This is a genomic window from Acinetobacter sp. Root1280, assembly GCF_001425285.1.
Classification (GTDB): Bacteria; Pseudomonadota; Gammaproteobacteria; order Pseudomonadales; family Moraxellaceae; genus Acinetobacter; species Acinetobacter guillouiae.
The window spans coordinates 1-113,985 of record NZ_LMED01000003.1; the positions used below are offsets into that span (position 1 = coordinate 1).

126 protein-coding genes, 4 tRNA genes and 1 pseudogene (1 of these 131 only partly in view) are annotated in these 113,985 nt (G+C 39.0%); 88 read left to right on the forward strand and 43 right to left on the reverse strand.

The window, feature by feature from the left end; all coding sequences use genetic code 11:
• From ASC84_RS04320 to ASC84_RS04335, 4 genes are all read left to right on the forward strand, one after another.
• The coding region (locus ASC84_RS04320) for a type VI secretion system Vgr family protein (protein WP_155860311.1) at positions 1-974 on the forward strand (974 nt) is incomplete at its 5' end.
• Positions 967-2,265, forward strand: a complete 1,299-nt coding sequence (locus tag ASC84_RS04325; RefSeq protein WP_056512134.1) for a hypothetical protein — start codon at positions 967-969, stop codon at positions 2,263-2,265. The genes ASC84_RS04320 and ASC84_RS04325, both read left to right, overlap by 8 nt.
• A 7-nt stretch (positions 2,266-2,272) precedes the next feature.
• Positions 2,273-2,635: a hypothetical protein gene (locus tag ASC84_RS04330; protein ID WP_227504302.1), complete on the forward strand. Its 363-nt coding sequence runs from the start codon at positions 2,273-2,275 to the stop codon at positions 2,633-2,635.
• A 399-nt stretch (positions 2,636-3,034) separates the two neighbouring features.
• Positions 3,035-3,826: a hypothetical protein gene (locus ASC84_RS04335; RefSeq protein ID WP_227515089.1), complete on the forward strand. Its 792-nt coding sequence runs from the start codon at positions 3,035-3,037 to the stop codon at positions 3,824-3,826.
• Positions 3,827-3,952: 126 nt separating this feature from the next.
• Here ASC84_RS04335 and ASC84_RS04340 read toward each other — a convergent pair whose 3' ends face one another.
• The gene (locus tag ASC84_RS04340) at positions 3,953-5,665 is read right to left on the reverse strand and encodes an electron transfer flavoprotein-ubiquinone oxidoreductase (protein ID WP_056512136.1); all 1,713 of its coding nucleotides are present in this window, start codon (positions 5,663-5,665) and stop codon (positions 3,953-3,955) included.
• Between the two features lie 203 nt (positions 5,666-5,868).
• Here ASC84_RS04340 and ASC84_RS04345 point away from each other — a divergent pair, with 203 nt between their 5' ends.
• The 5 genes from ASC84_RS04345 to ASC84_RS04365 all read left to right on the forward strand — a co-directional run bounded on the left by ASC84_RS04345 (position 5,869) and on the right by ASC84_RS04365 (position 10,305).
• The gene (locus ASC84_RS04345) at positions 5,869-6,480 is read left to right on the forward strand and encodes a DUF1285 domain-containing protein (RefSeq protein ID WP_056512137.1); all 612 of its coding nucleotides are present in this window, start codon (positions 5,869-5,871) and stop codon (positions 6,478-6,480) included.
• Positions 6,481-6,527: 47 nt separating this feature from the next.
• Positions 6,528-7,406, forward strand: coding sequence for a glutamate racemase (murI, locus tag ASC84_RS04350; protein ID WP_056512368.1), 879 nt, complete (start codon positions 6,528-6,530; stop codon positions 7,404-7,406).
• A 107-nt stretch (positions 7,407-7,513) separates the two neighbouring features.
• Positions 7,514-8,530: a DUF4062 domain-containing protein gene (locus ASC84_RS04355; RefSeq protein ID WP_004725578.1), complete on the forward strand. Its 1,017-nt coding sequence runs from the start codon at positions 7,514-7,516 to the stop codon at positions 8,528-8,530.
• Between the two features lie 99 nt (positions 8,531-8,629).
• Entirely contained in the window at positions 8,630-9,640 is a 1,011-nt protein-coding gene (gene hemH / locus ASC84_RS04360; protein ID WP_056512138.1) for a ferrochelatase, read from the forward strand.
• A 20-nt stretch (positions 9,641-9,660) separates the two neighbouring features.
• Entirely contained in the window at positions 9,661-10,305 is a 645-nt protein-coding gene (locus ASC84_RS04365) for an MBL fold metallo-hydrolase (RefSeq protein ID WP_004816786.1), read from the forward strand.
• Between the two features lie 804 nt (positions 10,306-11,109).
• Here ASC84_RS04365 and ASC84_RS04370 read toward each other — a convergent pair.
• Positions 11,110-11,277, reverse strand: a complete 168-nt coding sequence (locus ASC84_RS04370; RefSeq protein WP_004725583.1) for a DNA gyrase inhibitor YacG — start codon at positions 11,275-11,277, stop codon at positions 11,110-11,112.
• Positions 11,278-11,353: 76 nt separating this feature from the next.
• Between ASC84_RS04370 and ASC84_RS04375 the strand changes: the two genes are divergently transcribed.
• The 3 genes from ASC84_RS04375 to ASC84_RS04385 all read left to right on the forward strand — a co-directional run bounded on the left by ASC84_RS04375 (position 11,354) and on the right by ASC84_RS04385 (position 13,721).
• Positions 11,354-12,016, forward strand: a complete 663-nt coding sequence (locus tag ASC84_RS04375; RefSeq protein ID WP_171252526.1) for an SAM-dependent methyltransferase — start codon at positions 11,354-11,356, stop codon at positions 12,014-12,016.
• Positions 12,006-13,211 carry a TIGR03862 family flavoprotein gene (locus ASC84_RS04380; RefSeq protein ID WP_056512140.1) on the forward strand — a complete coding sequence of 402 codons (1,206 nt, stop codon included), beginning with the start codon at positions 12,006-12,008 and terminating at the stop codon, positions 13,209-13,211. Before ASC84_RS04375 ends, ASC84_RS04380 begins: the two co-directional genes overlap by 11 nt.
• A 99-nt stretch (positions 13,212-13,310) precedes the next feature.
• Positions 13,311-13,721 carry a GFA family protein gene (locus ASC84_RS04385; protein WP_004725587.1) on the forward strand — a complete coding sequence of 137 codons (411 nt, stop codon included), beginning with the start codon at positions 13,311-13,313 and terminating at the stop codon, positions 13,719-13,721.
• A gap of 47 nt (positions 13,722-13,768) precedes the next feature.
• On the opposite strand, the gene ASC84_RS04390 is transcribed toward ASC84_RS04385, so the two are convergent.
• Entirely contained in the window at positions 13,769-14,101 is a 333-nt protein-coding gene (locus tag ASC84_RS04390; RefSeq protein WP_056512141.1) for a HopJ type III effector protein, read from the reverse strand.
• A gap of 145 nt (positions 14,102-14,246) precedes the next feature.
• Here ASC84_RS04390 and ASC84_RS04395 point away from each other — a divergent pair, with 145 nt between their 5' ends.
• A complete protein-coding gene (locus ASC84_RS04395) occupies positions 14,247-15,095 on the forward strand; it encodes a DUF2071 domain-containing protein (protein ID WP_056512142.1) in 849 nt (282 codons plus the stop codon).
• A 125-nt stretch (positions 15,096-15,220) separates the two neighbouring features.
• Positions 15,221-15,601, forward strand: coding sequence for a fluoride efflux transporter CrcB (crcB, locus tag ASC84_RS04400; RefSeq protein WP_034616430.1), 381 nt, complete (start codon positions 15,221-15,223; stop codon positions 15,599-15,601).
• Positions 15,602-15,670: 69 nt separating this feature from the next.
• Here the strand turns inward: crcB and ASC84_RS04405 are convergent, their stop codons facing one another.
• Together ASC84_RS04405 and ASC84_RS04410 are read right to left on the reverse strand one after the other, a co-directional pair.
• On the reverse strand, positions 15,671-15,919 hold the full coding sequence (locus tag ASC84_RS04405; RefSeq protein ID WP_004816804.1) for a type B 50S ribosomal protein L31: 249 nt from the start codon (positions 15,917-15,919) through the stop codon (positions 15,671-15,673).
• 294 nt (positions 15,920-16,213) lie between these two features.
• A complete protein-coding gene (locus ASC84_RS04410; protein WP_004816806.1) occupies positions 16,214-17,512 on the reverse strand; it encodes an AarF/ABC1/UbiB kinase family protein in 1,299 nt (432 codons plus the stop codon).
• Positions 17,513-17,711: 199 nt separating this feature from the next.
• On the opposite strand from ASC84_RS04410, the gene ASC84_RS04415 reads away from it, so the two are divergent.
• Entirely contained in the window at positions 17,712-17,927 is a 216-nt protein-coding gene (locus ASC84_RS04415) for a DUF1737 domain-containing protein (RefSeq protein ID WP_056512143.1), read from the forward strand.
• An 83-nt stretch (positions 17,928-18,010) separates the two neighbouring features.
• On the opposite strand, the gene ASC84_RS04420 is transcribed toward ASC84_RS04415, so the two are convergent.
• Together ASC84_RS04420 and ASC84_RS04425 are read right to left on the reverse strand one after the other, a co-directional pair.
• The gene (locus tag ASC84_RS04420; RefSeq protein ID WP_004725601.1) at positions 18,011-19,366 is read right to left on the reverse strand and encodes an MATE family efflux transporter; all 1,356 of its coding nucleotides are present in this window, start codon (positions 19,364-19,366) and stop codon (positions 18,011-18,013) included.
• A 40-nt stretch (positions 19,367-19,406) separates the two neighbouring features.
• A complete protein-coding gene (locus ASC84_RS04425) occupies positions 19,407-19,868 on the reverse strand; it encodes a DMT family transporter (RefSeq protein ID WP_004725603.1) in 462 nt (153 codons plus the stop codon).
• Positions 19,869-19,986: 118 nt separating this feature from the next.
• Between ASC84_RS04425 and hemW the strand changes: the two genes are divergently transcribed.
• Both hemW and ASC84_RS04435 read left to right on the forward strand, forming a co-directional pair.
• Positions 19,987-21,141 carry a radical SAM family heme chaperone HemW gene (gene hemW, locus ASC84_RS04430; protein WP_056512145.1) on the forward strand — a complete coding sequence of 385 codons (1,155 nt, stop codon included), beginning with the start codon at positions 19,987-19,989 and terminating at the stop codon, positions 21,139-21,141.
• Between the two features lie 76 nt (positions 21,142-21,217).
• A complete protein-coding gene (locus ASC84_RS04435) occupies positions 21,218-21,703 on the forward strand; it encodes a hypothetical protein (RefSeq protein ID WP_056512148.1) in 486 nt (161 codons plus the stop codon).
• 212 nt (positions 21,704-21,915) lie between these two features.
• On the opposite strand, the gene ASC84_RS04440 is transcribed toward ASC84_RS04435, so the two are convergent.
• Complete coding sequence (locus ASC84_RS04440) at positions 21,916-23,739, reverse strand: acyl-CoA dehydrogenase C-terminal domain-containing protein (RefSeq protein ID WP_004725609.1); 1,824 nt, start codon at positions 23,737-23,739, stop codon at positions 21,916-21,918.
• Between the two features lie 233 nt (positions 23,740-23,972).
• Here ASC84_RS04440 and ASC84_RS04445 point away from each other — a divergent pair, with 233 nt between their 5' ends.
• Entirely contained in the window at positions 23,973-26,369 is a 2,397-nt protein-coding gene (locus ASC84_RS04445; RefSeq protein ID WP_056512149.1) for a hypothetical protein, read from the forward strand.
• Between the two features lie 78 nt (positions 26,370-26,447).
• Here ASC84_RS04445 and aroE read toward each other — a convergent pair whose 3' ends face one another.
• Positions 26,448-27,236 (reverse strand): shikimate dehydrogenase, encoded by a 789-nt coding sequence (gene aroE / locus ASC84_RS04450; protein WP_056512150.1) that lies wholly within the window; start codon positions 27,234-27,236, stop codon positions 26,448-26,450.
• 195 nt (positions 27,237-27,431) lie between these two features.
• Between aroE and ASC84_RS22875 the strand changes: the two genes are divergently transcribed.
• Positions 27,432-27,626, forward strand: a complete 195-nt coding sequence (locus tag ASC84_RS22875; protein ID WP_056512151.1) for a hypothetical protein — start codon at positions 27,432-27,434, stop codon at positions 27,624-27,626.
• A gap of 286 nt (positions 27,627-27,912) precedes the next feature.
• Here ASC84_RS22875 and hemF read toward each other — a convergent pair whose 3' ends face one another.
• Positions 27,913-28,854: an oxygen-dependent coproporphyrinogen oxidase gene (gene hemF / locus ASC84_RS04460; RefSeq protein ID WP_056512152.1), complete on the reverse strand. Its 942-nt coding sequence runs from the start codon at positions 28,852-28,854 to the stop codon at positions 27,913-27,915.
• Between the two features lie 274 nt (positions 28,855-29,128).
• On the opposite strand from hemF, the gene hemN reads away from it, so the two are divergent.
• Positions 29,129-30,493: an oxygen-independent coproporphyrinogen III oxidase gene (gene hemN, locus ASC84_RS04465; RefSeq protein ID WP_056512374.1), complete on the forward strand. Its 1,365-nt coding sequence runs from the start codon at positions 29,129-29,131 to the stop codon at positions 30,491-30,493.
• A gap of 156 nt (positions 30,494-30,649) precedes the next feature.
• On the opposite strand, the gene ribA is transcribed toward hemN, so the two are convergent.
• Complete coding sequence (ribA, locus tag ASC84_RS04470) at positions 30,650-31,252, reverse strand: GTP cyclohydrolase II (RefSeq protein WP_016539373.1); 603 nt, start codon at positions 31,250-31,252, stop codon at positions 30,650-30,652.
• Positions 31,253-31,567: 315 nt separating this feature from the next.
• On the opposite strand from ribA, the gene dxs reads away from it, so the two are divergent.
• From dxs to ASC84_RS04510, 9 genes are all read left to right on the forward strand, one after another.
• Complete coding sequence (gene dxs, locus ASC84_RS04475; protein ID WP_056512157.1) at positions 31,568-33,472, forward strand: 1-deoxy-D-xylulose-5-phosphate synthase; 1,905 nt, start codon at positions 31,568-31,570, stop codon at positions 33,470-33,472.
• A 130-nt stretch (positions 33,473-33,602) separates the two neighbouring features.
• On the forward strand, positions 33,603-34,433 hold the full coding sequence (locus tag ASC84_RS04480) for an inositol monophosphatase family protein (RefSeq protein ID WP_004725624.1): 831 nt from the start codon (positions 33,603-33,605) through the stop codon (positions 34,431-34,433).
• 162 nt (positions 34,434-34,595) lie between these two features.
• Entirely contained in the window at positions 34,596-34,754 is a 159-nt protein-coding gene (locus ASC84_RS22605) for a hypothetical protein (protein WP_016539374.1), read from the forward strand.
• Positions 34,755-35,090: 336 nt separating this feature from the next.
• The gene (locus ASC84_RS04485; RefSeq protein WP_056512159.1) at positions 35,091-37,028 is read left to right on the forward strand and encodes a DEAD/DEAH box helicase; all 1,938 of its coding nucleotides are present in this window, start codon (positions 35,091-35,093) and stop codon (positions 37,026-37,028) included.
• A gap of 411 nt (positions 37,029-37,439) precedes the next feature.
• Positions 37,440-38,258 (forward strand): ABC transporter ATP-binding protein, encoded by an 819-nt coding sequence (locus ASC84_RS04490; RefSeq protein WP_004725631.1) that lies wholly within the window; start codon positions 37,440-37,442, stop codon positions 38,256-38,258.
• Positions 38,255-39,034: a lipid asymmetry maintenance ABC transporter permease subunit MlaE gene (gene mlaE / locus ASC84_RS04495; protein ID WP_004725633.1), complete on the forward strand. Its 780-nt coding sequence runs from the start codon at positions 38,255-38,257 to the stop codon at positions 39,032-39,034. The genes ASC84_RS04490 and mlaE overlap by 4 nt, the downstream gene beginning before the upstream one ends.
• Positions 39,034-39,711, forward strand: coding sequence for an outer membrane lipid asymmetry maintenance protein MlaD (locus tag ASC84_RS04500; RefSeq protein ID WP_004725635.1), 678 nt, complete (start codon positions 39,034-39,036; stop codon positions 39,709-39,711). The genes mlaE and ASC84_RS04500 overlap by 1 nt, the downstream gene beginning before the upstream one ends.
• Positions 39,712-39,732: 21 nt before the next feature.
• Positions 39,733-40,353: a phospholipid-binding protein MlaC gene (locus ASC84_RS04505; protein ID WP_004725637.1), complete on the forward strand. Its 621-nt coding sequence runs from the start codon at positions 39,733-39,735 to the stop codon at positions 40,351-40,353.
• 27 nt (positions 40,354-40,380) lie between these two features.
• Positions 40,381-40,668, forward strand: coding sequence for an anti-sigma factor antagonist (locus ASC84_RS04510; protein WP_004725639.1), 288 nt, complete (start codon positions 40,381-40,383; stop codon positions 40,666-40,668).
• Positions 40,669-40,783: 115 nt separating this feature from the next.
• Here the strand turns inward: ASC84_RS04510 and ASC84_RS04515 are convergent, their stop codons facing one another.
• Positions 40,784-41,797 carry a magnesium and cobalt transport protein CorA gene (locus ASC84_RS04515; RefSeq protein ID WP_004725641.1) on the reverse strand — a complete coding sequence of 338 codons (1,014 nt, stop codon included), beginning with the start codon at positions 41,795-41,797 and terminating at the stop codon, positions 40,784-40,786.
• Positions 41,798-41,955: 158 nt separating this feature from the next.
• On the opposite strand from ASC84_RS04515, the gene ASC84_RS04520 reads away from it, so the two are divergent.
• Both ASC84_RS04520 and ASC84_RS04525 read left to right on the forward strand, forming a co-directional pair.
• The gene (locus ASC84_RS04520) at positions 41,956-42,573 is read left to right on the forward strand and encodes a TIGR00730 family Rossman fold protein (protein WP_056512161.1); all 618 of its coding nucleotides are present in this window, start codon (positions 41,956-41,958) and stop codon (positions 42,571-42,573) included.
• 77 nt (positions 42,574-42,650) lie between these two features.
• Entirely contained in the window at positions 42,651-43,049 is a 399-nt protein-coding gene (locus tag ASC84_RS04525; RefSeq protein WP_056512162.1) for an NUDIX domain-containing protein, read from the forward strand.
• A 52-nt stretch (positions 43,050-43,101) separates the two neighbouring features.
• On the opposite strand, the gene ASC84_RS04530 is transcribed toward ASC84_RS04525, so the two are convergent.
• Genes ASC84_RS04530 through recG form a run of 3 tightly spaced genes read right to left on the reverse strand, consistent with a single transcriptional unit; the run spans position 43,102 to position 46,217 of the window.
• On the reverse strand, positions 43,102-43,731 hold the full coding sequence (locus ASC84_RS04530; RefSeq protein WP_056512164.1) for a ComF family protein: 630 nt from the start codon (positions 43,729-43,731) through the stop codon (positions 43,102-43,104).
• Between the two features lie 36 nt (positions 43,732-43,767).
• Entirely contained in the window at positions 43,768-44,154 is a 387-nt protein-coding gene (locus ASC84_RS04535) for a hypothetical protein (protein WP_056512165.1), read from the reverse strand.
• 17 nt (positions 44,155-44,171) lie between these two features.
• The gene (gene recG, locus ASC84_RS04540; protein WP_056512168.1) at positions 44,172-46,217 is read right to left on the reverse strand and encodes an ATP-dependent DNA helicase RecG; all 2,046 of its coding nucleotides are present in this window, start codon (positions 46,215-46,217) and stop codon (positions 44,172-44,174) included.
• A 59-nt stretch (positions 46,218-46,276) separates the two neighbouring features.
• Between recG and ASC84_RS04545 the strand changes: the two genes are divergently transcribed.
• Together ASC84_RS04545 and ASC84_RS04550 are read left to right on the forward strand one after the other, a co-directional pair.
• A complete protein-coding gene (locus tag ASC84_RS04545; RefSeq protein WP_056512171.1) occupies positions 46,277-47,062 on the forward strand; it encodes an NAD(P)H-binding protein in 786 nt (261 codons plus the stop codon).
• Between the two features lie 159 nt (positions 47,063-47,221).
• Positions 47,222-47,671, forward strand: a complete 450-nt coding sequence (locus ASC84_RS04550; RefSeq protein ID WP_056512173.1) for a hypothetical protein — start codon at positions 47,222-47,224, stop codon at positions 47,669-47,671.
• A gap of 30 nt (positions 47,672-47,701) precedes the next feature.
• Here ASC84_RS04550 and plsB read toward each other — a convergent pair whose 3' ends face one another.
• On the reverse strand, positions 47,702-50,287 hold the full coding sequence (gene plsB, locus ASC84_RS04555; protein WP_004816852.1) for a glycerol-3-phosphate 1-O-acyltransferase PlsB: 2,586 nt from the start codon (positions 50,285-50,287) through the stop codon (positions 47,702-47,704).
• Positions 50,288-50,582: 295 nt separating this feature from the next.
• On the opposite strand from plsB, the gene ASC84_RS04560 reads away from it, so the two are divergent.
• Both ASC84_RS04560 and ASC84_RS04565 read left to right on the forward strand, forming a co-directional pair.
• Positions 50,583-51,458 carry an acyl-CoA thioesterase II gene (locus ASC84_RS04560; protein ID WP_004725658.1) on the forward strand — a complete coding sequence of 292 codons (876 nt, stop codon included), beginning with the start codon at positions 50,583-50,585 and terminating at the stop codon, positions 51,456-51,458.
• A 151-nt stretch (positions 51,459-51,609) separates the two neighbouring features.
• On the forward strand, positions 51,610-52,848 hold the full coding sequence (locus ASC84_RS04565; RefSeq protein WP_004725660.1) for a dicarboxylate/amino acid:cation symporter: 1,239 nt from the start codon (positions 51,610-51,612) through the stop codon (positions 52,846-52,848).
• A gap of 101 nt (positions 52,849-52,949) precedes the next feature.
• Here ASC84_RS04565 and ASC84_RS04570 read toward each other — a convergent pair whose 3' ends face one another.
• From ASC84_RS04570 to ASC84_RS04595, 6 genes are all read right to left on the reverse strand, one after another.
• Positions 52,950-53,897 (reverse strand): metal-dependent hydrolase, encoded by a 948-nt coding sequence (locus ASC84_RS04570; RefSeq protein WP_056512178.1) that lies wholly within the window; start codon positions 53,895-53,897, stop codon positions 52,950-52,952.
• Between the two features lie 136 nt (positions 53,898-54,033).
• Positions 54,034-54,891, reverse strand: a complete 858-nt coding sequence (gene yihA, locus ASC84_RS04575; protein ID WP_056512180.1) for a ribosome biogenesis GTP-binding protein YihA/YsxC — start codon at positions 54,889-54,891, stop codon at positions 54,034-54,036.
• Positions 54,892-55,014: 123 nt separating this feature from the next.
• A complete protein-coding gene (locus tag ASC84_RS04580) occupies positions 55,015-55,458 on the reverse strand; it encodes an Rrf2 family transcriptional regulator (RefSeq protein ID WP_004725666.1) in 444 nt (147 codons plus the stop codon).
• A gap of 94 nt (positions 55,459-55,552) precedes the next feature.
• Positions 55,553-56,761, reverse strand: coding sequence for an NO-inducible flavohemoprotein (hmpA, locus tag ASC84_RS04585; protein WP_056512182.1), 1,209 nt, complete (start codon positions 56,759-56,761; stop codon positions 55,553-55,555).
• Between the two features lie 292 nt (positions 56,762-57,053).
• Positions 57,054-58,613 (reverse strand): helicase HerA-like domain-containing protein, encoded by a 1,560-nt coding sequence (locus tag ASC84_RS04590; RefSeq protein WP_056512183.1) that lies wholly within the window; start codon positions 58,611-58,613, stop codon positions 57,054-57,056.
• A gap of 303 nt (positions 58,614-58,916) precedes the next feature.
• Positions 58,917-60,107, reverse strand: coding sequence for a PLP-dependent transferase (locus ASC84_RS04595; protein ID WP_056512184.1), 1,191 nt, complete (start codon positions 60,105-60,107; stop codon positions 58,917-58,919).
• Between the two features lie 180 nt (positions 60,108-60,287).
• Between ASC84_RS04595 and ASC84_RS04600 the strand changes: the two genes are divergently transcribed.
• The 30 genes and pseudogenes from ASC84_RS04600 (at position 60,288) to ASC84_RS04745 (ending at position 76,536) form a co-directional block, all read left to right on the forward strand.
• On the forward strand, positions 60,288-61,013 hold the full coding sequence (locus ASC84_RS04600; RefSeq protein WP_056512187.1) for a type 1 glutamine amidotransferase: 726 nt from the start codon (positions 60,288-60,290) through the stop codon (positions 61,011-61,013).
• A gap of 274 nt (positions 61,014-61,287) precedes the next feature.
• Positions 61,288-61,599 (forward strand): 30S ribosomal protein S10, encoded by a 312-nt coding sequence (gene rpsJ, locus ASC84_RS04605; RefSeq protein ID WP_004725677.1) that lies wholly within the window; start codon positions 61,288-61,290, stop codon positions 61,597-61,599.
• Positions 61,600-61,660: 61 nt separating this feature from the next.
• Positions 61,661-62,299, forward strand: coding sequence for a 50S ribosomal protein L3 (rplC, locus tag ASC84_RS04610; RefSeq protein ID WP_004816868.1), 639 nt, complete (start codon positions 61,661-61,663; stop codon positions 62,297-62,299).
• Positions 62,300-62,310: 11 nt separating this feature from the next.
• Positions 62,311-62,913, forward strand: coding sequence for a 50S ribosomal protein L4 (rplD, locus tag ASC84_RS04615; protein ID WP_004816870.1), 603 nt, complete (start codon positions 62,311-62,313; stop codon positions 62,911-62,913).
• Positions 62,910-63,230, forward strand: coding sequence for a 50S ribosomal protein L23 (gene rplW / locus ASC84_RS04620; RefSeq protein ID WP_004725684.1), 321 nt, complete (start codon positions 62,910-62,912; stop codon positions 63,228-63,230). The genes rplD and rplW overlap by 4 nt, the downstream gene beginning before the upstream one ends.
• A gap of 11 nt (positions 63,231-63,241) precedes the next feature.
• Positions 63,242-64,066, forward strand: coding sequence for a 50S ribosomal protein L2 (gene rplB, locus ASC84_RS04625; RefSeq protein ID WP_004725686.1), 825 nt, complete (start codon positions 63,242-63,244; stop codon positions 64,064-64,066).
• Between the two features lie 19 nt (positions 64,067-64,085).
• Positions 64,086-64,361, forward strand: coding sequence for a 30S ribosomal protein S19 (gene rpsS / locus ASC84_RS04630; protein ID WP_004281508.1), 276 nt, complete (start codon positions 64,086-64,088; stop codon positions 64,359-64,361).
• 9 nt (positions 64,362-64,370) lie between these two features.
• On the forward strand, positions 64,371-64,700 hold the full coding sequence (gene rplV / locus ASC84_RS04635; protein ID WP_004816873.1) for a 50S ribosomal protein L22: 330 nt from the start codon (positions 64,371-64,373) through the stop codon (positions 64,698-64,700).
• A gap of 1 nt (position 64,701) precedes the next feature.
• A pseudogene (gene rpsC / locus ASC84_RS04640) lies at positions 64,702-65,518 on the forward strand (30S ribosomal protein S3).
• On the forward strand, positions 65,458-65,871 hold the full coding sequence (gene rplP, locus ASC84_RS04645; protein WP_004725694.1) for a 50S ribosomal protein L16: 414 nt from the start codon (positions 65,458-65,460) through the stop codon (positions 65,869-65,871). The pseudogene rpsC and the gene rplP overlap by 61 nt, the downstream one beginning before the upstream one ends.
• Complete coding sequence (gene rpmC / locus ASC84_RS04650) at positions 65,871-66,068, forward strand: 50S ribosomal protein L29 (RefSeq protein WP_004725696.1); 198 nt, start codon at positions 65,871-65,873, stop codon at positions 66,066-66,068. The genes rplP and rpmC overlap by 1 nt, the downstream gene beginning before the upstream one ends.
• The gene (gene rpsQ / locus ASC84_RS04655; protein ID WP_004725698.1) at positions 66,065-66,322 is read left to right on the forward strand and encodes a 30S ribosomal protein S17; all 258 of its coding nucleotides are present in this window, start codon (positions 66,065-66,067) and stop codon (positions 66,320-66,322) included. The genes rpmC and rpsQ overlap by 4 nt, the downstream gene beginning before the upstream one ends.
• 92 nt (positions 66,323-66,414) lie before the next feature.
• Positions 66,415-66,783, forward strand: a complete 369-nt coding sequence (gene rplN, locus ASC84_RS04660; protein WP_004725701.1) for a 50S ribosomal protein L14 — start codon at positions 66,415-66,417, stop codon at positions 66,781-66,783.
• An 11-nt stretch (positions 66,784-66,794) separates the two neighbouring features.
• Positions 66,795-67,112: a 50S ribosomal protein L24 gene (rplX, locus tag ASC84_RS04665; RefSeq protein ID WP_004725703.1), complete on the forward strand. Its 318-nt coding sequence runs from the start codon at positions 66,795-66,797 to the stop codon at positions 67,110-67,112.
• A gap of 16 nt (positions 67,113-67,128) precedes the next feature.
• The gene (gene rplE, locus ASC84_RS04670) at positions 67,129-67,665 is read left to right on the forward strand and encodes a 50S ribosomal protein L5 (protein ID WP_004725705.1); all 537 of its coding nucleotides are present in this window, start codon (positions 67,129-67,131) and stop codon (positions 67,663-67,665) included.
• Positions 67,666-67,674: 9 nt separating this feature from the next.
• Positions 67,675-67,980, forward strand: coding sequence for a 30S ribosomal protein S14 (gene rpsN, locus ASC84_RS04675; protein ID WP_004725707.1), 306 nt, complete (start codon positions 67,675-67,677; stop codon positions 67,978-67,980).
• A 13-nt stretch (positions 67,981-67,993) separates the two neighbouring features.
• Complete coding sequence (gene rpsH / locus ASC84_RS04680; RefSeq protein WP_004725709.1) at positions 67,994-68,389, forward strand: 30S ribosomal protein S8; 396 nt, start codon at positions 67,994-67,996, stop codon at positions 68,387-68,389.
• A gap of 13 nt (positions 68,390-68,402) precedes the next feature.
• The gene (gene rplF / locus ASC84_RS04685; RefSeq protein ID WP_004725711.1) at positions 68,403-68,936 is read left to right on the forward strand and encodes a 50S ribosomal protein L6; all 534 of its coding nucleotides are present in this window, start codon (positions 68,403-68,405) and stop codon (positions 68,934-68,936) included.
• A gap of 14 nt (positions 68,937-68,950) precedes the next feature.
• Entirely contained in the window at positions 68,951-69,301 is a 351-nt protein-coding gene (rplR, locus tag ASC84_RS04690; RefSeq protein WP_004725713.1) for a 50S ribosomal protein L18, read from the forward strand.
• A 2-nt stretch (positions 69,302-69,303) separates the two neighbouring features.
• On the forward strand, positions 69,304-69,801 hold the full coding sequence (rpsE, locus tag ASC84_RS04695) for a 30S ribosomal protein S5 (RefSeq protein WP_004725715.1): 498 nt from the start codon (positions 69,304-69,306) through the stop codon (positions 69,799-69,801).
• A gap of 6 nt (positions 69,802-69,807) precedes the next feature.
• Positions 69,808-69,984 carry a 50S ribosomal protein L30 gene (gene rpmD / locus ASC84_RS04700; protein ID WP_004725717.1) on the forward strand — a complete coding sequence of 59 codons (177 nt, stop codon included), beginning with the start codon at positions 69,808-69,810 and terminating at the stop codon, positions 69,982-69,984.
• A 3-nt stretch (positions 69,985-69,987) separates the two neighbouring features.
• The gene (gene rplO, locus ASC84_RS04705; RefSeq protein WP_056512190.1) at positions 69,988-70,428 is read left to right on the forward strand and encodes a 50S ribosomal protein L15; all 441 of its coding nucleotides are present in this window, start codon (positions 69,988-69,990) and stop codon (positions 70,426-70,428) included.
• Positions 70,429-70,473: 45 nt separating this feature from the next.
• On the forward strand, positions 70,474-71,793 hold the full coding sequence (gene secY / locus ASC84_RS04710; protein ID WP_171066869.1) for a preprotein translocase subunit SecY: 1,320 nt from the start codon (positions 70,474-70,476) through the stop codon (positions 71,791-71,793).
• A gap of 21 nt (positions 71,794-71,814) precedes the next feature.
• Positions 71,815-71,931 (forward strand): 50S ribosomal protein L36, encoded by a 117-nt coding sequence (gene rpmJ, locus ASC84_RS04715; protein WP_000867907.1) that lies wholly within the window; start codon positions 71,815-71,817, stop codon positions 71,929-71,931.
• Positions 71,932-72,038: 107 nt separating this feature from the next.
• Entirely contained in the window at positions 72,039-72,395 is a 357-nt protein-coding gene (rpsM, locus tag ASC84_RS04720) for a 30S ribosomal protein S13 (RefSeq protein WP_004725722.1), read from the forward strand.
• A 19-nt stretch (positions 72,396-72,414) separates the two neighbouring features.
• Positions 72,415-72,801, forward strand: coding sequence for a 30S ribosomal protein S11 (gene rpsK / locus ASC84_RS04725; protein ID WP_001040166.1), 387 nt, complete (start codon positions 72,415-72,417; stop codon positions 72,799-72,801).
• 12 nt (positions 72,802-72,813) lie between these two features.
• Positions 72,814-73,437 carry a 30S ribosomal protein S4 gene (gene rpsD, locus ASC84_RS04730; RefSeq protein ID WP_004725725.1) on the forward strand — a complete coding sequence of 208 codons (624 nt, stop codon included), beginning with the start codon at positions 72,814-72,816 and terminating at the stop codon, positions 73,435-73,437.
• A 17-nt stretch (positions 73,438-73,454) separates the two neighbouring features.
• Entirely contained in the window at positions 73,455-74,462 is a 1,008-nt protein-coding gene (gene rpoA, locus ASC84_RS04735; protein ID WP_004816876.1) for a DNA-directed RNA polymerase subunit alpha, read from the forward strand.
• A gap of 18 nt (positions 74,463-74,480) precedes the next feature.
• Positions 74,481-74,846 (forward strand): 50S ribosomal protein L17, encoded by a 366-nt coding sequence (rplQ, locus tag ASC84_RS04740; protein ID WP_004281488.1) that lies wholly within the window; start codon positions 74,481-74,483, stop codon positions 74,844-74,846.
• Between the two features lie 199 nt (positions 74,847-75,045).
• Positions 75,046-76,536 carry an NAD(P)/FAD-dependent oxidoreductase gene (locus tag ASC84_RS04745; protein ID WP_056512193.1) on the forward strand — a complete coding sequence of 497 codons (1,491 nt, stop codon included), beginning with the start codon at positions 75,046-75,048 and terminating at the stop codon, positions 76,534-76,536.
• Between the two features lie 161 nt (positions 76,537-76,697).
• Here ASC84_RS04745 and ASC84_RS04750 read toward each other — a convergent pair whose 3' ends face one another.
• Complete coding sequence (locus ASC84_RS04750) at positions 76,698-77,870, reverse strand: acyl-CoA dehydrogenase family protein (RefSeq protein WP_004725731.1); 1,173 nt, start codon at positions 77,868-77,870, stop codon at positions 76,698-76,700.
• 180 nt (positions 77,871-78,050) lie between these two features.
• On the opposite strand from ASC84_RS04750, the gene ASC84_RS04755 reads away from it, so the two are divergent.
• From ASC84_RS04755 to ASC84_RS04775, 6 genes are all read left to right on the forward strand, one after another.
• Positions 78,051-78,308, forward strand: a complete 258-nt coding sequence (locus tag ASC84_RS04755; RefSeq protein ID WP_004725733.1) for a succinate dehydrogenase assembly factor 2 — start codon at positions 78,051-78,053, stop codon at positions 78,306-78,308.
• A 163-nt stretch (positions 78,309-78,471) separates the two neighbouring features.
• Positions 78,472-78,699: a hypothetical protein gene (locus ASC84_RS04760; RefSeq protein WP_056512196.1), complete on the forward strand. Its 228-nt coding sequence runs from the start codon at positions 78,472-78,474 to the stop codon at positions 78,697-78,699.
• A gap of 202 nt (positions 78,700-78,901) precedes the next feature.
• Entirely contained in the window at positions 78,902-79,063 is a 162-nt protein-coding gene (locus ASC84_RS22880) for a hypothetical protein (RefSeq protein ID WP_004725737.1), read from the forward strand.
• Positions 79,064-79,283: 220 nt separating this feature from the next.
• Complete coding sequence (locus tag ASC84_RS04765) at positions 79,284-80,372, forward strand: hypothetical protein (protein ID WP_056512199.1); 1,089 nt, start codon at positions 79,284-79,286, stop codon at positions 80,370-80,372.
• Between the two features lie 66 nt (positions 80,373-80,438).
• On the forward strand, positions 80,439-81,011 hold the full coding sequence (gene rrtA, locus ASC84_RS04770) for a rhombosortase (RefSeq protein WP_056512202.1): 573 nt from the start codon (positions 80,439-80,441) through the stop codon (positions 81,009-81,011).
• Positions 81,012-81,427: 416 nt separating this feature from the next.
• A complete protein-coding gene (locus ASC84_RS04775; protein WP_004725742.1) occupies positions 81,428-83,626 on the forward strand; it encodes a TRAP transporter large permease subunit in 2,199 nt (732 codons plus the stop codon).
• 58 nt (positions 83,627-83,684) lie between these two features.
• On the opposite strand, the gene ASC84_RS04780 is transcribed toward ASC84_RS04775, so the two are convergent.
• On the reverse strand, positions 83,685-84,464 hold the full coding sequence (locus ASC84_RS04780; RefSeq protein ID WP_004725744.1) for a helix-turn-helix transcriptional regulator: 780 nt from the start codon (positions 84,462-84,464) through the stop codon (positions 83,685-83,687).
• 163 nt (positions 84,465-84,627) lie between these two features.
• Between ASC84_RS04780 and ASC84_RS04785 the strand changes: the two genes are divergently transcribed.
• Positions 84,628-85,548 (forward strand): DMT family transporter, encoded by a 921-nt coding sequence (locus ASC84_RS04785; RefSeq protein WP_034614348.1) that lies wholly within the window; start codon positions 84,628-84,630, stop codon positions 85,546-85,548.
• Between the two features lie 100 nt (positions 85,549-85,648).
• On the opposite strand, the gene ASC84_RS04790 is transcribed toward ASC84_RS04785, so the two are convergent.
• The 5 genes from ASC84_RS04790 to rnr all read right to left on the reverse strand — a co-directional run bounded on the left by ASC84_RS04790 (position 85,649) and on the right by rnr (position 91,735).
• Positions 85,649-86,092, reverse strand: coding sequence for a hypothetical protein (locus ASC84_RS04790; protein WP_056512204.1), 444 nt, complete (start codon positions 86,090-86,092; stop codon positions 85,649-85,651).
• A 15-nt stretch (positions 86,093-86,107) separates the two neighbouring features.
• Positions 86,108-86,317 (reverse strand): YheV family putative zinc ribbon protein, encoded by a 210-nt coding sequence (locus tag ASC84_RS04795; RefSeq protein WP_171066870.1) that lies wholly within the window; start codon positions 86,315-86,317, stop codon positions 86,108-86,110.
• A 54-nt stretch (positions 86,318-86,371) separates the two neighbouring features.
• Positions 86,372-88,399: a M3 family metallopeptidase gene (locus ASC84_RS04800; protein ID WP_056512207.1), complete on the reverse strand. Its 2,028-nt coding sequence runs from the start codon at positions 88,397-88,399 to the stop codon at positions 86,372-86,374.
• A 92-nt stretch (positions 88,400-88,491) separates the two neighbouring features.
• Positions 88,492-89,127 carry a hypothetical protein gene (locus ASC84_RS04805; RefSeq protein WP_056512210.1) on the reverse strand — a complete coding sequence of 212 codons (636 nt, stop codon included), beginning with the start codon at positions 89,125-89,127 and terminating at the stop codon, positions 88,492-88,494.
• 157 nt (positions 89,128-89,284) lie between these two features.
• Positions 89,285-91,735 carry a ribonuclease R gene (rnr, locus tag ASC84_RS04810; RefSeq protein WP_178283395.1) on the reverse strand — a complete coding sequence of 817 codons (2,451 nt, stop codon included), beginning with the start codon at positions 91,733-91,735 and terminating at the stop codon, positions 89,285-89,287.
• Positions 91,736-91,999: 264 nt separating this feature from the next.
• Between rnr and ASC84_RS04815 the strand changes: the two genes are divergently transcribed.
• The 3 genes from ASC84_RS04815 to ASC84_RS04825 all read left to right on the forward strand — a co-directional run bounded on the left by ASC84_RS04815 (position 92,000) and on the right by ASC84_RS04825 (position 92,305).
• Positions 92,000-92,089 (forward strand) — tRNA-Ser (locus ASC84_RS04815).
• 15 nt (positions 92,090-92,104) lie between these two features.
• Positions 92,105-92,181 (forward strand) — tRNA-Arg (locus ASC84_RS04820).
• Positions 92,182-92,228: 47 nt separating this feature from the next.
• Positions 92,229-92,305: transfer RNA gene (locus tag ASC84_RS04825), tRNA-Arg, on the forward strand.
• 61 nt (positions 92,306-92,366) lie between these two features.
• Here ASC84_RS04825 and ASC84_RS04830 read toward each other — a convergent pair.
• Both ASC84_RS04830 and ASC84_RS04835 read right to left on the reverse strand, forming a co-directional pair.
• Positions 92,367-93,317 carry a hypothetical protein gene (locus tag ASC84_RS04830; RefSeq protein ID WP_056512212.1) on the reverse strand — a complete coding sequence of 317 codons (951 nt, stop codon included), beginning with the start codon at positions 93,315-93,317 and terminating at the stop codon, positions 92,367-92,369.
• A gap of 93 nt (positions 93,318-93,410) precedes the next feature.
• Positions 93,411-93,986: a hypothetical protein gene (locus ASC84_RS04835; protein ID WP_056512213.1), complete on the reverse strand. Its 576-nt coding sequence runs from the start codon at positions 93,984-93,986 to the stop codon at positions 93,411-93,413.
• Positions 93,987-94,168: 182 nt separating this feature from the next.
• On the opposite strand from ASC84_RS04835, the gene ASC84_RS04840 reads away from it, so the two are divergent.
• The 6 genes from ASC84_RS04840 (at position 94,169) to ASC84_RS04865 (ending at position 98,522) form a co-directional block, all read left to right on the forward strand.
• A complete protein-coding gene (locus ASC84_RS04840; protein ID WP_004816901.1) occupies positions 94,169-94,366 on the forward strand; it encodes a hypothetical protein in 198 nt (65 codons plus the stop codon).
• 202 nt (positions 94,367-94,568) lie between these two features.
• Positions 94,569-95,228 (forward strand): amino acid ABC transporter permease, encoded by a 660-nt coding sequence (locus ASC84_RS04845; RefSeq protein WP_056512215.1) that lies wholly within the window; start codon positions 94,569-94,571, stop codon positions 95,226-95,228.
• Complete coding sequence (locus ASC84_RS04850; RefSeq protein ID WP_004816904.1) at positions 95,218-95,883, forward strand: amino acid ABC transporter permease; 666 nt, start codon at positions 95,218-95,220, stop codon at positions 95,881-95,883. Before ASC84_RS04845 ends, ASC84_RS04850 begins: the two co-directional genes overlap by 11 nt.
• Before the next feature lie 2 nt (positions 95,884-95,885).
• Positions 95,886-96,617: an amino acid ABC transporter ATP-binding protein gene (locus tag ASC84_RS04855; RefSeq protein ID WP_004725765.1), complete on the forward strand. Its 732-nt coding sequence runs from the start codon at positions 95,886-95,888 to the stop codon at positions 96,615-96,617.
• Positions 96,618-96,763: 146 nt separating this feature from the next.
• The gene (locus ASC84_RS04860) at positions 96,764-97,585 is read left to right on the forward strand and encodes a transporter substrate-binding domain-containing protein (RefSeq protein WP_155860313.1); all 822 of its coding nucleotides are present in this window, start codon (positions 96,764-96,766) and stop codon (positions 97,583-97,585) included.
• 73 nt (positions 97,586-97,658) lie between these two features.
• Positions 97,659-98,522 (forward strand): cysteine ABC transporter substrate-binding protein, encoded by an 864-nt coding sequence (locus ASC84_RS04865; RefSeq protein WP_056512221.1) that lies wholly within the window; start codon positions 97,659-97,661, stop codon positions 98,520-98,522.
• Between the two features lie 69 nt (positions 98,523-98,591).
• On the opposite strand, the gene ASC84_RS04870 is transcribed toward ASC84_RS04865, so the two are convergent.
• Complete coding sequence (locus ASC84_RS04870) at positions 98,592-99,029, reverse strand: helix-turn-helix domain-containing protein (RefSeq protein ID WP_004725772.1); 438 nt, start codon at positions 99,027-99,029, stop codon at positions 98,592-98,594.
• Positions 99,030-99,134: 105 nt separating this feature from the next.
• Here ASC84_RS04870 and ASC84_RS04875 point away from each other — a divergent pair, with 105 nt between their 5' ends.
• The 3 genes from ASC84_RS04875 (at position 99,135) to ASC84_RS04885 (ending at position 101,483) form a co-directional block, all read left to right on the forward strand.
• A complete protein-coding gene (locus ASC84_RS04875; protein WP_056512224.1) occupies positions 99,135-100,394 on the forward strand; it encodes an MFS transporter in 1,260 nt (419 codons plus the stop codon).
• Positions 100,395-100,524: 130 nt separating this feature from the next.
• A tRNA-Arg gene (locus ASC84_RS04880) sits at positions 100,525-100,601 on the forward strand.
• Positions 100,602-100,697: 96 nt separating this feature from the next.
• The gene (locus tag ASC84_RS04885) at positions 100,698-101,483 is read left to right on the forward strand and encodes a hypothetical protein (protein WP_056512225.1); all 786 of its coding nucleotides are present in this window, start codon (positions 100,698-100,700) and stop codon (positions 101,481-101,483) included.
• A 25-nt stretch (positions 101,484-101,508) separates the two neighbouring features.
• On the opposite strand, the gene ASC84_RS04890 is transcribed toward ASC84_RS04885, so the two are convergent.
• Entirely contained in the window at positions 101,509-102,798 is a 1,290-nt protein-coding gene (locus ASC84_RS04890) for a hypothetical protein (protein WP_056512228.1), read from the reverse strand.
• A 189-nt stretch (positions 102,799-102,987) separates the two neighbouring features.
• Here ASC84_RS04890 and ASC84_RS04895 point away from each other — a divergent pair, with 189 nt between their 5' ends.
• On the forward strand, positions 102,988-103,488 hold the full coding sequence (locus ASC84_RS04895) for a YcxB family protein (RefSeq protein WP_004816919.1): 501 nt from the start codon (positions 102,988-102,990) through the stop codon (positions 103,486-103,488).
• Between the two features lie 47 nt (positions 103,489-103,535).
• Positions 103,536-104,174 carry a fumarylacetoacetate hydrolase family protein gene (locus tag ASC84_RS04900; RefSeq protein WP_004725784.1) on the forward strand — a complete coding sequence of 213 codons (639 nt, stop codon included), beginning with the start codon at positions 103,536-103,538 and terminating at the stop codon, positions 104,172-104,174.
• Positions 104,175-104,529: 355 nt separating this feature from the next.
• On the opposite strand, the gene ASC84_RS04910 is transcribed toward ASC84_RS04900, so the two are convergent.
• Both ASC84_RS04910 and ASC84_RS04915 read right to left on the reverse strand, forming a co-directional pair.
• On the reverse strand, positions 104,530-105,330 hold the full coding sequence (locus ASC84_RS04910; RefSeq protein WP_056512233.1) for a helix-turn-helix domain-containing protein: 801 nt from the start codon (positions 105,328-105,330) through the stop codon (positions 104,530-104,532).
• 212 nt (positions 105,331-105,542) lie between these two features.
• Positions 105,543-106,787, reverse strand: a complete 1,245-nt coding sequence (locus ASC84_RS04915; RefSeq protein ID WP_004725788.1) for a YihY family inner membrane protein — start codon at positions 106,785-106,787, stop codon at positions 105,543-105,545.
• Positions 106,788-106,907: 120 nt separating this feature from the next.
• On the opposite strand from ASC84_RS04915, the gene wrbA reads away from it, so the two are divergent.
• Positions 106,908-107,501, forward strand: a complete 594-nt coding sequence (gene wrbA, locus ASC84_RS04920; protein ID WP_004725790.1) for an NAD(P)H:quinone oxidoreductase — start codon at positions 106,908-106,910, stop codon at positions 107,499-107,501.
• 109 nt (positions 107,502-107,610) lie between these two features.
• On the opposite strand, the gene ASC84_RS04925 is transcribed toward wrbA, so the two are convergent.
• From ASC84_RS04925 to ASC84_RS04945, 5 genes are all read right to left on the reverse strand, one after another.
• Complete coding sequence (locus ASC84_RS04925; RefSeq protein WP_004725792.1) at positions 107,611-107,973, reverse strand: hypothetical protein; 363 nt, start codon at positions 107,971-107,973, stop codon at positions 107,611-107,613.
• Positions 107,974-108,196: 223 nt separating this feature from the next.
• A complete protein-coding gene (locus tag ASC84_RS04930; RefSeq protein ID WP_056512236.1) occupies positions 108,197-109,057 on the reverse strand; it encodes an acyl-CoA thioesterase II in 861 nt (286 codons plus the stop codon).
• A 152-nt stretch (positions 109,058-109,209) separates the two neighbouring features.
• Positions 109,210-109,785 (reverse strand): xanthine phosphoribosyltransferase, encoded by a 576-nt coding sequence (locus ASC84_RS04935; RefSeq protein WP_004725796.1) that lies wholly within the window; start codon positions 109,783-109,785, stop codon positions 109,210-109,212.
• A gap of 103 nt (positions 109,786-109,888) precedes the next feature.
• Positions 109,889-110,593 (reverse strand): DUF3108 domain-containing protein, encoded by a 705-nt coding sequence (locus ASC84_RS04940; RefSeq protein WP_056512378.1) that lies wholly within the window; start codon positions 110,591-110,593, stop codon positions 109,889-109,891.
• A gap of 153 nt (positions 110,594-110,746) precedes the next feature.
• Complete coding sequence (locus ASC84_RS04945; protein WP_056512239.1) at positions 110,747-111,427, reverse strand: hypothetical protein; 681 nt, start codon at positions 111,425-111,427, stop codon at positions 110,747-110,749.
• A 232-nt stretch (positions 111,428-111,659) separates the two neighbouring features.
• Between ASC84_RS04945 and ASC84_RS04950 the strand changes: the two genes are divergently transcribed.
• Positions 111,660-112,541, forward strand: a complete 882-nt coding sequence (locus ASC84_RS04950; protein ID WP_056512242.1) for an energy transducer TonB — start codon at positions 111,660-111,662, stop codon at positions 112,539-112,541.
• 87 nt (positions 112,542-112,628) lie between these two features.
• Here ASC84_RS04950 and ASC84_RS04955 read toward each other — a convergent pair whose 3' ends face one another.
• The 3 genes from ASC84_RS04955 to radC form a co-directional block, all read right to left on the reverse strand.
• Complete coding sequence (locus tag ASC84_RS04955; RefSeq protein ID WP_056512243.1) at positions 112,629-112,913, reverse strand: antibiotic biosynthesis monooxygenase; 285 nt, start codon at positions 112,911-112,913, stop codon at positions 112,629-112,631.
• Positions 112,914-112,978: 65 nt separating this feature from the next.
• Positions 112,979-113,890, reverse strand: coding sequence for a bestrophin family protein (locus tag ASC84_RS04960; protein WP_004725806.1), 912 nt, complete (start codon positions 113,888-113,890; stop codon positions 112,979-112,981).
• 37 nt (positions 113,891-113,927) lie between these two features.
• Positions 113,928-113,985, reverse strand: partial view of a DNA repair protein RadC gene (radC, locus tag ASC84_RS04965; RefSeq protein WP_056512246.1) — the 3' end only. 665 nt of this gene lie beyond the right edge of the window; the window shows 58 of its 723 coding nt (coding positions 666-723); the start codon falls outside the window, past its right edge; its stop codon occupies positions 113,928-113,930.

Consider the following 113,985-nt stretch of genomic DNA (forward strand, 5'->3'; position numbering starts at 1 on the left):
GACGAGGCGAAGGTTTTGAACTAAGAACAGACCAATGGGGAGCGTTACGAGCTGGGCAAGGCCTACTATTGAGTACCTATGTTCAAGACTCAGCTTCAGGCAATCATCTTGATGCAACTGCAGCGAAAAGTCAGTTAGAAAGCAGTCTAAATAACTCTAAAGCCTTAAGTGAAGTTGCCAAAAATCAGCAAACTGATCCTTTAGAAAATTTAGATCATTTGAAATCTTTTATTTCTTATTTGGAAAAAGGCGAATCCAGTGAAGAAAAAAATCAAGCAGATACCTTTAAGCAAGCCCTCATGTTATTGGCTTCACCCAATTCGGTTGCGCTTGCTACTAATGAAGATCTATATCTTTCTGCCGATCGACAAATCTATGAAACTGCGGGCGATAGTATTCAATTGAGTACCCAAAAGAATTTAGTTGCACATGCACAATCAAAGATCAGCCTTTTTGCGGCACAAGAAGGTGCAAGACTTTTTGCTGGGAAAGGTAAGGTTGAGATCCAAGCACAAGGCGATGGTGCGGATTTGATTGCACGTAAAGGTATTCAGATTATTTCAACTGAAGATAAGATTGAGATTAAAGCGGATAAGAAAATTATTTTGATTGCAGATGGTTCGCAAGTTGAAATTAGTAGTGCAGGTGTTTTACCGACCACTGCGGGTAAGTTTGAGAGTAAGGCGGGGCAGCATAAGTTTTTGGGTGGTGGGAAAGTTATTAGTTCTAGCATCAGCTTACCTAAAATAGGTGAAAAAAATGCATATGATTTGAAAATGCTGGTGAAAGATAATGATGGAAATATTAAGACAAATATGAAGTATTACTTTTTCTTAGCGAATGGCAGTAAGGTAGAAGGTATAACAGATGATAATGGCTATACTAAAACAATAACAACAATTCAACCTGAAAAAGTGGATTTACATTTAATAAATGATGAGCTTATAAATATTGATGAGATAGATAATGGCTAATTACGATTTTTATCCATATGTTTCTTTGGAATCTAATGTTGATATTAATGATTTGAGATATTCATTGCGAGTTTATGATCCTGTTAAAAATATTAATTATTTAGACCAGAGTAATAATAAAATATCACCATATTCAAAAAATTTATTGATTAAGTCAACTAAGAATTTTAGAACTCACATTTTAAAAATAGTTGTCAATGATCCTGCTAAACTAAAAGAATGTATTTTAATTTTTGATTTATTTAGAATGTCTAAGAGTGGTGCTGAAGTTCATGTTATTAAAAGATATTTGAGTGCAAACAGAATTGAAGAGTTTAGTTCTCAAAATAGATATAATGTTAAATTAGATATTGTTAAATATAAAGAAACAAACAATGTTACGAAACAGACACAACCTAATAATCCAAATATTGTGGAAGTGAATCTACCATCGAATAGGGTTTTTATTGAAGAAAAATACCCTCCCGGTAATTCAAATGATCCTTTTACTAAAGAACGTGTTGAGACTAGTTTATATAGTAGAATTAAAGATCCATACCCAAATCAACGTAGTACATATTTGTGCGGGCCAGCTGCGTTCTTTTATTGCGTTTTAAATAGCAATAAGAAAATATATGCTAAAATAGTAAAAGAGTTATGGGAGAAGGGAGAGGTAAAGGTTAATAATCTTAATATAAAACCTTCTTTAGATGGTGCTAGAAAAGTGAATGGTTTCTATAAGGAGAATAAAGGTGTTAATAATAAAATAACATTAAATCCAAGAATTTCACCAGTAGATTGGATAACAATGGGGAGTTTAAGAGATTCAGAGAATTCAGTTTTTGATTATAATACAGCAGAAAGTCAGAATATTGTAGGTGATAGTTTTAATGGTTTTACGGCATTTACTCTACCGTCAGATATGGAGCGTTGGTTAAAGAATATTGGTTATAAAATAGTATATACTGAAAGAAATTACAGTAGCCGTGTTGATAGCTTAATAAAAGCAAATGCATTTTCGATGCAAAATCATTATTTGATAGCATTAACAATGGGTGCTATTGTAGAAGGGCAGCCAGAAATTCCTCGATTTAGCAAACTTAAAGTTAGAGGTCCTTCACATTGGATTGTATTTACAGATAATATTAAAACAAAAAAAGGACAATTGATTACTTCCTCAACTCAACATAGTGAAATAGTATCAGCTTATTGTGCAACTTGGGGAAGTAATCAAAAAATTAAAGATCAAGAACTGAGTTTTTTTTCTAGTAATTTATATTGGTTTATTGTTGTTGAAAAGACATTGAATTAGGGAATTTATGAAAAATATATATTTACTTTTATTGTCAGCTTTTTTTATATTAGGCTGTAGTAATACTCCGACTATAACACCTGATAATTTGCCAAAAGCTTCAGTAGGAAAACCTTATAACGTTAAAATTGAAATTGAGAAAGTTATATTGGTTGATGACTTATTTGTTGATAGCAATATCACTAATGATTCTGGTTTGGTTTTAAATACTGGTGTTGGAGAGCCTCCTTATAGTGATAATACAATTGAAGTTAAAGGGACCCCCATTAAAAATGGAAAATATGAAATTATATTAGAGGGGCAGACTAGAAATGCATATGGTGGTAATATTAATTTTAGAAAAAAATATGATTTGATTGTTTTGCAGTAAATAAAATTAAGTGGGTTTTTAAAGTAATGTATTTTTGTTTAAATAATCTTAATATGGTTGTTTAAATCAAGTCACTATCAATTATTGGATAAAGGGAAACATGTTTAAGTATATAATTGATTTATATGGTTTTTCTAAAGCCAAGTTATTCAATTGGTGAAGATAAAGCCGTCATGTGTATTCATTAATATTTTTTAGTATGCTATATGAAAATTCTATGGTTGTATTGAAAATAATTTAGTTGTATTAGTAAGGTTGAAATAACTGAAAATCTAATAATTAAAGTCGAGATACAGGATGATTTTAAAGAAAATTATTCGAGTTTTGGTAATCACATTGTTATCGAGTTTAGCCGCTTGTAATTCGTCATCTGAGATGACGAGTAAGCATGAACAAGAAATGAATGAATCTGATTATATTATTAGTGTTGTGGCTGGCGACCCTAGTGAAAATTTAATTAATAGTAATACTAAGTTTTTTTCACAATATAGTTCAGGTGCAAGTGTTGGATTTATACGACCAAACTTAAATGTAAATGAAGAAAGTAAACTGAGATTAAATTTAAAAGATAGATATGATCACACAGTTTTAGTTTTTAATAATTTAGAAAATTTGGTTTTTGTCTCAGATGCTAACTATCTAAAACAAGGCGTTACAGATATAGGTTTTGATATTAGTAATATAAAATCTAAAAAACTTAATGAAAAAAATAACTATCTTGCTTATGAGGGAATTGTAAAGCAATTAAATAAAAATGGTTGGAAAGTCTTTTACTTCGAGTCTGAACCGAGAGTGTTTGGAAAACAATCATTTGAAGCCAATAATAAAATACCTAACTATCAGGGGAGTTTGGATGGGTTTTATTTGGATAGTGAGGAAAAATGGGAGAAATATTCGAGTGCGTTAAAACGCCAGCCTCTTAGATTTTATAAAAATAATGTCATATTAACGATAAATTTTCGCGAATCTATTGATGAAGTAAAAATTCACTTGGATTTTATTACTTTTTTTTCTCACTATTTTTATCAATATGATGTGAAAATTAGAGATAAAGATTGGAAAGTGTTATTGAGTAAAGATTTAAATAAGTGGGAAAGTGAGAGACAAAGGACAGAAGTTAAAATGGAAAAACTAGGTTATGATATTAAAAAAGAATATCACAACCCAAATGTTTGGGATTTTTTAAAATAGAAAGACATAGATATAAATCATCGTTTTAATAATCTACATCTATGTAAGCAAACTTAAAAAACTATTAGTTTTGACATCGCTCTAACGAGATTAAATCAATAAACCCGCCGAAGCGGGTTTATTGATTTACATATTCGGGTAGTTTGGACCACCGCCACCCTCAGGAGTTACCCAAGTGATGTTCTGAGATGGATCTTTGATGTCACAAGTCTTACAGTGAACACAGTTTGCAGCATTAATCTGGAAGCGCTTAGAACCATCATCATTTTCCATAATCTCGTAAACACCAGCAGGGCAGTAGCGTTGAGCAGGCTCATCCCATTTTGGTAAGTTGACATTGACTGGAATCGAAGCATCGGTCAGCTTTAAGTGAGCTGGCTGATTTTCTTCATGTACAGTATTGGATACAAATACAGAAGATAAACGGTCAAAGGTTAATTTACCGTCTGGCTTTGGATAGGTAGGTTTAAATGTCGCAGTATCTACAGTTTTTAATGCACTAAAGTCAGGCGCAAGGTCATGTAGGGTAAATGGCACTTTAAAGATATTTTGATCGATAAAGTTAAATGCACCACCCATCCATAAACCGAATTTATGCATCGCTGGACCAAAGTTACGTGAACGATGTAACTCTTCTTTTAACCAACTGTTGTTAAACTTGTCAGTATATGCAGTCAATTCTTTAGCAAAGAAATCTTCGCCTTCAGCGACACGCGCAACCGCTAAATCACCACCTTTCTCATGACCGGCTTGGATTGCTTCAAATACAGCTTCACCGCACAACATACCCGATTTCATCGCAGTATGAGAGCCTTTGATTTTAGCAAAGTTTAAGAAACCAGCATCATCACCAATTAAGCAACCACCTGGGAAGGTCAGTTTAGGTAGAGAGTTTAGACCACCTTTAACAACTGCACGTGCGCCATAAGAAATACGTTTACCGCCTTCAAGATATTGCTTGATCAGTGGGTGTGTTTTCCAACGTTGCATTTCAGCAAAAGGATACATGTGTGGATTTTCATAAGATAAATCGACAATCATACCCAAGGTCACTTGGTTGTTTTCAGCGTGATATAACCACCAGCCGCCTGAAGAACCTGTTTCTGCCAAAGGCCAGCCTGAACCATGCATTACTAAACCCGGTTTATGTTTAGCAGGGTCAATTTCCCAAAGTTCTTTGATCCCGATACCGTAATGTTGCGGATCAGCATCTTGGTCTAAGTTGTATTTTGCAATCAGACGTTTACCGAGATGTCCACGGCAACCTTCTGCAAAAATTGTGTATTTTGCATGAAGTTCATAGCCAGGAGTAAAGTTATGAGTAGGTTCACCATCTTTACCAATACCCATATCACCAGTTTGGATGCCTTTTACAGAACCATCTTCATGATAAAGGATGTCTGAAGCAGCAAAGCCAGGGAAGATAGAAACTTCTAACTCTTCCGCTTTTTGACCTAACCAACGCACTACATTACCCAATGAAATAACATAGTTACCATCATTGTGCATGGTTTTAGGAACCATCCAGTGCGGCGCTTCTTGTGACTTTTCAGCAGACATGAGGAAATAAGTTTTGTCCTCAGTCACAGGTACATTTAAAGGTGCACCTTGTTCTTTCCAGTCAGGGAAAAGTTCATTGATTGCACGCGGTTCAAGTACAGCACCAGAAAGGATATGCGCACCAACTTCAGAGCCTTTTTCAACCACACAGACGGAAAGGTCTGGAAGATTGTTTTCAAGAGCTAATTGACGAATTTTAATCGCAGCAGAAAGACCCGCAGGGCCTGCGCCTACGATCACTACGTCAAACTCCATCGATTCGCGTTCGATGTGTTCCATGTAGGACTCCTCATATTTCTAAGGGTGGCAACCGTGAGCATTTATTGGGAATTAATAAATCGGTGCTGCCATGAGTGTTCTAAAAATTCCGTGATACGAATTAACGCTCGTACCAATAATATATTTTGCGCTAGTATAGTTAGAAACCCTAATCTAGCCAATTGGCTGAGTCGTATTATTTTTAAGTCAGCAAGGCATAAACCATGGTAAATCAAAATAATTCAACATCAGCGGCTCAAAATCAGCCAGATTCTGATAATAAAAACTTAATGAGCATTGCACAATACTTAAAAGATGTACAGGTGGGTCACAAAAGGTCAATACCCCCTTTAGAGCAGTGGCAGCCAAAGCATTGTGGCAAAATGGATTTGACAGTAAAAGCCAATGGCGAATGGTGGCACGAAGGTCAATTGATCAAACGCCAAGCGCTTTTAGACCTGTTTACAAAAGTACTTTGGAAAGAAGACGGGAAGTTCTATTTAAAAACCCCAGTTGAACAGATTGAAATTCAAGTTGAGGATGAACCTTTATTGGTCAATCAAGTTGATCAGGTAAATCTCGATGGACAGGTCTATCTACAAGTTACCACCACCAATCAAGACATTACACTGATTGATCCAGAACACCCTATTTTTATGCGTGAATATCAAGGTGAGTTAAGACCTTATGTACATATTCGTTTTGGGATAAATGCCTTGATTCAACGTTCTGCTTTTTTCCATCTGATTGAATATGGGAAATTGCTTGAAAATGAACAAGGAGATACCATTTTATCTTTAGAAAGTGGTGATTTTCACTTGCAATTAGGGACTTGAGGTTTAATCTTATTAATTATTTTTACCGTATGCCAATAGTGGATCAAATGAGCGCGATTCTTCCTCTCTCTCCTCTAGAAAATCCAATGCCAAAAGCCTTGGCAGATGCCCCGATTGGTATTTTTGATTCAGGTATCGGTGGGCTTTCTATTGCACAGGAAATTGCCAATTATTTGCCAAATGAACGTATTGTTTATTATGCCGATACTGCACATGTCCCTTATGGCCCCCGTACGGATCAAAATATCCGTGAATTAACTGCACAAGCAATTGAATGGTTATATCGTCAAGGTTGTAAAATCGCAGTTGTAGCATGTAATACCGCTTCAGCATTTAGTCTGGATTATTTACGTGATCATTATGGTGAAAACTTTCCTATTGTTGGACTGGTGCCTGCTTTAAAACCAGCAGTGCTACAAACCCAGTCTAAAGTGGTTTCAGTTTTGGCTACACCTGCCACTTTTCGTGGAAAATTGATCAAAGATGTGATGCAGCGTTTTGCAGAACCTGCCAATGTTGAAGTACTGACGATTACCAATCTTGAACTGGTTCCCTTGATTGAATCTGGACGTTATAACAGTTTGGAATGCAAACATAGCCTGCAAAAGGTTTTAGATCCAGTCATTGCCAAAGGTTCAGATTATTTGGTGTTGGGCTGCACCCATTACCCTTATTTAAAACAGAGTATTCACGAATTATACGGCCCTCAGCTTAACTTAATTGATTCTGGATTGGCCGTTGCACGACAAACGGCGCGTATATTGTTAAAATATGAGTTAATATCAAGCAGCTTGCAAGAAAAAGGGGTGCGTTTACAATGTTTTGTGAGTGGGGGAAATGCAAAAGAATTAGAAAATGTCATCAAACATCTAATACAACCAAAAATTACATGGTCTGTAGAAAATATTGTTGAAAAACTCGGCTAATTCTTTCAATATTGAACAGATTTAATATATTTTCATAAGTGTAGGGCATATCAAACTTAAAGCTCATGGATGGATTTAAGTAGGGTGTGACAAGAATGGGTTAACCTATGCTCGATAAACGGTATCAAGTTTTTATTACAACATCTGGCAAAGAAATGCAGCCAGAACGGATGGTCGTGTCACAAACCCTTATAGGGATGGGGTTTTTTTCTTGGGGATTAGAACAACGGACACCATTAAGTACCGCATTTGCACGTCGTCAGATAGATGACTGTGATTACGTTTTATTGTTGTTGGGGAGTCAATATGGTGAGCAATCTGTTTCAGGGGTGAGTTATCTACATCTTGAATATATTTATGCGGTGACCAAACAGAAACCAATTATTGTATTTATGCATGAGAGTCCTGAATTTCGCGAACCGCATTTAAAAGAAGAAAGTACACTGCTAAAAGAAAAGTTTAATGAATTTAGACATCAACTACAAAAAGAAGTTGAGCAAGTCGTTACTTATCGAACTTTACGCGATTTAGAACTTGCAGTACGTTCATATATGCCACAAATGCTAGAGCGCTATCCTGTTGTAGGATGGGTAAGACCTCAAAATATTCAAGTCTTACAAGATGAGATTGATCGTTTAAAAGCAAAGTTGGCGCATGTTTCCGTAGAGCAAGGGAAAAAAGAAGCAGATCCATTTTTAACTTTACCCAAAGTTTCATTGCATGAAGTGTTTAATTTTGATTATCGAATGCATGCCTATCAAGATGGTAATTTTAAAGAATTATCGCCAGTGCGTGAGATGACTTGGGCAGAGCTGTTAAAAATTTTATCGGTTGAATTTAGACAACCGACGTCTGAGGATTTTTTCTCTAAAGTCTTAAACGAATATTTGAATAATACGGGTTTAACCGACGCACAAGTGGTGATGCCACGTGCCCATGCTGTGTCTAGAGCGCAGATTAATGTGCGTTCCTTGCATACGATTAAGCAGCAAGTCCGTCAAAATGAATGGATCATCCCTGTGGGGCGTGATGATCGTCAGCGTATGCTATGGCAGATGACGGATAAATGCGTGAAACTACTTGAAAGTTCACAACGTATTAGCAGTCGCTCTTCAATTTTTTAAGTTAAATAAATTGAGTGAGTTAAGATAAAAAATTTTGTTTAGATAAAGACTCTGTTAAGCTGATCATTCGAGATAAACTATTCTGTAAATCGGGTGAAAATGTCTTTATCTAAACCTAAAGTCCTGATTATTATTGCTAATTTAGGGACACCAGATGCGCCTACAGCTCCAGCTGTTCGGGCTTTTTTAAAGCAGTTTTTATCAGATCAGCGTGTCATCGAAATTCCCAAAATTTTATGGGCAATTATTTTAAATGCATTTGTTCTGCCTTTTCGACCAAAGCGTGTTGCCGAAGCTTATGCACAAGTCTGGTCAAATGATTCACCGATGCGTGAAATTCTATTTGAACAAGTTGGATCATTACAAAAAAAATTAATAAGTACCAATGCTGATTTAGATTTAGATATTGTGCCAGCAATGACCTATGGGCGACCGGGTATCGATGCTGTTTTGAATGATGCGAAAACCAAGCATTATGACCATATTATTCTTTTCCCGCTTTTTCCTCAGTACTCGGCAACATCAACAGCCCCTTTATATGATGCCGTTGCACAATGGTTGTTAAAGCAACGCAATATTCCGGGTTTAAGTTTTATTCGAGATTATTATCAACACCCACTTTATATTCAGGCGCTAGCCAACAGTGTGCGTGATTATCAGCAGCAATATGGACCAGCCGCTAAACTGTTGATGTCTTTTCACGGGATCCCGCAGCCTTATGCCGATAAAGGCGATCCTTATGCAGAGCGTTGTCGGGTCACTGCACTTAAGGTGGCTCAGGCGTTGAATTTAAAAGACGACCAATGGGCGATCAGTTTCCAATCCCGTTTTGGAAAACAAGAATGGGTTAAACCTTATACCGACCAGCTCTTGCAAGAGTGGGCAGCGCAAGGCGTTGAATCTGTTCAAGTACTGAGCCCTGCATTTTCTGCAGATTGTTTAGAAACCTTGGAAGAGCTGGCGATTCAAAATGCTGAATTGTTTTTAAAGGCAGGTGGTCAACACTATGCTTACATTCCAGCATTAAATAGCCGTGCGGATCATATTGACTTATTTGAGCAACTTTTACAGACTCAATTGAATACACTCAAGTTTCATTTAAAGGTATAGGGTTTTTTAGGAAAATTATCATGTTACAAGTCAAGATTGTACCCGTTACTGCATTCGCCCAAAATTGTTCTATTGTTTGGGATTCGGAAACCAAAGAAGCGGTATTGATTGATGCTGGTGGTGAGCCTGAGAAATTAAAACAAGAAGTTGAAGCATTAGGACTGACAGTCAAAGCATTGTGGTTAACACATGGTCATTTAGATCATGCAGGTGCGGTAGGTGCATTGGTCAAAGAATGGAATGTGCCCGTGATTGGTCCGCATAAAGAAGACCTGTTTTGGTTAGAAATGATTCAAGACGTATCTGCCCGTTATGGATTTCCAATTCCTGAGCCTGTTCATGTCAATCAATGGTTAGAGGGTGGCGAAAAGCTAAGCTTAGGGGATGAAGAGTTTGAAGTGCGTTTTGCACCAGGACATACACCAGGCCACGTCATTTTTTACAATGCCAAATATGGCGTGCTTTGGACAGGGGATGTGCTGTTTAAAGGTTCAATCGGTCGTACTGACTTTCCAAAAGGCAACCATCAACAGCTCTTAGATTCAATTCAGCGTGAATGTTTTACCCTACCTGATGAAACTCAATTTATTTCAGGACATGGTCCAATGAGTACTATTGGTTTTGAAAAGCAACACAATCCTTTTGTGGCAAGTAAAGCGGGTTAAGTATTCACTGTCTGGCTTTATAGTAAAAATAAGAAATGAGAAAATGGTGAAGTAATCAATGTTTTACTCACCATTTTTGTTTTAAATGTATAGTTTATTGATGATCCAATATTTAGTATGAATCTGTAATAGTAACGTGAATGATCTGAGTAAAAACAGACCATAGAACGATGTTGTTTATTCTCATTTTTAAATAACTCCTGCAAAAGTCATTTATCTCACCATTGAAATAATGTTGGTGGAGAATGAGAAAATTAAAATTAGGCTTCTTTCATAAGTCCTTTTTAAAACTATAAATCAATATAAAATCCCCCTCATCCTAGCCTTTTTTCAAAGGAAGAAGGAACTTTCAATACCCATATAATTCGCTCAACATGATCGTTTTTTGATTTATGAAAGAGATCTATTAAATAGTTTAATAATATTGTTAAATTGATTTAAATCATTTTACTTTACCATTTCCAATTTGATTAATAAGATGACTATTGCAAATAGAATTCCAATTGCGATAAGCGAAAAATCGAGAGCATATATTCCAATAAAAGTAAAAAAAGCGCATAAAATTGCAAGGATGGTGACAAAAAATTTTAAGCCTATAGGCACCTTAATACTCCAAGTTTCATTATAAATTGAAACTAATCAAATTTTTATATATAAAGTGTGAAGTGAAACATGCAGTATCATATCGCTATACAGATTCAAAAATAAATAGTTATTGTGAAGTTTAAGTATATTTTTATTTCATTATTTCTAATAAAATGTGTGCTGACTCAGTGTAGTGTGTATATAAACTTGGTACGCAGCTTAAGAATCTTCTGCTTGAGGTGCGTCGTCTGTAGGTAGCGTATATTCATCATTGGCCCATGCGCCTAAATCAATCAGTTTGCAACGCTCAGAGCAAAATGGACGAGATTCATTACCTTCCCATGTAGAAGGCTCACCGCAGCGAGGGCAAGGAAAAGTTTTAGACATATGGAAATCCTCATTTAAAAAAAGCAAAAACCGTAAAGAGTTGTTAAACTTGTGAACGATTTCTTGTTAGTTTGATCTGATTATGTCGATTCGTCAATTTCAAGCACAGCGTATGCATGCTCCTCGTGATTTTCAATGTATTGAAAATAACCCAATTTGTGTAGAAATTGGGGCTGGAAAGGGCAAACATGCCTTGCTCTTTTCTGAACAGCACCCTGAACTGAAATTGATTGCGATAGAAAGAACCCGTGAAAAATATATTGCCATGCAAAAACAGCATCAGTTGGAAGCTCAAACAAATTTAACCCCTATTCATGCTGATGCATTACCGTGGGTGGTGCATGCACTTTATCCCAATCAGGTACAACAGTTTTTTATTCTATATCCAAATCCAGAACCGCATAATCCTGCGCAACGCTGGTTAAATATGCCTTTTTTTGAATTTCTGATTTCCAGATTATCTCCAAATGGCAGCATCACTTTAGCCAGTAATATTCCTGAATATATTGCTGAAGCAGAACAGCAACTAAAAGATGTTTGGAAACTGCCTTATGAAAAACAAACGATTGCATCAGATTCAGCACGTACGCATTTTGAAATTAAATATTTAGAACGTGGTGAATTGTGTCAGCAATTGATTATTGCTAAACCTGAGCATTATCAAACCCGTTTTGATGAGGTCGGACCATGTCAGGGTAAAAGTGTTGACAACCAATCAGAGCCGTCTGATGCCAATTAAGAAAATCGCCATCATTGGGGCTGGGCCAGCAGGTTTAATGGCTGCAGATGTTTTAAGTCAATCTACAACTGATTATGAAGTTCATGTTTTTGAACAGAAACCTTCTGCTGCACGTAAATTTTTGATGGCTGGAAAGACAGGGCTAAATATTTCCCATGCAGAAGCATTTGAACAATTTATTCAACGTTATGATCATGTGGAATGGTTAAGACCTTGGGTTGAAAAGTGGGATGCGACTTGGATTCAAAATTGGATGCATCGCTTAGGAATAGAATCCTATGTGGGGAGTTCAGGACGAATTTTCCCTGTAGAAATGAAGGCTGCGCCTTTGTTACGTGCTTGGTTAAAGCAATTGGCAGCGCAGCACGTTCAATTTCATTATCGTCATCAAATAATAGATTTAAAGCAGCAACAACTCGAAATTCTTGATCTAAGAAACAATCAAGCACAGCTTTTGAATTTTGATGCGATTATTCTGGCTTGTGGTGCTGTGTCATGGTCACGTTTAGGCAGTGATGGTGCATGGCAAAAGTGGTTGTCTGCTTCTGAAATTGAAGTGTTTCAAGCGAGTAATGCCGGTGTGGTTCGGGCATGGTCGAATTATTTGCAACCTGTCTTTGGTCAGCCTCTTAAACGTGTAGACGCTTGGGTGGGAAATTCTGCAAAGACACAAGGTGATATTGTGATTACCCATTATGGGCTAGAAAGTGGTCTAATCTATAAGCAGGGGCGATTATTACGTCAGTTGGTACAGCACAATCAACCGATGTCGATTTATTTAGACTTGTTACCTGATCAAACTGTTCAACAGCTTACTCAGAAATTACAGCCGTCCAAAAAGCAATCCAGTACCAATATCTGGCGCAAAGCAGGTTTAGATGCTGCCAAGGCCAATCTGATTCGTGAATTGGTAGATAAATCAGTGTGGAACACTCCTGAAAAACTCGCACACCAGATTAAGCATTTAAAAATTGAGCTTCAGGGATTTCGTCCGATTGAAGAAGCGATCAGTTGTGCTGGTGGTGTAAAGCAAGCCGTATTAACACAGCATTTACAACTAAAATCCAATCCCCATGTATTTTGTTGTGGTGAAATGCTGGACTGGGATGCCCCGACAGGAGGATATTTATTGACTGCGTGTTTTGCGACAGGGCGTGCTGCGGGTGAGGGTGTACATCAATATCTCAATAGATGAGATTAGGCAAAAAAAATGATGGTGTTTTGATTAAAAACGCGACTTTTATGCTAGTTTGATGCTATTGCCAATAGCCTTTGAAATAGGGGGATTTTCTCAATGTCTGCTGAAAAAATATATACAGGAAGTTGTTTGTGTGACGGTATTCACTATGAGATTCATGGTGAAATTGGAGAGGTGATCGAGTGTCATTGCCAACGTTGTCGTAAAGCCAATGGCACAGCATTTGCGACCAATGCGCCAATTCAAAAAGCAGATTTTAAAATTACCAAAGGTGAGGAATTACTGAAAAAATTTGCATCGACAGCAACAACAACACGTTGTTTCTGCCAAGAATGTGGCTCACCGATCATCAGTATTAAAGCAGAGACACCAGATACCTATCGTTTAAGAATTGGAACTTTAGATACAGCTTTAGAACAGAAGCCAACAATGCATATTTTTACTGCTTATAAAGCAGAGTGGGATACGATTTGTGACGGTTTACCTCAATATGATGAGCGTCCATAATCGTGTAGAAAGGGATCGAATAGATCCCTGACTTGATTGTATTGTTGTTATTTTGCAGTTAAAGCATCGCCTTCAAATTTGATGCCATTCCAACCATTTTGCATAAATTGGCGAATGTTCTGATGGTCTGTCGCATCAGGTGTTGCCAAAACAGCAGCATAATGTTCTGCAAATAGATTTAGCGTTTGTTGTTGATCTAAATCATTTAATTGTGCAAAAGAAAAAACTTTGGCACTGCCTTGGTTCTCTGTGGCAGCATTATGCTGTTGACCATTTTGGAATGCAGTCGGGGTGTGGGTATAACGAGCTTCAATATGATTGATGACATCTGCAAATTTTGCATCGCCTGCTTGAAGTTGTTTCAATAATTCTTGAGCCATGATGTGAAAATTCCGTGTTAAATCGTGCCAATATCATAGCCTATGGTTAAATAATTCAGTAATGCTATTTAATATTTTGAGATGGGCCATTCTTTAACCATATTTGCTAAAATAACAGCATCGAAATCCATAAAAATAGGTCGGTATGAATCGTCATAATATTAAAAATAAAGATTCAAACTTTATTTTGAGCCTGATCGGTCTTTTTGCTGAACGCCCATTATTATTAAAACTACGCCGTATCTTGATGGGTTTTATTCCTTTCCTACAGTTACAAAGTCAGGTCAAGAATATTGTGTATTTGTCGTGGTTGGTGGATATAGATCAAGTTCGTTCACGCTATCCACAGCCTATTCAGTTATGGGAAAAGCAAGGGAAAACGATTTTTACCATACTGACATATCAGCATGAACATTTTGGTTTTTCTTTTTTAGGTCCATTACGCAAATTGATGCCATCACCGAAACAAAGCAATTGGCGCTTTTATATTGCCCCTACACAACAGGATAAAACAGTGATTTTCGAGCAAGTTGTGATTGACCAGCAGCTTTATGTTTTGAGTGGGCGTTTGGCAAGTGATGCGATGCCAGCACAATATGCAAAGAAATTTGTTCATCAAGTCTCTGAACAGCTGATTCAAACAGAGCTTGAACTTGATCCTGTTTATCAATTATCCAGCACGGTTCAAATCAATACAGATCCGCGCTTGCCTGAGGCGTGGCAAAATTTATTCTCTTCATGGGATGAGGCCATTCAATATCTGGCTGAACAAGACCATGCATGGGTAGAATGGGTCGATCAACCTGAAAAACTATCACAAGGGGATATTGAAATGCCTTTTGATTTTAGTCAGGTTCTGCCTGCGCAAGTGCTTAATATTGCTTGCCCCTTGCTACAACAATGGGGTGTTCGTGAACAAGATGTATTTGCCTTTGTTGTGCCAACTTTGGACTTTTATGTCAGAAATGAGTTGCCACTTAAATTAGATCGTTAAGCTTCTCCATGTTAATCTGTGGATAACTATCCGCTTATACACAAGCTGCTTATAAACAAGCTGGGCTGTAAAAAATCGGATGGTGGGTAAATGCGTTTTTTAAAAAGTTTTAAGGATATCTAAACATGAATTGGCTATTGGTCGCATGCGGTGGGGCAATTGGTGCAAGTTTACGTTATGGTGCAGGGTTTATTATTTCTAAACCACATAGCCTATTCCCTTGGACAACATGGTCGATCAATATCTTGGGCTGTTTCTTGGCTGGGATTTTTTTTGCTTTTACCCAGCGCTATCCTATTTTACAGAATGAAACTCGATTATTTTTAATGGTTGGAATCCTCGGCGGTTTTACAACTTTTTCCAGTTTTGGTCTGGAAACATTCCAGCTGATTCGGCAGGGACAGTTTCCAATCGCTTTGGCTTATACTGTTTCTAGTGTGATCGTTGGTGTGATCTGTTTAGCGATTGGCTTTTATATTTTTCAAATGCTTTTATCCACAAAATAATGTGCAATATTCAAAATGAAAAAGCCTAAGCTGAGGGAAGCTTAGGCTTAGACACAACATACAGTTCAATTAACGTTTAAAACGGGCAAAGCGCTTATTGAAGTTGGCAATACGACCTTCATTGCTTGCCTGACGAATTTCACCTGTATAGAAAGGATGTGAAGCACTGGATATATCGAGTGTGACATAAGGATATTGTGTGCCTTCATATTCTTTGGTGTTTGTTGTCTTGATGGTGCTACCAATAACAAAGTATGCATTGGCATTGGTGTCATGAAATAACACTTGACGATATTCTGGGTGGATACCTTGGCGCATGGTTTTAACCTCTAATTATTTAAATATGGTGTAATGTTATAATATTACATTTAACTTGTAAAGTACTTCATTTGATACGTATTCATGTTGTATATCGAACTTGGAAAAAAGTGAGATAAAAAAGAAGCCTAAGCAGGAGGATCTGGCTTAGACTTCAAATACAAGTTTAATGTAAAGTTTTATCCTTAAAATTAGATGAAGTGCATAACGAAATTTTTTAAAATGAATGCGTTGATCATGTCACTTTTAAATGAATTGGATGCAATCGACTTCAATAAAAAACATCAATACAACTTAGTCTTGTAAAGGCACCAGCTCTTCAAAGAGATCTTTTAAATTATCATGGACTTTAAGTTGAATCAGATTCCAGTATTGTCCTGAAATCGTACGATTTACCATTAAAGTATCTGGCGATGGTTTGAATACATCCCAATACTTCAATGATTTTTTCACCAGTTTGATGCCATCATGATGTGCTGAATTTTCAGCAAAATCATAATGTGTAGTCAGCGGTCGTAATAAAATTTCAAGCCATGCCTCATACAATTCTACGGGAAACTTACCTTTTTCAGCTAACGCATCTAAAACCGTTAAATGCTCTTCAATTGTCACAATATCTTGTTTTCGTGCAGCTCTGACCAAGGCTTTGAAATGAGTAATGATTTCATTGGATAAGGTTTTTACACCGCCAAAGTCGTAAATGATCACACTGCCATCTTCACGGAAAGCAAAGTTGCCAGGATGAGGGTCGCAATGGAAACGTTTTAAGAAGAAAATTTGTTGACCCAATGCCAAGATTAAGCGGCGACCAATTTCATTGCGCACAGATAAATCCCAAGTACTTGCAGTTTCAATACTTTCACCTTTTTCAAGGCTTAGGGTTAAGATGCGACGACTCGAATAGTCTGTAAACACTTTGGGAATAATGATTTTTGTGTCCAAAGCTTGATGGAATGTTCTAAAAACTTGCAAGTTTTGTGCCTCAATTTCGTAATTGAGTTCTTCATGTAAGCTGTCTTGAATCTCTTTAAATAAGCGATCTTGTAATTTTTTATCTACTTTTAAAACACCCATTAAGCGTAATGCCAAACGAACCTGTTTTAAGTCACTTTCACAAGCTTCATCTACCCCAGGATATTGTACTTTGACCACAACTTCAGTGCCATTTTTTAACATGGCTTTGTGGACTTGACCAATAGATGCTGCTGCGAAGGGTTGTTCATCAAAATGCAGAAAGGTTTGATCAATCGGTTTGCCTAGCTCGCGTTCTACTTGTTGTTTAATTTCAGCAAATGGCATTGCAGGCGCTTGACGTTGCAATTTAGCAATTGCCCGTGCGACTTCAGGTGGAAAGATATCTTTATATTGCGAGGCGATTTGACCAACTTTCATCACAGCACCTTTCATTTCTCCTAAGGTATCTGCAATTTGAACACCAATATCTTGGAACAGCTTACTGCGCGCTTCATTTTTTTGTTCTTCATCCGCATTAAAGTTACGAATTGAATTTGATACCGTTTTCGTCGCGATACTTGCAGTCATACTCGCAAGTTTCATAAAGCGGCGACCTGGGGTACTGGTACTTTTCGACATTCGTAACCATCCTTTAATTGGGATTAGACGTTTAATTCATTTTGATCATAGGCGACTATTGTTAAACTGCCTACTCTAATTTGTTAAGCGTTTGTTTCTACTTGGCTATTTTTAATCTTAAAATACCCAGCACGCTATCGGTTTCTTCTCAGGAGTTTTGGATTAAAATATTCTTCAATATTTTAATCGTTGTTGGATCATGAAAGTTTATCGTTATTTAACTGGTAAGGATGATGTGAATTTCTGTGCACGGGTCAGTAAAGCTTTAAATGACGGCTATGAGTTATATGGTTCTCCGACGATGACATTTAATGGGACTGATGTCATTGTCGGGCAAGCCATTGTAAAAGAGGTTGGCAATCAATCTGAGATGTCTGAAAAGTTTCAGCAAGCCTATCAGCTTCAATCTGAGTAAAATAAAGGACACTTATAAAAAATAATGCTGTATTTAAACAGCATTATTTTTAGGTAAACGCGTTAAATATAAACGTTTCTAATTTAAGCCTGACTCAACCTTTTATTGTTCATATACAGACGCGTTAATAATAAAACACAGGCAATGGTCAGTCCGATAATCAGTCCTGTCCATACCCCAGCGGCGCCCATATCGGTATAGCGTGCTAAATAAATCCCAACAGGGAAAGCGATGATCCAGTAGGCCAGCATGGTGATCCACATTGGGCCTTTGGTATCTTGCATTCCACGTAAACAACCCGCAGCACTGACTTGCCATGCATCCATAAGTTGGTAGCCAATCGCAAATAAAATTAAATATATTGCTGCTTGGGAAACATCATAGTCACTGGTATAAACGGACACAATTTGAGGGCGTAGAATTAACAGAAGTAACATGGTGATGCAGGCAAATAAGGTACTGGTCATTAATCCAACTTTTTGGACTTTACGCATCGCATACCAATTCTTTTCGCCAAAATAAGTCCCTGTACGAATGGTCAGCGCTAAAGCCAATGACATCGGAATCATAAACAATTGCGATGTTATGGATAAGGCAATTTGATGTGCTGCAACAGTAACTTCACCAAGCGGACTGAGTACAATTGCACCTGTACTGAAAATACTGACCTCAAAGAAAATCGCCAAACCAATTGGTAATCCCAGTTTGAGGATACGTTTAATCAGTACGCGGTCTATTTTCTCAAACATATTTAAGGGTTGTGTGGCTTGGTAGCGTTTGGCTTTTAAAATATAGATGCTAATCGTGATGAACATGATCCACTGCAACAAGGCTGTTGCAAAACCACAGCCGGCACTTCCCAAGTGTGGAATAGGCCCAATTCCATACATAAAAATAAAGTTCAGCGGAATTTGTACCACAAGCGCAACAAGGCTAATCACTGTGACAGGACGAGGGTAGCCTAAAGCTTCTGAATAGCCCCGCAATGTTGAATACATGGTAAAAGCAGGCATCCCAAAAGCAATCGCATGTAAGAACAAGCTGGCTTTAGGTAATAAAGATTCAGGCACACCAACCAAAGGCAACAATAAAGGAATGATCTGTAAAACCAGCATGCCAATAATACCCAGCAATAAGGCAACCCATAAAGACTGACGAACAATCGAAGGGATGTTTTCTGGGGTGCGTGCGCCGTTGGCTTCTGCCACTAAAGGCGTGGTTGCGATCATGATGCCACTAAACAGCAGCATGACAGGAATCCATAAACCTACACCAACAGCAATTGCGGCAAGATCTTCGGGAGACATATGCCCAGCCATAATGGTATCAATCAATCCAAAGCCTGCTGCAGCAAACTGAGTGATTAAAATTGGGAGCATTAAGTTAAAAAGTTGCTTTAATTCAAAGCGGGTAGTTGTGGCTTTTATCGATGCAGACACAGTAAATACTCGTTTTAAATGTGCTTAGAAAATAGATTGGTTAGCGTTGTAGAGTGAGAAGCACACCTATAAAAATCACCACGCCACCTAAAAGACGTTGCCAGTTTACTGGCGTTTTATCTGTACCCAGTAGTCCAAATTGGTCAACGATCATCGACATTGCAATTTGTCCAAAAATGATTAAGCCTGACAGGGTTAAAAAACCCAGTTTCGGTGCAGTATAAATGCTCATACTGATTGCATAAACACCTAAGCAGCCACCTAGCCAAAGATACCAAGGTATCACCGCTAAACTTGAAAGCGTTGGCCTCTGTTCAGCTTGCACAATCACCAAAATAGCGAGCAATAGTGTACCAACTAAAAAGGACAAAAGGGCAGCTTGTAATGGAGAATGCAGATATTCGCGCAGTTGAGTGTTGATGGCGGTTTGAAAGGTCATGGCAATGCCAATACCCATGGTGAGTGGTAAAAGGAACAATAATTGACTCGATAATTTCAGCATTCTTCTTCATCTACTTTTATTGTTAATGTTCAGTCTAAAGCAAATTGATGACTTGTTCTAATCGGATGGTAGAAGTCATGTTAAAATAATCACTCTCTAAACTTGTTCTGAGCCTTCTTTGACTGATTTAACACCTCAAAATATACCTTTGTCGCTTTATATCCATATGCCGTGGTGTGTCCGTAAGTGTCCGTATTGTGACTTTAACTCACATGCTGTACCCGATGGAAAGCTGTCTTTAGATTTAGAGCAAGAATATTTATTGGCACTGGTTGAAGATTTTAAAACCCAAGTAGATTTTGCTCAGGGACGTAAAATTCATAGTGTGTTTATTGGTGGTGGAACACCGTCATTGATTTCCGCACAAGGTTATCAGTGGCTTTTTACCCAGTTAAAAGCTTTAGTCCCGTTTGAGCAGGATTGTGAAATTACTTTGGAAGCCAATCCAGGGACGGTTGAACATGATCCTTTTGCAGATTATTTAGATGTTGGAATTAATCGTTTATCGCTTGGGGTACAAAGTTTTAATCCTGATCATTTAACAAAGCTGGGGCGTATCCATTCCAATGATGATGCTGTTTCTGCCATTCAACATGCCAAACAAGCGGGTTTTCAACGGGTTAACGTAGATTTGATGCATGGTTTGCCAGAACAGACTTTAGAACAAGCCTTATATGACTTAAGACTTGCCGTCGAAAATGGGGCAACCCATATTTCATGGTATCAATTGACCATTGAACCGAATACGGTTTTTTTCCGCACTCAGCCTATTTTACCTGTAGATGATGTTCTGGAAACCATTCAAGAACAGGGTGAACAATATTTAAAGGCCAATGGCTTTATCAATTATGAAGTGTCTGCATGGCGGAAAGAAAAACCATCATCACATAATTTAAATTATTGGCAATTTGGCGATTATTTAGCGATTGGGGCAGGGGCACATGGCAAAATTACCCAAGCTGATGGCGTATACCGTTTTCAAAAAACCCGTTTGCCTAAAGACTACTTAGCCAAAGTGCCTGCTGAACATTTGCAATTGAAACGTATTGAAAAACAAGACATGCCTTTTGAATTTATGATGAATGCTTTACGTTTAAATGAGGGTGTTCATGCCCAAATATATCTTGAACGTACAGGATTGAATTTGTCTGATTTAGATCAGGTGATTGGTTCATTAAAACAGCGTAAATTGATGTTAAATGATGACACACAGTTGGCATGTACAGCGCAAGGTCATGTATTTTTAAATTCTGTGCTGGAAGAGTTTCTATAAATCTACAGCACAACAATTTAGCTTTTGTTATGATCTGACTTAAAACAATAATCTATTAAAAGTTAAGGTCATCACAATGAATAAGTTTCTAATCAGTATGTTATTTGCTGTGGCAAGCCTACCACTGGCATATGCAAAGAACGTTGTCCCTCAATTTAGCGACTATCCTGTGAAAGCTGTGTATACAGGCAAGACCGCGAAACTTGATCTTTCAGACCCAAGCGCCAATATGTTTCGCACTCGACTAAGAGATGCATTAACACAAAAACCAGATTTTGCCGGTGAATATGTCACCACCATGTGGGGCTGTGGCGGGGGATGTAGAGTCTATTCTTTTGTCAATAAACGTACGGGTCAGCTTTTAGCGGATGGCTTTGGTGGTGAGGAACGGACTGAAGATGTGATTGCAACACGTTCAAACAGCCGTCTCTTAGTCACACAAGAAGAGCATATGGATCAAAACTATGCAGTGGATCAAGTGACTACACGTTTTTATGTGCTCGAAAAAAATCGATTTAAGTTGATTAAAACCATTACTCAACCTGCATCTAAAACTCAATAGTAGGGGATGACAGAGTTTTTTTGTTGGCTTTTAAACAGATCAATTTTTAAAAGCATTAAAGCGAGTGCTTAAGGGCATTTTTAAGCTCAGGCTTTCAAGGATAGGCTTCTGCTACAAGTGAATGAATATCACTATAGTGCAGCTTGCACTGTTATATCTTAAAAACAAAAGAGCGCCGTAGCGCTCTTTTGTTTTTTCAGAAATTTTAAATTTTAGTAATCAAAACTAAAGTGTTCTGCATCAAGTGCCATCATGGTACGAGATGGATTCACCATAGACTCAGCATGACCTTGTGAACGTGGTAATAATTGTTCAAAGTAGAAATCTGCAAGTTTGATTTTTGCTTTATAGAACTCAGGAACCTCAGCACCGTTACCAGACGCTAATTTTTCAGAAGCGACTGCTGCTTGTTGTGCCCAGTAGTAAGCCATCATTGCATAACCAGAGAACATCAAGAAATCGACAGAAGCAGACGATACGATTTCACGGTCTTTACGTGCTGCAAGCATGATACGAACAGTCAAAGCATTCCATTGCGCACAGATCTTGGTTAAATCCCAGGCAAAACGACGCATATATTTGTTGCGTGCATGTTGACCACAGAATTTCAAGATTTCAGCGGTATATTCACGAACCACTTTGCCTTTAGATGAAAGCAGCACTTTACGGCCAATTAAATCCAGTGCTTGAATACCTGTTGTACCTTCGTACAAAGTCGCGATACGCGCATCACGTGCAATTTGTTCCATGCCATGCTCTTTGATATAGCCATGACCGCCAAACACTTGCATACCCAAATTCGCAGATTCAAGCCCCATTTCTGTTAAGAAACCTTTGAGAATCGGGGTATAGAAACCAAGCTTATCATCATATTCTTCAAATTTTGCTTGATCACCTTGTAACATTGCATCGGTCATTTTATCTGCAAGCTGAGCTGCGTGATAAATCATGGCACGACCGCCTTCTGCAAATGCTTTTTGAGTCAAAAGCATACGACGTACATCGGCATGGTGAATGATTGCATCAGCCACTTTATCTGGATCTTTTTTACCAGATAGAGCACGCATAGACATACGGTCTTTGGCGTATGGTAACGCACCTTGGAATGATAATTCCGCGTGAGCAAGGCCTTGTACAGCAGTACCAATACGCGCTGTGTTCATGAACGTGAACATTGCATGTAAGCCTTTATTCACTTCACCAATCAAATAACCTGTTGCGCCATCAAAGTTCAATACTGCAGTTGCAGATGCACGAATACCCATTTTGTGTTCAATAGAACCACAAGTCACAGGATTACGTTCACCCACTGTACCTTCAGCTGTAGGGATGAATTTAGGCACAATAAATAATGAAATACCTTTGGTACCTGCTGGTGCATCTGGAAGACGCGCAAGAACGATATGGATAATGTTTTCAGTTAAATCATGTTCACCGGCAGAGATGAAGATTTTTGTCCCTGTAATTGCATAAGTACCATCAGCATTAGGTTCAGCTTTAGTTTTTACTTGACCTAAGTCTGTACCACATTGTGGTTCAGTCAAACACATTGTTCCTGACCATGTACCTGCAGTCAGGTGTGGCATATAGGTATTTTTTTGTTCGTCTGTACCAAATTGCAAAATGGTATTCATACAACCCATGCTCAAACCTGGGTACATGGTGAATGACCAGTTTGCAGTCCCCATCATTTCAGATTTGATCAGGTTTAATGACATCGGCAAACCTTGGCCACCAAACTCTTCAGGATAAGACAGACCTTGCCAGCCACCTTGAATAAATTGGTTATAGGCTTCTTTAAAACCTTTTGGTGTCGTGACTTCACCATCTTTAAAATGACAACCTTCTTCGTCGCCAGATTGATTCAGTGGAGAAAGTACATTTTCACAAAAATCTGCAGCACCTTCTAAAATCATATCGACAGTATCAGCATCGGCATTTTCGCCAATTGATAGTGTTTTATAATGTGCAGAATAGTCAAAAACTTCATTCATTAAAAAACGTATGTCACGGAGCGGCGCTTTATATGCTGGCATGTGTTTAATCCTAATTTAAAAATAGTTTTGGATTTTCAATCTATAGCTTCATTATTCATAATCATATGGGAATTACATTGATAAGACTCTCTAAAAAAATTGTCAGAAATGCGAATTTGGTAGAAAAAGCACATGTGAATTTGTTGATTTTTTGATAGTCTTATACACTTTGTTTTTTATTGTTTCCTTGTTATTTTTATTGTCATTATAATATTCAAGTGGGTAGAACTATCATGCATTTAAAAAAATTAACATTGTGTCTATTGGGTTTGAGTTTATCGGCATGTTCTACACATGTGATTAAAAGCAATGCTTTAAATGCAGATCAAGATGCTCCGCAACGCGCAATTCAAGGTTTGAATGCCTTGTATGAATATCCGAATTTTGATTATCGTGGACAAGTCAAGGTTCGGCTCGATAGTGCTCAGAAAGCCAACGCAGCTGATACAAAGCAATTAGATCCTACAATTGAAAAAAAGGTCAATCAGTATCTAAGAGATCAAAAAATCAAATTAACTGATGCACAGAAAAAAGAACTTTATCAAGCAATTGCTAAGCAAGATTCTAAGTATTCAAATCGCTTTGTTGGTATTGGGGCAGATGTTGTACAAAATATCGTGAATGATTTACAGATTCGTTATGATGGAACTGTGAATTATCGTCAGAAAATGGCATCGTTTAACTTAGAAACGCAGTATAAAAAACCTAACCTTTCTGTGGAAATGCGTGTTCCTACAGTATTGGATCTCAATAATTATAAATTCTATACTCATATTTTTTCTTTAATGCCTTATTTGGCCAATTCACAAGATCAGAATAAATATGCCTATTATGATTTTTCTAAATACAAAGATGATATTGCCAAGGTGAATGGAAAAGCCTTGGTTGAGTTCCTTAAACAATCAGGCGCAACTTCTTATTTGATTGCTTCCCCGAATCAAATTGAAAATCTTGCGGTGAGTTCAGCTGAGAAGCAAGCGGGTGTGATTGAAAAAATCCGCTTAACTACCAGCATTGAAGAAATGTTTTTGCAAGGGCAATTGTATTCTACAGTGAATCGTCAATATTTCATGAATTCAGTGCTTGGATTGAGTCCTACAAATATTGCAAAACTCTTAGATACTGCTGGAGAAAGCCAATCAAGCGATGCTGCTAACGAGGCGGCACAAGCTGCAATGAAAGCAGTAGAAGAAGCTTCAGCGGGAATCAGTACTGATGATGCGGGTGTGGCTGATGCCGCTAGTGCCATGTATCAACTTTATAGTGCCGTCAATCGTCAATCTCATGAAGCGTCTGAAGAAGAGGTGGATGCTGTTTATGCAGATGCACAAGACGCGGCTAAAAAAGCAGTTGAAGATGATGAAGACTATGCCACTAGCCAAACTTCTGATGTTGCCGATCAGGAAGATGATAACGTTGAAGCTGAGTCTGAAGACGCATCAGCAGAGCGTCAGAAAATTTTAACTGAACAACAATGTGAAGACTTAACAAAAGCAAAAGCTAATCCACGTTTTGGTGATGTGGAATATTGTCAGTATCATTATGAAGTTGATGTTTTAAGTGCTGAACCAAAGGATGATGGATCTTCAGCCAGTAAAGCTTTACAGCAGCAAAGTAATGCAGCGCTTGTCAAAACCTTTACAGGCTATGCCAAAGACCAGTTGGTTGATGCTCAACAATTTAAACAATTGTGGAATCAACATCATACTGAAGTTGAAGCCAGTTTGCCGCCTAAAAACAAGCGTAATCCTTTAATCGTCGATCTGACTTTAGATAACAAAGGTCGGGCGGTAAAAGCAGATTATGATTTGGGTGTGGATTTTGATAAATTAAATCGTAAACTGAATGTTAAGATGGATATGCAATTCCTTAATTATGGAAATGCCAGCAAGATCGATCAGAGTGTTTTACAGCAAGCCAAACCATTTAAAGATATCTTTAAAGGCAGCATTATGGAGCAAGCTGTAGGCGGTATTGCGGGTGTTTCAGGTAGTCATTCAGAGCAAAAATATTTAACTTTAGATGAGCGTTTGGCGCAGTTGGCTGAACAAGTATTTGCACAAACGGGTTCGTATGAAAAAACCTATAAAGCCGTATTTATTGCCAAACTGACTGCAGAAAAACCTGAGCTAATCAAACAATATTCTGCTCAAGATTTACAAGAAATTGCGACAGTCTACGCTTATTCTTATTCTGATGAAGAGATTTACAATCCGAAAGGTCAGGCTTTAAAACAGATCCAAGCTTTACAGAAAAAGCATCATTTGGAAGATGACCACCAATATGATGATGGGCTTGGAAATGCTGTTGATGAGATCGTGGCTAAAGTCTGGAAAGATAAACAAAGTGTTTTAGAAATTCAGAATTTAGTCAAAAAATACAAAACCACTGAAGCCGTTTTTGCGCAATATTATATGCAGAAGTTTGAAGCGGAAAATGAGATTGAAAAAGGGCAACGTGCTGACTTTATCAAAACAGCGAAGATTTTAGCCAAGTCTTATACTGCGTTTAAACGCAATAAATTTAACGATCAAGTTGTTGCTGGCTTAGATCAAGACGCGACTGAATTTATTGATTATGATTTATTTAAGCAAACCTATCAGATCTTGAGTGATGCCAAGTTAAAGTAATTGATCTTGGTGTTGTTAAAAAGAACCTCAATTGAGGTTCTTTTTTATGGATTTTTTGAAACAAAGATATATCTATGATTAAAGAAAATCTTTTAAATTCGGACGGACCCCATTCCAAATATAAAATGCTTCTATGGCTTGCCCAACCAACATCCCGAAGCCTTCTGAGCTTGGAATCTGGCGCGCTTTGGCTTGATCGATAAAGCTTGAAGGTTTGCCATAGGCCATTTCATAAGCATGGTGAAAGGTTAAGGTTTCAGGAAGAATCAGTGCATCACCCGTTAAGCTTGCCGAAGTCGCATTGATAACAAGATCAAATTGTCCATCTAATTCATCTAGGCTACAAGCGAAAAGTTCTGCTTCAGGAACAGCGCTTTGTAAATCGGCCACCAATTGTTCCGCACGTGAACGGGTACGGTTGGCAATCACAATCTTTTTAGCTCCCGCTTTTACCAGAGGGTAAACCACACCGCGAGTTGCACCGCCTGCACCAATAATCAAAATATCTGCGTTGTCTAAAGTCCAGTCTAGCGCTTTAATCGCATCGACTAAACCTTGCCCATCTGTATTGTCACCATGCAATACCCCGTTTTCCATCCAAAGCGTATTGACCGCCTTGGCGATTTTTGCACGTTCTGTCAGTTGTTGGCATAAGGCAAAAGCTTGTTCTTTAAATGGCACAGTAACATTCATACCTACACCATTGTGAGCAAAGAATTCAGTTACACTTGCGGTAAAGCCATCGAGTGGAGCAAGACGTTTTACATAGTTGAGATCAATACCAGTCTTTTCTGCAAAGGCATGGTGTAGTTCAGGTGAACGAGAGTGTTCAATCGGATTTCCAATGACTGCGAAAAGTTTACTCATGCCAAATGTCCAAGTATTGATTGTGTTGATTTTTAGAGAATGGCAACAATATACGTGAAAATGGGTGAGACAACCAAATTATATGCGGTTTAGCTTATGCTAAAATTTGAATAAATTGATGATTTAGAACGTTTTTTAATCGCGCTAAAGCTTGTTTTTAAGAGGAAGGTTTTGAGGGAAATGTTGTGCTTCAAAATGATGTTTTATGGATTGCAAACTGACTCTAAGAAATCAAGAAAAATCATAGCAAAAACAACGAGAAAACCAGCAGATAAAACAACACTAGAAGTAATTGAGATACTGTCAGAAAGAAGGTCTTTGGAAATGATGGTGGTTGAAATGGAGCATGCTAATAAAAATAAAATACTGAATGAAAGACTAACCTTGTGATTTTCTAATAAATTCCTCATACCTACCTCTGGTTTCTACTGCTATAATATTCTTTAAACGCTAAGACTTTTTTCAAAAAAATTAAGGAAATTTTAAGGTTGGTATCTTAGCTCAAGTTTGAGCATATATTAAATTAAAAAAGTATTCTTATCGTGAATTATTCTCATTTTAATTGTGAGTAAATCTTTCAAGCGTTATTTTCTCAGAAGTATTCAGCGGTTTAAGTGAAAAAGCTATCTTGAATGAAAGATAGCTTTTTAAACGATGAAGCATAAATGGCGGGAGATTATTTTAATATCGACAACCAGTCTTTAGGCTTTAAATAATGATCAGTGAGGCATTTTTCTGGGCTATTTTCATCCCATTCTGGGCGATAAGACCATGCTGCAAGCGGTGGCATACTGACCAGAATAGATTCAATTCGACCACCAGTTTGTAAGCCAAATAAAGTCCCGCGATCATAAACCAAATTATATTCAACATAGCGACCACGACGATACAGTTGGAAGTCTCGTTGAGCTTGTGTAAATGATTTATCCTGATTTCTTTGGAAAATAGGCAAAATAGCATTTAAATAACCATTAGCGACCGCTTGGATATATTCAAAGCATTTTTCAAAATCCCATTGATTTAAATCATCAAAAAACAAACCCCCAATGCCACGTTGTTCATCACGATGTTTTAAATAGAAATAATCATCACACCATTGTTTATGTTCCGCATAAATTTCTTCACCAAACGGTGCGCACAGATCAAATGCTGTTTGGTGCCAAGATAAAACGTCTTCATCATTTGGGTAAAAAGGCGTGAGGTCAAAACCACCACCAAACCACCAAATTGGTGCTTGTCCTTCAGGTTCTGCAACAAATAGCCGTACATTGGCGTGAGATGTTGGAACATTGGGATTTGTTGGATGAATGACCAAAGAAACACCCAAGGCTTGTGCTTTGGCTCCAGCAATTGCTGGATGTCGTTCTGTTGCTGAAGCTGGCAGTTTGGAAATGTTGATGTGAGAAAACATCACCCCGCCTTTTTCGATCACAGTACCATTCTGTAGAACACGTGAACGACCACCACCGCCTTCAGGGCGTTGCCAGTCATCAATTTCAAATGTTGCAGTGCTGTGGCCTAATTTTTCTTGTTGCTCTAGGGCAGAGCAGATTCGAGCTTGTAAATTTATTAGGAAATCACGAACACGTTGAATATCTGCAGAAGTCGGGTTTTGCATGATCATCCTCAAAGGAGAATTGAAAAATTTTCTACATCAAAACATAAAACGCTAAAAAAACAAAACCAAGTCATCATAAAGGCATGTTTTGAACTTGGCGTGAATGAATCGAATGAGACTAAAAAATCTTTGGGTATCGCGGATACACGCTAGGCAATCCCGAGCAATTCGCTAGGTTGAAATCTATCCTTAAGCTCAGCACAATGTATTGAGGATAAATTCAATTTTTGGGTTTATTGCATTCTGAATGTTAATTGCGTATCGAGCAGTGAATATGAGTTGTTCTTTGATTCAAAAATACAATGTTGCTGGACCCCGTTATACCAGTTATCCAACGGTTCCATATTGGGAGGAGGCATCATTTTCACTGCAACAATGGAAACAGACCTTAAAGCGCTCTTTTGATGAGTCTAATCACGTTGAAGGCATCAGTCTTTATATTCATTTACCATTTTGTGAAAGTCTATGTACATTTTGCGGATGCCATAAAAAAGTCACGAAACGGCATGATGTTGAACAACCCTATATTCAAGCCGTTTTAAAAGAATGGGACTTATATTGTCAGTTGTTAGCAGACAGACCCATCATTAAAGAAATCCATTTGGGTGGTGGAACACCAACATTTTTTTCAGTTAAGCATTTACAACAATTAATTCAGGGTATTTTAGCCAAAGCCAATATTGCGGCTGGTTATGAATTTAGTTTTGAAGGGCATCCTAATAATACCACGCGAGAACACTTACAAGCCTTGTATGAGCTCGGTTTTCGCCGTGTCAGCTATGGGGTGCAAGACTATAATGAGACTGTTCAGAAGGCCATTCATCGTGTCCAGCCCTTTGAAAATGTAGAAAGAGTGACGCAATGGGCACGTGACATTGGCTATACATCGATTTCCCATGATCTGGTTTTTGGTTTGCCATTTCAAAATTTAGCAGATGTGTTGCATACCATTGATTTGACTAATACGTTAATGCCAGATCGCTTGGCTTTTTATAGTTATGCGCATGTGCCTTGGATTAAGGGTAATGGACAGCGTGGGTTTAAAGATCATGATGTGCCCAAAGATGGAATGAAGCGAACCCTGTATGAAGAAGGGAAAAAGCAACTTTTAGCCCATGGTTATCATGAGATTGGGATGGATCATTTTGCTTTAGATCGAGATGAGATGTATCAAGCATTTCATGCAGGTACTTTGCATCGTAATTTTATGGGCTATACCTCATCAAAAACACAAGTCATGATCGGATTGGGCCTATCTTCAATCAGTGATAGTTGGTATAGCTTTGCACAGAATGAAAAAAATTTAGAAGCCTATTACAGCTGTCTTGAAAATGATGAAATTCCTGTGGTGAAAGGGCATGTGTTAAGTGTCGAAGATTTAAAGATTCGTCAGCATATTTTGAATTTGATGTGTACCTTTCAAACCTCTTGGTCAGATCAAACGATGGATTTTGCTGAGCGTGGTGATGTGATTCAACAGCTTGTTGAAATGCAGCATGATGGTTTATTGAACATTGAAGCGGATCGGATTGTGATCACGGAGCAAGGGAAGCCTTTTGTCCGTAATATTTGTATGGCGTTTGATTTGCATTTAAAGCGTAGAAAGCCTGAAACGCAAATTTTCTCGATGACGATTTGATATCAATTAATTAAGCTGATTTTGTATCAACTTGAGTCATACATGTTGGTTCTATCGAGGGGCGACAGGGATGTCGCCCCATTGTGTGTGGAACTAGGACTGAGCTCTCACTCAACAGAAGATTTTATCATTTCTATCTGAGCAAGACGTCTATGATTAAAAATCATCTTTCTCATACATATGTGACATACGATCATGTTTGGTTTTTAAATAATCTTCATTGAACTTATTTAAGCCGACTGTCAACGGTACACGGTCTAATACGTCAATACCTAAATCTGTTAAAGCTTTTAATTTTAATGGATTGTTGGTAATTAGCCTGACTTGTTTAACCTGTAAATGATCGAGCATGATGCTACACATATCATATTTACGTGCATCAGCAGGTAGGTTTAACAATAAATTTGCATCGACAGTATCATGCCCTTGATCTTGCAAAGCATAAGCACGGATTTTATTGGTCAAACCAATACCACGACCTTCTTGGCGCAAATATAAAATCACACCTTGGCCTGCATCATTCATCATTTTCATGGTGTTGTGCAATTGAGGGCCACAGTCACATTTTAATGAACCAAAGGCATCGCCAGTTAAACATTCTGAATGAATACGAACTAAAACGGGGTTTGTAGGCGCGATTTCTAAACCCTTAGAAAGAGCAACATGCTCTTCACCTGTTTGTGGATCTTGAAATACAGAAATTTTAAAATCACCATAAGCAGTGGGTAATTTTGAAGTGGCAACAAACTCTATTGACACAGAATCTTCCATCTATTTGTTTAGAAATTGGCTAAAGTATAGCGTAATGCTTGGACATTGGTAGGTTTGTAAAGCATGTTTTTATAGATAACATTGCTATAAAAATTTCTTTTTTGTATAAAGCACACGATAATAGTTGATATGTAGATAGATTATTCATGATAATTGACACCAAGAGCACACTTGCTGACTTGGAAGTTCCAATGACGCATCATTATAAATGTGGCTGATTGAATGTGATATCATTGGTTCTCACAATCATGCTAACCCGTTTACCTAGCTAGATTTGCCAGGCTTTAGAAGGCTTTGCCACATATGTTGTATACCGAAATACCTAGTCATCGTCCTGTTACGCCTTTGTTGAATGAAATTAATCATCCTCAACAATTACGTCAGTTTGAGCAAAGCCAATTGCCGCAGGTCGCAGACGAATTGCGTCAATTTATTTTGTATGCTGCTGGACAAAGTGGCGGGCATTTTGGTGCAAACCTTGGCGTTATAGAATTAACAGTCGCCTTACACTATTGTTTTGAAACTCCACGAGATCGTTTAGTTTGGGATGTGGGCCATCAAGCGTATCCACATAAAGTCCTTACAGGACGGCGTGAGCAATTGATGACCATCCGTTCTAAAGATGGATTGGCGGCTTTTCCAGCACGGGATGAATCTGAATTTGACACTTTTGGTGTAGGACATTCATCGACTGCAATTTCTGCTGGCTTGGGTATGGCTTTGGCACGTCGTTATCAAAAAGACCCTTGTGAAGTTGTTGCCATCGTTGGTGATGGTGCGATGACTGCTGGAATGGCATTTGAAGCCATGAATGATGCAGTGGCGCATAATGCTGATTTGATGGTGGTGCTCAATGACAATGATATGTCGATTTCATGTAGCACGGGTGGTTTTGCAAAGCATTTAGCTGCAATTTGGGAACAAGGGCAATTCATCAATATTGATGAAGAAGGGCAAGCTTTTGTACAGGATTGCCCTGAATGGAACTACAACTCTCGTTTACATCAATCTGCGACTGATGCTGCGGATAATCTATTTAAAGCCATTGGTTTTGATTATTTTGGCCCATTTGATGGCCATGATGTGGAGCAATTGGTACAAGTCTTTAATGCGCTGAAAAAGCGTAAAGGGCCACGCCTGATCCATGTTTATACCGTGAAAGGTAAGGGTTTTGCACCTGCTGAAGCGGATCAAATTAAATATCATGCGATTGGCAAAATTAATGCATCAGCAACTAAAAATGTAGCGCCAAAATATTCAGATGTATTTGGGCAATGGCTTTGTGATGAAGCTACACAAGACGACAGATTACTCGCAATTACGCCTGCCATGTGTGAAGGCTCAGGCATGGTACAGTTTGCTAAACAATTTCCAGAGCGTTACTTTGATGTTGCAATTGCAGAACAGCATGCCGTGACATTAGCTGCGGGTATGGCATGTGAAGGATTGAAGCCAGTTGTGGCGATTTATTCAACCTTCCTGCAACGCGGTTATGACCAATTGATTCATGATGTTGCTTTACAAAATCTTGATGTGACCTTTGGTATTGATCGTGCAGGTTTAGTCGGTGAAGATGGTCCTACGCATGCTGGTGCGTATGATTATGCTTATATGCGTACCGTACCCAATATGGTGATCATGGCGCCAAAAGACGAAAACGAATGTCGTCAAATGTTGCATACAGCATATCTATACAAAGGCCCAACTGCAGTACGTTATCCACGCGGTAATGGTTTAGGTGTAGAAATTCAACAACAGTTGATTGAGCTGGAAGTTGGTAAAGCTGAAGTATTGTTAGAACTCAATACTGAACACGAAGAAGGTATCACGATTTTGGCCTTTGGTAGTCGAGTTCAACCTGCGCTTGAATCAGCAAAACAACTGGCACCAAAGTTGGGTATTGCAATTCGTGTGATCAATATGCGTTTTGTGAAACCATTGGATGAACAGATTATTCGTGATTTGGCAGACAAAACTCACTTATTTGTAACTGTTGAAGAACATGCTGTAATGGCGGGTGCAGGTAGTGCGGTAAATGAGTTCTTGGCACAGGCGCAAATTGTGAAGCCAATTTTAAACCTAGGTTTACCTGATGAATTCCTCGCACAAGCAAGCCATTCTGAAATGCTCCAAGACTGTGGTTTAGATGTAAAAGGTATTCAAAACTCGATTGAACAGGCTTGGTTAAAGCTGGTACAACACGTTTAACCTCATGTAAAAGTTAAAGTTGTAAAATTTTAGCAACAAAATTTCCCAAAAAGCGCCGATATTTGCTAAAATGTCGGCGCTTTTATGCATTATTCTTTATCAGTATCTTCAAATTTGTAGTGGGTGTTCAATGGAACCTATGGTGGTGATGGCTGCGCGTGCGGCTCAGTTAGTTGGTCAAGAGCTTTTAAAAGCGCATCAAAATCGTCATAAACTCGATCTACAAGTCGAAGAAAAAGGTATTGATGGTCCAGTAACTCGTGTAGATCGTTATATCGAGCAGTTGACTATTGATACGCTTCGTAAAAGTTATAAAAATCACAGCTTCCTTGGTGAAGAGTTTGGGCTACAAGAAGGTAAAGGTCACGATGCTGATTGGTGTTGGGTGATTGATCCTCTTGATGGTACTTTAAACTTTATCAATGCTTTCCCACATTTCTGTGTATCTATTGCAGTTCAACATAAAGGTGTAACTCAACACGGTGTTATCTATGACCCTGTGAAAGATGAGCTATTCTCTGCAAGTCGTGGTCGTGGCGCAATGTTGAATCAACGTCGTATTCGTGTGAATGTTAAAGACAGTCTTGAAAATACCTTTATGGGTGTAGGTCATGCTTACCGCGCTAAACGTAATGGTGAGATTGTTTCTTATGCGAAAAACCATTTTGAATCATTATTAAATGTAACTGAAGCTGGCGCACAATATCGTCGTGCAGGTTCTGCTGCATTGGACTTGGCTTATGTTGCGGCTGGTCGTTTAGATGGTTATTTTGAACTCGGTTTAAAACCTTGGGATATCGCAGCAGGCGAACTTATGGTGAAAGAAGCGGGTGGTACAGTCGTTGATGCTCGTGGTGGTTCAGATTCTATGGAAAATGGTCAAGTGATTGCTTGTTCTATGAAAATGTTAAAACCATTGATGCAAGCTGTTGTTCCTGCTTGGGGTGAAGCTGCGAAGTAATTTATACTTGTGTAGATTGAGTTTTAAAAAGCCTTCATCTTTATGAGGGCTTTTTTATGGGTTGCGATTTAATGCGATACTATCAATAGTGAATGTCGTTGTTTAAACTTTCGTGATTGCAAGACCTAGCGAATAGTACTTATATAAAAATAATACAACTTATTGGGGGACGCTAAGAGTGCATATCATTGGCAATCCAATACGATTATTCTAGGCGAGTTTACCGTGGAGTGTTTAGCGGTAGCTGTAGCAGATATTTTTGAGGATGAAAGTTTAGCTGTAGATCAAGTTTTTTATTTAATTCCTGATGATAATGAATGACTTAATACAATACAGGAAAAAACAATAAAACTTCGTGACATTATTATAAATTCTGCTATACTCTGCGCACGCACTAAATTTCGTTCATTACCTGAACATTTCTCTTCTATATTGTGTATGCGCGTCCGGTCCAAAGAGAGGACAATATTTCGCGCCCCACCCAATCGCTTAAGCGATTCCTTCAGGTTGCGGCTGTTATCAAATGTGCGTTATACGCATCGTCGTTCTCGGATCGCCGCTGATTCTATATTTTCAGCGATTATTGCTGTGCCGCTTTTTGCCGATGTCCATCAGACCATATATTAATGGAGCACCCACATTAGGGTGAATATCTCTATGAGCAAAACTTTTGCTGAATTTTCATTAGACGAGTCGCTACAGAAAGCACTCGAGAGTCTTGGTTTTACTACGCCGACTCCTGTTCAAGAACTATCTATTCCAGCGGCTTTAGAAGGAAAAGACCTTCTAGTATCAAGCCAAACTGGTTCTGGTAAAACTGCTGCATTCTTACTCCCTACGTTAAACGCTTTAGCTGGTCAAGATACTTTTGTACCATTTAAAGATCGTATGAAAGCAGTAACTCAACCAAATATCTTGGTGATTTCACCTACTCGTGAACTTGCACAACAAGTATGTCAAGATGCGATTGCATTTGTACGCCACATGAAAGGTGTACGTGTTGCAGCAATCATGGGTGGTATGCCTTTTGGTAAGCAAATCCAACAATTAAAAGGTGCACAAGTTGTTGTTGCGACTCCAGGTCGTTTACTTGATCTTGTAAACCGTCGTCAAATTAAACTTGATTTAGTTGATGCTTTAATCGTCGATGAAGCTGACCGTATGCTTGACTTAGGTTTCTCTGAAGACCTAGAAGCAATCAGCGATTTAGCTTTAAATCGTAAACAAACATTAATGTTCTCTGCAACATTTGCACCACGTATCATTAATCTTGCTGAACGCATGATGAACGAACCTGAACGTATTGCAATTGAAACAGGTCATTCTACAAATACTGATATTACCCAAACTTTACATTGGACTGATGGCTTTGAGCATAAGAAAAAATTGCTTACGCATTGGTTAAATGAAGAAGACGTAGATCAAGCAGTTGTATTTGCTTCAACTCAAGAAGATACAGATATGCTTGCTGAAGAGCTTGCAGAAGCTGGTCTTTCAGTTGTTGCGCTTCATGGTGCTATGCCACAAACTGTACGTAACCGTCGTTTACGCAGTATTCGTGAAGGTCGTGCAAAAATTCTTGTTGCTACAGACGTAGCTGCTCGTGGTCTTGACGTACCAACAATCTCTCACGTAATTAACTTCGGTCTTCCAATGAAGAATGAAGATTATGTGCATCGTATTGGTCGTACAGGTCGTGCGGGTCGTACTGGTAAAGCAATCACTTTAGCAACTTACCGTGAACGCGGTAAGATCCGTGCTTTAGAAGATTATTTAGAAGCGCGTTTAAATGTTTCTGAAATCGAAGGTTTAGAGCCATCTCCACCTCCAGCTCGCGGTAGTCGTGATGGTGGCGGTCGTGGTCGTAGTAACGGTGGCGGTCGTCGTGATGGCGGTCGTGGCGGTTTCGGTGGTGGTCGTCGTTTTGAAGGTGAATCAAACTTCAAACGTCGTGAAGGCGGTGATGATCGTCCACGTCGTAGCTTCGATGACAAACCACGTGGTGATCGTCCATCTTATGGTGATGATCGTCCTAAGCGTGATTTTGGTGATCGTCCACCACGCCGTGAAGGTGGTTTCGGTGATCGTCCACAACGTTCATTCGGTGGTGAAGACCGTCCTAAGCGTGATTTTGGTGATCGTCCACCACGTCGTGAAGGTGGCTTCGGTGACCGTCCACAACGTTCATTCGGTGGCGAAGATCGTCCTAAGCGTGATTTCAACTCTGATCGTCCACGTCGTGAAGGCGGTTTTAACGATAAACCTCGTTTTAACTCGAATGATGACAACCGTGGTAACAGCGTAGATTACAAACCACGTCGTGAAGGCAGTTTTGCTGATCGTCCTAAGCGTGATTTTGGTGATCGTCCACCACGTCGTGAAGGTGGTTTCGGTGACCGTCCACAACGTTCTTTCGGTGATGATCGTCCTAAGCGTTCATTCGGTGGTGAAGACCGTCCGAAGCGTGAATTTAATTCAGATCGTCCTAAACGTGCGTTTGGCGGTGAAGATCGTCCTAAGCGTGAATTTGGTGGTGAAGACCGTCCAAAACGTGAATTCAATGCAGACCGTCCGCGTCGCAAATTCAACGATTAATTAGATATTTTTAATAAAAAACCAGCCTTCAGGCTGGTTTTTTATTGCAAGTTAAAAAGTATTTGGTAGAATAAAGTGTGACATAGTTCAATTTATTTAATAAAACAGTTAGACTTAACTTATGAAAAATTGAATCTAATAAAGTTGATGATTTCTTTGAGGTAATTATGTTATATATGTTCTCACTTTTATTGATCTCAAATGTTGGGTACTTTTTTTATAGCCTGCTTTTTAGATAATCTATTTGCTCATTAAATAAAATTTAAAAGTAAAAAACTAAAAAATAGCCCAAGTAACATTGTTTATAAAGATGAATATTCTTTATGATTTTTTATTATCTTTTAATTACAAAACATATAGATATTTAAGAGTATAGTATGTGGGCTGATAAATGCAGGAAAAAGTTCAGCTATGAATAAACACAGTCATTCCGAAGCTGAAGCTTTAATTGAAGTCAAAAATTTAAGTTTTAACCGAGGTGAACGCGTTATCTACGATAATGTGAGTTTGCAGATTCGTCGTGGGCAAATTACCGCAATCATGGGACCATCTGGAACGGGTAAAACAACCTTATTACGGCTCATTGGTGGTCAGCTTAGCCCAGATGCTGGTGAAGTACGACTTGATGGGAAAAACATTGCTTCGATGTCACGTAATGAGCTTTTTGCTGCACGTGCGCGTATGGGGATGTTATTTCAGAGTGGTGCGTTATTTACCGACATGACCGTCTATGAAAATGTTGCTTTTCCAATTCGCGCACATACAAAATTACCAGAAAATTTAATTGCTGAGTTGGTGGCACTAAAATTAGAGTCGGTTGGTTTGCGTGGTGCTGAAAAGTTAATGCCCGCAGAACTTTCTGGCGGGATGAATCGACGCGTGGCGCTTGCTCGTGCGATTGCGCTTGACCCAGACTTGATTATGTATGACGAACCCTTTGCTGGGCAAGATCCGATTGTGATGGGGGTTTTGACCCGATTAATTCGATCATTACGTGATGCTTTAGATCTAACAACAATTATTGTTTCACATGATGTTGATGAAACATTATCAATTGCTGACTATATTTATGTTGTGGCTGAAGGTAAGGTGCAAGGCGAGGGGACACCTGAGCAATTGCAACAACACGCTTCTCCATTTGTACAGCAATTTTTAACAGGTTCGGTTGAAGGTCCTGTTGATTATCAATTTAGTCATCAAGCCTATTTAAGTAATGAGGTTAGTTCATGAATGCTATTGCCTTATTGGGTAGACGCGTTCTAGAACGTGTTCAGGGCATTGGTGTTGCAATGCTCATGTTGTTGCGCATTTTATTCTCTTTGCCAACAATACTTGGTGTAAAACTTTTCATTTATCAGATGTATCGAGTAGGCGTACTGTCTTTATTGATCATTGCTGTATCTGGTCTGTTCATTGGTGCAGTACTCGGTTTGCAGATGTATAACATCTTGGTCACTTTTGGTAGTGAAGCCATGTTGGGCGCGGCTGTGGCTTTAACCTTGTTACGTGAACTTGCGCCTGTTGTGGCTGCCTTGCTTTTTGCTGGTCGTGCTGGCTCTGCTTTGACTGCTGAAATTGGCCTAATGAAGGCAACTGAACAATTATCCAGTATGGAAATGATCGGTGTTGATCCGTTAAAGCGTGTGATTTCTCCACGTTTATGGGCAGGTATTGTGAGTTTACCGATGCTGTCTGTGATCTTTGCTGCGATTGGTATTATGGGTGGCAAAATGGTCGGTGTTGATTTTCTTGGCGCAGACGAAGGCTCATACTGGAGTGGTATTCTGAGTAGCACCCAGTTTATGAAAGATGTGTTTAACGGGACCATCATTAAAAGTTTAGTATTCGCTTTAATTTGTACTTGGATTGCGGTGTATCAAGGTTATGCTTGTGAACCAACATCTGAAGGTATCGCAACATCTACGACACGTACTGTTGTGTATTCATCGTTATGTGTTTTAGGTTTTGATTTCGTGTTGACTGCGGTCATGTTCGGAGGTGTTTAATGAAATCACGTGCTAGTGAGCTGACCGTCGGTATTTTTGTCATCATTTTTGGTCTTGCTCTATTCTTTTTAGCCATGAAAGTGAGTGGCTTGGTCGGTACAAACTTAAAAGACAGTTATGAAATGACTGCAACATTCGACAATGTGAATGGTTTAAAACCGCGTGCCAAGGTGACCATGAGTGGTGTTAAAATTGGACAAGTTGATGCGATTACACTTGATCCTGTGACACGTCATGCAACGGTTAGATTCGATTTGGATGGTTCATTGACCACCTTCAATGCAGAACAGTTGAAAAAAGTAAAAGAAAATGCGCTAGGTGATTTACATTACAGTGCTGATTATCAGGCTGCGACACCTGAGAAACAAAAAGAAATGGAAACGCAACTGTTAGGTAACATGAAATCCATCACAAATATTGATGAAGATGCTTACATAATGGTCGCAACCAATGGTCTTTTAGGCGAAAAATATTTGAAAATCGTACCAGGCGGCGGCATTAACTACATTAAACGTGGTGAAAGCATTGAAAATACCCAAGGTACGATGGATCTAGAAGATTTGATTACCAAATTTATTACGGGTGGTGCAGGAAAATCATCAACTGGCGCATCGGAAGCTAAAGATGCATCTGCATCCACTGAAACAACTGATGCTCAAACTTCATTTGTTGAATAGGCATTAGAGGAGTTATTGAAAATGAACATGCTGTTAAAACAAACTTTTACTGCAACTATTTTGGCAACTATGGTGGCGACTGCGGCTCAAGCTGCTCCAGCAGAAGCACCACCAGCATTTGTTAAACGTGTTGCTGATGGCCTGATTTCGCGCTTAAAAGCAGATCAAGGTAAATTGCAAAACCCTGCTACTGTGAAAGCGATTGTTCGCCAAAACCTTGATCCTTATGTCGATGGTCAAGCGTTTACACGTATTGTGATGGGAACTTATGCAAATAGCAGTACCCCTGCTCAACGTGCGCAATTTGAACAAAACTTCCGTAATACTTTGATTGAGAATTATGGTAGCGCATTTGCGAAGTATTCAAATCAATCGTATTCAATGCGTCCGTATAAGGCAACCAACAGCAAGTTTCCTGTCGTTACTTTAGACTTCAATAATAATGGCGAAAAGATCCCTGTATCTTTCCAATTGTCTGATGCAGGTAGCCAATGGAAAGTACGTAATTTGAATGTGTCAGGTATCGATCTAGGTTTGCAATTCCGTAACCAATTTGCTGCGAACGTGCAACGTAATGGCGGCAATATTGATAAAGCAATTGCAACATTCAAGCCTGATGCAGACGCTGCTGTTAAGAAGTAAGCTCATAACATAGATAGGTGCAAGCGAGTGATTGAATTTAAAAATCAGGAATTATATGTTAGCGGTAAAATTGCTTACGAGAATGCTGAAAGCTATTATTTAAATGGTTTGAAAGTGATTCAAAATGAGAAAAATTTTCCAATAACTGTGAATCTATCACAGCTTGAACATGGCAGTACCCTTGCTTTATCTGTGTTTGTGCAGTGGTTACGTCAAACACCAAATCTTCAGGGACTCCAGTTTAAAGCAGTGCCTGAAAAGATGATGAAAATTATTCAAGCTTGCCATTTGCAAGATGACTTGAAATTAATTTAGCCTATGCAAGATTGATGTAAAAAAGCACCTAAAGGTGCTTTTTTATTAACTCATTTTTCTTTCTGCTTTGAGCAGTGGTAAATCTCAACTCAATCCAATAAGTGGAAGACGGTATTTAAATCCATTTCTTCCATCTAAAGTAAGCCAAAGGCCCCACGAAGAAAGCAATTAAGATGGTAATTACCACATAAAAGCTCCAGTGGCCATGGGCAAATGGCAGAATCTCAGTGTTCATCCCATAAATACTGGCAATCAACATCGGTGGCGCAAGCATACTGGGTAAGATAGAGAATCGACGAATGGTATCGTTCTGTTCAGTGTTAATAAATCCAGAAGTGGTATCAAGCAAGAATCGAACTTTTTGAAACAAGAACGCATCATGTTCTACAAGGGAGCGTACATCCTCACTCAACTCTCGAATATCTGCATCATAGATATGGCTCCCCAATGCGCGAGGACGAGACAAAAAGGTCAAGACACGACGTAAGTCAATCAGACAAAGTTGCGCTTTTCCAAGCATATCTTCCTTTTGTGCTAAACGAGTAATCATGTCATCTAAATCTAAAATCATTTCACGATGACGTACGTTGAGGACTTCTGTGGAATACAACTCTAAGTCTTTGTGGATATCTTCCAAGATATCCGCAAGCTCATCTAGTTTTGCTTCTAATAAGCCTAAAAGAATCCACGTCGGATCTTTATATTCAATTTCATAGTCATTACGACGTGCACGTGCGCGAAAGGCGCGAAAGGCAACCAGCTTTTCACCACGTAAGGTAAATAAGCGGTCTTTATGCAAAATGAATGCAACCGTTTGCACATTGGCAAGCATGTTTGAAGTATCTTCGGGATCGCCTTCAACTTGGTAATTTTTATTTTTTGTTAAAAAATAAGTACTGATATGTAGAATCCCATCATCATCACGGTAGAATCGTGCAGAGGATGAAATGTCTTCTAAAGATTTAAGAGTTGGTAAATTTTGCTGGTAAGCATCTAAAACCCATTCTTGTTCTTCTTGTGAAGGTGCAATGAGGTCAACCCATACCAATTCAGGATGTAGGTCGAATCCACCATTAATTGTTGCATCTTCTAAGCTACCGCGCTCAGTGGCGTAAAAGGCTTCAAGCATTATGTCTTTTCTCCCTTGCGCAGTGTGGTGTCGATTTGATGTGTGTATTTTAGACAAGGATTTTAGGAAAAACACTCATTACATTGCTGTTTTGTAAAAAAAATCTTGATTGGTCGTCTGCATTTTTAGCATGACAAAATTAAAGTTAGGTTAAATTTATGAATTCTATTGCTATTTTTTGTGGTTCATCATTAGGTACGGATCAAATTTTTGCTGATGTTGCAGAGCTGACTGGTGAAACAATCGCCAAGCAAGGGAAAACTTTGGTCTATGGTGGTGGCCGTTCAGGCTTAATGGGCATCGTTGCTGACAGCGCTTTGGCAGCAGGAGGCAAAGTGATTGGTGTGATCCCTCAGGGATTGGTCGATCGTGAATTGGCACATCCAGATTTGACCGAGTTGTATATTGTTAAAAATATGCATGAACGTAAAACAAAAATGTCTGAACTTTCCGATGGCTTTATTGCATTGCCTGGTGGTGCAGGAACCATTGAAGAAATTTTTGAGCAATGGACGTGGGCACAATTGGGAATTCATTTAAAACCTTGTGCATTTTTAAATGTTGAAGGTTTTTATGATGATTTATTGAAATTTATTCAACTGACGACAGACAAAGGTTTTTCTAAAGCGCGTTTTACAGATCAGTTGATTGATTCTGCTTCGATCGAAGATATTTTAACCCAGTTTAGTCACTATCAAGCACCAGAACCAAAATGGGGTGTAAAAGAACGTGAAGAATTGGTTAAATTGGATCAAGCAGATCGTACATTTGGTTAAAAACTAAAACACAATATATTGTTTTTAAATTTATTGCTGTCACAATATATTGTGTTTTTATTCTATTTTAAAACTTTATGAATGTAATTACTGTCGCGGCAGCTGTGATTTTGAATGATAAAAATCAATTGCTCTTGGTGAGAAAGCAAAATACACAATTTTTTATGCAGGTTGGTGGAAAGCTTGAACCCAATGAACCACCTGAGCAGACCATGTTGCGTGAGATTTTAGAAGAAATTAGTGTTCAAGCAGAGATTACTCAGTTTATTGGGCGTTTTGAAACAAAAGCAGCCAATGAAGCAGACTTTCAATTGGTGAGTTATCTCTATCAAGTTGACGTAGAGCAAACACCAAAAATTAATGCAGAAATTGCTGAAATGAAATGGATTGATTTGGATGATGCGCAAACGCTTTTAGCGCCATTGACCAAAGAGATCGTCATCCCATGGTGTAAAGCAAATTTAATTCATTCATAATTTTCTCTATCTTTGCTTCACAGTGTTTATATCGATGAGCGATGATGAAAATTTATTGAGCTGCGGCAATACAGACACTATAAATCTGCTGGCAGCCCAAGTTTTCTAAAGCAAGGGTTAAAGCATGTATTGAGCTGCCTGTGGTCACGACATCGTCAATAATCAGTACTTTTTTATATTTTCTTTTTTCTGTTTTGATCATTTTAAATTGATATTCAATATTTTCTAAGCGCTCAATTCTACTTAAACCTTTTTGTGAGTGTTGCGCCTCTCGAATCACGGGTTGCCATACAGGGATATTTAATTGTCTTGCCATGATTTTGGCGATAATCAGCATTTGATTGTAGCCTCGTTCTTTTAAACGAGCTGTAGAAATCGGCATAGGAACGATGGCTTGAATTCTAGGTAAAGTTAAATTCAATAAACTGTGTGCCAATAGCGTCTGATATTGCAGTTGCTGTTCATATTTGTAGACTTGGATGATGCGATCAATTGGGAAGTCGTAACGGTGAGCACAAACAATCTGGTGTTGATGCCGTTCTATATGCTGCTTATACCAAGGAAGTTCGTTCCAACACGTGTTACAAAGGGAATGCTGTTGTTGTCGGTCTATTCCACAAAGGAGGCAAGGGGAAAGGCTTTGTATGCTTTTATGGAGAAGTTGGTTGATAAATTGGAGCATAGAATTTCTTTTTCTTTTGATTTTATGAGAATTTGTTTATGGTACATAGATACCATTAATTTGAAACTCAAACTGATTTTGTTTTTTAAAAATATGAAGATCAAGAATTAAGTCACTACAACCTTCCTCAGCAGTAAATAGATCAATGATTGCTTTCCAGAATTCATCCTCCATGTATAGACATACTGATGTATTCCAAGTGTCTTTGGGTAAACTGATAAGATGGGCTCCATAGTCCACAATATATTCTACAAGCTCTGAAGCATATTCTTGGTCAATCAATTCAATATTCGGAATAGTATTCAAACGAGCAAAATCTTTATCTTTAAAAGAATCAACAATCAAAATAATTGTGTCTCTCCAAATTGTTGGAATTGGAGATTGAAACTCTGGATCATATGGAACAGGAACTTCGGGTATCATTTTTTCTTCCTTGTTATTTAGACATACGCATATCTCGGCGCTTCAGGTAACCAGCGTTTTAATAAAGCTTCAGCATTTTCTGGATCATCTTTTAGTACTTGACTGGCAACATAATGTGCTTGATTGAGTAAATGATCATCTCGTTCTAGCTTGGCGACACGGAAACCCAAATCTCCTGTTTGCTTGGTGCCCAGTAATTCACCTGGCCCTCGAATTTCTAAGTCTTTTTCTGCAATGATAAAACCGTCATTGGTTTCACGCATGATGCGTAAACGTTCTTGGCCATTTTGTGATAAAGGATGTTTATAGAGTAGGGCGCAGAAACTTGCGGTTGTACCACGACCGACACGACCACGTAACTGATGCAACTGAGACAGGCCTAAGCGTTCAGCATTTTCAATCACCATAATGGAAGCGTTTGGAACATCGACCCCGACTTCAATCACTGTCGTTGCAATCAGCAGTTGCAATTCATTGTCTTTGAATTGTTGCATGACCAGTTGCTTCTCATCGGCTTTCATTTTTCCATGGACTAAGCCAATATTAATTTGTGGAAAGCGATCTTTAATCTCTTGATAGGTGGCTTCTGCTGCTTGAGCATCGAGAGTTTCTGATTGTTCGACCAGTGTACAGACCCAATACGCCTGTTTACCCTCAGCACAGTTGGTGGTGATACGATTCAGCACTTCTTCGCGTCTATCAAGTGGAATCGTGACTGTTTGAATGGGAGTACGTCCAGGGGGCAATTCATCAATCACTGAGGTATCTAGGTCACCATAGGCAGACATTGCCAGTGTGCGAGGGATTGGTGTTGCTGTCATGACCAATTGGTGTGGAGTGGTGTTATCCACGCCTTTATTACGTAAAGCTAGACGTTGATCTACCCCGAAACGATGTTGTTCATCAATAATCACGAGACCAAGTTTGGAAAATTCAACATTGTCCTGAAATAAAGCATGGGTACCCACCACAAGATTGGCAGTTCCATCCTTAATGGTTTGTTCAGCCGCAGCGCGTGCCTTGCCTTTTTGTTTGCCTGAAAGCCATGATACATTTAAACCGAGTGGCTCGAACCATTTCTTAAAATTGATATAGTGCTGTTCAGCTAAAATCTCAGTCGGTGCCATCAGCGCCACTTGCCAGCCTTCTTCCAAAATATGACAAGCCGCAACACCTGCAACCAATGTTTTACCTGCACCTACATCGCCCTGAACCAGTCGCAACATGGGTTTGTTTTGTTTTAAATCTTTGGCAATTTCGTTTGATACACGTTTTTGTGCATTGGTCATTTCAAAAGGTAAGCTTGCCAATAAGGCTTTTGCAAATTTTTTACTGGTTGAAAATGCTGGCGCTGCAATTTGTTGAATATAAGCACGTCGGGTTAATAGGCTGATTTGATGCGCAACCAATTCTTCAAAAATTAAACGTTGTTGAGCAGGGTGAGAACCTTGTGAAAGTTGCAGCATATTGGCATTTACAGGAGGGTGATGGATATACTCCAATGCCTGTTTAAGCGCATAACCATTGGTGAATTTTTCAGGTAATAACTCAGGTAAAGCATCAGCATGCTGGTTTAAAGCTTGCTTAACGTATTCTCGTAATTTTGGTTGGGTTAAGCCTTCGGTGGCAGGGTAAATTGCTGTCAGTTGCGTTTTAGGGAGTGTTGTATGTTCAGTAATTAACTGGATCTCAGGATGGTAAAGTTCAAGGCCTCGAGCGCCAACACGGACTTCTCCAAAAATTCTTAAACGATTACCCGCTTTAGCACGATCTGTGAGTGCTTTATAGATATGATAAAAGCGTAAGGTAACCTTGCCAAAATCATCTTGCAATAAAATCGCCATCGATTTGCGTTTACCGGGTGGCATATCGATTGATCTGACCACGCCTTCCATGAGATAACTACGACCGACTTGTAATTGGTTCATGGGAATGATCGTGCTACGATCTTCATAATCACGTGGCAAATGAAACAGCAAATCATCTGTGGTGAAAATATTTAGTTTTTCAAGTAAAGCAGCGGCGGCATTGCCAACCCCTTGCAATTGATGGACGGCAGCCATGTCCCCTCAACTTAAGTTTGATTGATTTTGAAAATCGGTTTCGAAGAATAGGTCGTGTAATGCATATTCTATTTATTGGTTATGGTAAAACATCGCAACGTGTTGCCAAACAATTATTTCAGCAAGATCACCAAATTACCACAGTTAGCCGAAGTGCGAAAGATGATGATTTCGCACAACATTTGATTCAAGACATTCAACAACTCGATTTAGCGCAAATTCAGCCTGTCGATGTGGTGTATGTATTGCTCGCACCATCTCGAAATTCTCCGCTAAGTGCTATCGAAAATTATCAACAAACCTATGTCGACTCGGTGCAGCCGATTGTTAAGGCGCTAAGAAATCATCCAGTAAAACGCATCATCGTGGTGTCATCTACACGTGTTTATGGGGAAAACCGTGGTGAACGTATTGATGATGAGTCAACGCCTATTCCTAGTGATCAACAGGGTCAGTTGTTATTGGCAATGGAGCAACGATGGCAACAGGCTTGTCCATCTAAATGTGTGATTGTGCGCCCAACTGGGATTTATGGCACATCCGTTGCTCGCATGGTTAAACTTGCAGAAACCACACCAAGCTATCCCAATATTCATTGGTCAAATCGAATCCATATTGATGACCTTGCACATTTCTTAGTGCATTTGCTTCACGTGGAACATCCAGAAAAATCATATATTTGTACAAATAATCAACCGCTACCATTGCATGAAATAATTTTAAATATTCAACGTGAGTTGAATTTACCAGAGTTGGTTTTGGAAAGCGAAAAGGAAACAGGTAAAAGAATTTTTGCGGAGAGGATGAGGGAGAGTGGATTTGAGTTGAAGAATAACGCTCATTAAATAGACATCAGATTTATTGGATTTAAAATATAAGATTTTCGAATTATTACTTGTATTTTTAAGAGTATTGGAACTATAGATTCTTTAAATTAATACTTTGTTTTAAACAAAATTAATGTTTTATTGAAATAACTTTAGAAGTTAAGAATTTCAATTTTCATGATTCAACTAAAAGACATAACTAATACAGTTTGTTTAAATATTAAATTTATTGATTACTTTTACGAGAAAAAAATTAGTGAAAACTTGATTCAAATGGACTTTGAGCTAATAACGCCAAACCGTATTTTTAAGTATTCGGCAAATGAAGTACTCACTTTGTGGCCAGTTGTAATAATTACATTTATTCAAAATCTTAAACTATTGATAGATGGAACGGTTAAGGAGGTAAACTTTTATCATCATGATATGTTTATGCTTTTTGATATTAAACGTTTTGATGAGCCTGATGAAGATGGTATTGAATTTATGATCAAGTTTCCTTCTGGGGTATATTATGGTGCTGAGAGTGCAGGGTATACAGAAGCAATTATTTTTACTGTAAATAATAAAATATTAGTAGAGTTCTTGATTGATTTAGAAGCTGCGTTAACTCAGCTTCTAAATTAGTCCTTGCTATATGAGAAGATTAAACAAAAATTACTTCTTCTTCCGTTTTAAACGCTTCTTGGCTTGTTGAGCGGCTAAAGCATCTAAAGCTTCTTTTAACTCCTCATCTGTAAATGAGGTGATATGGTGCAGCATTTGCAAAGTTACATCATCAAGCACCAAATTGGCATATTGCGCAACATTTCTAAACTGCTCATCAAAAACAATGGCATGGTCTTCATTGGTTTTGATATAGCCTTGTTCAGTTAAGACTTTCATAAAACTTTGGAATAACGCTTTATCAAAGAATTCAGGTGAGTTGAACTCATACAATACAGATAAACGTTGCCCAACCAAGTGACTTAACTCTTCAACTTGGCGAATCGAGATATTTCCAGAGCCACGTTGAGTAATTAAAGCCAGTGTCATGTAATAACGTTCAAGACTTTGACGTACTGGAGCAGCCAAAACAGCCAATTGATTATGGTCTTCTGAGTTTGGCGCAGGGCTGAAAATAAAATCTTCATCATCGACAAAAATTAAATTCGCTTGAGCCAAAGCATCGACATATTCAGTCACTTGAGCCTTGATTTCACTATCTTTCCATTTTAAGAACAACTCTGCTTTTAAGAATGGATAAAGGGTACGAATCACATTGAGTAAATCAGACTTACTAATCTTGCCATTATGTTCGACCAATGCCGCGACCAGCGAAGGTAAAACAAAGGCATGCAAAATGTTATTGCGGAAGTAAGTCAGTAAAATGGCTTGATTATCTTCAATGGCAATAATATCGCCAAGGACGTGTTGAACACGTTTAATCAATTTCAACTTCATACCATAGGCAATGATTTCTTTACCTGATAATGGCGTGACCTGAGTGCGGCTATCATAAGGATTTGCGGTTAATAACTTGCGATATGTATCAAGCTGTTTAATGCAGATTTCTTCATCAAGTGTGTGTTTTGGTGTTGCCAATAAAATCAGGGACAATAACGAAACAGGGTTGATTACCACAGCACGGTTGATATTTTCCAGAATCGCATTTGCCGAACTGGTCACTGCATCTGAGACTTCTTGCGGAATTGGATCATCATTATGTTCAATTGTGATTTGATCAGCGCCATGTGCTTTAAGTAAGTCATCTAAGAAAACAGGTTCACCAAAATTGACATGCACTTTACCAAAAATACGCTCAATTTTTTTCAGGGTTTGCAAGATTCCCCAAATGGATTCAGCTTCTTTTGGCTTACCATTCATTTCGCCCACATAAGTTGCGCCTTCCATCAAGCGCTCATAACCGACATAGGTTGGGATAAAGACAATCGGTTTGGCACGGCCGCGCAAATGACCATGTACCGTCATTGCGAGCATGCCAGTTTTTGGGGGTAACAAACGTCCAGTTCGAGAACGACCACCTTCAATAAAGTATTCAAGAGGTGTGTTTCTAGACAGGATGCTAAATAAATATTCTTTAAATACCGATGTATAAAGTGCATTGCCGCGGAATGAACGACGGATAAAGAATGCACCGCCTCCACGCAGTAATTGACCGACAAATGGCATGTTAAGGTTATCGCCGGCAGCAATATACGGCACCATCAAACCACGTTTATAAATCACATAAGACAATAACAAGTAATCGATATGGCTACGGTGACAAGGCGTATAAATCACTTCATAGTCTTTGACTAACTCGCGCACAGTATTGAAGTTATGTACTTCAACGCCGTCATAAAGTTGTGTCCATAGACGAGTCAATGCCATATCTGCAAAGCGTACAGCCGATGCAGAATAGTCGGATGCAATTTCATTTACAAAACCAATTGCTTTATGTTCAGCATCAATCATGCTGATTTTTGAGCGAATACTTTCTTTACGAATTGCATCCTGTACATCAGGGGCTTTAATCAGTGATTGCATGACATTACGGCGATCAGATAAATCTGGACCGAGAATGACCTCACGCTGACGATCTAAGTAGTCATTTAATTGGTTGACAATATAAGTGGCTGGTGAAATATTGGGATGAGCAATTTTCGCATGATCCACCAATGCTCTAAGTGATTGCGCTTCATGGAATTCAAGGAATGACTGTCGACCATGTAAACCAATGTTCATCAACTGTTTAACTTTACTTGGCGTTGCCCAAGTGTCAGTAAATAACAGCTTAAACCAAGAGTCTTCTTTATCTGGTGAACGTCCCCACAGTACTGTAACAGGGATCAATTCAATATCTAAATCAGCATTTTGATCAAGTGATTCAATCAGTCTAACTAAACGCGGCGGATAAGCATGCGTAGGCGGATTAAAATAATTGTTTTCGTCTTGGTGTTGTAAAAATAAAATCGCAGCTTTTTCGCGACTATTGCCAATCATTAATGGGTCAAGTGCAGGAGGAAGCTGCAAACGACGTGTTTCACCATCAACAACTAAAGCATTACTTCGTGAGTAATTCTGTAGAACATAGCAGACAACTTTTTGAGTTGTGGGCTGAATGAGTTCAGAATTTTCAGTTGAAGGGTCTAAAGGTTGAGCTTCTGTAGGAACCTCTCCAAGAACATGTGGTGTTACCACAAGGTCAAGTATTTTACTCGAAAGTCGACGATACATTTGACCAAAGCCACTCTTGGACATAAATACTCCTAGCCAATGGTGAATCACGCAATAAAGCGGATAAAAAATATTTTCTGTAATTAAAGCACAGAACAGTATGTCATTTTCTGACAAACTGCGGGTCGCTTGTCAGATTTTATCGTTAAAAAACGTATTTTAAACAATCCATCAGCACAAGAGAAGTGACAATACAGTTTATGAAAATTTAATGTTTCTCTCAGGACTTATGGCAAAATAGAGTTAAATCTCTAAAATATGGATACTTTGTTCTATCCATTGGAATGAAGTCAGTATTCAGTATATAGAAAGGTCACTTATGAATGCTTTAACCCAAGAGCTTGTAGAGCTTTTAACCCTTGAAAAACTTGAAGAACATATTTTTCGTGGTCAAAGTCGAAATTTAGTTGGTAAGCGTGTTTTTGGTGGGCAAGTTTTAGGACAGGCACTGCGGGCAGCATCATATACTGCTGATCGCCCCGTACATTCTTTACATGCATACTTCCTATATGGCGGGGATATCAATGCCCCAATCATTTATGAGGTTGATCGGTTACGTGATGGCAAAAGCTTCTTGAGTCGTCAAGTACGTGCAATCCAGCATGGGCGTACTATTTTTTCTGCAATGGTGTCATTTGCAACACCTGAAGAAGGCTTGAATTATCAAATTGCTGAGCCAGAATATCCTGCACCTGATGAATTAAAAGCTGAGCAAGAGCTTAAAGAAAATTTAATTAGTTTTATCCCAGAAAATATTCGCGCTGCATTTATGCGTCCACGTCAGGTAGAAATTCGTCCGATCAATGTGACTAACCCATTTCAACCACAACCTGAAGCGCCGTCTTATGCACATTATTTGCGTACGCATGAGCCATTAGCTGCAGAACAGGCGGATGATATTTCCTTAAATCAGGCAATTGTTGCGTTTTATTCGGACTATACCTTGATGATGACTGCTTTGCGCCCGCATGGTCTTAATTACCTCTCGCCAAGTTTGCAATGTGCCAGTATCGATCATACGATCTATTTCCATAAACCAGTAAAAGCAGATGATTGGATGCTGTACGATATGGATGCAACAGTCAGTGCAAATTCACGCGGTCTGAATTTTGGTCGCATGTGGCAAAATGGCGAATTGGTTTGTAGTACGGTGCAAGAAGGCTTGATGCGGGTACGTGAAATCGAAAACCAATAAGATTTTATACTGATACTCAAATCCTAGAAATAAGCCATCATCTATGATGGCTTTTCTATTTTTTAGCAGAGCTTGTGACAAAAAAATGCTCGATTCTAAATAACTTCAATGGCATAGTTCAACGTGTAAATATTTATAATAGTCAGCGAAGATGAGTTTAAACACCCAAATTTTTATTGCAGCCATTCTTGGTGTGGCATTTGGATTTTTATTAAATCAATTCCCTAATACTCAATTTTTAGATGCCAGCATTTATGGTTTGAGCATCGCCAGTAGTATTTTTATTGGTTTATTAAAAATGCTTTTGGTTCCACTTATTTTTAGTTCAATCTTGGTGGGTGTTTCAAACTTAGAAGCGGGCAGTCAACTCAGTCGAGTTTGGAAAATAACCTTGGCTTGTTGTGTGACCACAACGACATTGGCACTTATTCTCGGTTTAGCCTCGACACATCTATTCAATGTAGGACAAGGTGTGGACATTGCAATGTTTCAAGATGCAATGAATCAACATAAAAGCCCAGATTCACTGACACCCAGCTCGTTTTTAACCAATTTTATTCAAAATACTCTCATCAATCCATTTAAAGCATTTAGTGACGGCAATGTTTTGGCAGTCGTGCTGTTTGCTTTGTTATTGGGTTTGGCACTGGTACATGGTGGAGAGCGTTTTAATTCAATCAAACAACTGGCGCGTCAGTTTTTTGACATCATGATGATGTTAGTAGGTTGGGTGATGAAAGTTGCGCCAATTGGTATTTTTGCTTTGATGGCAAAGCTGATTGCAACAGAAGACATCTCTATTTTAAGCCGTCTTGCTGAGTTTGCTATTGTTGTTACGGGAACCACGATATTTCATGGTGTTGTGGTTCTGCCATTGTTGTTATGGATCTTTGGAAAAATGGATCCGATTACCTTTTTTAAAGGAACGCGTGCAGCATTAATTACAGCATTTGCAACCAGTTCAAGTTCTGCAACCATGCCTTTGAGTTTAAAGTGTACTCAAGAAAATTTAGGTGTACGTCCACAAATTGCAGGCTTTGTGATTCCTTTCGGTTCTCAGTTGAACATGGATGGAACAGCACTTTATGAAGCAGCAGCAGCGCTTTTTATTGCCAATTTAATGGGTTTAGAGTTATCAATTACCCAACAAGTGATTGTCTGTCTGACTGCGATGATTGCTTCATTGGGCGCACCGGGTATTCCAAGTGCGGGCATGGTCACCATGATCATGGTGCTACAATCTGTGGGATTACCAGCAGAGGCAATTGCGATTCTTCTGCCAATTGATCGTATTCTCGATACTGTACGTACCGTAGTGAATGTACAAGGGGATATGATGATTAGTGTGGTTGTTGACCGAAATACCAAAGATATGGAAAGTCCAACTTAGTGCATGGTTAGGATCTTGTTCTAAAAGATTGACCCAAAAAAAGCAGGATCTAAATCCTGCTTTTTTTATTTCATTTCAGTATTGATTAGTTTTAACAGTTATTATGCTGCAACTCTAGGCAATGCACGTTTTGCTGCAGGGGATTGATCCAAATAAGCAATTGCATCTTCTGTTTTAGCTTCATGTACTGGATCATACCAAGGCATTAAATAGCCCAATTGCTGTGAAACCAACCATAATGGATGTGGCATTAAGCGATTATCTGATTGTGCGATACTCGCCCATTCACGCCAAATCCAAGGCTTATAAAAAGCAGGTTTTTTATCTGCATAACGTGGGTCTTGTCCCATGATATGTGCAGCACCATCAACCCATAAGCCCAATACAGCGGCAATCACGATAACACTTTGATAATAACGAGAAATATAACCACCGCCCAAATGGCGATAAAGATCAAAAGCCACTGTACGGTGTTCAATCTCTTCGGCACCATGCCATTTGACTAAATCAAGCATATTTGGATCTGCACCCAATTCCGCCCATTTTTTATTATAAAGCGCATATTTACCCAACACACATGTCATATGTTCAACAGTGGCGACGATACCTAAGCGGAACAAATCCCATTGATGATCGAGGACTTTGGGTACTTTAAAGCCGAGTGGTTGATCTGCAAGTAATTTGCCAAACAAGAAATCCATAATCTCAAGATTACGTTGAATATCAATATTACGCACAGTTAAGTATTCTTTATTTGCCGAAGCATGTGCTTGAGCATGCATCGCTTCTTGGCGGATAAAGGCACGAACATCTTCAGCTAATTTTTCATCTGTGATTTTGGGTAAAACACGATTGTATAAACGGCAAAACCAAAATTCACCTGCTGGAAGAATATTGTTAATTTCATTGATAAAGTAGCTGACAAATGGCTGATTTGGAATCCAATCGACAGGGGTATCTTGCCATTCAAATTTCACTTTACGTGGTTTGATGTGGTACTGAATAGACGATCCAATCCGACTGTTCTTTAATTTAGCGAGTAACTTCATCACAGTGTCCTAATTTTTCTTTGGTGATTTCACACTTTATTATTCAAGTATAAAAAAATGTCCTAAATAGTTATTAGCAATTTAGGACATTCCAGTATCAATATGTGATGAATTTTGTTAGACAAGACTTTTTTATTTATACTTGTGGATTTTCATCTACATTTCCATCAATATTTTCACTATTGAATTCGGATTCTTGGTCTTGATCAATGAACTCATCATCCAAATCATCTTCAGTGGCTTCAGGAATTGCATCAATATCAAAATCTAAAGTTTTGTCTAAGGTGTAATTTAAGCGACCTGCCATAATTGACGCAAGTTCTTCTAGGCCTTGTTTATTGAGTGATGAAAACAGTTGTATTGAAAAATTCAACTTCATTTTCTTCAATTGTTGTTGTACATCTAACAATACTTTACTGGCAGGACCACGGTTGAGTTTGTCGGATTTAGTCAACAGTACATGCACAAACAAGTGACGTGAATATGCCCACTCCAACATCATCACATCGAAGTGTTGTAAAGGGTGGCGAATATCCATGAGTAGAACCAGACCTTGTAAACTTTTTCGATGAATCAAATAATTCTCAAGTTCTTTTTGCCAGACAATTTTCATTGCTTCAGGTACAGCCGCATAACCATAACCTGGTAAATCGACAAGGCGTTGATCTGGATTACCTAAACTAAAAAAGTTAATCATTTGCGTACGGCCAGGTCTTTTCGACGCGCGTGCCAATTGCTTTTGATTGGTCAATGCATTGATAGCACTTGATTTTCCTGCATTTGAACGGCCTGCAAAGGCAACTTCATAACCAGTATCTTCTACACAAAGATTCAGTTTAGGCGCACTCATTAGAAATTCAGCTTTACGCAACCAGTTCAAAGATGAAGTTGAGTATTCTGAAATCGCAGGATCAGCCTTTTTTTCATAACTGATTTTTTGTTTAGGGGCGCTTGAGGTCTTACTATTTTTAGACTTTCCACTGCTGCGATGCATATTTCAACTTCAATAAACGGATAAACAAAGTGCATTATAAAGGAAGTCGGAGGTTCAAGCGAATTTTGATCGTGTTAACTGAAATATTGGCTATTAAGATGCTGGGCGATGAGCTTTTGTGACTTAAACATTGAGATTGGGAATAGGCGAGTTTACGATCTTTGGATGTTGTGGTGGCGCATTGAGAACATCGGCAACAGTATAGTGATCTAGGCTTTGATAAAACTGTTCAACGGCCTGATCTAAAATACCCTTTAAGCCGCAGCGTGGACGTAGCACACAAGGTGGCGTATTGCACTCTACAATTTGTGCATCACGTTGGAGAATTCGTACAATATATCCTAAGCGAAATTCTAAGATATCTGGGTTTAAGCGCAAACCACCGCCTTTACCTCGTGTGGTAATCAACCAACCTTGTTTTCCCATAAAATGCACAATTTTGACCAAGTGATTTTCTGAAACATGTAAATCTTCTGCAATTTCAGCAATCGTATAAGGCACATCTTTTGGAGGCGCGATGTACATTAAGATGCGCAGGGCATAGTCGGTAAATTTATTTAGTTGCATGTAGGCTGCTCATCTATGGGTAAAGATGTATCTCATCCTGAAATAAATAAGGCCAGTCTATCATAGACCAGCCTTATAAAGAACGGATGTAGATTTAGATACCTGCACCACCCGTACCAAACGCTTCACTATGAATTTGTTCAGGTTTAATACCACGAGCCACCAATGCTTGGTGTTGTTGTTGCATAAATGGTATTGGGCCACAAAGATAATAATCAGCATTGGCTGGGAGTAGTGCTGTATCAACCATTGCCAAGTCTAAACGACCAGCCACATCATAGTCCTCACCTATAACATCACCGCTATGTGGGAACTCATAAGCTGTAAATGTACTGAGACGTGGGAATTTAGTTTTTTGCTCTTGAATATGTTGTTTCATCGCATGTACTTGGCTACTGCGACATGCATGAATAAAGCTAGCCGGTTGAGGCATGTCTAAAGTCACCAATTGGTTAAGCATTGCAATCATTGGGGTTAAACCTACACCCGCACTAATGAAGACATTACGTTTGCTACTATCAATCAGGTAGAAGTTACCTGTTGGAGCAGACACTTCAATTTCTGAACCTTCAGCTAAGCCATGTAAAGTATTTGATACCCAACCACTTGCCAAATCACCTTTTTCATCTTCACGTTTAACTGAAATACGTAAATAGTCCGTTTGTGGGCTTGTCGATAGCGTGTATTGACGTGGTTGTTTTAAGCCTAATGCTTCAACAAATACGCGCACTGAAATATATTGACCCGCTTCATATTTAGGTAATGCGCCACCATCGACTGGTGCAAGATAGAAAGAGGTAATTTCTTCACTTTCATTCACTTTTTTAGCGATTTTAAATTTACGCCAGCCTAACCAACTGCCTTGAGTTTGTTGGTGCTGCTCATAAATCGCTTTTTCAGTGCTGATAAATAGATCGGCCAATTGCCCATAAGCTGCAGCCCATGCATCAATCAATGGATCTTCCATCGAAATAGTTAATACTTCACTAATTGAATGTAATAGGTTTTCACCGACAATGTTGTAATCAGGTGCTTGAATATTCAGACTGACATGTTTATGGGCAATCAGTTCAACCACAGGCAAAAGTACTGAAGGATCTTCAATATTTTCAGCATATGCTAAAACAGCACCAGCCAAGGCTTGCGCCTGAGCACCACTGCGTTGATGCCCCATGTTAAAGGTTTCTTTTAATTCAGGATTATTGCCGAGCATGCGGTTATAAAAATAACCGGTAAGTGCTACACCATTTTCGCGAAGAACAGGAACTGTTGCTTTTACAAGGTCAATTTGCTGCGGAGTCATTGTTGATCTCTCTTGGCTGTCATTTATAAGATGTATTTAAAATATACCTTATAAAATGTATTTGCAATACACCTTTAAGAAAAACACATAAAATAATTATGGTTTATTTTGAATTTAAGCTTTATTTATTGAAATCATTGAACTTATTTTTAAGTTTTTTAGATATTTTTTTGATAAGTTTCTAGATATGTTTAAGGGGTTTGATAAGCGGGATAAGCGATTAAAAACATAGCTATAAAAATGGAGAATAAAAAAGGAGCGCTAACGCTCCTCATATTTGTGTTTAAACGAATCAACGCCCACCAAATAATGAACCTAACAAACCGCGGACCAGTTTTTGCCCTGTAGGACCGCCTAAGGTTCTTGCGGCGCTTTTAGCAAAAGTTCCGATCACATCTTGAGTCAGTTTGGCACGTGCAGCTGCAGCTTTTGCTTCCTCTTTCTCTATGCGTTCTTGTTCTTTGGCTTGTTGCTTATCGAGAGTCTGTTGTTGCTTTGTGAGCTCTTCTAATTGCTTGGCTTGTTGAGCCACTGCATCAAAAGCCACCTGTTGTTGTGAGCTATCAGAAACTTTACGTTGTAGTATTTCATAAGCGCTATCACGATCCACTTCATTGTCATAAACACCCGCAACAATACTTTGCGCCATCAATGCTTTTCGTTCATCTAAAGTAATTGGGCTAAATGATGAGTAGGGTGGCATCACCATCGCTCGTTCAACCACTTGAGGCGTACCTTGTTCATCTAGACAACTAATAAGCGCTTCACCAACAGCCAGTTCTGTAATTGCTTGATCTACTTTAAACTCTGGATTAGCACGGAAGGTATCAGCAGCAGTTTTTACTGCTTTTTGATCTTTAGGGGTAAACGCGCGTAAGGCATGTTGTACACGGTTGCCCAGTTGTCCTAAAACATTTTCTGGAATATCTAATGGGCTTTGTGAGATGAAATAAATTCCGACACCTTTAGAGCGAATTAGACGAACCACCTGTTGAATTTTTTCTTGTAATGCTGGACTGGCATTATCAAAGAGCAAATGCGCTTCATCAAAAAAGAACACCAATTTGGGTTTATCTAAGTCACCGACTTCAGGTAGCTTTTCAAATAATTCTGAAAGCATCCAAAGCAGGAAAGTTGCATAGAGCTTTGGTGTGTTCATCAGCTTATCCGCAGCCAATAGGTTGATATAACCATGTCCATTGGCATCAGTTTGGATAAAATCCATAATATCAAGGCTTGGCTCACCAAAGAAACGTTGACCGCCCTGATCACCTAAAGCCAATAGATTACGCTGAATAGCACCTAAACTTGCTGGTGAGAGATTGCCGTATTCTGCTTTTAAAGCCGCAGCATTTTCACTGACATAGGTCAGCATGGCTTTTAAATCTTTAAAATCAATTAACAGTAAGCCTTGATCATCTGCAACACGGAACACCGCTGAAAGCACACCTTCTTGAGTGTCATTTAAATTCAGCATTTGCGAAAGTAACAGTGGGCCAATTTCAGAGATTGTGGTACGGATCGGATGTCCTTGCTCACCAAATAAATCCCAAAAAATAGTCGGTGACGCAGCAAAAGGAACACTGTCTATCCCTAAGCTTTTGATGCGTTCTTCAAATTTAGGATTGGTTGAACCTGCTTTGGCTATACTGGAAACATCCCCTTTGGCATCGGCAAGAAATACGGGTACACCAATCCGTGAAAAACTTTCAGCAAGCACTTTAAGGGTAATGGTTTTACCTGTCCCTGTGGCGCCTGCAATTAAACCATGACGGTTAGCAAATTGTGAATGTAATACAATATCTTGTGTTGTATCTGAGGTTTTTTTTGCGATGACGATTGGTGTGCCCATTGTTATTCCTATAGCTTTAATTTGAGTTTGGATGTTCTTTATCTGACTCAATATTTATATCATTGTTGTTATACAAAATTGCATTAAATGATGATGTTGTAAATCTGTTTTTATTGTTGAATTTGAATGTAAGGTGGTGCGGATTGTGTCTTGAAATGCAGTGGGAATAAGTAAAAGCTAAATGTACTTTTTGCTGAATGATCTCTGCGCTTAATCGTGTTTAGAGGTGAGTGTAAGGCCCTTGCCATCATTTGATATAGCAAAGACCCAGATATTATGTATTAAGCCTGCTGAGTTAAAATATTAAGCTTGAATGGCTTGAAGTGCGTTTTGAATATCTTGGATTAAATCATCTGGATGCTCTAAGCCAATACAGAAACGAACCAATAGACCTTGCTCTAGATGTGCCCGTTCTAAATGACGCATGTCAGTCAGATTATAAATCATGACTAAGCTGACAGGACCACCCCAACTAAAACCGAGTTTAAATAAAGATAAATGATCACAAAACTTTCTGATTTTGTTGATATCAAACTCAGGTTTAAAAATAACACTAACCAGACCAGCACTTTGTCCTGTTTGACAGGTCTGGTTCCAATAGGTGTGGCTTATATTGTCAGAATCCGCAGGATGTAAAACTTGAGCAAACGCATTTTGACTCTTTAACCAATTTAAAATCTTTAAAGCACTTTGAGACTGATGCTCATAACGAATTTGCATTGAGGCCAAACTACGCTGTACTTGTGCGGCATCATCACCCGAAATCGCGATACCTTGGATGGCATGCATACGGAACAGCTTATGATGTAAAGCTTTATCTTGAGTGACCACAGATCCCATTAAAATATCGCCACCACCACTTGGGTATTTGGTTAAGGCGTGTACGCTGATATCTACACTTAAATGTTCATGACTAAAATCAAAGGCATTAAACGCTAGGCCAGCGCCCCAGGTATTGTCCACAGCCGTGAGGATATTTTTTGCTTTGGCTTTTTTGACTAAATTAACAAGATCAGGAAATTCAAGTGTGACTGAACCTGCGGCTTCTAACCAAATCAGTTTGGCATTTTCATTGGGTTGGAATGAGTCTGCATCGATAGGATTGTAAACTTGAACAATAATGCCGTAACTTTTTTCAAGATGACGTAGATGTTCCATGTTGGGACCATAGATATTGTCTGCAACCCAGACTTCATCTCCATGACTTAAAAAACATGAATTGACTAGATTAATCGCAGATAAACCACTAGGTGCAAGTAAACAATATTCACCACCTTCTATTTGGGCAATGTGATCGCCTAGGGTAAACGTTGTCGGTGTGCCATGTGTGCCGTAACTATAGTCATAACGATCTGTCCAATGGCGATTAAATAGTGCATCGGTATTTTCAAATATAATTGTTGACGCACGAAATAGGGGAGGCTGTATTGTATTTATATATTGTGGTGCTTTACGAGAAGAATGAATTAAAGCAGTAACTGGTTTTTGTTTCACAGGAATACTCAATTTTTGTTAATAGCCGGACTAAAGTAAGCAAAACATAATCGCTCAGTGACGAAAAGCAATAAATTGTGAAAAATAATAAATAAAATTGATATTGGCTTCATTTTTGCATTTATCCAACTATGTTTTGTGATTTGTAGCGTAATTGATACAACAAGAATAGGTGATAACATGAAAAAACTTAAAGTGCATTATTTTCAGCATATTGCAGGTGAAGGCTTTGGTAGCTGTTATGAGTATTTAAAAGCAATGGGCGCAGAAATTACTGCAACAGAATTTTTTGCTTTACCCACAGATTCACAATTAGAAATAGAAGCTTTGCCGCATGTCAATGATGTGGATTTACTCATCATTATGGGTGGGGAAATGAGTGTAAATGACGAAGCCAACTATCCTTGGTTAAAGGTCGAAAAACGATGGATTCGCCGTTATTTGGCTTCGGAAAAGCCCGCAATCGGGTTGTGTTTGGGTGGGCAGTTGATAGCCAATGCTCTAGGTGCCAATGTTCGGCGTAATACTGTGCAAGAGATTGGCTGGACCTTGGTTAATAAAAGCAACCATGTGCCAGAAGGTTATTTCCAATTGCCTGAGCGGGTCAATGTCATGCAATGGCATAGTGAGACCTTTGATATTCCTAAAGGCGCAATTCGTTTGGCGGAGAATCCAGCATGTCCCAACCAACTTTATCAAATTGGCAGAAATGTATTGGGATTTCAGTTTCATCCAGAAATTACCCCGCATAGCTTAAAAATCTTCATTGAGCATGAAGAAGAGGATATGGTGTTTAGTGGGGTACACAGTCAATCATTATTGAAGCTAAAAAAATCACAACAAACGGATTATGTGATTGGGAATCAGTTGCTCAATCATGCGATTGACTACGTTTTAAGGGTTTAAGCTGGTGTTTAAATAATAAGCGCTTTATTTATAATTAATTACTCAAAAAAAGGTAAAAATGTCCAAATAAGTTTGCTTAAGTGTTAAACAATCGTTATAATGAGCGACCCTCCGATATGGTGGGGTGAATGGCGAAGAAAGTCATTCAGATCGTTACAGTCGTGGCATCGATCACGACCTTAGTGATTTTCACTGCCTTTGACACTTACCTTATTTAGTGGGGTGAGATGCGTCAAGGGTGATTCTTTATATATTTGGCTTGGAGTTAACTGGTATGTCTAACCAGAGAATTCGTATCCGTCTTAAGTCTTTTGATCATCGTTTAATTGATCAATCTTCTCAAGAGATCGTAGAAACAGCAAAACGTACTGGCGCACAAGTGTGTGGTCCAATTCCGATGCCTACTCGCATCGAACGTTTTAACGTTTTAACATCACCACACGTGAACAAAGATGCGCGTGACCAATATGAAATCCGCACATATAAACGTTTGATCGACATCGTTCAACCTACAGATAAAACTGTAGATGCGTTGATGAAGTTGGATCTTGCAGCTGGTGTTGATGTTCAGATCGCATTGGGTTAAGGCTTTCGGTTAATTAACGCTCTATAAGTTAATTAGGCCGCTTTTTTAGAGGTTTATGCACATGGCTATTGGTTTAGTCGGTCGCAAGTGCGGTATGACACGTATCTTTACAGATGCTGGTGTTTCTGTGCCTGTAACAGTGATTGAGGTTGATCCTAACCGTATCACTCAAATCAAAACGCTTGAAACTGATGGTTATCAAGCGATTCAAATCACTACTGGTGAACGTCGCGAATCTCGCGTAACAAATGCTCAGAAAGGTCACTTTGCGAAAGCTGGTGTTGCTGCTGGTCGTTTAGTTAAAGAATTCCGCGTTGCAGAAGCTGATCTTGAAGGTCGTGAAGTTGGTGGCACTATCGGTGTTGATTTGTTCGCAGTAGGTCAAGTTGTTGACGTTACTGGTCAATCAAAAGGTAAAGGCTTCCAGGGTGGTGTTAAGCGTTGGAACTTCCGTACGCAAGATGCTACACATGGTAACTCAGTATCTCACCGTGTAATTGGTTCTACAGGTCAAAACCAGACTCCTGGTCGCGTGTTCAAAGGCAAAAAAATGCCTGGTCACTTAGGTGATGATCGCGTAACTGTACAAGGTCTTGAAATTGTATCTATCGACGCAGAACGTTCAGTTCTTGTTGTTAAGGGTGCGATTCCTGGTGCTACTGGTGGCGACGTTATCGTTCGTCCTACGATCAAGGCCTGAGGGGAAATAACGTGAATTTAAAAACTGTTTCCGGCTCTGCTGTTGAATTGTCTGAAGTTGCTTTCGGACGTGAATTTAATGAAGCTCTTGTACACCAAGTTGTTACAGCTTATTTAGCTGGTGGTCGTCAAGGCTCTAAAGCTCAGAAGTCACGTGCAGACGTTTCTGGCGGTGGTAAAAAACCATTCCGTCAAAAAGGTACTGGCCGCGCTCGTGCTGGTTCTATTCGTAGCCCAATCTGGGTTGGTGGTGGTAAAACTTTTGCTGCTCGTCCACAAGATTGGTCTCAAAAAGTAAACCGCAAAATGTACCGCGGTGCAATGCAATGTATCTTAGCTGAACTTGTTCGCCAAGATCGTCTTGTATTGGTTGAAGAGTTTGCAGTTGAAGCTCCAAAAACTAAAGAATTGCTTGCAAAACTAAACGGCTTGAACGCTACTCGCGCATTAATCGTTACTGAAGCTGTAGATGAAAATCTATATTTAGCTGCTCGTAACCTTCCACACGTTGATGTGGTTGATGCTGCTGGGATCGATCCTGTTGGCTTGATCGCGTTTGATAAAGTTGTTATGTCTGTTGCGGCTGCTAAGAAGATTGAGGTAGAACTCGGATGAACAACGAACGTATCTATCAAGTCCTAAAAGGGCCTGTTTTTTCAGAAAAAGCACAAGTTCTAGGCGAAACTGCTGGTGTTCAAGTTTTTAAAGTTGCTATCGATGCAAACAAACTTGAAATCAAAAAAGCAGTAGAGCAATTATTTGGTGTAGAAGTTGTTAAAGTTAACACGACTATCACTAAAGGTAAGACTAAACGCTTTGGTAAAACATTAGGACGTCGTTCTGATGTTAAAAAAGCATACGTCACCCTGAAAGCTGGCCAAGATGTTGAAATGGCTGACTTGGGCGATACCGCTGAAAGCACAGCGGAATAAGGACGAAAATTATGCCAATTCAAAAATGTAAGCCAACGTCTCCAGGACGTCGCTTTGTAGAGAAGGTGGTTCATAATCATCTTCACAAAGGCGCGCCTTATGCACCGTTGGTTGAAGCTAAAAAACGTACTGGTGGTCGTAATAATAACGGTCACATTACAACTCGTCACGTTGGTGGTGGTCATAAACAAAACTACCGTATCGTTGACTTCAAACGTAACAAAGACGGCATTCCTGCTGTAGTTGAACGTATTGAATACGATCCTAACCGTACATCACATATTGCTTTATTGAAATATGCTGACGGTGAACGTCGTTATATTATTGCTGCTAAAGGCTTACGTGCTGGCGATAAAGTACAATCTGGTAACGATGCTCCAATTCGTCCAGGTAACTGCTTACCGCTTCGTAATATGCCTATCGGTTCTACATTACATAACATTGAGCTTAAAATCGGTAAAGGTGCACAATTAGTGCGTTCTGCTGGTACTTCTGCTCAGTTGTTGGGTCGTGACGGTTCTTACGCAATTATTCGTCTTCGTTCAGGCGAAATGCGTAAAGTACACGTTGAATGTCGCGCTGTGTTAGGTGAAGTATCTAACTCAGAAAGCAACCTTCGTTCACTTGGTAAAGCAGGTGCTGCACGCTGGCGTGGTGTTCGTCCTACCGTTCGTGGTATGGCGATGAACCCAGTTGACCATCCACATGGTGGTGGTGAAGGGCGTAACAAAGGTATTCAACCTGTAAGCCCATGGGGTCAAAAAGCTAAAGGGTACAAAACTCGTACCAATAAGCGTACGACTAAGATGATCATTCGCGACCGTCGCGTTAAGTAACAAGTAAAGGAATCTGACAATGCCTCGTTCTCTGAAAAAAGGCCCATTCGTCGATGCGCACTTGTTCGCTAAGGTTGAAGCGGCTATCGCGGCTAATAACCGTAAGCCGATCAAAACTTGGTCGCGTCGTTCGATGATCCTCCCGGATTTTGTTGGTTTAACAATTTCTGTACATAATGGTCGTAACCATGTTCCAGTGATCGTATCTGAACATATGGTTGGTCACAAACTCGGTGAATTCGCGCCAACTCGTACCTATCGTGGTCACGGTGTTGACAAGAAGTCTAAACGTTAAGGTGCTATGATGGAAGTTACTGCTAAATTACGCGGTGCCGCTATCTCGGCACAAAAAACTCGTTTGGTTGCAGACCTAATCCGTGGCAAATCTATTGCTCACGCGCTTAATATCTTAAACTTCAGCAACAAAAAAGCTGCAGTTGTAGTGAAAAAAGCATTGGAATCTGCAATTGCAAACGCTGAACACAATAACAGTTTAGATGTAGACGACCTTAAGGTTACTACGATTTACGTTGATGAAGGCACTAGCCTTAAACGTATTATGCCACGTGCTAAAGGCCGTGCAGATCGTATTACTAAGCGTACTTGTCACATTACCGTTAAGGTAGGGGTTTGATATGGGTCAGAAGGTTCATCCAATCGGTATCCGCCTTGGTGTTGTAAAACGTCATAACGCCAACTGGTATGCGAGTCCGAAACAATACGCTGAATACTTGCTTAAAGATCTTCAAGTTCGTGAGTTTTTAACTAAAAAACTTAAAAGCGCGATGATCAGCAATATTCTTATCGAACGTCCTACAGGCGCTGCTAAGGTAACAATTAGCACTGCTCGTCCAGGTATCGTTATCGGTAAAAAAGGCGAAGACATTGAGAAATTACAGCGTGAACTTACCAAGATTATGGGTGTTCCAGCGCAAGTAAGCATCAACGAAATCGATCGCCCAGACTTAGACGCTCGTTTAGTTGCTGAAGCAATTGCTTCACAATTAGAGAAACGTGTAATGTTCCGTCGTGCTATGAAGCGTGCGGTTCAAAACACTATGCGTGCTGGTGCTAAAGGTATCAAAGTTGAAGTTTCTGGTCGTTTAGGTGGTGCAGAAATTGCACGTACTGAATGGTATCGTGAAGGTCGTGTACCTTTACATACACTTCGTGCTGACATCGACTATGCAACTATGCGCGCTGAAACTACTTACGGTACGATTGGTGTTAAAGTTTGGATTTTCCGTGGCGAGATCTTAGGTGGCATGAAACAAGTCATGAACCCTGCTCCTGCTGAAGAACGTCCAGCTAAACGCGGTCGCGGTCGTGGTGAAGGTCAAGAGCGTCGTGGTCGTCGCAATGATCGTTCTGCTGAAAAAGGAGAATAATCCATGTTGCAACCTAAACGTACTAAATTCCGTAAGGTGCAAAAAGGCCGTAACACTGGTCTAGCGCATCGTGGTAGCACAGTATCTTTCGGTACAATCGCACTTAAATCTGTTGAGCGTGGTCAAATGACTGCTCGTCAAATCGAAGCTGCGCGTCGTACAATTAGCCGTCGTGTTAAACGTGGTGGTAAGATCTTTATCCGTGTTTTCCCAGACAAACCAATTACTGAAAAACCATTAGAAGTTCGTATGGGTAAAGGTAAAGGTTCTGTGGAATACTGGGTTTGCCAAATCAAACCAGGTAAGATCTTGTACGAAATGGATGGTGTTAGTGAAGAATTGGCACGCGAAGCGTTTACGCTTGCAGCTGCTAAGCTTCCATTTAAAACCACTATCGTTACTAAGACGGTGATGTAATGAAAACTAAAGATCTACGTGAAAAATCGGTAGAAGAGTTGGCAGCTTTGCTTGATGAGCAACAGCTTAACCAATTCCGTCTTCGTATGGCGAAAGCAACTGGTCAATTGGGTAAATCGCATGAAGTTGCGTTAACTCGTAAGACTATTGCTCGTATCAAGACCCTCCTTACCGAAAAACAGGGGAACGCACAATGAGTGAGCAAACAGTTCGCACGTTAACAGGCAAAGTAGTAAGTGACAAAATGGACAAGTCTATTGTTGTACTTATTGAACGCCGCGTTCAACACCCGTTGTATGGCAAATCAATCCGCCGTTCAACAAAATTACACGCTCATGATGAGAACAACACTGCTAAAACTGGCGATGTTGTAACCATTAAAGAAAGCCGCCCAATTTCAAAAACTAAAGCTTGGACTTTAGTGGAAGTTATTGAAGCAGCTGCTGAGTAATTAGACGTTCTTGTTGCATCATCGGTCAATTTCGAGTACTCTTTGAGCCTTTCGAAATTGCGACCGGTGATGCTCGGTTTTGGAGTAGGGCAATGATTCAGACCGAAAGTATGCTAGACGTAGCAGACAACAGTGGTGCTCGCCGCGTACAATGTATTAAAGTACTTGGTGGTTCACATCGTCGTTATGCTTCTGTTGGCGACATTATTAAAGTTACTGTAAAAGAAGCAATTCCGCGTGGCCGTGTTAAAAAAGGTGACGTGATGAATGCAGTTGTAGTTCGTACTAAATTCGGTATTCGTCGTCCAGACGGTTCTGTGATCCGTTTCGATGATAATGCTGCAGTTATCTTGAACAACAACAAGGCTCCGATTGCCACTCGTATTTTCGGACCAGTGACTCGTGAACTTCGTACTGAACAGTTCATGAAAATCATTTCATTGGCTCCTGAAGTTCTATAATAGAGGCAATCATGGCTAAGATTAGAAAAGGCGATCAAGTAATTGTGATCGCAGGTAAAGAAAAAGGCAAACAGGGTACTGTTTTGTCTGTTTCAAATGACCAAGTTAAGGTTGAAGGCCTTAATTTAGTTAAGAAGCATCAAAAGCCGAACCGTGCAACAGGTGCTGAAGGCGCTATTGTTACACAAGAAGCTTCGCTTCATATTTCAAACGTGGCAGTTTTTAATGCTGCAACCCAAAAGGCTGACCGTGTTGGTTACCAAGTGATTGAAGGCGTGAAAACTCGCGTTTACAAATCAAATGGTGAATCAGTGGCGGTAGCGAAGTAATAGGTTGAACTAGGCTATGGCCAGACTTAAAACACGTTATAACGACGAAATCCGAGCTAAGTTGAAAGAAGAACTTGGTTTGGGCAATGTGATGGAAATTCCTCGCATTACTAAAATCACCATCAACATGGGTGTTGGTGCGGCTTCAGCTGACAAGAAATTGTTAGATGGCGCTTTGGCGGATATGCAAGCTATTGCTGGTCAAAAACCAGTTCTTACATTAGCGCGCAAATCAATCGCTGGTTTTAAAATCCGTGATGGTTGGCCGATTGGTTGTAAAGTAACTTTACGCGGCGAACAAATGTACGAATTCTTAGACCGTTTGATCTCTATCGCTATCCCTCGTATTCGTGACTTCCGCGGTTTTTCTGCGAAATCATTCGATGGTCGTGGTAATTATTCAATGGGTCTCAAGGAACAAATTATGTTCCCTGAAATCGATTTTGATAAGATCGATCGTATTCGTGGTATGGATATTACTATCACTACGACTGCTCGTACTGATGACGAAGGCCGTGCGCTAATCCGTGCATTCGGCTTCCCGTTCAAATAAGAGGTCGATATGGCTAAGAAAAGTATGATTAATCGCGAATTGAAACGCGAAACTACAGTTGCTAAATACGCTGCAAAACGTGCTGAATTAAAAGCTACGATTGCAAACGTAAATGCATCTGATGAAGAACGTTTCGAAGCGATGATGAAGTTACAAGCATTACCACGTAATGCGTCTCCAGTACGTCTTCGTAACCGTTGTGGTTTAACTGGTCGTCCTCATGGTTACTTCCGTAAGTTCGGCTTAAGCCGTAACAAATTACGTGACACAGTAATGCAGGGTGATGTACCGGGCGTTGTTAAGGCAAGCTGGTAAGGAGCGACTATAAATGAGTATGCAAGATACCGTTGCCGACATGCTAACACGTGTTCGTAACGCACAAATGGCAAAGAAACAAACTGTTTCTATGCCTAATTCTAAGTTGAAAGTTGCAATTGCAAACGTACTTCAACAAGAAGGTTACATTTCAAATGTAGAAGTTGCTGATCTTGAAGGCAAAGCTACTTTGACAATTACTTTAAAATATTTTGAAGGCAAACCAGTTATCGAAACTGTGAAACGCGTAAGCCGTCCAGGTCTACGTCAGTATCGCGGTAAAGATGCACTTCCGAGCGTTAAGCAAGGTTTAGGTATTGCAATTGTTTCTACAAGCAAAGGCATCATGACTGATCGCGCTGCACGTGCTGCAGGCGTTGGTGGTGAAGTTATTGCTTTTGTTTCTTAATAGGTGATTCCTCATGTCTCGTGTGGCTAAAGCCCCAGTAACTGTACCTAACGGTGTAGCAGTTACTCAGAACGGCCGGCAGGTCGAAGTGAAAGGCAGCAAAGGTACGTTGTCTTTCAACCTGCATGCGCTGGTCGAGCTTAAACAGGAAGAAGGTCAACTTCATATTGCTCCAGTTAAAGAATCTCGCGATTCTTGGATGCAAGCTGGTACTGCTCGCGCTGTTCTTAATAACCTTGTAAAAGGTGTTAATGAAGGCTTCGAACGTAAGTTACAACTTATCGGTGTTGGTTATAAAGCTGCGGTTAAAGGTACAGTTGTGAACCTTAACCTTGGTTATTCTCACCCGATTGATTACGCTCTTCCTGAAGGTGTAACTGCTGAAACTCCGACTGCTACTGAAATCATTTTGAAATCAGCTAACAAGCAATTGTTAGGTCAAGTTGCTGCAGAAATCCGTGGTTATCGTCCACCAGAGCCGTATAAAGGTAAAGGTGTTCGCTATTCTGACGAAGTTGTTCTTCGTAAAGAAGCTAAGAAGAAATAAGGCGCGAGGTTCTTATGAACGAAAAGAAACAATCCCGTTTGCGTCGTGCGAAAAGCACACGCTTGCACATTCGTGCATTGGGTGCGACTCGCTTGTGTGTAAACCGCACGCCGCGTCACATCTATGCTCAAGTTATTTCTGCAGATGGTGGCAAAGTATTAGCGCAAGCTTCTACTTTGGATGCATCTTTACGTAGCGGAACTACAGGTAATGTAGATTCAGCAACTAAAGTAGGTGCTTTAATCGCAGAACGTGCAAAGGCTGCTGGTGTAACTAAAGTTGCATTTGACCGTTCTGGTTTTAAATATCATGGTCGTATCAAAGCCTTGGCTGATGCTGCTCGTGAAAACGGCTTGGAGTTCTAATCATGGCTAAAGTTGAACAAAACGAAGGTCTTGTTGAAAAGCTGGTTGCCGTTGATCGTGTAGCCAAAGTTGTTAAGGGTGGTCGTATCTTCTCTTTCACAGCATTAACTGTTGTGGGTGATGGTAATGGTCGTGTAGGTTTTGGTCGCGGTAAAGCGCGTGAAGTTCCAGCTGCTATTTCTAAAGCACTTGAAGCTGCACGCCGCAACATGATCACTGTTGATCTTGTTGATGGTACTGTACAACATCCTATTCATGCTCGTCATGGCGCTAGCCGTGTTTACATGCAACCTGCATCTGAAGGTACTGGCGTAATCGCTGGTGGTTCTATGCGCGCAGTTTTAGAAGCTGCTGGTGTACGTAACGTATTGACGAAATGTTATGGTTCTACTAACGCGGCTAACGTTGTAAATGCAACTTTTAATGGTTTACGTGATATGACGTCTCCTGAGAAAGTTGCTGCTAAACGTGGTCTTTCAGTAGAACAAATTTTAGGGTAATCAATCATGAAAACGATTAAAGTTACCCAGACTAAATCTTCTTCGCATCGTTTGAAAAATCACAAACTTTGCCTACAAGGTTTAGGTCTGCGTCGTATTGGTCATACAGTAGAAGTAATAGATACACCTTCTAACCGTGGTATGATCAACAAAGTCTACTATATGGTTAGTGTAGAGGAATAAGCCATGACTCTGCGTTTAAATGAGCTTGCACCTGCTGAAGGTGCAAAACGTGATAATCGTCGTTTAGGCCGTGGTATCGGTTCTGGTGTCGGTAAGACTGGTGGCCGTGGTGTCAAAGGTCAGAAATCACGTAAAAGTGGTGGCGTTCGTCCAGGCTTTGAAGGTGGTCAAACTGCGTTATATCGTCGTTTACCTAAATTCGGTTTCACAAGCCAATTGGCTTTGAAAACTGCTGAAGTACGTTTGTCTGAACTTGCTAAAGTTGAAGGTGATATTATTTCACTTGAAACTTTGAAAGCTGCGAATGTTGTACGTAAAGATATGTTGCGTGCTCGTGTTGTTCTTTCTGGTGTAATCACTCGTGCATTCACTGTTCAAGGTGTTGCATTGACTAAAGGCGCTAAAGCTGCTCTTGAAGCTGCTGGCGGTAAAGTCGAGGAGTAATCGCGAGTGACTATGTCTCCTAGTTCTTCAGGTCATGTTAACATGATGAAAGGTCAACCATTTCATGTGAAATATCGTGAAATTATTCGCCGATTAATGTTCTTGATTGGTGCATTGGTAGTCTTTCGACTAGGAGCGCATATTCCGCTGCCAGGTATTGATAATGTTGCTCTAGAACGTTTTTTCAAAGCTAATGAAGGTACTTTTTTAGGTTTGTTTAACATGTTCTCGGGTGGAGCATTAGAACGAATGTCCATTCTGGCGTTAGGTATCATGCCGTACATTTCTGCATCTATTATTGTGCAGTTGATGTCGACCGTGGTGCCTTCGTTAGAAGCATTGAAGAAAGAAGGCGAGCAAGGTAAGCGTAAGATTAATCAATATACGCGTTATGGCACCCTTTTACTTGCATTAGTCCAAGGTATCGGGATGTGTGCTGGTCTAATCAGTCAAGGTATTACTTTGACTTCAGGACTGGCTTTTTACATTCCAGCGCTAACATCGTTAGTTGCAGGTACCATGTTCTTAATGTGGTTAGGTGAGCAAATTACTGAGCGCGGTGTTGGTAACGGTATCTCAATGATTATCTTTGCAGGTATTGTTGCTGGTTTACCAAACTTAGTGATCCAAGCATTTACTTCGGTAGATAATGGCCAATCAAGTTTAATTGGTTTGGCTATCTTTGGATTGTTATCAGTTGCTGTTTTAGCAGCGATTGTGTTTATTGAAAAAGCTCAACGTCGTATACCTGTGAACTATGCTCAAAAACAGCAAGGTCGTCGTGTATTCACTGCACAGCAAACGCATTTGCCATTGAAGATCAACATGGCAGGGGTTATTCCAGCAATTTTCGCAAGTTCGTTATTGTTGTTCCCTGCAAGTTTAGGTCAATGGTTAGGCAGTGCTGATCCAAATGCAGGAATTGTAAAACGTAGCCTACAAGATTTGGCATTGGTATTATCGCCTGGACAACCGTTGTATTTAGTGCTCTTCGGTGCGTTAATTATCTTTTTCTGTTATTTCTATACGGCGCTTGTTTTTAGCCCGAAAGAAGTATCAGAGAACTTGAAACGCAGTGGAGCTTATGTACCTGGTATTCGCCCAGGTGAGCAAACTGCTCGTTACTTAGATCATATTCTTAATCGTTTGACGTTTATTGGTGCAATCTACATTACAGTCATCTGTTTAATGCCGATGATTTTACAAAGTTCTTTTGGTATTCCATTCCATTTGGGTGGTACCTCATTACTTATCGTAGTTGTTGTTGTTATGGACTTTATGGCTCAGCTTCAAGCCCATTTGACATCACATCAGTATGACGATCAATCGTTAATGAGAAAAACGACTGCTCATCCTAAGGGATAAGCGCACTTAGAAGGTTTCATCATGAAAGTACAAGCTTCTGTAAAGAAAATTTGTGGTAGCTGTAAAGTTATCCGTCGTAATGGGGTTATTCGCGTAATTTGCAGCGCAGAACCTCGTCATAAGCAGCGTCAAGGTTAATTTAATTAAGACCTGTTGATTTCAGTAGGCTAATTAGGTTATTATCCGCCCCTCAAGATTTTTGTGGGGCGGTTGATTATCTCTACTGCCTTTTTGGAGAAATTTGAATGGCTCGTATTGCCGGTGTAAACATTCCGGATAACAAGCATGCTGTTATCTCTCTCACGTATATTTTTGGTATTGGCCGCCACACAGCTAAAAACATTTTAGCTGCTGCAGGTATTACGACTACTACTAAAATTCGTGAATTAGATGATGCTCAGCTTGATGCGATTCGTGCAGAAGTTGCTAAGGTTCCGACCGAAGGTGACTTACGTCGCGAAATTTCCATGAACATTAAACGTTTAATGGATTTAGGCTGCTACCGCGGTCTTCGTCATCGTCGCAGCTTGCCTGTTCGCGGACAACGCACCAAAACTAACGCACGTACCCGTAAAGGTCCGCGCAAACCTATTAAGAAATAAGATTTCTGGAAGCTAAAAGATGGCTAAAGATACTCGCACACGCAAGAAGGTCACTCGTACCGTCTCTGAAGGTGTTGCACACATTCACGCTTCTTTTAATAACACCATTGTTACGATTACTGATCGTCAAGGTAATGCATTGGCTTGGGCTACTTCAGGTGGACAAGGCTTCCGTGGATCACGTAAATCAACTCCGTTTGCTGCTCAGGTAGCTGCTGAAGTTGCTGGTAAAGCTGCTTTAGATTACGGTTTGAAAAACTTGGACGTCCTTGTAAAAGGTCCTGGTCCAGGTCGTGAATCTGCGGTTCGTGCATTAGGTGCAGTGGGTTATAAAATTAACAGCATTACCGATGTGACACCGATTCCGCACAACGGTTGCCGTCCACCTAAAAAACGTCGCGTGTAAGGAGAAACATTCATGGCTCGTTATATTGGTCCAAAATGCAAACTCTCTCGCCGCGAAGGGACAGACCTGCAATTAAAATCTGGCGTTAAACCATTTGACGTCAAAACAAAAAAATCTGCTAAAGCTCCTGGTCAACATGGCCAAAGCCGTGCTAAACAATCAGAGTATTCACTACAATTACGTGAAAAACAAAAAGTACGTCGTATGTACGGTGTTTTAGAGCGTCAATTTAGTAACTACTACAAAGAAGCTGCTCGTGTTAAAGGCGCAACAGGTGAAAACTTGTTGAAATTGCTTGAAAGCCGCCTCGATAACGTTGTTTATCGCATGGGTTTTGGTTCTACACGTGCAGAAGCTCGTCAGCTGGTATCTCACCGTTCAATCACTTTAAATGGTCGTCGTGTTAACATCGCGTCTATCCAAGTTAAAGCGGGCGACGTGATTGCAGTTCACGAAAGCGCTAAACAACAATTACGTATCAAAAACGCAATTGAATTAGCTGCTCAACGTGGAACAGCTGCTTGGATTGAAGTAGATCATTCAAAACTTGAAGGTACATTTAAAGCTGCACCAGATCGTTCTGATTTACCTGCTGAAATCAACGAAAGCTTGATTGTAGAATTGTATTCTAAATAATCCTTGAGGTAGCAATAATGACGCGTACTGCAAACGAGTTTCTAACTCCGCAAGCGATCAAGGTCGAAGCGGCAAGCGGGACCTCGGCAAAAGTGATTCTTGAACCATTAGAGCGTGGCTTTGGTCATACTCTTGGTAATGCTTTACGTCGCATCCTTTTGTCTTCTTTACCTGGCGCAGCCGTGGTTGAAGTAGAGATAGAGGGTGTCGAGCACGAGTACAGTACTTTAGAAGGCTTGCAGCAGGACATCGTCGAGCTCTTGCTGAACCTAAAAGGATTGTCTATTAAGCTGTTCGATCAAAACGAAGCATATTTGACATTGGAAAAACAAGGTCCTGGCGATGTAACTGCTGCTGACCTTCGTTTACCACATAATGTTGAAGTGGTTAACCCTGAACATCTGATTGGTACTTTAAGTGCTTCAGGCTCATTAAAAATGCGCTTGAAAGTTTCTCAAGGTCGTGGTTATGAAACTTCTGACTCACGTTTCCCTGAAGGCGAAACGCGTCCTGTAGGTCGTCTACAGTTAGATGCTTCTTATAGCCCGATTAAACGTGTGTCTTACACAGTTGAAAATGCTCGTGTAGAACAACGTACTGACCTTGATAAGCTCGTCATTGATCTTGAAACGAATGGAACTGTAGATCCTGAAGAAGCTATCCGCAAAGCGGCAACAATCTTGCAACAACAAATTGCAATTTTTGTTGATCTTCAGAAAGATCAAGCTCCAGTTGCTCAAGAGCCACGTGAAGAAGTTGATCCAATCTTGCTTCGTCCAGTTGATGATCTAGAGCTTACTGTTCGTTCTGCTAACTGTTTGAAAGCAGAAAATATTTACTACATTGGTGATCTAGTACAGCGTACTGAGGTTGAGTTGCTTAAAACTCCTAACCTTGGTAAAAAATCGCTTACTGAGATCAAAGATGTTCTGGCTTCTAAGGGCTTACAGCTCGGCATGCGTTTAGAGAACTGGCCACCAGCTAGTCTCCGTATGGACGATCGTTTCGCCTATCGTAGCCGTTAATTAAGTAGGACTATCACCATGCGTCATCGTAATAGTGGTGTGAAATTAGGCCGTACCAGCAGCCATCGTAAAGCGATGTTTCAAAACATGGCTAATTCTTTGTTTGAGCATGAGTTAATTAAAACAACTGTGCCTAAAGCAAAAGAGTTACGTCGTGTAGCTGAGCCTTTAATCACTTTAGCTAAAAACGATACTGTAGCAAACCGTCGTTTGGCGTTTGCTCGTACTCGTTCAGCAGCAACAGTTGGTAAATTATTTACCGTTCTTGGCCCTCGTTACAAAGAACGTAACGGCGGTTATCTACGTGTTCTTAAAGCTGGTTTCCGTGCAGGTGATGCTGCACCGATGGCTTATGTAGAACTTGTGGATCGTGAAGTAAACTAATTACTCACGTCACAGAACAATCGGTTGTTCGAAAAAGGTCGGTGTTTCACCGGCCTTTTTTTATGCCTTTTTGTTGGACAATTTATGGTTTTGTCCCAAATTGACTTAAATTTCGTCAGAAAAATGCAAACTTGACATTGCGTATTGTCAGATTTGTGCTTTAATAAAAAAGTACTCTTAAAAAGGTTATAAAAACAACATGGAAAAGCAAGTTGATATTCTTATCGTTGGTGCAGGTATCTCTGGTATTGGTGTAGCTGCGCATCTTTCAAAACACTCACCACAACGTTCATTTGAAATTATTGAGCGTCGTGAGAGCTTCGGTGGTACTTGGGATTTATTTAAATATCCGGGTATCCGTTCCGATTCAGATATGTCTACTTTTGGGTTTAATTTTAAACCATGGCAAAAAGCCAATGTCTTGGCAGATGGCGCTTCGATTAAAGGCTATGTTGCTGAAGTTGTCGATGAATTTAAATTAAAAGATAAAATTCATTTTAATCAGCGTGTACGTACTGCAAATTATGATTCTTCAATTAAAAAATGGGTCGTACAAATTGAAGATGAAAATCAAAAACTCAATACGTGGGTTGCAAACTTTGTAATCGGATGTACGGGTTATTATAATTATGACCAAGGTTATCAACCTGATTATCCAGGTAAAAATGATTTTAAAGGCGAATTTATTAATCCACAATTTTGGCCTGAAAACTTAGATTATTCGGGTAAAAAAGTGGTGATTATTGGTAGTGGTGCAACAGCTATTACCTTAGTGCCTGCGATGTCAAAAGGTGGAGCAGGGCATGTGACCATGTTGCAACGTTCACCAACCTATATTGCTTCAATCCCATCTATTGATTTTGTTTATGACAAAATGCGTAAGGTTTTACCTGAAGATGTGGCATATAAGTTAACCCGTGCACGTAATATTGGTATGCAACGCGGTATCTATGCGCTTGCACAAAAACAACCGAAGTTACTGCGTAAGTTCTTACTCAAATCGATTGAAATGCAATTAAAAGGTAAAGTGGATATGAAACACTTTACCCCAACATATAATCCATGGGATCAGCGTTTATGTGTTGTGCCAGATGGTGACTTATTTAAAATTTTACGTTCTGGTAAAGCCAGCGTTGAAACAGATCAAATTGAGAAAATTACCGCAACAGGTATCCAGTTAAAATCTGGTAAGCATTTAGATGCGGATATCATCGTTTCAGCAACAGGTTTAGAAATCCAAATCTTGGGTGGTATCAAAGCTACAATTGATAATAAGCCAATGAATACATCTCAGCATATGCTGTATCAAGGTGTGATGGTTAGCGATGTGCCAAATATGGCAATGATCATTGGTTATATCAACGCGTCATGGACATTAAAAGTTGATATTGCAGGTGAGTATATTTGCCGTCTTGTAAATTATATGGACAAGAAAGGCTATGACGAAGTTATTCCTCAAGGTGATGCAACTGAATTGATGGAAGATACGGTGATGGGCAGTTTAAGTTCAGGTTATATTGCCCGCGCAGCGGATGTGATGCCGAAACAAGGTAAGCATGCACCTTGGAAAGTGTCGAATAACTATTTAGCAGATCGTAAAGAACTTAAAAATGCCAAGTTTGAAGATGGCGTTTTAAAATTTCATAAGCGTGAAGCACAACTCGCAAAAAAGCCTAAACTGGTTTCTTAATCAAACCTAGAAATCACTCAACTAAGAAATAACAAAATAAACAAGCTATGAAATAAACAAGGAGCGAAAGCTCCTTTTTATTGCAACAGGAAAATTGATTTAAAAAGAATGCTTGGCAATAGAAAAAGGAGCCAAAGCTCCTTTAACTGTCATGAGATAAATTATAAAGAACGGGAAATCAGTTCTTTCATAATCTCGTTTGTACCTGCATAAATACGATTTGCCCGATTATCGATATAAGCACGTGCAATTGGATATTCCAGCATATAACCATAACCACCATGTAATTGAAGGCATTCATCAACCACATTAGAGAATACTTCTGAAATTTTGTATTTTGCGGCTGCTGCTGCATCAACACCTAATGTACCTTCAAGTTGTAATTCCATACAACGGTCGAGGTAAGCACGGCAGAAATCAATTTCTGTGCGCATTTCAGCAAGTTTAAAACGTGTATTTTGAAAAGCGCCGATTGGTTTACCAAACGCTTTACGGTCTTTGGTATATTGAACGGTATGTGCCAGCGCTGCTTCTGCGCCTGCTTGACAGATAATCGCGACCAGCATACGTTCCCATGCCAACTCTTTCATCAGCATGATAAAACCCATGCCTTCCATACCCAATAAATTTTCTTTTGGCACACGAACATCTTCAAAGAACAATTCGCAAGTATCTTGTCCTTTCATACCAATTTTATTGAGTGGTTTTCCTTTGCTAAAGCCAGCACGGTCAGCTTCAACGATAATCAAAGATAGGTTAGCAGAACCTTTCTCTGAACTGCCTGTTTTACATACGACAATTGCCATATCGCATAGATAACCATTGGTAATAAAGATCTTAGAACCATTGATTACATATTCATCCCCATCTAAAACAGCGGTGGTGCGAACACCTTGTAGGTCTGAGCCTGTTCCCGGTTCTGTCATCGCAATGGCTGTGACGGTTTCTCCAGAAGCCATTTTAGCAATCCAATGTTTTTTCTGCTCTTCATTACCAAAGTTGTTGATGTAGTTGGCAACAATATCCGAGTGCAAAGAAAAACCTGTAGAAGAGTCCATTGCATAGGCTTGTTCTTCAATCAGAATCATACTGTAGAGGCGATCTACGCCATAGCCACCATATTCTTCAGGCATGGTTGCACAGAGCAGCCCCATTTCACCTGCTTTGTTCCATAAATCGCGATCTACATGTTGTTGCTGTTCATATTTAGCAATATTTGGCACAACTTCTTTTTCATAAAATTTACGTACTGTTTCACGAAAAGCATCGTGATCGGAATTAAACAATTTACGAGGCAACATATTGGTTAAAGGTCGGATAGCACCTGATTGCATTTTTATAATATCCATATGGGTTTTAGTGAGTTGAAATTATGTGAATTGCTTATTTGTCGCAATGAGATGAATGCTCAAAACTCATTTTTAAATGATGAATTTGGTCATTTAGAAGAATTTAGCGAGAAATTGATCGGGAATCGGGTAAACTAAGTCAGAATTAACCATTGGGGGAAAATGATGTCAGAAGAACTTACTTTAGAAGAACGTAAAGTGATTTATCGTGCTCGTCGCGGTTTAAAAGAGATTGATGTATATTTTGACCCATACGTAAAACAATATTACTTAGAAGCAAGTGCCCAAGAAAAAGCCTTGTTTAAAGAGTTAGTTGATCAGGAAGACCCAGATTTATTGGATTGGTTTATGGAAGTTTCAGAGCCACCTCGACCTGAACTCAGAAGCTTGATCAATAAACTTAAAGATTATGTCCACGGATGAGTTAAAAACTCACCAACGATATCAAATCAAACCCAGTCGTATTGCACTGGGTTTTCAGCTTTTGTGTTTAACAATTATTTTTATAGTGCTGTACTCCATTATCACTGCATGGATAAGTGTATTACTGCTGCTGTTGGCATGCTTCAGTCTAAAAAGATTTAGAATGCGTCCACAAATCCGAAGTTTAGAACATTTTGATTTAGATCAGTGGACCCTACAATATGAGGATTCCAATCAAATTCATCATGTACAAATTCAGCAAATGATTGATCATCGATTTTATATCGCAGTGTATTTTTGTGAGAAAAACAATAAAAGTTTAATCATTTGGCAAGATCAAGTGAGCAAAATACAGTGGAAATCTTTAAAATCTCGGGTTAAATTAAGTTAATTGTCTAACAAGTATAAAAAATATAATTTTAATTTAATTTAAATAAAACATAACCTTATTTATATTTTTGCTTATTTAATATTCATTGTTAGACCAAATATATACAAAATAGCGCAATTGTAAAATTGTCCGACAATTATCTCTGTAAAAATCTGATCTTGCATGTAAATTAAAACTACCAACAGCGAGGAGGAATTTCCAAATGGGTGAAATTCATACGTTTTGGTTCTTAGTGGTTGCAATTGTTTTTGCAATTATATTTGGAAGACTAGGAACTATGCTGAGGGAACAGATTGAGAAAGCTAACGCTAACAGTGTTAACGGTAGCAAATTTAAAAGACTTAAAACCAATAAACTCTCTTAAAGAGTTTACCTTTTAACAAGTAGCATGTGCTGAACCGTCGCAATGCTACTTTTTTTTGCTTAAAATTTGTATAAAAACCAGATCAGGTCAATTGAATACTTTCTATATTGTGGCAAATTCTTCAGATGAAATTAGAGCTATTACTCTGTTATTCAGAGATTGCATCTGATATTGTTATTTTAAAAGGGATATAAACACAATTATATAGAGGACAGGAAGTATGTCTAAGGTCCACAAGCTTGGTCAATTGATGCTGACCGCTGTTGTTGCCTCATCTGTGTTATCAGGTTGTTCATATGTTGTAAAATCAGGTGCCAATGTTGCGCTTGGCTTTAGTGAAAAACATATCGTCCCACCCATTTTGGCGGGCAATGATACTGATATGGCGTGCAACTCAGGCAATGCATTAACGCCAGCGATTATGGCAACAAAAGATATGGGGGCCGACCCCACCCGTATGGCGGTATTGTTATATTCAGCTGCGGGGATGTGTGCAGAAAATCGTGCTTTGGATGCAGAACTCAGATATTTACGTGCTTCAAAAGACGGTAAAGTGACTGAAGCGCAAGATGCTCGTATAGAACAAAAACGTTGGGCAGCCCTTGCCGCAGAACGTCAATACACGGGTTATCAATTATTTGCAGAACGTTGGCAGGCAAAATATAAATATACTTTAGGTGATTCTTGTCCAACCATGCGTAAGGACTTAGATCAAACCATCTATTTAATTGGTATGCTCAGTGGTTTGCAATCGATGACCAATGACATTAACTCTGGCGGTGCAGTGAATGTACCGAAAGATATTGCTGCGATTGTCGAACGTGGTATGGCATGTTTAGACAATAACAAATTCTGGGGTGCACCAATGGCGACACGTGCAGTGATTTGGATATTGTTACCAGGTGCAGGAGATGGTAAGCCTGATCCAACACAGACCTTACAACAATCAATGCAAATCGCAGAACAGAAAGGTGTTCGTTTAGCATTTGCAATGAATGCCGTTGCAGCGCAAGCCAGTGGTGATGATGCTAAATTAAGAGCGGCGTTAAAAGCCTATGCCGCATCGCGTGCAGATGATAAGCCAGTAAACCCTGAATTTAGATTATTAGATGGTATGGCTGGTCAAATGGTTCAAGGTATTGCCGATCGTTATTGGACGGAACATACCGGTGTTCGTGCAGCAGATGATGGAATGACCACATTCTGGGATGAACAAGCCTCTACGGGTGATGATGAATTGTTTAATGATCTACCTGCACCGACTGAAGAGCCAAGTGCTTCAGCTGACGAACCTGCAGCAAATCCATAGTATTCAATTGCATGAATTGGTTAGAATTGAGGAAGAGCGACAGCTCTTCTTTTTTTATGGTGTAGCATGGAACAACACAAGTTAGATAAAAATATATTGTTTATTGCAACCAGTATCATTTTTTTTACAATTCTTCAGCTTTTTCAAACTCATTTCATTTATCAGCACGATGTTTTTTTAAGCCAGCCTTGGCGCTGGTGGACAGGGCATTGGGTTCATGTGGGATGGATTCATTATGTTTTAAATGTTTTGGCTTTGGCTTGTTTACCCTTTTTATTTCCAAACATTAAAAAGCAAGTTTTTATTGCTTTATTGCTTATTTTACCGCCTTTACTCAGTCTCTGTTTTTATCTGATTTATCCTCATATTTTTGCTTATGCAGGTTTGTCTGGCATTCTTCATGGTCTGTTTGTATTTTGTGCAATCGTCAGTTTAAAAGAAAAGCCAGAACGAAATTTTGCCTTCATCGTATTGTTATGCATCTTCGGCAAAATCGCATGGGAACATTTTTTTGGTGCACTACAAACTGAACAATTGATTGGTCATCCTGTTTTAATACAGGCGCATTTGCTTGGGGTGATTTTTGGAAGTATTTGTGCCATCTTGAGCTTAATTTTTCGACTTAATGTTATGAAATAGAAAATGAATCAAGAATATTATTTGTATGAAGTATTATTCTATAAAATTTCATTATTTTGATGAGGTTAAGCACATAGAAGTGTAAAGATATTTAAAAAATAAATTTGAATGAATGCTTTGTAATGAATGGATGCTGATTCTCATTTGTGGTTAATTATGTGAATGTTACATCTATTTTGGTTGTAAAAAATATAAGTACTTAGTTGTTTTTTCACATTTAATGATAAGACTATAGATGAGTTGACAAAAAGCTCGCCAAAAAAATTAATCTTTGTCATGTTTTTCTTAGGAAAATTAGGGCAAATTTGAGTGGTGATGATAGGAATGGGTATTGGTAAAGGATTTTACCTCTCACCTAATAATAAAAGATAAGCTGTGCAAGCGATTGTACACTGGTTATAAAAACTGGAATAACAATGCAAGAACCTGTAAATAATAGATCGGGATTAGGTCTACTCAGTTATCTCTGGAATGAGTGGTTCTCAACCTTTTCCATCCTTATTCTGCTTCTCCTGACCTTGATCATTGGGACAGGGGATATGATTCATGGGCAAATGCTTCGTTTAGGTGAACGCCTATATGGAGACGAAAAAATAGGAATGCAATATTCCTTTTTACGTGCTGAGCCCAACAAACCTTCATGTGACCGCAATGTAGATATCGATAAGCTTGTCAAAGAAAAAATGCAACAGGAAGCCAGTGATCCTGATGCGGCATTTTTTGGTTTAACACCAGAAGCAGATGTTCGCGCTTCATTCGTTTCAGCTCAAACGGATTGTGAACAGAAGTATGCGTTCTATGATAAATCGATCAAACATATGGAAGATCATCCATCCCTTCGTTCATATCGTTCGATGGAAACGGGTTTCTTCTGGATATTGAAATGGGGCTCTGAACATCGCGTACTCATCCTGATTTTGATGGTGGTGATTGCTGCAATTACAGCATCATTGAAGATGCATCATATTGGGCTACGTCCAGCGCGTACTAAGCTTGATTTTAAAGTCTATAATATTGCGATGGTACTGGGGAATGCCTTACTGAGCTTCTCGGTCATTAGCCAATATCGTTCAGTACTCAATTCTGGTGTTGAATCGACCATTGAAACGATTGGAGTCTATTGGCTATGGATGATTCTGTTTGTGGTCTTAACAGTCATCAGCCTGTTTAAATTATTCCGTACACCAGAAAATGCTGAAGAAGGCGGTAAATTTGGCCTTGCGCTGTTGAGCATACCTTTATATGCCTTTATGGCAATTGTGACAGGTATTGCGTTTACTTTCTTTATGGACTACCCAATGGGGCAAGGTATTTACCTTGGCTTGTTGACTGAATTTTCAAATATCTTCCTTAACTTAGCACTGTTTATTTGGGCAGGGATGTTATTGACCCAAACACGTGTGATGGATCTTTTCTTGGCGATTCTTCGTCCTTGGAACTTAGCGCCTGAAACGTTGACATGGATCATTTTGATTGGTGCAGCAATTCCAACCGCATATACAGGTGCTTCGGGAATCTTCGTTGTTGCTGCTGGTGCGATTATCTATAAAGAAGTGTGGAATTCAGGTGCACGTCGTCAATATGCATTGGCTGTTTCAGCAATGTCAGGTTCACTTGGTGTTGTATTACGTCCGTGTCTATTGGTGATCTTAATTTCAATGCTGGATAGCCGTCATGTAACTTCAGACGAGTTATTTGATCATGGTATTTATGTATTCTGGTTAACCGCATTTATTTTCTTAGGGGTGTCGTTATTCCTTGCTGAGAATAAGTTCCGTATTAACTCACCGAAAACTGCTGTCCCTGGTATGTTGCGTGCTTTCGTTCCAGTGCTTCCATATATCTTGATTGTTGCTGTCGTGATTGGCTTCTATCAGTTTGGTCTGGACACGAAAATGGATGAATTTACCGCACCTGTAATTCTTCCAATCATGTTATTGGCATTTATTTTATTTGATAAGTTATTTGGTAATAAATTACCGATACCAGAAAACCCAAATAAAGCGCTTGCTCTAGAGCATGAAAAAAATTCTGAATACTTACGTGAGCATGGTGATACCGCTGAAACAAAACGTGGCTTCCGTAGCGCAATTCGTTTTGCAACATCGGAAAGTGTTGGTCATATTGGTGCGTTAATTATTCTAATGGCGTTATCTGCAAGTGTTGGTGGTCTGATTGAACGTAGTGAAATCGTCACCATGGTTCCAACGCATCTGGGTAGTATCTTGGTGACACTTGGCTTTATGGCATTGTTACTTGCATTAATTGGTATGACAACAGATCCATTTGGTGCGGTGATTCTTGTTGCTGCGACGATTGCGCCAGTTGCATTTGAAAATGGTATTCATCCGATTCACTTCTGGATGATCGTACTGGTTGCATTTGAGTTTGGTTATGTTACGCCACCTGTTGCGCTCAACCATTTGCTGACGAGGCTCTCAGTCGGTGATGCAGAGGTTGCCGCCGCCGATGCTGAGGCAAAAGCCAAATATACAAGCTTCTACTATCGTTATGAGCGTTGGATTTTGCCAATCGTGGTGCTGTTCTCAGCATTGGTGATTGTGACCTATGCGCCGTACATGTTTAACTTGTTTGACTGGTATGCCAGTAAATAATTGAATGTCTAAAAAGCGCCTTCGGGCGCTTTTTTTCTGTCTGTGGCTTTGAATAGATTTAGTGATCTTTAAATTGAAACTGCTGAATGTACTCACTCGGCGTCAAGCTGGTTTCACGTTTAAACATGGCACTAAAGGCACTGGCACTGTCATAGCCCAAATCAAGTGCAACATTGAAAATAGATTTATTCATTGCCAAATCAGTCATGGCTTGCATCAGCCTTGCCTGCCGTACCCAATGACTAAAATGCATATTGGTTTCTTTCTGAAAATGCCGAGTAAGGGTTTTCGGACTAACATGTAAAAATTGGGCGGCATGTTCGAGTGTCCATGTATGGCTGAGATCAAGTTTGATTTCAGCACAAAGCTTTTGCAATTTAATATTTTGTGGCTCAGGTAAGTTAAATGGTAGAACAGGGAGAAGCTCCAACTCATCTAAAATTAGTTCAAGCAATCGTGCTTCACGACTTTGAGGATGGATTGTGGTTTGAATCTGCATCGCTGAGCGAATAAGCTCTTTTAGCAGAGGCGAGATCGTGACAACACGACATTCATTGACTAATTTTGAACGCGCATCTGGCTCAATAAATACACCATAAGCTTGCACATCACCACTGATCAGTAAGGCATGAGCCTTATATGCTGGAATCCATACACCGCGTCCCGGTGGCGTGACCCATGTTCCTTCTGTCGTTTGAATACGGAGAACACCAGAAAGCGTATGAATCAGTTGGATACGTTCATGGCTATGCCAATCTTCAATATGCCCATGGGAATAATTTTCAGTAAAGGCATAAATTGGATAATCTAAAAATCCATGATCATAATTATTCCCCACGATTTACTCCTCATTCAATACGGCACTGCCAATCACACATTCGTGGAATTGCTTAGTCCTCAAGCATAATGTCCTTTTTGCGATAGTTATTGTCATTTTGTCGTACAAATACAAAATGATTATTTTTTAACATGGTTGAATCTTTCTGTATAGGCAGAGCAGCATGTTTCAAAAAGCTTATTTCTACCCATTGTTTGCCATTTTATTTTGGGCTGGAAATGTGATTGTGTCTAAAATGGCAAGTCATGCAATTTCACCTGTGGCGATTACATTTTATCGTTTGGTTTTTGCGCTCGCGGTGATGAGTACTTTTGTATTGATTCCCACTTGGAAAAATCGCCATATTATTCGCCAGTATTGGAAACATTTGGCTTTAGGTGGATTTCTTTCTGTATCCTTATTCCAATTTTTGTCTTATCAAGCAGCGACAACCACAACAGCGACCAATATGGCGATTGTGACAGCATTGATTCCATTATTGACGATTATTTTAAGTACATGGATTTTAAAAGATCAGATTAGCTATGGCTTAGTGATCGGAGGCTTCTTATCATTCTATGGCATTTTGTATTTATTGAGTCATGGGCATATTGCCCAAGTTTTTAGCCAAGGTATGCATCTTGGAGATGGCTTGATGTTGCTTGCCGCAATTGGCTACGCCTTATATGGTGTGCTGTTAAAACGTTGGAAAATGCCGATCCCTGCATGGCAATCGAATTTTGTGATGTCGAGCTTTGCCATCTTATATGTTTTGCCGTTTTTTATCTTTTTACCCGCATCACAAATGCAACTGAATCAACAGACCATTCCTTTGATTTTGTATGCCAGTATTTTCTCATCGATTTTATTGTCTTATCTATGGATTGAAGGTGTAAGACATTTGGGACCCAATAAAAATAGTATTTTTATGAATTTATTGCCTGTGTTTACAGCTTTAATTGCCGTGGTGCTCTTGGGTGAACATTTACAAGTTTTTCATTTGGTTGGTGGTGGTTTAACACTCTGTGGAATTCTATTGGCGCAAATTATCCAAAAGCCAATCCAATGGAAAAAATCAACACAGCAGTCATTGGACTCACTTTAAAATATTGAAATGTCTATTGTTCAAATTGAAAAAAGCCTTAACTTATAAAGAGGTTAAGGCTTTCTGATATCAGATCGTCATTTTTGCACATGATCAAAAATTATTGATTTTGTGCGGCCATTTGCTGTTGAAGTAGCTTGATTTGCTCTTCCTTAAGTTTAATCAATTGATCCGCATCAACATGTTGTGATTTGAGGTTTTGTTGCTGATCATCAAGTTGTTTTTGGATATCTTCTAGTTTAGCCACTTCTTCTTTCGCTAAACTGGCATTTTCAGGAATTTTATCTTTTAAAATTGATGCTTTGACCAATTCTACATTGGCAGCCTCTGAAGCAGCACTTTGTTCAACAGGCGTTGCCACAGGGGGTGCCGTTGTTTCCACTTTCTTCGCAGCAGGTGTAGTCTGATTCAATGGCTCATTGATTTGGGTGCTTTCAGAGGTGTTATTTAACCAGAAAAAAATAGCAATTAAAACGATAACTGCCCCCAACCCGCCTGCAATAATCCACATTAATTTTGAATTGTTTCTTTGTTCTATATGCATTTTATTCGGTCCGATCTATTTTGAAGAGCGAGGCTTGAATTGAATGACCCCAATTTCATCAGGTATAGCAGGTTCTTCAGGCGCATCTACATGGGTAGGGCGATTTTCAGAATATCCACACTCGATGCATTCAATCCATTCAGCATCGCCTTGGGTGAGCATAACAATACGATCCATCGCTTCACATTTTGGACATTTTGCACCAGCAATGAAACGACGTCTAATATTCATACACCCACCACACTTTAAACAATTTTGGCCGTTAGTTTAAGCGTTTTTTTAGCTATTCGTCCAACCTTGATGACGTAATAATGCATCTATTTTAGGTTCACGACCACGGAAATTGATAAATGCATCAAGTGCTGTATCTTTTCCGCCAACTGCAAGGATTGCCTTACGGAACTCTTGTCCAGTTTGGGTATTAAACACACCTTCATTTTCAAAGCGGTCAAAAGCATCACTTGCTAAAACTTCTGCCCATTTATAAGAATAATAACCAGCAGCATAACCGCCCGCAAAAATATGGCTAAAACCATTTTGGAAGCGGTTATAAGGTGCTGTTGCTAAAACTGCATACTTCTGGCGAATATCATCTAAAGTTGCTTGGATTTGTTCGGCATTTAGTGCAGGTGTAAGTTTATGAATGGTTAAATCGAACAGTGCAAACTCAATTTGTCGTAAAGTTTGCATACCTGACTGGAAGAAACGAGCATCGAGTAATGCTTTTAAAAGATGCTCAGGAAGTGAGTCTTTAGATTCAATATGTTCACTGATTAAAGCCAAGCTTTCCGTATCCCATGTCCAAAATTCCATAAACTGGCTAGGTAACTCCACGGCATCCCATGCAACGCCGTGTGTTCCAGCAACTGCAATATTGTCTACTTCGGTCAACATATGGTGTAAGCCATGACCAAACTCATGAAATAAGGTATTCACTTCATCATGCGTTAATAGGGCAGGCTGATCACCGACAGGTGGGGTAAAGTTCCCAACCATATAGCAGATTGGTTTTTGTAACCCCGTTTCGGTTTGCATACGCGAGCGGAAACCACTCATCCATGCACCACCACGTTTACCGTTACGTGCATAGAGGTCAAAGTAAAAACCACCAATCACAGTGCCTTGGTCTTCTAGTTCATAATAATGAGCATCTGTATGCCAAAGTGGTGCTTGGCGTTCAATGACTTGAATTCCATATAAACGATTGACCACATTAAATAAGCCTTGAATCACTTTAGGCGCAGGGAAGTATGGTTTTAAATCTTCCTGAGAAAGGTTGAACTGTTGAACTTTTAGTTTTTCAGAATAATAACCGCTGTCCCAAGATTTTAGCTCATCTATGCCATCTTGTTTGGCAATGGCTTTGAGTTCTTCGATTTCTTTTAATGCAGGTGTACGTGCATGCTCTGCTAAATCAACCAGAAATTGATCAACAGTGGCCACATCGGGTGCCATTTTTGAAGCAAGTGAGTATTCTGCAAAATTGTCAAAACCTAAAAGCTTGGCCATTTCCTGACGTAAGCTGAGGATTTCAACCATCACGGGTGCATTGTCAAATTGCGTATCGCTGGCTTGATCTGAGGCGCGTGTAACATAAGCGTGATAGATTTCTTCACGGAGCGCGCGATCTTCTGCATAGGTCATGATGGCCAAATAAGATGGAATATCTAAGGTAGCAACAGGCTGATCTAGTTCGCGTTGTTGACCATATTGTTTGAGTAATTCAATACTGCCTTGCGGTAGACCTTTAAGCTGATCCGTGGTTAAAGTTTTGCTATAGGCTTGGGTTGAATCCAAAACATGATTAGAAAAATCAGAAGACAGTTGTGATAATCGTGCTGAAATTTCTGCATAGCGTTTTTTAGCTTCACCTTCGAGGGCAACACCTGAAAGTTTAAAATCACGTAAAGCCAGCTTAATTGCACTTTGTTGCGCCGTTGGCAAGTCGCTAAAAATCGCATGATCATAAACATTTTGATAAGTTTGGAACAAAGCAACGTGTTGACCGATCTGGGTGTAGTATTCACTTAGACTTGGCAATAAGGCTTGATAGACTTCACGCGTTTCAGTGTTATTCATCACTGCGTTGAGGTGTGACAAAATTCCCCAAGATTCACTCATGTTATTTTCAAGTGAATCTACATTTTCGATCACAGCAAGTTGTTGTTGAATGCTTTCAGGGACTTGCACCAAGTCATTTAAAAATTTTTGACCGTCTTGGATGGCTTTTTCAATATTTTGTTTGAGTTGATCTAAACTAATTTGATCAAATTGCGGTACTGGCAACGTTGCCTGTTCTAGTGTCATGAGCTTTATGCCAAATCATTTCTTAAGTTATAGATAGATGTAGGGCTTCTGGCAGGGGAAATCAAGGTGTGACAATAAAATTAACACAGATGTTAATGGACTTGTTTGGTTTTGAGGTTGTATTCAAAAGGGATAGAATATGCGCCCGCATCAAAACTGATGCCCAAAATATCTTTTTTAAGATAAAAGCCATTTGCATTTTTTAGTGCAATAAAATTTCGATCTTCAGCATAGTATCGGTATAGGTATTGCAGATCTGCGCTATCACAGTCATTAGACGTTTTAGAAAGCGTTGCTGTTTTATTTTCAATACATGGGTCAAGTTGCTGAGCAATTTCATTTGAGATTTGTGCTGCGGACAATTGATATTTTTGTAGTATTTGTGACAATGTTGCGAACTGTTTATTTTTTAAATCGATCACATAATACTTTTCACGAAAATAGCTTTGTCCGCCTTCAATTTCTAAATGGGTATAAACACTTAAATAGTTTTGATCCTGATAGATCTTTCCTGAACTAAAGTCGATACGTGTAGCATCATCTGCCAAAAGTTCGTGTTTGATCTGTTGGTTGATTTTTTCAAAACCTTTGCCTTGGATAAAGGGAAAATTTCCTGAAAAGTTTATGTATTTTGAGGGAATAGTTTGGGTTTTAAAGGTGATGGTTTCAGCAGAGGCTACACAGCTGAGTAGCAGTATTGAGAGTGATAGTATATTTTTAATTTTCATGCTGTTATTTCTAGAGTTATTTGAGTCGCTATAGATGCATTATAAAATAAGGAAGACTCTATGAGGGTACAAGAAAAGTATTTTTAGACGTATTCAAATTTAAAATTTTAATGATAAAAAAGAGAGCCGAAGCTCTCTGATTTTGTGGTAAGTAAAATTACTCAGTCTTTGCTTTTGCGTTCGACTTTTTCTTTTTTGCTTTAGCCTTTTTCTTCACTTTATCTTTAGCCTTTGTTTCAGGCTGAGTTGCAGCACTTTTTCCAGGTTTTTTATTGTAAGAGCTGGGTTTTCCTTTGGGCTTTTTCTTTCGAATGGGACGTTCCCCATCTTCGCTGGCATTCCCACTGTCAGATTCAGATTTAACTTTGACAGGACGTTCAGAAAAGACTTCTTCTTTGGCAACGGGTTTTGCAACACGTGGTGCACGACTACGGATTACACGGCCCGCATGCGACAGTTGTTGTAACAATTCAAAATCAATCTTACGTTCTTCTAGGTTAACCCCAGCAACTTTGATCTTGACTTCGTCACCCAAGCCAAAGGCTTGACCACGATTTTGACCGACTAAATTTTGACTAACTTGGTCATAAACAAAGTAGTCATCGCCCAATTGACTCACGTGAATCATACCATCCACATATAAGTCTTTTAGGGTTACAAATAAACCAAATTCAGCGGTTGCACTGATCACACCAACAAATTCTTCGCCTAAATGTTGCTGCATATAGTGACATTTCAGCCATGAAGTAACCGAACGCGAGGCTTCATCTGCACGACGTTCAGTTGCAGAGAAATGTTCACCCGCATCTTCTAACGCCGCACCTGAAAGTGGATACTTTTTGTTGGTTAAACTGGCTTTAATCGCACGATGTAATAGCAGGTCAGGGTAGCGACGAATTGGTGAAGTGAAATGGGTATATGCTTCATAAGCCAAGCCATAGTGCCCCACATTTTTTGGACCATAGTAGGCTTGCATCATTGAACGTAATAACACCGCATGAATACTTGGTGCATCAATACGATCTTTGGTTGCTTCAATCACCGTTTGGTAATCGGCTTGTGTCGGTTGGTCAGGGAATTTAAAGCCCAATAATTTCACAAAGTCTTTTACTTTTTGAATGCGTGAAAACTCTGGTGCTTCATGCACACGATACAACATTGGAACTTCATTTTTTAAGCAATATTCTGCTGCTGCAACGTTAGCAAGCAACATACATTCTTCAATAAGCTTATGCGCAACATTACGTGAACGCGGTAAAATTTCTTTAATTCCACCCAATTCATCAAAAGTCATGTAGGTTTCAACGGTTTCAAATTCCATTGCATGACGTTGTGCACGTAAACCTTTTAAGGTTTCATACAATTGGTAGAGCGTATTGACTGACTTACGGACATCACGATCTTCAGGAATCGCATTGCTGTCGCCATCCAAATATTGTGCAACTTGGGTATAGGTTAAACGTGCTTTTGAATGCATCACTGACGGATAAAATTCAAATTTAGTCACTTTACCAGCACGACTTAAATTTAAATCACACACCATACATAAACGGTCAACATGTGGATTTAAAGAACATAAGCCATTTGAAAGTGCTTCAGGCAACATTGGTAATACATAGTGTGGGAAATACACTGATGTACCACGTTCTTGCGCTTCATCATCTAAAGGTTTACCAACACGGACATAATGACTGACATCTGCAATCGCGACAACGACACGATAGCCACCACCAGGACGTTTTTCCGCATAGACTGCATCATCGAAATCACGTGCGTCTTCACCATCAATGGTGACTAAAGGCAAATCTCGTAAATCTATACGGCCTTGACGATCTTTTGCAGAAGGTTCTTTAAATGCTTCAGCTTCTTTGATGACTTCTTCTGGGAACTCATAAGGTAAACCATATTCTAAAATGGTTTGCGGGATAATGATTTCAGTATCTGCTTTATCCGCCATTGACTGAATCACATGACCTGTCGCAAATTCATCTCGAGTTGGATAGTCATCAATTTCAACACGTAATGCATCGCCGACTTTGGCTTTGGCATGTTCAATCAGTTCTTTTTCTAAAGTTATGGGTTGATGTGCATTGGGAGGTGCAGGTTGAATAAAGTATTCACCTTCAAATTCTGCAACTTTACCGATCAATTGTTTAACTCGACGTTGAGTCACTTCGGTAATATAGCCCCAAGCTTTACCTTTACGGTCTACAGAAGTTTGTTGGACTTTAACGCGGTCACCATGGAAGACTTGACGTAATTCGCGCTCAGGCAGAAGGAATTCATCTTTCTTACCATCTAAGCTTGCAACGCCTAAACCTTTAGCGTTGACATAAACAGTAGCGTCTAGGGTAGGTTGATCTGCCATCAGCTGATATTTAAAACCATCTTTCATCAACTGACCATCACGGACCATTGCACTTAAACGATGGCTGAGCGCATCTATACTTTTTTGATCGACAATTTCAAGCAGTTCAACAAGATCTGCATGTGACAATGCTTCTTGTTTTCGTTCAATGATTTCTAAGATAAGGGTACGACTTGGAATGGGATTGTCGTAACGCTCAGCTTCAGCTTTGGCTTCAGGATCGACCCAATTTTTCATGATGTATTTGGTTTCTAGTCAGAAGATAGGATTAGCATAAGACATACAGTGGAATACTGCACGTAATTGATTGCAATATTGTGTTTTTAATTTAGTTTTTAGAGAAAATTTCTAGGTATTTGTAGATTGTGATTATTTTGCAGCATAAAAAAACAACAAAATGATGAAAATCGCTTAAAAAGTATTTAATTGAGTAAATTTCTCTATTTTTTTTAATGTCATCACTTGCCGAATCGGGTTTTAGTTTGTATTATGGCGGCTCGTTACGGTGAGATGGGTGAGTGGCTGAAACCACATCCCTGCTAAGGATGCATACGGGTAACTGTATCGAGGGTTCGAATCCCTCTCTCACCGCCAACGATTACTTATGACGCGCTCATAGCTCAGCTGGATAGAGCACTTGGCTACGAACTAAGGGGTCGGGAGTTCGAATCTCTCTGAGCGCACCAATAAGTTAATCATGATGTAACGAATGCCTTTTGGCAACACAAGTATTGCGCTCATAGCTCAGCTGGATAGAGCACTTGGCTACGAACTAAGGGGTCGGGAGTTCGAATCTCTCTGAGCGCACCAACTTGAAGAATTAACCGCATACATTGCGGTTTTTTTGTGCCTGAAATTTAGATCGATGATTTTAGGCCGGTGATTTTAGTTGGTTGAATATATTAATTCTCTTGGCTATTTTTCGAAAAATAAAATAGCTAAATGCAATAAGCCCAATAAAAATGCCAGTTATCTCTAAATAGGAAAAAGTGCTAATTTTAAAAAGAAAAAAGATGCTGATTAAACTTAGACTAAGCCACAATAAACAGAAAAATAGCATTTCATTAAAGAAGAATACTTGAAAGAGCCATTTGCGTAATGCCTTATTTTTAATTCGCGTCAGAAATAAAAACCGATGTTTAAAGCCAAATGAACTGTTTGGCGAGATTTCAGCTTTGGACAGCAGCATTCGATAAAAATGGATCTCATCAAAAGACGCATTGAGTTTATTTTTAACAGTCTGTTGTGTTTTTTCATGATTATTTAACCATCTATCCACCTCAAAACAGGGCAGTAAAGACTCTCCAAAACCATCGATATCTAAATATCGATTTTGGGGTGTTTTAAGTTCAAAAGATTTTGGCAGCCAATATTTGGATGGTGATGGACTTTTGGGATCTCGATGTTTTTCTTCGATGAAATGGATCATATCCACCATTTCATTGTTAGCTTCTATGCTAAATGGATCAATCATCATTGCCATAATATCGGTAATATTAAGCTCGACTGAAAATGTTGGAGTACGTTGTAAATATTGTAAAAATGATTGAGCTAAAATTGCTAATTTTTCATCATTATAGAGTGCTGACCATATATTGAGTCTGGATTTAAACGTTTCACAGCTTTTTAAGATCGTTGCCCGAAAGACGTAATAGCTTAAGCCATCTTCATCTTGAAGAGTGGTAATGTCTTCAACTTTAAATAAGGCCAACCAAAATAATGGAATAGAGTATTTAACTTCTTGATAGGTTTCATTTTCATCCATTTCACCCGTGGTTCTATCGAGATCGGATGAAATTAAAAGTGTTGAGTAATGTCCCATTGTTTCCTTTTATCATCTGAATTTTTATAGGAATATTTATGAAATAATATAATTGGTAATCTATAAAATTAAATTGTGAATAAACCGTTAGTTCTAATGAACTTGATTCAACCACTCATCGACTTCAGGACAGGGAAGTAGTGTCTCACCAAATCCATCAAGTTGTTTTCTATCCTGAGGTATTTCAAGAGATAATAGTGATAGAGGTGTAATCCAATCATTTGACAATGAATGGTTTTGAGGATTAATTTGAATATTATCAATAAAATTGATTAAATCAGTCATTTCGTTTTTCGCATCTATGCTATTAATATCTAAGTGCATTCCTAGAAGGTCATTGATATTTAACTCAATTGAAAGTGTAGGTATATGTTCTAAATATTGTAAAAATAGTTTTGCTAAAATTTCTGCCTTTTCATCATTATAGAGTTTTGACCATAAATTGAGTCTAGATTTAAACGTTCCACAGCTTTTTAAGATCGTTGCACGGAAGACGTAATAGGTTTCGTTGTATTGATCTTTTAGTGCTGAGATATCTTCTAGCTTAAATAAAGCCAACCAAAATAAAGGAATTAAGTATTTAACTTCTATATATATTTCATCATTGGATTTTTTTTCTTCTGTTTGGTCTAGGTTTGAAGAAATTCGTAAATTCGAGTAGTGTCCCATTTTGTTTTTACTTTTTTATTGAAGTATTAATTGACTAGTATAATAAGACAATTGTGTTTAGATCCAGAACATTTTATAAATTTATACACGTCTATTCTTGTCGCAGAGTAAGGATTGCAACATCTATTCTAGAGCTAAAAACTTTAAAATAATAAAATAACCGGAGCTTTAGAAAGAAGAACATGAAGAAATATACAGATGGATATTATATTTACCAGCATGTTGATTTTATTTGTCATTTCAACCTGCAACAGTGTGATGGCTGTAATCGCACGCTGACAGGTTTTGTCTATGAACTGCAAATCCAAAGTTTAGAAAATGAATCTGTCATCTTCTGTGCTGAATGTATGGAATTGTTAGACGTGGTGAATGCCGAATAATTGCTTCGGATTGATGATTGTTCAATTTTAACTACGCTTATTTTTTCATCGTAAAAAAGTAAGCATTATCCAGCATTATTTTTATAGAAAAGCTTATCTGATAATCATATTTATTTAGAAAAAATTCTCACTGTAAGATAGTTCCAAATCATTTTTTCTGCTTTAGAGCGTAACAATAAAATAATTATTTTGGACGATTTCTTTGAATTGGCAATATATCTACAGTGTGATGCCACAGTTTGCTTCGGCAATGGTGATGACACTCAAAATCTCAATCATCAGTATTATTCTCGCAATATTGGTTGGTTTAATTTGCAGTATTCTCATTACCTATCGGGTACGGGTCTTTGACAAAATTGCCAAAATTTACATTGAATTATCACGCAATACGCCCTTATTGATTCAGTTATTTTTTCTCTATTACGGTTTACCAAAACTGGGGATTAAAATTGATGGATTTAGCTGTGGGGTCATTGGTCTAACTTTTCTAGGTGGAAGCTATATGGCTGAAGCCTTTCGTGCAGGTTTACAAGCTGTGGCCAAAGGGCAAATTGATTCGGGTGAAAGTATTGGACTGAATCCACTGCAAGTTTTTCAATATGTGATCTTCCCTCAAGCTCTAGCAATTTCAATTCCTGCAATTGGTGCAAATTGTTTATTTCTGATTAAAGAAAGTTCTGTGGTGAGTGCCATCGCAGTGGTGGAACTATTGTTTGTTACCAAAGACTTAATTGGTATGGATTATAAAACCACAGAAGCATTGTTTCTCTTGATCATGTCTTATCTGATTATTTTATTGCCTGTGTCTATTCTCACCAGTTATCTGGAATACCGCAGTCGGAAGGTGAGCCATGGAATTTGATTATTTGTTTCAACCCAGTCATCTTGCACGATTACTGGAAGGGCTGTGGGTTACTGCAAAAATTGCCTTTATATCAGTATTTTTTTCAGCAATTTTTGGCACGATTTTCGGTGTCATTATGACGTCGAAAAATTTACTGATTAAAAGTTTGTGTCGACTGTATTTAGAAGCGATTCGGATTATTCCAATTCTGGTTTTATTGTTTGTTTTCTATTTTGGCTTTGCAACATGGTTTAACTGGCAGCTCTCAGCGGTACTGGTATGTATTGTGGTTTTCGTATTGTGGGGGACTGCTGAAATGGGCGATTTAGTCCGTGCTGCCATCACATCGATAGATCAACATCAACGCGATTCTGCACATGCACTTGGCCTGAGTCCTATCCAAACTTTGGGCTATGTGATTTTCCCGCAGAGTTTAAAAAGAGTCACACCGGGCGCAATCAATTTATTCACGCGTATGATTAAAACCAGCTCCTTGGCAGTGCTGATTGGCGTGGTCGAAGTGATTAAAGTTGGACAGCAAATTATTGAAAATTCGCTGTTAATTGTTCCGAATGCATCTCTTTGGATTTATGGTTTGATCTTTATTTTATATTTCATCATTTGCTATCCCTTATCCCGTTTAGCGACGCATTTAGAAAAAGTTTGGGAGTAATCATGACTTTGTTATCTATACAACATTTACAGAAATCATTTGCAGAAAGTCATATTTTACAAGGCATAGATTTGGACGTAAAACAGGGTGAAGTCGTGGTGATCCTTGGTCCATCGGGATGTGGGAAAAGCACATTGTTACGTTGTATCAATGGCTTGGAAAAAATTCAGGGTGGCACAATCAATTTAGCTGGCTCAGGTGTATTGGGCAAAGATTTAGCGTGGGTGGATGTACGTCAAAAAATTGGCATGGTGTTTCAAAACTATGAACTTTTTGGGCATATGAATGTGATTGATAACATTTTATTAGGCCCTTTAAAAGTTCAAAAACGAACAAGAGCTGAAGCTGAGAAAGTCGCAGACGAATTATTGAAACGTGTCGGTTTATACGATCGTAAGCGAGATTATCCGCGACAGTTATCGGGTGGGCAAAAGCAACGTATCGCAATTGTGCGTTCATTGGTGATGCAGCCTCAAGTGATTCTGCTAGATGAAATCACCGCTGCTTTAGACCCTGAAATGGTACGTGAAGTATTAGATGTGGTTTTAAAACTTGCACATGAAGGAATGACCATGTTGATCGTGACTCATGAAATGTCTTTTGCCAGAAAAGTCGCAGACAGAATTATTTTTATGGATAAAGGCAAAATTATTGAGCAAGCCACACCTGAACAATTTTTTGAGCATCCACAGACTGAACGGGCAAAAGCTTTTTTAAATATGTTGAATTACTAAAAATAATTTAGACATCAATATTCACCCTAATAGCAACACATAATGATCTATAAAAATGAGGATGTATGGCTTTATCTTATTTAACTCAACCATCGAATTTTTTTAATATTTCCAACGTTGTTCGAACATTAAGTGTGGCCTTATGTATGGGAGTGTTGAGCGCATGTAGTCAGCCAACTGAGCCAAATGCGTCAGCGGAGCAAAATACCCAGAATGATCAATCTTTAGATCAGATTAAAAAGCAGGGTGTGTTTCGTGTGGCTGTTTTTGCAGATAATCCACCATTTGGTTATGTGGACAGTGCAGGTAAACCACAAGGTTTTGATATCGCTTTAGCAAAAAGAGTGACCAAAGATTTGCTTGGGGATGAAAATAAAGTTGAATTTGTGGTGACTGAGGCTGCTAACCGTGTGGAGTTTTTAAAATCGGGTAAAGCAGATGCGGTATTTGCCAGCTTTTCAGTCACTCCTGAACGTAAACAAGTGGTTGATTTTGCTCAACCGTATTTAAAGGCGGCTTTAGGCATCGTATCGCCTAAAGCCAAGACGATTACAGATATTCAGCAGCTTGAAGGCAAAACCTTGATCGTCAATAAAGGCTCGACATCAGATATTTATTTCACTAAGAATTACCCAAAAATTAATTTATTAAAGTTTGAACAAAATACTGATGCCTTTAATGCATTGAAAGATGGTCGTGGTGATGCAATTTCTCAAGACAGTACTTATGCCTTGGCATGGGCAGCTGAGAATCCCACATTTACGGCGGGAATTCAACAAATTGGTAATCAAGACTTTATTGCACCTGCAGTGAAAAAGGGCAATAGCCAACTTCTAAATTGGCTCAATACTGAAATTTCAAGCTTACAAAAAACAGGTGAAATTCAGAAGATTTATGATCAGACCTTAAAGCCTGTTTACGGTGGAACTGTGGATGCTCAAGTCTTTTTGGATGTGACACCGAAATAAAAATTGCATTAAAGCGTTTAACTATGAAAAGAAATCATTGTTTAAATATGAAAATAGATCAGAGGAAAATTAAATGAATATATCAATAAAACAGCTGACTCATCTACTTGCGGCCTCAGTGCTTAGCTTAGGGTTAGCGGCGTGTAATAAAAACGCGTCAACAACTGAAAAAGCTGCTGAACCTGAAAAAACCAGCTCAAGTATCGAGCAAATTAAGAAAAATGGTGTGGTTCGTATCGGGGTGTTTAGTGATAAGCCGCCTTTTGGTTACTTGGACGCACAAGGTAAAAACCAAGGTTTTGATGTGGAAATTGCCAAGCATGTTGCCAAAGACCTATTGGGAGATGAAAACAAAGTTCAATTTGTTTTAACGGAAGCTGCCAATCGTGTGGAGTACCTTAAAGCCAATAAGGTGGATATTATTTTTGCCAATTTCACCGTGACACCTGAACGCAAGGAAGTTGTCGATTTTGCCAAGCCTTATTTAAAGGTTTCTTTGGGCGTTGTATCACCTAAAGCTAAGCCGATTACAGATATTGCGCAGCTTAAAGAGCAGACTTTATTGGTCAATAAAGGCACGACAGCAGACTCATTCTTTAGCAAATCACATCCTGAAATTAAATTACAAAAGTACGAGCAGAATACAGAGACCTTTGATGCGCTGAAAGATGGACGTGGTGTGGCTTTGGCACATGACAATTTATTGGTACTGGCTTGGGCAAAAGAGAACCCAAATTACACCGTGGGTATTACCAGCTTAGGTCAGCATGATTTAATTGCACCTGCAGTCAAAAAAGGCGATAAAGAATTATTGGATTGGTTGAATCAAGACTTAGAAAAATTATCTAAAGCGGGGGTTATCCAGCAAGCCTATGAAAAGACGTTAAAACCTGTCTACGGTGATAGCATTAATCCAAAAGATTTATTGGTTGAGTAAAACCCTTAAAACTTAAGTTTGCTCTTTTAAAAATATCATCGACTTTAACTGGGAAAACATGATTTGCATTTAATTGATCTTTTTCACAAAGGTCTCTTGTGCAAGTAGATGTTTTCCTTTTTTTGTCATAGGTTGCATAAGTGCTAATTCATCACCTGTGTTTTTCTCAAGTAAAATAGAATGTGGTTGATCCTCAGCAAATAAAAATTGCTCACCCCATTGACGTAATGCCACGATGATCGGGAACAGTGCGTAACCTTGTTCAGTGAGCACATATTCCAAATAGGCTGAGCCATTAGAAGCGGGTTGGTTCTTTAGAATTTGAGCATCAATAAGTTTAGCCAAACGATCAGATAAAATATTTTTGGCGACATTTAAATTTTTTTGAAAATCACTAAATCGTTTTACCCCATCAAAAGCTTCGCGAATGATCAATAAAGCCCAACGATCTCCAATCAATTGCACTGACCGTGCAACTGGGCAAGCTTCATATCTGTCTTGATTCATCAGTCGTTCCTTTCATCTTAAAAAATAGACTATAAGTCTAGTTGCAATTTAAAACAAGATTGCGTAATTTAATCTGGTTGCAAATTAAAACCAGATTGGTGCAAAATGAACAAAACAGATCATCATCAGCGCAATAAAACAAGAGAGCAAAAGCAATCCCATCTTTCTCCAGCCTTGGTGATGCTGTTGGCGTGTGCTGCTGGATTGAGTGTTGCAAATGTTTATTATGCACAGCCATTGCTGGATTTGATTGCCCAAGATTTTAAATTAGATTATTCGTGGGCGGGGTTAGTTGTTTCATTGACTCAAGTGGGATCAATCATTGCATTAATTTTTATTGTGCCTTTAGGCGATTTATTACCACGAAAATCTTTGATGTTGTTTCAGTCCATCATTTTATGCCTAGCTTTAATCTCGTTGGTTTTTTCAGATCATATTTTCACGTTGTTATTGAGTATGCTGATTGTGGGCATGTTGGGCACAGCGATGACCCAAGGCTTAATTGTTTATGCATCAGTTTTGGCAGCTGCTGATGAACGCGGCAAAATCGTCGGTACAGTCCAAGCTGGTGTGTTGATTGGCATACTTTTATCTCGGGTACTGTCTGGTAGTTTAGCTGATTGGTTTGGATGGCAAGGGGTATATATATTCTCTGTACTATGTATGAGTATGATCAGTATGTTTTTATGGAAATACTTAGCTGTTATCCGTATCGAAAAAGATCCTATTCAGCAATCTACTTATTCCCAGATGATCTTTTCATTGTTTGAACAATTGTTTAAAAATAGAGTGTTACAGATTAGAGGCGTACTTGCTTTCATCATTTTCGTCAATTTAAATCTGTTTTGGAATGCTCTGGTGTTTCCTTTATCTGTCCAGCCTTTTGAATATTCACATAGTTTGATTGGTTTTTTAGGCATCATTGGTGCTATTGGTGCGGTTATGGCAATCCGTGTTGGTGGGTTGGCTGATCGAGGCTATGCGCAGCGTGTTACACAATATGCGTTTCTATTACTGATTGGAGCTTGGGTCATTTTAACCAGCTTATATTTTTCAATTTGGATTTTTATTTTAGCGATTATTTTATTGGATGTGGCCATTCAATCAGTTCATGTGATTAATCAAAGTCTGATCTTCCAAGCGGATATTCGATTACATGGGCGATTGGTTGGTGCTTATATGTTGTTTTATGCATTGGGCAGTGCTGTGGGATCATTACTAGCAACAACACTCTATGGTCATTGGGGATGGTATGCCGTGTGTGCGGCTGGAGTCCTATTGAGTGTAGTTGGCTATTTATTTTGGTTGTTTACTGAAAAATATTTAATTCAATTTCAAATGAAACAGCATGCAAGCAGTGTATAAATGCATAAATCCTAGGTTTTTTGTCGATTTAAAGATAAATAGCCCAAATACTAAACACTTGGTGTTTAACTATTGAAATAATCCTTAACAAAAAAATGAAAAGGCGTATAATGCGTCCCATCAAGACGTCGCGCTCATAGCTCAGCTGGATAGAGCACTTGGCTACGAACTAAGGGGTCGGGAGTTCGAATCTCTCTGAGCGCACCAACTTGATAAAATATTTAAAAAAACCGCTTTATTGCGGTTTTTTTGTGCCTAAAAATGGCACAATGAGCGAGATAATAAAAATAAGGCCAATCATTCATGCATAAATATTTCTCATTGTTTATCGTGCTGGTCATCAGTCAAATGATCGGATGTACCGCCATTCTGTGGAATAACAGTGATTCTGGCAGGTTGGCGACGGGTAAAGTGGTTTCAACCCATGCAGATCGTGTGATTGTAGATCAGGATCAAATTGTCGGTTTTGCCTATTTAAAAGAAAATGCCTCCTCAAAAAATAGCCATGATAGAAACAATGTAGATCGCTCCTTAATCGTGGTTGGGCAAAAATATGCGTATATGATTGATATTGGAAATAAGGAAATTTTAGAGACCATTCAATCTGATTTAGACCCCAAGTATTGGCGGATCAAACCAGTCCGTCCGAGTGACAAGCATTTTAGCTTGTCTTTAATGCCTGAAAGCGATGATCAAAAAAATCCACAAGCAACTCAATTTAGCGGTGATATTGAACTGTATTATGCAAAAAACAATTTAACTGAACAGGAAGAAAATAGGTTATCTCGACTTGGACTGAGTCAGTACGAATATGGTCAGGAAAACTCTGAATTTTATCAAAGAAAAATTGGATTGGTTGGGCGTATTGTGGGTTTAAACGCTGAAATTAAAAATATGAAATTTCAAAACTTTAATCAGAACTATACGATTGCGATGTATACACAAGGAAAAACCAAATACTCACTACATTCTAAAACACTGTTGCAGAAAGTCGCCTTAACCCCAGTCACTTTAGTCGGTGATCTGGTCGCAATCCCGTTATATTTCCTATTTAATATTGGCACAACAATCAAACATCTGGCTGATTAATTGAGTTTTAAAAGCCCAATCAGCACTACTTTACTTTTTGAGCAAAAATTGCATTTGCACCCAGTGCAGGTAACATTTCATGGTAGGGTAAACTGCGTGCTGCTTTGAGTAGAAATGGTGCTTTTTCATCAATTTTGATGGTGGTGGTCATTTTGAGTAAGGTGTTATTGCCTTGGGGTAAAAATTGAATTTGACCTTTGAGATAACGTAGATCACCGCCATTGGCATAGAAGTTATTTTCAGTGGCTTTGGGATAGCTAAAACGCATTTTAAAATCAAATGGGATGCTAATAACCCCCAATCCGACACTGACTTTAAAGTCTGCATCTTGTCCTTGTGTGTTGATCGCTGTGGTTTTAATACTTTTGATTTGTTTTGGAAAAATCTCTTTATAGGATAAGGGTTGTGTCCAACGTTGTAATTGTTGCGGGGTGGCATTTAAATATTGATAGCTTGTGGTAAAGCGTAAAACTTCCCGACCATGGGTATAAGGTACAGTGACAGGATTAAGTACAATACTGACGGGCTGTTGCGCGTTGGCACTGACCTGAACAATTTTATTGATTTGAGCTGTATTTAATTGTGGGCTAGGCAGTTGCCCTGCATTTAATGCCGTCACTTTTTTAGCCGTATATTTATTTTTGAGTGCTTCTAAAACAAAGGCGCTCGAACCATTTGGAATCGCCAGTTTTACTTCAGGGAAAGCATTTAAAATTTTCTTAAATAGGAAACCCTGCGGTTGGTTTAAATCACCCCATTGTGTCAGAGTCACTAAGGTTTTGTTGTCAGCTAAATTGAACCATTCAAATTTCCCTAATGCATAAGGAATTGGGCCATCAATCACCATGGTTGAAATGCTATTTTGTCCAATTTGATGTTGCATCACCACATCTTCATTAAAATTCAATACAGGTATCGGTGTCGGGATGGAAATACGATATTTCAATTGACTGACAGGTCCTGCTGTTTCGATGACTTTTGCTGATTTTAAAGTCGGGAATAACCCAACATATTGCGTGTAATGGCTTAAGGTTTTAGCCACTTCTTGGCTACTTACAGGCACAACAATGGCTGCTGTTGAAAATTTAGCTATAGGTTGAGGCTGTTTGCTGAATGTCGGTAGCGACGTCTTGGTCGCTGGATGGGCATAAATTAAAATATTGTCTTGTGCAATTGCTGCGATTTGCTGAGCATTATTGTCAAATGGTTTTAACGCGCTGGGAATATTATCGGTCCAAGTGACCAATTTCGCGAAACTGATTTGACTGATACCGATTAAGAGCACGAGACCGATATTTAAATAAAAAGCTTTCATCACAATTCCTTTTGTACCTTGATAAGCGGCAATCTTTTGTTTTTATAAAAACCATTTGTATGAAAGACCCTAAAAGGATTCACTTTTAAAAAATAGAGGTGTTCTGTAAAACAAGATGAAAATCCGCATCTCGCTGGAAAAATCTAGTGTAATATCTTGGTATCGTAAAACATTTGTATTGAAGCAACTATGTCAGACACCCAGCCTGCATTATCTGCACGTTATTATCTTAATTTAGAAGAATCTCAAGATGGTTTTAAACTGGCAACTTTTGGTAAAAAGCAAATTAGCCAATTTCTCACGCCTTTGGTCAGCATCGGAATCATGGTTTGGGGGATTTACCTCGGTTTAGAGGGTGTGGGTAAATATTATGTTTGCTTAGGTGCTTTTTTCTTAATTCTGCAAATGCTGATGCGGTATTGGTTTTTACCGATGATGTTTAAACGCCAATTCGTTAAATATCAATTTGGTAAAAGCGAACAAGGTATTGAATTATTTCAAGACTATATGGAATTATTCAGTAGTGGCCGTCCAAAACAAGTTCATCATTATTCAGATGTAGATAAATTTGCAGAAGGCAAGCTTACCTATATGATCGAATTAAAAAATCGTACTGTGGTGATTGTGCCTAAACGAGCATTTGCTACACCCGCAGATCAAACGATTTTTATCAATACTTTTAAAAAGTAATTTGGAATTATAAAGTTTTTAACGCTGAGCAATAAGAAGGGAACAATATGAGTACACGTCCATCTAAAATTGTATGTGTCGGTCGTAGTTATGCAGCGCATGCAGCAGAATTAGGTAACGCAATTCCAGATCGTCCAGTCTTATTTATCAAGCCGCCCAGTAGTTTGATTTCATTGCAAGACGGTATCTCTTGGAATGAGGCGTGGGGAAATTGCCACCATGAGTGTGAACTGACGTTACGTATCGACAAGCCACTTAAGGGCGAAACCAATTTAGATAAAGTATTGGATGCGATTGGTGCGGTGACTTTAGGCTTAGATTTAACTTTACGTGATCTCCAAGATGACTTAAAGGGCAAAGGCCAGCCTTGGGAGCGTTCAAAAGCTTTTGATGGCTCATGTGTACTGGCAGATTGGGTCAGTGTGGATGAAATTAAAGATTGGTCGGCTGTTACATTTGAATTTGCAGTAAATGATGAAGTTCGACAAAAAGGCGATACGGCTTTATTGATTTTTGATATTGCTTACTTACTCGCAGACATCTGCCAAGTATTCTCTTTAGAACCAGGGGATGTGGTGATGACAGGGACACCTGCAGGTGTTGCAGCATTGGCTTCTGGTGATCAATTGAGTATGACTTTACATGGTCAAAGCCAAGATTTTGTTTGGAAAACTTTTGTAAAATAAGCATTTAAAATTCAAGTAACCCAGTGTTTATTTATAATCAATACGCATTGGGTTTTTTATTATCTACAGTTTTATAAAACAATAATTCATCACTAACTTTTGGGATATATCCCGCTTTATTTATCAGTTGAAATTTACAGCATCGCTATTTTTTAGCTATCGTGCAGAAGCTTGGACGAAACGCTTTGATAGCGAAGAAGCAAAAAAGCTGGATGACTTTGGTAAATTACTACATAACCCAAAGTTAAATTCAGCTCATGCATTTTTAGATCGACATTTAGATTGGTCGGGAAGATTGTTTATTATCAGTATTTAGATCATTCCACTTCATCTACTCAAAATTTAAAAAGTTGATTTAGTGACGCAACAATTTTCTAAACTGATCTGGGGTACGCATCATCCAACGTTTAAACATATTGATAAAAGCAGAAGCATTGGCATAACCTAAATCCAGTGCAATGCTTTCAACCGTTTTTCCCTCATTGAGCATAGACATGGCTTTCATGACTTTAAGGCGTTGTCGCCATTCATTGAGTGACATTGCCAACTCTTTTTGACTCAGTCTTGCCAAGGTACGTTCAGTCATATTAATCCGTTGGGCTAAAGCCTCTAGCGTACTGTGATCAGCAGGGTGGGCATGTAAAAAATCCAAAACTTGTTTTAAGGCAGCATGATTGGTATGGGGTAAATAACTACCGATTAACTCAGCATGTTGTAACTGATCAAGTAATACCTGTAATAGCCGCAAATATTCGGGCTCAGAGGCTTGCATTGGGTACTGTTTGATGTGCTGTAAAATTGCTGAAACCAAGGGTGAGGTTAAAAGAATCCCTGCTTGTTGAGGTAAGGCACTACATAACGATTGGTGGATATACAAAGTTGCATGGGAAACAGGAGTTCGATTCAAACCACTGTGTTGCGTATTTGGTGGTAACCAAACCCCATATGGAGGTGGCGTAATATAATTAATTTGATCAATATTGACTTCCATCACCCCATTAAAGGCATAAATAAATTCGCCCCAAGCATGCCCATGTTCAGGATAAACCGATAGCGCAGGATCATGTCGAAAAATAAGCCACAGCGGTGCAACAATTTCATCATTGGTACTGAGTTGAGTCAGTATATTTTTATCGCTTGTTTTTGTTATCGTCATGCAAAGATTGCCTGAATAAAAAGATCTTTTGTCTACTTTGAATTATATCCTATAAAAAAGACAGGTTAATACCATTGTGGTGTCTTTTATCCGCTTTATGCAGTGGTTTTGGCTATTGCGAAATTATAGCGATTCATCGAAAAAGTAATATCACGTCCCTTTCCAATGGGCACTGCTTGGAAAGGGACGTTGTTTATCTATCTGGGTTAAAATTACTTATCATCCAAAATGGTTGAAAGCGGAATTGATAATTTAGCGGCCAAATATTCATCGGATTCAATTAAAGTTGGACCGATATGTTTCATCCAAACATCATCATCATGGACATGTTCAACATCATGACGACGAGGGAGGGTATAAGGCAATGATGTATAGAATGACCAGAAATCAATTTCATCTAAATTTCTGACCAGCACATATTCATTATTGTCAGTACATTTAACCAAATTCTGTTTTTCTAGAAGTTGGATATAAACTGGCCAGCGTCCAATTTCACCACGACCTAAAATATTTAATGCTTCTGCATCAGTCACCACGTCACCCGTTTTCTGTTTTTTATAAAATAATTCTAGAATATCGAGCATCATCAACACAGGATGGCGGGTTTGGATTTTACCAGTATGAAATGCGGTAAGGGCATAGCTGATTTCCACACCCAATAAGACGATATTCCACGATAAAAAGATCCACAACAGGAAAATTGGTACAGCAGCAAAAGCACCATAAACAAGGGTATAGCTGGTGAAATTTGCCATAACAAAACCAAATAGGTTTTTAAGTAGCTCAAATGCAATCGCACCAAAAAGACCTGCAATCGCGGCCGCTCGAACAGGAATACTGCGATTTGGAATCGTCCAATATAAAATGAAAAAGCCTAAAGTAGTCAGTGCAAACGAAATGACCCCAAGTAACGCTGTACCATCAACTTCATAACCTGCAAAGTTATTACTTAAAACATTCATAGAGGCCAATGTTGATGAAATGACAAAGGCACTCCCCAATAAAATCGGGCCTAAAGAAATAATGGTCCAATAACGCATAAAGCCAATGATGCCATTACGCGTTTCTTGAACACGCCAAATCCGATTAAAAACCGTTTCGATACTGGTAAGCATCAGTACTGTGGTAATGAATAAAAACAGCACACCAATAACAGTTAAATTACTTGAGTTCTCGGTAAAGACATTAAAAGCTTTATCAAAAGCAATGCTGGTTTTCGGCAAGAAATTACTATAAATCATCTGCTGGAGTTGCTGTCTAGCAGGCTCTAAGGCTTTGATTGATGAGATAATAACCAAGAAAACAGTCAACATTGGAACAACAGCAAATAATGTCGTATAGGTCAGCGATCCCGCTTGTTCACGACAACGATCTGCTTCAAAACGACCAAGTACAAAAAGAATGAATTGAAACCAAGTTTTTTCATAGAAGGGTAGTTTTTTAAGTAATTCAAGCATATATATCTTTGATCTCAATTATTTTTCGGCATATCTTGCATTTTCATTGTCTAGCTTACCCAAAAAAGCAGAAAAATACCGTATAGTTTTATTTTCTTATGTTGAAATCAAGAAATCTCTATGCAAGCTTATGTTCTCGTACTCTATTACAGTAAATATGGATCTACCAAAGAGATGGCACACTTGATTGCCAACGGCGTAGAAGCAGCGGGTGTCGCAGTAAAAATTCGCACTGTGCCTAATCTTTCCACTGTTGTGAAAGAAGCGGAAGCCAGTATTCCAGAACATGGCGATATTTATTGTACATTGGATGATTTACAAAATTGTGCAGGATTGGCTTTAGGTTCACCAACACGTTTTGGCAATATGGCATCTGAAATGAAATATTTTTGGGATCAAACCACCAGCCTTTGGTTAAATGGTGCATTACACGATAAACCTGCTTGTGTATTTACCGCGTCAGGGTCAATGCATGGTGGACAGGAAAGCACATTATTAACGATGTTACCGCCATTGTTTCATCATGGCATGATGATCATGGGACTGACCAATGCCAATCCAGCCTTATCCAATACCAAATCAGGCGGTACGCCATATGGGGTCAGTCATGTCAGTGGACCACGTCATGACCAAAACTTAAGTTCCGATGAAAAAGCTTTATGTGCAGAACAGGGCAAACGTCTGGGTGAAACGGTTAAAAAGTTAAACCCATAATTTTTGATGCTCTTGCGAGATATAGATAAAAATTTAAAGACTTCTCTTTTTGCTCGTTTCTAATCGACTAAAAGAGAAGTTCTTTATCATATTGATATTTTATATTTTGTTATTTTAGATTAAAGCGATGATTACATTTTTTACATTGGTAATCAAAAAAGATATTTTGATCAACAATCACACCTGCTCGTTTACCAAAGCGATTTCCTAGAAATCCACCTGTAATTCCAACACTGATTGCGCCTACGAAGGTTCCTACAGTTCCACCAACAATAACGCCTAAAGGACCTGCAACCGTTCCGATAGCCGCACCAATTGAAGCACCAGAGGCAGCGCCACCTACAGTTCCTGCTGCTGCACCTGCAGAAGTCAATAATACACTGCCTGCTTTGCCTAAAAGTTGTTCATGGTCACGGCGTTCTAAGTCTGTAGCGCCACACTTTGGGCACTTTACTGTTTGTTCATCAGTCATTGATTTTTACTCACTCAACAAAGTCCATTTGTCTTCGTTAAGTTATGGTTAAGCGTTATATTCACGTTCACTACTGGCATTTTTGTCATGCTTATCGCTATCGTTACAATCATGTCAGGGATATGACATGATTTTGATTGTAACTGAATACCGTGATCAGTCTTTATATTTTGTGTGAATGTAATAGATAGAATGATTGACATAAGCTTATAGAAACATTTTGTTATTGCTTCAGTCGCATTAAACTTTCCTGATTAACGCTACACACCAATCTACCATTTTGCCACATCCGCCCGAAATTAAGCCCTCTGGATTGGCTAGATACGGTGGCATTCATATCATAAAGTAACCATTCTTCTACTCTAAAATCTGTATGAAAATAAATGCTATGGTCTAAACTTGCACTACGTACACCGCCGTTCGCATAACTGACACCATGCGGTCTAAGTGAAACCGTCAGCAGGTTATAGTCAGAATAATATGCAGCAATTGCTTGGTGCATCATGGGAGTATCTTGTTGAGTGGGAATAGTTTCAAAGGTTTGAAAATATTCAGCATAATTTGTGTCTGATTTTATCGGTTCAAATGGATTGAATGGCTGCACTGGATGGATGTTGATAAAAAATTGACGCATAAATATTGCGCGTGCAGGTTCAGGAACATCCTCATAAATCATTTGTTTCAGTTGTTGTTCAGGGATCAGTTCATCTGGCGAAGGGTAGCGAGGCGGTTCAATCTGATTTTCTAAACCCTCTTCAATATTGGCAAATGAAACCATGGCCGAAAATATAATATGGCCGTTTTGCCAAGCATGAACTTGGCGAGTCGAAAAACTTTTGCCATCTCTTAAATTTTCAACTTTATATAAAATCGGAATATCTGTGCGACCACTGCGAATAAAATAAGCATGTAATGAATGTGCTGGTCGAGTGGTGGTTTTTGATGCGGCAATCAATGCTTGTGCTACCAATTGCCCACCCACAAGGTGTGATCCAAATAAACGTGTGTTTTGCCCTTGAAATAGACCATCATCCAATTGTTGTACGTCGAGTAGATCAACTAATTTTTGAGTGATTGATCTCATTTATTATTTACCTGAGTTATCTCTTTATTTACACAATATAGCTGAGGGCTTGATCAAAATAAAAGGCAAAACAAAGACGCTACTGATCAAAAAGCATAAAAAAGAGCGCCTAAGGCACTCTTTTTAATGAAAACTTTTGAAGTAAGACCAGCTTATTCTTCTACAAAGCTTACCGTACCGTTTGCTAAAGATTCAACACGTGCCAATGATTCAACACGGTAGCCTTTATCTAATAACAATTGACGGCCTGGTTGGAAAGATTTTTCAATCACAATCCCAATACCCACAACTTCTGCATCCGCTTGATGAATCAAGTCAGCAAGACCTAAAGCGGCTTGACCATTCGCTAAGAAATCATCAATAACCAAAGCTTTATCGCCTTTGCTAATATGTTTCTTAGAAATCGCAATGGTGCTTTCAATTTGCTTGGTAAAAGAGAATACTTTTGAACGATATAAATCATCTTTAAGGGTTAAAGACTGATATTTACGTGCAAAAATAACGGGTACACCAAGTTCCAAACCAGCCATCACAGCAGGCGCAATGCCTGATGCTTCAATTGTGATGATTTTGGTAATGCCTGCATCTTTAAAAAGACGAGCAAACTCTTGACCGATGAGCTGCATCATCACAGGGTCAATTTGGTGATTTAAGAAAGAATCGACTTTCAGAACTTGATCAGATAGAACGATACCTTCAGCTAAGATTTTCTGTTCTAGTGCGTGCACAGGGAGAATCCTCTAGAGGCAAGGTGCTTTTTAAAGCAAAGGCGTATTTTAAAAAGCACTAAAAAAAATGCAAGCTGAAATTGATCAAAAGGTGAAAAATGTCTTACTTTTTGTAACTGGTCAAGGTTAGGTTATAAGATGTTTTACCATCAACATGTGACATTTTCACGGGTAAATAGTCTAATTGAGGCGCTAACCAGAAAATTGAACTCTTTTCACCATTGTCATGGGTGAGTACAACTTTGACCGTGTTATAGGTTCCCGCAGGGGTTTTAATTGACTCTGTGCCTTGTTTAACAAAGCGACGCGCATCTAAACCTTTTGCATCTGCAATCAAATAACTTGATTTTAGACCTGCACCTTTTAAGTCTTCACGTACTTGTAATTCAGCATTTAACTCATCTAAAGCACCTGCTTTCCATGGGAAAGAACGTGCCTGATCTTTTTTCTTGGTGTTAATGGTTTTGTTGTTTGGATTAAAGTTAATGGTCATGGTGTCATTATGTACCAACACTTTACTGGTACGACTAAAACTACTTGAATTAATTTGACCATTGGTAAAGCTAAAACGGCTTGTTTCACTTGCAGAAGCAATTGCTGCTGCTTTTGCTGCAAATACATAGGTCCAGTTATTGCCACTTTGACTCAATGTACGGGTCGCAGTACCTAAGTTTTTACCATTATAGGCAAACTGGTAGCTTGCTTGGAACGGACTCATGGCAAGAGCATTGCTTGAAAATCCAACCAATAACATTGCAGTTGAAACACCAGTTGCCATACTTAATGTTTTAAATAACGTTTTTGCCATCATTAAATGTCCTATGCATTTAAAAGTATTTTTGGATATGACACCTATTATGCGGTGTAATTAAAGAGAAAATATTCACTTTATTTCTAATCCTGTGAATTTATGTATACATTTTGATTGCGATAACTTGAAATCTAATCTGCAATTTGAGACTTAATTCTTTTGCTCAATCGGTGTAACTTCAGTTTCAAGATAATCATCTTCGTCCCAGTCTGGGTCTTTATCTTCTCTAAATTTACTAAATAAAGCGGTTAGGTTCACATTACCAATCACCACCAACTCAGTTTCACGTAATTCTGCATGGTTCACATGGACTTTGTTTAATGTGTCCATAATAGAACGATTTTTTCCTAACCAACGATTCAGATCTAAGTGAAGTAATTCATCTTTTACGGTAATGACATTAAATTTTTCTAGGATCATTCCTAAAGGATCTTTTTTCAGTACCTTTTGATAGAAGAATAAAGCAGTATTTACGCCCATCTTATACCAAACATTGGGATAGCTAGCTTCGATCACTTGGGTGTTGCTGATTTGTTCAAAAACAATCAACTGCATATCTTTGTTGAGTTCCATTTGAACTAACTTAAGATCTACAGAAAGAACCAAATGCATGCCTTTGACATTGAGTGTGGCATAAAGTTTTAACCAATCATCATGCAGGTCGGCATGTAAATCTTCTAAAATTTTGACGTTGTCGGTGACAAAACGTTTAAAGGTCGCATTTAAAAATACTTGTGATACTGGAAACTCGCGTTCTTCTTCTATAAAACCTTCTGCTTTTTGGTATACTTGTCGAATACGTTTAACAATGTTAGAAAGTAGCGTCGGCATAAGTATTGTCCCAAATCATCATCATTTTTTAAGGCGATAAACTTGTCGATTATTAAAAAAATACAAGTCTAACGATTGCAGTTTAACAAAAAACATTGCACCATTTTGAGTGTTTTAAAATTACGTTTTTACTTTTACTAAATAAGTCACAAAGTTTGTGAATAATGTAAAGTTAAACTTATTTTAATAAATTTTAAATTTGGCGATTGGGGAATTTTGTCGGATTAATGTCATGATAAAAAAATTATTTGCCAATACACAGCATTCTGAGTATTGGTGGCAAGACTCATTATTTGTTGGAGCTGTTTCTGCAGCTGTCATTGCACATGTACTTTTTTTATCTGTTCAATTTGGAATGCCACAAGAAAATAATACCAGCACAAAAGAAATCGCAATCAGTATTCGTCCAAGTGAAGATGAAGTTAAAGATGCAGACTTTTTAGCACAAGCAAATCAGCAAGGCTCTGGAACATTCCGTAAAGAGCATCGTATTTCAAGTGATATGCCAGCACAAGCAGAAGACAAGAGTGCGGGTGATCAGCAACTCGAAGCTTTAGAACAAATTCAGCAAAAACGAGAATTGAAATTCGAAGAGAAAGTATTAATGACGGTTCTTAGCTGGCAAAAGCAGGCGGAACAGAACGATCGCAAAAAGGCCATGGAAGAGTTGCAGAGCCAGATGCAAGCTAAAACGGCAATGGTGGCGAGTTTAGAAGCTCAATATTTGCAGAAACAACAAAATTTTAGTAAACAACAAAAAATTAAAACCTTAGATGGTATTCAAGCCAAACAAGATGCATCTGCTGGATATTTAGATAAATTTCGCGAAAAAGTTGAGATGTATGGAAACCGATATTACCCAGATCTTGCCAAACAGCAGCGTCTTTCGGGTGAGGTCCGTTTAATGGTCATTCTCAATAATGAGGGTGGGATTCGTGCTATACGATTGATTGAAAGCTCAGGTCATTCAATCCTCGATGAAGCTGCCAAAAACTCAGTGCGTAAAGGGGCACCTTTTGGACGTTTTGATTCAAAAATGAAAGATATTTCTGAACTGCGGATTGTGCGCACTTGGCGTTTTGACCCAGCTGAATCTGAATTTGAAGTGCGCTAGAAACTGAACAAGATGTAATGGGATTATCTTGATTCTATTTTTTAGTATCTACATTCCTAAATAGACCGATTTTTAAGTGATCTAGAGTTAATAGCTTTTTTGAATTTGGCAAATCTCAACACTAAATTTTTTATACCACTGTTGTTTACCAATTCGTTGAGCTGCTTGATGTTCTGCATCTTTATGCCAAGCCTGGATATCTTCAAGTGTATTCCAATAAGAAAGCGCAACTTCAAAATCATTTTCACAAAGAGACTCAAATTTTTGACAGTTAAACTGGCTCAATGCTTTCTCTCGTAAAAGTTGTGCAGTTTGAAAATACTGTTGATCAAGCGTATTGATCTGTGCCTTAAAGATAACCACATATTTCATTTTCAGTGCTCGGCCTTTACTTTAACTTCTCTTTAAAAAGGGCAATAAAATCAGAAACTGATGTATTAAAGTAAATTGTGATCATGGGCTTGAATCGGTGGAGGAGTCGGTTTCCCTAGAGTTCCCAATAATTCAATTTCAATCATTCTTACCATTGAATCTAAAGGTAAATCATTACTTTGCGTACCAAAAGGTTCTTCTATCTCGGTACTTAAAGCATCTAGCCCCAGAAAAGTATAGGCTAAAATACCCACCAGCAAAGGTGTTGCTAAACCCAGTAATGAACCTAAGCTAAAGGGCAGCATAAAGCAGAAAAAATAGACCGTACGATTTAATAAAACTGAATAAGCAAAAGGCAAAGGTGTGGTTGCAATACGGTCACAACCGGTTTGTACCAAACTGAGCTCATTTACATGTTCATTTAATTGGGTATAGATAATGTCGGAAATTTCGCCTTCTTTGAGCGCTTGCATCAATTCCCATTGGATCAAACTCAGCGTGTATTGCGGCGCATTGGTTTGTTGATACAACTGTGTCAGTGCCTGTTGACTCATACCACTGGTTTCCACCAGCGCATCTGGATTTGCTGTTTGATGTCTCAGACGATCTCTTAATAAGTTTGCAAATACAATCACATGTTGAATGATCCGTTCACGACGCCCTTGAGGGAATATACGACAATCACGGTCAAAGTGACGTGCATTGGCGATCAGCATTCCCCAAAGTTTACGCGCTTCCCACCAACGGTCATAACAGGCGGTATTTTTAAAGCCTAGAAAAATAGAAAGCACCACACCAATCAGGGTAAAGCCAACCAAGGGTAATTCAGGAAAACGATATAAATTGGTATACTCAATGCCACCCACAATTGCAGAAATCAGCATCACAAAACCAAGCGGTGGCAGCACTTTGGGTAAAATCGTACCACGCCAAGAGAGTAATATTTTAAGGGTATCGTTTTGATCGCGGACAATCATACTTTTAAATCTATATTTTTTAGTGATCTTCACCGCTTCAAAGGTGCTTGTCAATCACATTTGTAGGGAAAGTTTTGGGTTTGATGAGTCCGTGT

Coding starts and splice junctions, on each gene's coding strand:
- ASC84_RS04530 (WP_056512164.1), bottom strand. CDS start 43,731: ATGCTCCAATTTATCAACCAACTTCTCCATAAAAGCATACAAAGCCTT.
- ASC84_RS04370 (WP_004725583.1), bottom strand. CDS start 11,277: ATGTCTAAAACTTTTCCTTGCCCTCGCTGCGGTGAGCCTTCTACATGG.
- rplX (WP_004725703.1), top strand. CDS start 66,795: ATGGCTAAGATTAGAAAAGGCGATCAAGTAATTGTGATCGCAGGTAAA.
- hemF (WP_056512152.1), bottom strand. CDS start 28,854: ATGCAAAACCCGACTTCTGCAGATATTCAACGTGTTCGTGATTTCCTA.
- rpmD (WP_004725717.1), top strand. CDS start 69,808: ATGAAAACGATTAAAGTTACCCAGACTAAATCTTCTTCGCATCGTTTG.
- ASC84_RS04865 (WP_056512221.1), top strand. CDS start 97,659: ATGAATATATCAATAAAACAGCTGACTCATCTACTTGCGGCCTCAGTG.
- ASC84_RS04445 (WP_056512149.1), top strand. CDS start 23,973: ATGCATTTAAAAAAATTAACATTGTGTCTATTGGGTTTGAGTTTATCG.
- crcB (WP_034616430.1), top strand. CDS start 15,221: ATGAATTGGCTATTGGTCGCATGCGGTGGGGCAATTGGTGCAAGTTTA.
- ASC84_RS04580 (WP_004725666.1), bottom strand. CDS start 55,458: ATGCAACTAAATAAATTTACCGACTATGCCCTGCGCATCTTAATGTAC.
- recG (WP_056512168.1), bottom strand. CDS start 46,217: ATGGCTGCCGTCCATCAATTGCAAGGGGTTGGCAATGCCGCCGCTGCT.
- rpsM (WP_004725722.1), top strand. CDS start 72,039: ATGGCTCGTATTGCCGGTGTAAACATTCCGGATAACAAGCATGCTGTT.
- ASC84_RS04325 (WP_056512134.1), top strand. CDS start 967: ATGGCTAATTACGATTTTTATCCATATGTTTCTTTGGAATCTAATGTT.
- ASC84_RS04515 (WP_004725641.1), bottom strand. CDS start 41,797: ATGCTTGAAGCCTTTTACGCCACTGAGCGCGGTAGCTTAGAAGATGCA.
- ASC84_RS04855 (WP_004725765.1), top strand. CDS start 95,886: ATGACTTTGTTATCTATACAACATTTACAGAAATCATTTGCAGAAAGT.
- ASC84_RS04915 (WP_004725788.1), bottom strand. CDS start 106,787: ATGCTTGAATTACTTAAAAAACTACCCTTCTATGAAAAAACTTGGTTT.
- ASC84_RS04425 (WP_004725603.1), bottom strand. CDS start 19,868: ATGCTGAAATTATCGAGTCAATTATTGTTCCTTTTACCACTCACCATG.
- ASC84_RS04940 (WP_056512378.1), bottom strand. CDS start 110,593: ATGGCAAAAACGTTATTTAAAACATTAAGTATGGCAACTGGTGTTTCA.
- rplE (WP_004725705.1), top strand. CDS start 67,129: ATGGCCAGACTTAAAACACGTTATAACGACGAAATCCGAGCTAAGTTG.
- rpmC (WP_004725696.1), top strand. CDS start 65,871: ATGAAAACTAAAGATCTACGTGAAAAATCGGTAGAAGAGTTGGCAGCT.
- ASC84_RS22875 (WP_056512151.1), top strand. CDS start 27,432: ATGATGTTTTATGGATTGCAAACTGACTCTAAGAAATCAAGAAAAATC.
- rpsS (WP_004281508.1), top strand. CDS start 64,086: ATGCCTCGTTCTCTGAAAAAAGGCCCATTCGTCGATGCGCACTTGTTC.
- rplR (WP_004725713.1), top strand. CDS start 68,951: ATGAACGAAAAGAAACAATCCCGTTTGCGTCGTGCGAAAAGCACACGC.
- ASC84_RS04405 (WP_004816804.1), bottom strand. CDS start 15,919: ATGCGCCAAGGTATCCACCCAGAATATCGTCAAGTGTTATTTCATGAC.
- ASC84_RS04415 (WP_056512143.1), top strand. CDS start 17,712: ATGAAAGTTTATCGTTATTTAACTGGTAAGGATGATGTGAATTTCTGT.
- ASC84_RS04545 (WP_056512171.1), top strand. CDS start 46,277: ATGCATATTCTATTTATTGGTTATGGTAAAACATCGCAACGTGTTGCC.
- ASC84_RS04925 (WP_004725792.1), bottom strand. CDS start 107,973: ATGACTGATGAACAAACAGTAAAGTGCCCAAAGTGTGGCGCTACAGAC.
- ASC84_RS04485 (WP_056512159.1), top strand. CDS start 35,091: ATGAGCAAAACTTTTGCTGAATTTTCATTAGACGAGTCGCTACAGAAA.
- aroE (WP_056512150.1), bottom strand. CDS start 27,236: ATGAGTAAACTTTTCGCAGTCATTGGAAATCCGATTGAACACTCTCGT.
- ASC84_RS22880 (WP_004725737.1), top strand. CDS start 78,902: ATGGGTGAAATTCATACGTTTTGGTTCTTAGTGGTTGCAATTGTTTTT.
- ASC84_RS04875 (WP_056512224.1), top strand. CDS start 99,135: ATGAACAAAACAGATCATCATCAGCGCAATAAAACAAGAGAGCAAAAG.
- hemH (WP_056512138.1), top strand. CDS start 8,630: ATGTCTTTATCTAAACCTAAAGTCCTGATTATTATTGCTAATTTAGGG.
- ASC84_RS04550 (WP_056512173.1), top strand. CDS start 47,222: ATGATTCAACTAAAAGACATAACTAATACAGTTTGTTTAAATATTAAA.
- ASC84_RS04565 (WP_004725660.1), top strand. CDS start 51,610: ATGAGTTTAAACACCCAAATTTTTATTGCAGCCATTCTTGGTGTGGCA.
- hmpA (WP_056512182.1), bottom strand. CDS start 56,761: ATGACTCCGCAGCAAATTGACCTTGTAAAAGCAACAGTTCCTGTTCTT.
- ASC84_RS04930 (WP_056512236.1), bottom strand. CDS start 109,057: ATGAGATCAATCACTCAAAAATTAGTTGATCTACTCGACGTACAACAA.
- rrtA (WP_056512202.1), top strand. CDS start 80,439: ATGGAACAACACAAGTTAGATAAAAATATATTGTTTATTGCAACCAGT.
- rpmJ (WP_000867907.1), top strand. CDS start 71,815: ATGAAAGTACAAGCTTCTGTAAAGAAAATTTGTGGTAGCTGTAAAGTT.
- ASC84_RS04885 (WP_056512225.1), top strand. CDS start 100,698: ATGCATAAATATTTCTCATTGTTTATCGTGCTGGTCATCAGTCAAATG.
- ASC84_RS04895 (WP_004816919.1), top strand. CDS start 102,988: ATGTCAGACACCCAGCCTGCATTATCTGCACGTTATTATCTTAATTTA.
- rpsN (WP_004725707.1), top strand. CDS start 67,675: ATGGCTAAGAAAAGTATGATTAATCGCGAATTGAAACGCGAAACTACA.
- ASC84_RS04805 (WP_056512210.1), bottom strand. CDS start 89,127: ATGAAAATTAAAAATATACTATCACTCTCAATACTGCTACTCAGCTGT.
- ASC84_RS04590 (WP_056512183.1), bottom strand. CDS start 58,613: ATGGGCACACCAATCGTCATCGCAAAAAAAACCTCAGATACAACACAA.
- ASC84_RS04505 (WP_004725637.1), top strand. CDS start 39,733: ATGAACATGCTGTTAAAACAAACTTTTACTGCAACTATTTTGGCAACT.
- ASC84_RS04890 (WP_056512228.1), bottom strand. CDS start 102,798: ATGAAAGCTTTTTATTTAAATATCGGTCTCGTGCTCTTAATCGGTATC.
- ASC84_RS04365 (WP_004816786.1), top strand. CDS start 9,661: ATGTTACAAGTCAAGATTGTACCCGTTACTGCATTCGCCCAAAATTGT.
- rplF (WP_004725711.1), top strand. CDS start 68,403: ATGTCTCGTGTGGCTAAAGCCCCAGTAACTGTACCTAACGGTGTAGCA.
- rplB (WP_004725686.1), top strand. CDS start 63,242: ATGCCAATTCAAAAATGTAAGCCAACGTCTCCAGGACGTCGCTTTGTA.
- rpsJ (WP_004725677.1), top strand. CDS start 61,288: ATGTCTAACCAGAGAATTCGTATCCGTCTTAAGTCTTTTGATCATCGT.
- ASC84_RS04955 (WP_056512243.1), bottom strand. CDS start 112,913: ATGAAATATGTGGTTATCTTTAAGGCACAGATCAATACGCTTGATCAA.
- ASC84_RS04560 (WP_004725658.1), top strand. CDS start 50,583: ATGAATGCTTTAACCCAAGAGCTTGTAGAGCTTTTAACCCTTGAAAAA.
- rpsK (WP_001040166.1), top strand. CDS start 72,415: ATGGCTAAAGATACTCGCACACGCAAGAAGGTCACTCGTACCGTCTCT.
- rpsE (WP_004725715.1), top strand. CDS start 69,304: ATGGCTAAAGTTGAACAAAACGAAGGTCTTGTTGAAAAGCTGGTTGCC.
- ASC84_RS04385 (WP_004725587.1), top strand. CDS start 13,311: ATGTCTGCTGAAAAAATATATACAGGAAGTTGTTTGTGTGACGGTATT.
- rplC (WP_004816868.1), top strand. CDS start 61,661: ATGGCTATTGGTTTAGTCGGTCGCAAGTGCGGTATGACACGTATCTTT.
- rpsQ (WP_004725698.1), top strand. CDS start 66,065: ATGAGTGAGCAAACAGTTCGCACGTTAACAGGCAAAGTAGTAAGTGAC.
- rpsH (WP_004725709.1), top strand. CDS start 67,994: ATGAGTATGCAAGATACCGTTGCCGACATGCTAACACGTGTTCGTAAC.
- ASC84_RS04390 (WP_056512141.1), bottom strand. CDS start 14,101: ATGGCTCAAGAATTATTGAAACAACTTCAAGCAGGCGATGCAAAATTT.
- rplN (WP_004725701.1), top strand. CDS start 66,415: ATGATTCAGACCGAAAGTATGCTAGACGTAGCAGACAACAGTGGTGCT.
- ASC84_RS04570 (WP_056512178.1), bottom strand. CDS start 53,897: ATGAAGTTACTCGCTAAATTAAAGAACAGTCGGATTGGATCGTCTATT.
- ASC84_RS04945 (WP_056512239.1), bottom strand. CDS start 111,427: ATGCCGACGCTACTTTCTAACATTGTTAAACGTATTCGACAAGTATAC.
- ASC84_RS04835 (WP_056512213.1), bottom strand. CDS start 93,986: ATGGGACACTACTCGAATTTACGAATTTCTTCAAACCTAGACCAAACA.
- rplV (WP_004816873.1), top strand. CDS start 64,371: ATGGAAGTTACTGCTAAATTACGCGGTGCCGCTATCTCGGCACAAAAA.
- ASC84_RS04950 (WP_056512242.1), top strand. CDS start 111,660: ATGATAAAAAAATTATTTGCCAATACACAGCATTCTGAGTATTGGTGG.
- ASC84_RS04765 (WP_056512199.1), top strand. CDS start 79,284: ATGTCTAAGGTCCACAAGCTTGGTCAATTGATGCTGACCGCTGTTGTT.
- ASC84_RS04850 (WP_004816904.1), top strand. CDS start 95,218: ATGGAATTTGATTATTTGTTTCAACCCAGTCATCTTGCACGATTACTG.
- ASC84_RS04380 (WP_056512140.1), top strand. CDS start 12,006: ATGCCAATTAAGAAAATCGCCATCATTGGGGCTGGGCCAGCAGGTTTA.
- ASC84_RS04330 (WP_227504302.1), top strand. CDS start 2,273: ATGAAAAATATATATTTACTTTTATTGTCAGCTTTTTTTATATTAGGC.
- mlaE (WP_004725633.1), top strand. CDS start 38,255: ATGAATGCTATTGCCTTATTGGGTAGACGCGTTCTAGAACGTGTTCAG.
- rplO (WP_056512190.1), top strand. CDS start 69,988: ATGACTCTGCGTTTAAATGAGCTTGCACCTGCTGAAGGTGCAAAACGT.
- ASC84_RS04535 (WP_056512165.1), bottom strand. CDS start 44,154: ATGATACCCGAAGTTCCTGTTCCATATGATCCAGAGTTTCAATCTCCA.
- ASC84_RS04755 (WP_004725733.1), top strand. CDS start 78,051: ATGTCAGAAGAACTTACTTTAGAAGAACGTAAAGTGATTTATCGTGCT.
- ASC84_RS04870 (WP_004725772.1), bottom strand. CDS start 99,029: ATGAATCAAGACAGATATGAAGCTTGCCCAGTTGCACGGTCAGTGCAA.
- ASC84_RS04840 (WP_004816901.1), top strand. CDS start 94,169: ATGAAGAAATATACAGATGGATATTATATTTACCAGCATGTTGATTTT.
- rpsD (WP_004725725.1), top strand. CDS start 72,814: ATGGCTCGTTATATTGGTCCAAAATGCAAACTCTCTCGCCGCGAAGGG.
- rplQ (WP_004281488.1), top strand. CDS start 74,481: ATGCGTCATCGTAATAGTGGTGTGAAATTAGGCCGTACCAGCAGCCAT.
- ASC84_RS04910 (WP_056512233.1), bottom strand. CDS start 105,330: ATGACGATAACAAAAACAAGCGATAAAAATATACTGACTCAACTCAGT.
- ASC84_RS04860 (WP_155860313.1), top strand. CDS start 96,764: ATGGGAGTGTTGAGCGCATGTAGTCAGCCAACTGAGCCAAATGCGTCA.
- dxs (WP_056512157.1), top strand. CDS start 31,568: ATGTTGTATACCGAAATACCTAGTCATCGTCCTGTTACGCCTTTGTTG.
- ASC84_RS04745 (WP_056512193.1), top strand. CDS start 75,046: ATGGAAAAGCAAGTTGATATTCTTATCGTTGGTGCAGGTATCTCTGGT.
- ASC84_RS04830 (WP_056512212.1), bottom strand. CDS start 93,317: ATGGGACATTACTCAACACTTTTAATTTCATCCGATCTCGATAGAACC.
- ASC84_RS04785 (WP_034614348.1), top strand. CDS start 84,628: ATGTTTCAAAAAGCTTATTTCTACCCATTGTTTGCCATTTTATTTTGG.
- ASC84_RS04750 (WP_004725731.1), bottom strand. CDS start 77,870: ATGCAATCAGGTGCTATCCGACCTTTAACCAATATGTTGCCTCGTAAA.
- ASC84_RS04960 (WP_004725806.1), bottom strand. CDS start 113,890: ATGATTGTCCGCGATCAAAACGATACCCTTAAAATATTACTCTCTTGG.
- plsB (WP_004816852.1), bottom strand. CDS start 50,287: ATGTCCAAGAGTGGCTTTGGTCAAATGTATCGTCGACTTTCGAGTAAA.
- wrbA (WP_004725790.1), top strand. CDS start 106,908: ATGCAAGCTTATGTTCTCGTACTCTATTACAGTAAATATGGATCTACC.
- ASC84_RS04395 (WP_056512142.1), top strand. CDS start 14,247: ATGAATCGTCATAATATTAAAAATAAAGATTCAAACTTTATTTTGAGC.
- ASC84_RS04480 (WP_004725624.1), top strand. CDS start 33,603: ATGGAACCTATGGTGGTGATGGCTGCGCGTGCGGCTCAGTTAGTTGGT.
- rplP (WP_004725694.1), top strand. CDS start 65,458: ATGTTGCAACCTAAACGTACTAAATTCCGTAAGGTGCAAAAAGGCCGT.
- yihA (WP_056512180.1), bottom strand. CDS start 54,891: ATGCATCGCAGCAGTGGAAAGTCTAAAAATAGTAAGACCTCAAGCGCC.
- ASC84_RS04335 (WP_227515089.1), top strand. CDS start 3,035: ATGAATGAATCTGATTATATTATTAGTGTTGTGGCTGGCGACCCTAGT.
- secY (WP_171066869.1), top strand. CDS start 70,474: ATGAAAGGTCAACCATTTCATGTGAAATATCGTGAAATTATTCGCCGA.
- ASC84_RS04345 (WP_056512137.1), top strand. CDS start 5,869: ATGGTAAATCAAAATAATTCAACATCAGCGGCTCAAAATCAGCCAGAT.
- ASC84_RS04760 (WP_056512196.1), top strand. CDS start 78,472: ATGCGTCCACAAATCCGAAGTTTAGAACATTTTGATTTAGATCAGTGG.
- ASC84_RS04340 (WP_056512136.1), bottom strand. CDS start 5,665: ATGGAACACATCGAACGCGAATCGATGGAGTTTGACGTAGTGATCGTA.
- ASC84_RS04355 (WP_004725578.1), top strand. CDS start 7,514: ATGCTCGATAAACGGTATCAAGTTTTTATTACAACATCTGGCAAAGAA.
- ASC84_RS04440 (WP_004725609.1), bottom strand. CDS start 23,739: ATGCCAGCATATAAAGCGCCGCTCCGTGACATACGTTTTTTAATGAAT.
- ASC84_RS04435 (WP_056512148.1), top strand. CDS start 21,218: ATGAATAAGTTTCTAATCAGTATGTTATTTGCTGTGGCAAGCCTACCA.
- ASC84_RS04775 (WP_004725742.1), top strand. CDS start 81,428: ATGCAAGAACCTGTAAATAATAGATCGGGATTAGGTCTACTCAGTTAT.
- ASC84_RS04520 (WP_056512161.1), top strand. CDS start 41,956: ATGAATTCTATTGCTATTTTTTGTGGTTCATCATTAGGTACGGATCAA.
- ASC84_RS04600 (WP_056512187.1), top strand. CDS start 60,288: ATGAAAAAACTTAAAGTGCATTATTTTCAGCATATTGCAGGTGAAGGC.
- hemN (WP_056512374.1), top strand. CDS start 29,129: ATGAGTTGTTCTTTGATTCAAAAATACAATGTTGCTGGACCCCGTTAT.
- ASC84_RS04490 (WP_004725631.1), top strand. CDS start 37,440: ATGAATAAACACAGTCATTCCGAAGCTGAAGCTTTAATTGAAGTCAAA.
- rplW (WP_004725684.1), top strand. CDS start 62,910: ATGAACAACGAACGTATCTATCAAGTCCTAAAAGGGCCTGTTTTTTCA.
- rpoA (WP_004816876.1), top strand. CDS start 73,455: ATGACGCGTACTGCAAACGAGTTTCTAACTCCGCAAGCGATCAAGGTC.
- murI (WP_056512368.1), top strand. CDS start 6,528: ATGAGCGCGATTCTTCCTCTCTCTCCTCTAGAAAATCCAATGCCAAAA.
- ASC84_RS04410 (WP_004816806.1), bottom strand. CDS start 17,512: ATGTCGAAAAGTACCAGTACCCCAGGTCGCCGCTTTATGAAACTTGCG.
- ASC84_RS04525 (WP_056512162.1), top strand. CDS start 42,651: ATGAATGTAATTACTGTCGCGGCAGCTGTGATTTTGAATGATAAAAAT.
- ASC84_RS04500 (WP_004725635.1), top strand. CDS start 39,034: ATGAAATCACGTGCTAGTGAGCTGACCGTCGGTATTTTTGTCATCATT.
- ASC84_RS04900 (WP_004725784.1), top strand. CDS start 103,536: ATGAGTACACGTCCATCTAAAATTGTATGTGTCGGTCGTAGTTATGCA.
- ASC84_RS04800 (WP_056512207.1), bottom strand. CDS start 88,399: ATGACACTAGAACAGGCAACGTTGCCAGTACCGCAATTTGATCAAATT.
- ASC84_RS04790 (WP_056512204.1), bottom strand. CDS start 86,092: ATGCATATAGAACAAAGAAACAATTCAAAATTAATGTGGATTATTGCA.